A 113,971-nucleotide genomic window follows, 5' to 3' on the forward strand; every position below is an offset into this window, starting at 1 on the left:
GCATCGTGCGCCGGACGGGCCGCGTCCGGGACCGAATTCCGTTGTATGAGCTGGTTATCCGGATCCGTGCTCGGTAACTCTCCCCGCCGGCCGGCCCGCTTTCGCCGCGTACGGCGACCGGGCCGGCGCTACAGCCAGTCCCGGCGTTTGAAGGCCAGGTACAGGCCGATGCACACCAGCGCCATCAGGGCGAGGGCGAAGGGGTAGCCGAAACGCCAGTCGAGTTCGGCCATGTGGTCGAAGTTCATGCCGTAGACGGTGCCGATGAGGGTGGGCGCGAAGAGGATGGCGGCCCAGCTGGAGATCTTCTTGATCTCGTTGTTCTGGGCGTGGCCGGCTTCGGCGAGCATCTTCATCTCCTCGTTCTGCGCCTGCGAGACGAGCGTCGCGTTGACGGTGAGGATGTCGCCGAGCGCCTGGCGGAAACCGTTGACCCGCTCGGCCACGGTGGTGGCGTGGTCCGCGACGTCCCGCAGGTAGCGCTGGAGCTCCTCGTCCGTGCCGTACTTCTGGAAGCCCGCCTGAAGCCCGTTCATGATCGTCAGCAGCGGCCGGGTGGCCCGCTGGAAGTCGACGACCTCGCGGGACAGCTCGTAGATCCGCCGGGAGACCCTGGGGTCGCCGCGGAAGACCTCGGTCTCGATCTCGTCGATGTCGTGCAGCAGGCCCGCGATCACCGGGGCGTAGCCGTCGACGACCGCGTCCAGGATGGCGTACAGCACCGCCTCGGGGCCGAGGGCCAGCAGCTCCGGGTCCGCCTCCAGCCGGCTGCGGACGACCGCCAGGTCCGGGGCCTGGCTGTGCCGCACGGTGAGGACGAACTCCGGGCCGACGAACACATGGATCTCGCCGAAGTCCACCTCCTCGACGTCGTCCAGGTAGCGGGCCGGGCGCAGTACGACGAACAGCGTCTTCCCGTACCGCTCCAGCTTGGGGCGCTGGTGGGCGACGATGGCGTCCTCGACGGCCAGTTCGTGCAGCCCGAACTGCCCGGCAGCCTCCCAGAGCTGGGCCGGGGAGGGCCGGAACAGCCCGATCCAGGCCATCGTGCCCGGTTCTCCGGGGAGCCTCTGGTAGATCTCCGCCAGCGACGCGGGCGTCTCCACCCGGCGCCCGTCGCGGTACAGCGCGGCGTCCACGAGGCTGCGTTCCAGCGGGGCCGGCTCCGGCGACTCGTGCTCCGCACGCGGATCCATCGACTGCTCGGGAGCGGGGTCGGCCGGCCGGGCGGGCCCGGCCCGTAGCGGCCATTTGCCCGCCCGCGCCGCGCGCGGACGCCTGTCGGACATCGCCTGCACCTCGTCTGGCGGAATTCGTTCGCTCGCCGCATATCCGGGTGATACGGCACCAACACCCTATTTCGCAGCCGCCGCGACCGCGATCACTGCCGTCCGGCCGGAGGCCGCCGTGATCCCGGTCCGGGCCGGGTCCCGTGTGATCGGTCCGGTCCGGGCCGGGGCCCGTGTGATCCCGGGCCGGTCCGGGCCGCCGACGCGGCCGCCACCGGCTACTTCAGCGCCAGGACGACGAACGCCCCCGCGAGCCCCAGGACCAGGGCGACCCCCGCCGGGGCCCAGCCGCCGTCCCGCCACGGGAAACGCGCGTCGAGCGAGAGCCGCAGCGGTCCCACGGCGGCGACGGTGAGCGCGCCGACGGCCAGGACCATCGGATAGACGAAGGCGGTGCCGGCGGCCGACCACAGGCCGATCACCGGGGCGATCGCCATGGCGCCGACCATGACCCCGACGCAGGCCGCCGCCGAGAGCGGAGTCAGCAGCCCGGCGGCAAGGCCCAGCCCGCCCAGCAACTCGGCGACCCCCGCCAGGCCCGCGTAGAAGACGCCGGGGTCCCAGCCGAGCTGGGAGAAGCCCCGGCCCGCCCCGTCCAGGCCGGGGCCGTCGAACCAGCCGAACAGCTTCTGCGCCCCGTGCCCTGCCAGGACCAGGCCGACGGCCAGCCGCAGCAGCAGCACGCCGGCGTCGGCCGCGCCCACCGCGAAGGACGACGTGGCCCCGTCGGGGCCCCCGGAATGCCGGACACGCCCGGTCGGGAGTTTCATGGTGGTGTCACCTCCTGCGCCGATGCCGCAGATCCCGGGGCCGCCGAGACGGTTCTCCGGGGCGGGCCGTCGGCACGGTCGGGCGGAAAGCGGTCGTGGGGCACACACCGGTGGATTTCGCGCCTCACCATCGATACTGCCCTTCCCCGCGAAGGTCGGCCATGTGCACGGACGTGCGCCCGGGACCGTGCGTCCGGGACCGTGCGCCGGACATGTTCGCGGCGTGCTCACCCGAGGGCCGTGCGCCGGACGCCGGGCCGTCACCGGCCGCCTCCACCCTCAACGAGAAGTCGTCATGTCCCCGACATGAAGGAGGGCGTGGTGAGCAGACATCCTCCCCGCCGGCCGGCCGCCGCCGTCCTGGGCGTGGTCCTCGTGGCCGCCGCCGCCCTCCCGGCCGCCGCGCACACCTCCGCAGCACCCGCCGAACCCACCGCCTCCACCCTGCCGGCCGTCACCCCCACCGCCGAGACGCCCACGCTCTACGACGACGAGGCGGGCGGCAACGCCGACGCCGACGACCCGGCGATCTGGCGCAACCCCACCGACCCCGCCCGCAGCCTGGTGATCGCGACGGCCAAGCAGGGCGGACTTCGGGTGTACGACCTCGACGCGCGGCCGGTGCAGTCGATCGCGGCGCCCGCGCCCGCCGGCCCGGGCGACGCACCCGGCCGGTTCAACAACGTGGACCTCGTGCACGGACTGCGCCTGCCGTCCGGCCGCGCCGACCTCGCGGTCACCAGCGACCGCGGGCACGACCGCCTGCGCATCCACCGCATCGACCCCGAACGCCACGGCGGCCCCCTCACCGACATCACCGACCACGCCGCGCCGCCGGTCTTCTCCCGCGACCAGGACGAGATCAACGAGCAGCGGACCGCCTACGGCCTCGCCACCTGGACCGACCGGGGCAGCGGCCGCTCCTACGCCCTGGTGAGCCGGCGGGCGAGCACCGAGGTCGCGCTACTGGAACTGCGGCCGACGGCCGCGGGCACCGTCACCTACCGCACGGTCCGCACCCTCGCGCTGCCCTCCTCCTTCCGCCTGCCCGACGGCACCGCCTGGACGCCCTGCGGTGAGCCCGGCGACGCCCCCCAGGTCGAGGGCATGGCCGTCGACCCTGCCGACGGAACGCTCTACGCAGGCCAGGAGGACGTCGGGATCTGGCGGGTGCGGGCCGATCTCACCGGCACGCCCCGGCTCGTCGACAAGGTCCGGGAGTACGGCGTCCCCGCCGCCTACGACGAGAGGACCGGGGAGTGCGTCGCGGGGGCCGACCCCGGTTTCGGCGGCACACACCTCTCCGCCGACGTCGAGGGGCTGACCCTGCTCACCGGGCCCGGTGGCGACGGCTACCTCCTGGCGTCGAGTCAGGGTGACGACGGCTTCGCCCTCTACGACCGCGGGGCGGACGAGCGCAACGCGTACGAGGGCGGCTTCCGCGTCACCGCCGCCTCGCCCGCCCTCGACGGCGCCGAGGAGAGCGACGGCGCGGCGGCGCTCGACGCACCGCTCGGCGCGAGGTACCCGAACGGCCTGCTCGTCGTGCAGGACGGGCACGACACACCGGGGGACGGCGACCGCGGGGCCACCGGCTTCACGTTCGTGGACCTCGGCGCCGTCAAGAAGCGCGCCGGCCTCTGACACGGCAGCGGCCGTACGCCCGGCGGGGACCGCCCCGGCGGGCACCCCACCCGGGTTGCCCGCCGACCCCCGCAACGGCACACCAGGCCGTGGATCGCGCGGGGCCCGGTCCCCGCAGCGGTGCCGCGCTACGGGACGGAGCCGCAGCCGTACGCAGCCGTACGCACCCGGCTGCCTCTGTCTGCGCCCGGCTGCTCGTGTCCCTCGTCTGCCTGTGTCTGCCTGCGTCGGTCTGTGCCCGTGTGCTTGTGTCCGGGTGTGTTCGAGTCTGTATGCGTCTGTATGCGTCTGTATGCGTCCGTGCGCGGGCGTACTCGGATCCGGTGGCCCGTCAGCCGAAGCGGCCGGAGATGTAGTCCTCCGTGCGCTGGTCGGACGGGTTGCTGAAGAGCATGCCCGTCTCGTCGAACTCGATCAGCCGGCCGTGGCGCACCCCGTCCCGGTCGACCTCCGAGCCGAAGAACGCGGTCCGCTCCGAGACCCGGGCGGCCTGCTGCATGTTGTGGGTGACGACGACGATGGTGAACTGCCGGGCCAGGCGCTCCATGAGGTCCTCGATCTTCGCCGTGGCGATCGGGTCCAGGGAGGAGCACGGCTCGTCCATCAGGATCACCTCCGGCTCGACGGCGATGGTCCGGGCGATGCACAGCCGCTGCTGCTGCCCGCCCGACAGGGCCAGCGCCGGGGTCCTGAGCTTGTCCTTGACCTCGTCCCACAGTGCCGCGTGGGTCAGGGTCTCCTCGACGAGGTCGTCCAGGTCTCCCCTGAAGCCGCCGATCCGGGGGCCGTAGGCGATGTTGTCGTAGACGGACTTGGGGAACGGGTTCGGTTTCTGGAAGACCATGCCGATGCGGCGGCGTACTTCGATGGGGTCGACCTCCCGGCCGTAGAGGTCCTCGTTGTGGTAGCGGACCTTGCCGACCACGCGGGCGTCCGGCAGCAGGTCGTTCATCCGGTTGAAGCAGCGCAGCACGGTGGACTTGCCGCAGCCCGAGGGGCCGATCATCGCCGTGATCTGGCGGGCCCCGATGTTCATGTTGACGTCGCGCACGGCCTCGTGGTCGCCGTAGAACACGGACAGGCCGCCGACCTCGAAGACCGTCTCGGACGGCGGTGGGGCGGCGAGGTGGACCGGCCGCGGCGGAGGGGTGCCGCCGGGTCCGTGACCGGGAGGGGGGTTCATGGGGCTTCCTCGTACGGGGAGTTCGGTGGCACGGCGGTCACCAGCGGTGGGTGAAGTGGTTGCGCAGCCAGATCGCCAGCGAGTTCATCACCAGCAGGATCACCAGCAGGACGACGATGGCGGCGGAGGCGAGCGCGGTGAACTCGGCGCGGGACTGGCTGATCCAGTTGAAGATCTGGATCGGCAGTACCGTGAACTGGCTCTGCACACCGGTCGGGTTGAAGGTGATGAAGGTCAGCCCGCCGAGCAGCAGCAGCGGCGCGGCCTCCCCGATGGCGCGGGACAGGGCGAGGATGGAGCCGGTCGCCATGCCGGGCACGGCGGCGGGCAGCACCTGGCGCCGGACGGTCTGCCACTGGGTGGCGCCCAGCGAGAGCGAGGCCTGGCGGACGGACTGGGGGACCGCCCGGATCGCCTCCCTGGAGGAGATGATCACGATGGGCAGTACCAGCAGGGACAGCGTGAGCGAGGCGGTGAGCACGGTCTGGCCGAAGCCCAGTCCGCGGGAGATCACGCCGAGGCCGAGGATGCCGTAGACGATGGAGGGGACGGCCGCCAGGTTCTGGATGTTGATCTCGATCGCCCGGTTCCACCACCGGTCGCGGTCGGCGTACTCCTCCAGGTAGATCGCGGTGAGCACACCGGTCGGCAGGCAGTACAGGGCGGTGCAGGAGACGACCCAGACCGTGCCCGTGATCGCCGACTGGGCGCCGGCGTTCGACGGGTCGATGACGTCCGGGAAGTTGGTCCACAACTTCGAGTTCAGCCGGGGCCAGCCCTCGACCACCACATAGGTGAGCAGGCCCACCAGGAAGAGCACTCCGACGGCCAGCGAGGCCCGCAGGCCGAGCCGGAAGAACCGCTCGCGCAGCGGTGTGCCCCGCCCCCTGAGGCGGGTGACCTCCGGCGGGTCGGAGGTGGCCGCGGTGGGGATCACTCGTACACCTCCCGGTAGCGGCGCACCAGGCGGATGCTGATCAGGTTCATCACCAGGGTGATGGCGAAGAGCAGCAGGCCGACGGCGAAGATCGTCTGGTAGCCCGTGGAGCCGGTGGGCAGGTCGCCGATACCGGCGGCGGCGATGAACGCGGTCATCGTCTGCATGCCCTCGAGCGGGTTGAAGGTGAGGTTGGGGCGGCCGCCTGCCGCGATGGCCACGATCATCGTCTCCCCGATCGCTCGGGAGACGCCGAGGACGACGGCGGCGACGATGCCGGAGAGGGCCGCCGGGAACACGACCCTGGTGGAGACCTGCATGCGTGAGGAGCCCAGCGCGCAGGCTCCGTCGCGCAGCGAGCGGGGCACGGCGGCCATGGCGTCCTCGGCGAGCGAGGCGATGGTCGGAATGATCATGATGCCCATGACGAAGCCTGCCGAGAGGGCGTTGAACACCTCCGGCGGATCGCCGCCCGGCCAGTTCCGCTGGAGGAACGGGGTGATGGCCCTCAGCGCGAAGAAGCCGTAGACCACGGTCGGGATGCCGGCGAGGACCTCCAGCACGGGCTTGAGGCTGCCGCGGACCCGGTGACCGGCGTACTCGCTGAGGTACACGGCCGCGCCGAGGCCGAGCGGGACGGCCACGAACAGGGCGATGACCGTGACCACCAGCGTGGCCGTCACCAGCGGCAGGACGCCGAACCGCGGGGGTTCGAAAAGCGGGGACCAGTCGGTCCCGGTGATGAACCTCCCGAAGCCCACCTTGCCGAAGAACTCCACGACCGGCGGGATCAGAGCGACGACGATACCGATCGTGGTCAGTACCGAGACGAGTGCGGCCGCCACGAGCAGGACCCCGACCGCCCGCTCGGCCCAGCGCGACTGCGAGCGCTTCAGGAAGCCGGGGCTGCCGGGAGCGGCCCGGCGGCGCCGTGCCCGAGCCGTCATGGTGTGTGCTCCTCGCGCAGTCTCGTCAGATCCCGCCGCAGCTCCGCCTCCTGGCCCGGGCTGAGCGGGACGAACTGGGCGGCCCTGGCGATGTCCGCGCTGTTGTCGACGTAGGCCTCGACGAACGCCTCGACCTCCCTGCGGTCGAGGGCGGCGGCGCTGGGATAGATGAGGAGGGGGCGCGACAGGGGTTGGTAGGTGCCGTTCTGGACGGTGGTCCGGGTGGGCTCGACGCAGCCGTTCCCGCCGTCGATCTTCAGGACCTTCAGCTTGTCCTTGTTCTCCTCGTAGTACGACAGGCCGAAATAGCCCATGCCACCCTTGGAGCCGGAGACGCCCTGCACGGTGACGTTGTCGTCCTCGCTCGGGGAGTAGTCGGTCCGGGAGCGGCCTTCCCCGCCGTTGACGGCGTGGGTGAAGTAGTCGAAGGTGCCGGAGTCGGTGCCGGGGCCGAACAGCTCCAGTTCGACGTCGGGGAAGGCCGCGTCGACCTGGTTCCAGTTGCCGATCCGGGAGCCGGGCTCCCAGATCCGGTGCAACTGCCCGACGGTGAGGCAGTCGGCGAAGTCGTTCTCCCCGCTCACCACGACGGACAGTCCGTCATTGGCGATCCGCAGCTCCTCGTATGCCACGCCCTTCTCCGCGCAGTGGGCCCGTTCCTCGGCGGTGATCCTCCGCGAGGCGTCGGCGATGTCGGTCTCGCCGTTGCAGAACTTCTCGAAGCCGCCTCCGGTGCCGGAGGTGCCGACGGTGATCCGCACGCCGGGGTTGCGCTGCTGGAAGAGCTGGGCGGCCGCCGTGGAGAGCGGGGCCACCGTGCTGGAGCCGTCCACCCTGACCGTGCCGGAGAGCCCGTCGCCTCCGGAGCCGGCGTCGGCGCCGCCGCAGGCGCCCGCCGCCGCCACGACGGGCGCGGCCAGGAGGGCTGCGGCCAGGAGGGCGCGTGCCGCGGCCCGGCGCGGGGAACGGGGGGTGTCCACGTCAGCTCTCGATCCTCGTCTGCGCACGCGCCGGGCGTCCGTGCCGGAGCCCGTCCACTGGCCGCCAGAGGCGACAAAATACCCCATAACGCTACGAACTCAGGGGTTCATGCGCTGTCCGGCGAGGCAGCGGTGGATCGGCGAGGCGGCGGTGGATCGGCGAGGCGCCGTGGAGCCCACCGGGCGCCGCGGCGCCGGCCGGTCCTCGCCGGGTAGGGCCCGGCGCCGCGGCACCCGGTGCCGCCCTCCGTACGCGCGGGGCCGTCGACGCCAGGTAGCGTTCGTAGTCCGCCCGATGCTGCCGCCCTCCGTGCGCGCGGGACCGTCCGCACCGGCGGCGGGGTCCGGCGGCGGGGTCTCGCGGCTGGGCCCGGCGGTGGTGTCCGGGCGCCGCGGCGCCGGCAACCGGGCGGCCGCCGGTCCGCGCTAATCGACGGAGCGCATCATCTTCTCCATCGAGGTGATGGAGGCCCGGGCCACCGTCAGCTCCTCCAGGGTGCGCCGGTGCAGCTCGACGTTGTCCTCCAGCAGCTCGGCGTACCTGGCCGCGAGCCGCTTGTACCGGTCCTCGCGGGCCGCGAGCATCCTGGCCCGCCAGGTCGCCGCGACCTGCCAGACGGCGACCATCAGGAAGAGGAAGACGCCGCCGGCGCCGATCGTTCCGGCCCAGTCCGTGTGGTTCACTTCGCCGTCTCCTTCATGGTCTGCTTCTCCTCCTGGGTGATCGTCGCGGCCGCGCGAGCGACCGCTTCCGGGGTGAGGCCGATGGCGAACGGGGTGACCTCGAAGTACTTCACGGCCTTGCCGTCAGACGCCTGTTCGAGCGAGCCGGTGACGAGCCCGGCGGCCTCCAGCCGTTGCAGGTGCATGTGCAGCAGGGGCCGTCCGATGCCCAGCTCCCGGGCGAGGCTGCTGACGTAGTCGCGGCCGCCCTCGGTGAGTGCCGCGACGATCCGCAGCCGGTGCGGGTTGCCGAGCGCCGCGAGAATCCGCAGTAGTTCATCCCCGTTCGGGTGCGGGGCCGTGCCTCCGGTCATCCCGTCCTCTTCACCGACTATCTGTCAGTCAAAGCTGACACCCTCCGGGGAGCCTGTGAAGGAGATGCGGCACATCTCAGGGGCGAAGGGGGGGAGATCTCAGGGGAGCCTCGGGGTGGGGCGACGGGAAGGCCCCCGGAACCCGAGCGCCGCTCCGCCGGATTCCAGGGGCCTCTGGGGCACGGGACTCGCCCGGCCGAGCCTTCCCCGCTCAGGACTGGCCCGCCGTGCGGTCCAGCGGGGGGCGGTCGAGGTGGGGGAGCAGATGGCCCATGCGCTCCCGCTTGGCGCGCAGATAGACGATGTTCTCCTCGCGGGGCTGCGTCAGCAGCGGGACCTGCTCGCTCACCCTGATGCCGTGCCGTAGCAGCGCCTCCCGCTTGAGCGGGTTGTTCGACATCAGCCGTACCGACCTGACGCCGAGGTCGTGCAGCATGTCCGCGGCGACGCCGTAGTCGCGGGAGTCGACCGGCAGGCCGAGTGCGAGGTTCGCCTCGACGGTGTCCATGCCCTCCGCCTGGAGCTGCATCGCCTGGAGTTTGGCAAGCAGGCCGATACCGCGCCCCTCGTGGCCCCGGAGGTACACGAGAACGCCGCGACCCTCGCTGACGATCGCACGAAGCGCTGCCGACAACTGGTCGCCGCACTCGCAATGGCGTGACCCGAAGGCGTCGCCGGTAAGGCACTCCGAATGCAGCCGGGCGAGTACGTCCTCTCCCGTGATGTCGCCGTATACCAGCGCGATCTGCTCGTCGCCGCGAATGCGATCCAGGTAGCCGATGGCGCGGAAAACACCATAAGTGGTGGACAGTTGGACAGTTGCCATGCGCTCGGTGTTCTTGGCGCGAGCGTCCATGCGGAGAGTGCCATCGCTGTCTGTCATGGCCGGATCCTATCGGGTAGCCTCTGGCGGGAGTTGTCTTCGGTGTGGAGATCTCGGCTGACCGGCATTTGACGCCGGTTCGGATCGGCCGCATCTCATGGAACGCAGAAAATGCACGGAAGGAAAGGGGCGGGAACATGACCGACCCGCAGGAAAAGCCGCCGGAACCCGGCCCGTTGCCGTGGGACACGACCGCTGACGCGGGTGCGCGGCGGGCGGCCGTCGCGGTCCTGCCGATCGGCAGCTTCGAGCAGCACGGTCCGTATCTCCCGCTGGTCACCGACACGTTGATCGCGAGTGCGATCGCAAGGGAGGTCGCGGCCGCGTACCCGGTCCACCGGTTGCCGCCGCTGACCTTCTCCTGCTCGCACGAGCACTCCGCCTGGCCGGGGACCGTCAGCATTTCCGCCACGACGCTCTGTGCCGTGGTGCGGGACATTGCCGAATCGCTCCGGCGGTCCGGCATCCGGAATCTCGTACTGGTCAACGGGCACGGCGGAAACTACGTGCTGCGCAACGTGGTTCAGGAATCCCTCGGCACCGGCACCCGTATGGCGCTTTTCCCGGGTTCGGCCGACTGGGGTGCCGCACGCGAACGCGCCGGTGTGGAAACACCGTCGCACAGTGATATGCACGCGGGTGAAGTGGAGACGTCGATTCTTCTGCATGACCGTCCCGAACTCGTACACCCCGGTCATATGACCTCCGATTTCCTCGCCGACGAACGGGAGCATTTGCTCACCGTAGGTCTGCGTCCCTACACGGACACCGGTGTGGTCGGCCGGCCTTCCCTGGCGTCGGCCGAGAAGGGTAAGCAACTGCTCGCCTCGCTCGCCGGCTCCTTCGCAGCGTATTTCTCGCTGCTGGTGCCGGAACGTTCCGCCGAACCGGACGGGGAGGGGGCCCGGTGAGCGGCCTTCACGACGACCGGCGGGCCGACGAGGTCGCCGCGGTCGACGCGCGGAGCGCCTGGGAGCGGCTGCTGGCCGTGCGGACACCGGCGCAGGCCGAGGCCGCCGGACTGCACCGCGACGGGCACGGGCGGTACCGGTGGAGGGACGGCGCCTCCGCCGAGGCGGACCTCCTCGCCGAGCGCTATCTGCCGCTCTGCCTCGCCGGACCCCGCTTCACCTTCGCCCAACTCGGCCAGAGCCTCGACGGGTTCATCGCGACCCGCCAGGGCGACGCCGACTACGTCACCGGCCCCGAGGACCGCGAACACCTGCACCGGCTGCGGGCGCTCTCCGACGCGGTGGTCGTCGGCGCCGGCACCGCCGCCGCCGACGACCCCCGGCTGACGGTCCGCGCCTGCCCCGGCCCGGACCCGGTGCGGGTCGTCCTCGACCCGCACGGCCGGGTCCCGCCGGGACGGCGGCTGTTCACCGACGGCGCGGCGCCCACCCTGTGGGTGGTCGGCGCCCGGCAGGCCCCCGAGGACGGTACGGCAGGCGCCGGTGTGGACGTGCTCGCCCTCCCCGACTCCGCCGCCTTCACCCCCCGCCGTCTGGTGCACGAACTCGCGCGCCGGGGACTGGGCCGGGTACTCGTCGAGGGCGGCGGAGTGACCGTGTCCCGCTTCCTGCACGAGCGCGCCCTGGACCGGCTGTACGTCACCGTGGCGCCGGTGCTGATCGGCGACGGGGTGCCGGGCCTCGCCTTCCCCGGCCCCGACGCGATGCGGGACGCCCTCAGGCCGCACGTGCGCCGCGCCTTCCTCGGCGAGGACACCCTCTACGAACTCGACCTGCGCGCGCCGAGGTCCGGCGAACCACTGGACGGCGAGTACGGCGGCACCGGGGAGGGCGGCGGCGAAGGCCAGTAGCCCGTAGGCCACGGCGGTGCTCAGCCCCTGGGCACTGCCCAGGCCCGCGGCTCCGAAGGCCCAGGCGGTGACGCCCTCCCTGGGCCCCCAGCCGCCCACGTTCAGCGGCAGCGCCATCGCGAGCAGCGCCAGCACCATCAGCGGCAGCAACTCGGCTGCGGCGGCCCCCGATCCGGCGGCCCGGGCGGCGAGGAGGAACATCCCGAGATGCCCCGCCAGCACCGCGACGGACGAGATCAGCACCCCGGGGCCGTGGCGCCGCCCGAGGTACGCCACCCGTACCTCGGCCAGGGTGCCGCGGACCGCACGGCCCCATCGCGAGGCCGCGGTCCCCCTGCGACGCCGCACGGCCACCACGGCCGCCACGGCCGCCACGAACACAGCCGCCGCGAGGACCGCGGTCGCGCCGGGAGCCGCGGCGGACTCGAGGAGAGCACCGCCGGCCCGGTCCAGCGGCCGGGACGGGTGTGCCACCAGCAGAACGGCGCCGACGGCCAGCAGGACCGCCTGCCCCGCCACCCGTTCGAGGACGACCGCACGCACTCCCCGGCCCACGGCCCCGGCGCTCCGCCCGTGCCGCACCGCCCGGTGCACGTCGCCGGCCACCCCACCGGGCAGCGCGGCGTTCAGGAACAGGGAGCGGTAGTAGTCGGCGACGGCCGGGCCGAGCGCGAGCCGGATGTCCAGCGCCCGCGCCACCAGGCACCATCGCCATGCGCTCAGCACCGTGGTGAACAGGCCTATGCCGAGAGCGGCCAGCAGCGTGGGCGCGTCTATGCCGCGTATCCCGTCCACGAACGCGCCGGTGCCCTGCCACCACAGAGTCGCCGCGACCAGCGCCGCCCCGGCGAGCATGCCGAGGCGCCCCCGGACCGCCCTGACCGCGGGGTGTCCCGAGGCCGTGAGGCGGCGCCCGGTCGTGAGACTGCGTTCGGTCGTGAGGCGGCGCACCTTTGTGAGACTGGGCTCGGTCGTGAGAGGCCGCTCGATCGCCGGGCGCCCGATCAACGGCAGCCCGGTCAGGCCTTGACCCGGGGTCGGCCGGCCATGTCCGGCGGGCGGGTGCGGCCCGGCCGCGGGGCCCTCTCCGGCCGCGGGGTGGCGCCCGGCCGCGGGGTGGCGCCCGGTCGTGAGGTGCCATCCGGCCATGGGATGCCATCCGGTCATGGGGTCCCGCCCTGCGCCGGTTCTCGTCCCATCGCCGGGTGTGCCGGGTGCCGCCCGGTCACGGGGTGCCGCCGGCGCCCCGGGGCAGCGCCAGCACATCGCTGTGATGCACCACCACTCGCAACTCCCCCGCCTCGCAGGCCTCCAGCCGGCGCCGCAGATAGGCGCCGGACCGGGTGGCGAGGTCCGGCCGCTGCTCGCGCGCCGCGCCGACCCAGCCCCGGAGCCACTCCGCCGTCAGCCGCCGCGACAACCGCCCGTCCGGTGCGACGCCGTCACCGCCCGCGGCTCCCGGGCCCTCGGCGCACCCGGCGGACTTCCCCGCCCAGGCGCCGAGCCGCCACGGGCTGGTCTGCACCCGCACGGTCATGCCCCGGCGGGCGAAGGCGACCGAGGCCGCGGCGACCGCGTCCGGCCCGAGCAGCCGGCGGCCGTGCTCCTCGCGGCGCTGGTGCGCGTTGAAGGCGTCGGTGATCTCGTCGTCCATCGGGTCCGCCGGGGCGAGGTCCACCCGCCCCACGACCGACAGGGCCAGCAGTGCCGGGCAGCCGGCTCCGGCGCAGGCGGCGACCAGCCCGTCCAGCTCCTCCCGCGTGAGCAGGTCCAGCAGCGCGGACGCCGTGACCAGCGAGGTTCCCATGAGCCGTTCCGCCGTCAGCCGGGCGACGTCTCCGCGCTCCGTCGCGACCGTGACCGGGCTGCCGTCCGCTGCCGTACGGGGCAGCCGGGCGGCGGCCAGTTCGAGCAGGCGGGGGTCGTGGTCGTGCAGGATCCAGTGCTGGCGGCCGCCCAGCCGGGGCGCCAGCCAGCGTCCCATCGAACCGGTGCCGCAGCCGAGGTCCCGGATCACCAGCGGGGCGGCCCGACCATGCCGTTCCGCGGTGGCCGCGCCGGGCAGATGGAGCCGCAGCGGCTCCAGGAGTTCGGGTGCGCGGGCCGCCGCGTCGGCGGCCTCCCGCAGCGCCAGCCACTCCGGCGCGAAACGCGTGACATCGGTCGTACTCACACGGCCTCCAGGGGATTGTGCCGGAGCTGTTCCAGCGCCCTGGCCAGGTTCCGGGAGGTCGTCTCCCAGCCGGCCAGTGCGGTACGCCGCCGTCGAGCGGCCGTCTTGGAGCGGTGCCGTTCACCGGGCTCGACGAGCCAGCGGCGCAGCGCCGCGGCGAGTGCCGCCGGGTCCCCCGGCGGCACCAGGGTGCCGGGCACGCTGCCGTCGGGTGCCCGCCCCACGGCTTCCGGGAGCCCGCCGGCGGCCGTTGCCAGCACGGGGACCCCGCGGGCGAGAGCCTCGGTGGCGACCATCCCGTACGTCTCGGTGTGCGAGGCGAGCAGGAGGAGGTCCGCGGCCGCGTAGCTCGCGTTCAGTTCGGGCCCGGACCGGGGGCCGGCGAGATGCACCCGGTCGCCCAGGCCGTGCTCGTGGATCAGCTCCCGGAGCCGGGCGGCATAGGCGGGGTCGTGGCCGGTCCCGCCGACGAACTCGCATGTCCAGGGCAGTCCGGCGACGGACGCCAGGGCCTCGACCAGGAGGTGCTGCCCCTTGCGCGGCGTCACGGAGGCCACGCAGAGCAGCCGGGGTGCACCGCCGTCCGGGGATGCGCCCTCCCGGGTGGCGACCGGCCCGGGGAGGACGGGCACGCCGGACGCGGTCCCGGGCGCCAGCGGGGCGACGTCCGCGCCGGGGGCGGCCGTGTGGACCCGGTCCGGGTCCAGTCCGTGGTGCTCCACGAGCCGCCGCGCCGCCCACTCGCCCGGCGCCACGACCAGCGCCGCGGCGCGCAGCGTCGTGCGCTCCGCGGCGTCCAGTTCCGCGGCCACGGCCGGGGCGAGACCCGTCTCGTCCCCCAGCGGAAGATGCACCAGCACCGCCAGCCGCAGCCGGCCGGCCTCCGGCACGACGACGTCGGGAACCCCGCACGCGACGAGCCCGTCGAGGAGGACCAGGCTGCCGTCCGCCGACTCGCGCAGTACCCGGGCCAGTTCGGACCGCGGTCCGGCACCGGGCCGCGGCCACGCCCCCGCGACGGCGCACTCCTGCACCTGCCAGCCGATCCTGGGCAGCTCGCGGCACACCCGCCGGTCGTAGACGTTCCCGCCGCTCGGCGCGGCCGGGTCGTCCACACCGCCCGGCATGACGAACCGGACGGCGCGCTCGGGCCCGCCGGCGGTGGTGCGGTGCTGGGGGCGCGCGCCCACGGCGTCCGCACTCACAGATCCCGCTCGTAACTCGCCCATGCGATGTGCGACTCGTGCAGCGTGACCGAGACGCCGGACAGCCCGCGCGCGCCCTCGCCGAGCGCCCCCGCGTGCACCCGGTCCGCGAGCCGGTCGGCGATGACCTTGGCCAGGTACTCGGTGGAGGTGTTGGTCCCGGCGAACTCGGGCAGCTCGTCCAGATTGCGGTAGTTGAACTCGGCCACCACACCGCCCAGTTCGGCGGTGGCGAGGCCGATGTCGATGACGAGGTTGTCGGCGTCCAGCTCGGTGCGGCGGAAGGAGGCGTCCACGAGGTACGTCGCTCCGTGCAGACGCTGCGCGGGTCCGAAGACCTCGCCCTGGAAGCTGTGAGCGATCATCAGGTGCTCACGGACGGTGACGCTGAACAACGGCGGTGACCTCCCGGTCGTACGGCTCGGCCGCCGGTGGGCGGCCGTGTCCATCAGTACGGCCGGAGAGTACTGCGTGTTCAAAGACGCAGGTCGCTCCGATGACGGCAGCAGGTGGGCGCGTCCCGGCGCGGAGTCGGCGCGAAGCCGGCGGGGAGTCGGCGCGGAGCTGGCGCGAAGCCGGTGGGGAGTCGGCGCGGAGCCGGCGCGAAGCCGGCGGGGTCCGGGGGTGGTTCCGGCGGAGTTCGGGGGGCAGGGCGCGAAGCAGGCAGAGCGCGGGCGCGGTGTGAACCCGGTTCAGGCCCGGCGGCCGACCGTCCGCCGGGTGTCGGCTGTCGGTCGGCTGTCGGGTGGCTACCGGTTTCCCGGGTGCCGGGTGCCGGGTGCCGGGTGCCTGCCGGGTGCCGCGCACCGCTGGCCGCCCGCCCGCGCGATGGCGGGCGGGGCGGGCAGGGCGGGCGGCGCCGGCCCCCGCTACGAGGTGCCGTACACCACCCGGTGGCACAGGCCGGGGAGTTCACCCGCGGCGATTCGGGACATCACCGACGGCAGCTCCTCGAAGGCGCACTCGCCGGTGACCAGCGCGTCGAACACCGGGTCGGCGAGCAGTTCGAGCGCGAGCGCGAGACGGTCGGCGTAGCTGCGGCGCGAACGGCGGACCTCCGCCACCCGCCCGACCTGGCTGCCGCGCAGGACCAGCCGGCCGGAGTGGAAGGCCTCGCCGAGCGGCACGCTGACCCGGCGGTCGCCGTACCAACTCAGCTCCAGTACCGTGCCCTCCGGCGCGAGCAGCTCCAGCGAACGGGTCAGCCCGGCCTCGGTCGCGCTGGCGTGGACGGCGAGATCGCAGCCGCCCAGGGCCTCCTCCGGGAGCGCGAAACCGACGCCGAGTGCCTCGGCCAGGGCGGCCCGTGCGGGGTCCGCGTCGACCAACTGCACCCGCACGCCCGGATACCGGGCGAGCAGGGCGGCGACCGAGCCGCCGACCATCCCGGCGCCGACGACCGCGATCCGGTCGCCCACCAGGGGCGCGGCGTCCCACAGGGCGTTGACCGCGGTCTCCACCGTCCCCGCCAGCACCGCCCGTTCGGCGGGTACCGCGTCCGGCACCGGGGTGACCGCGTTCGCCGGAACGACGTAGCGGCTCTGGTGCGGATGGAGGCAGAACACCGTCCGGCCGAGGAGACCCGCCGGTCCCTCCTCGACGACACCGACACTCAGATAGCCGTACTTGACCGGACCGGGGAACTCGCCCTCCTGGAACGGCGCCCGCATCGCGGTGTACTGACTCTCCGGTACCCCGCCGCGGAAGACGAGGCTCTCCGTGCCGCGGCTCACCCCGGAGCAGAGGCTGCGCACGACCACGTCGCCCTCGGCGGGCTCTGCCAGCCGAACATCTCGAATCTCGCCCTGACCTGGGGAATTGAGCCAGAAGGCGCGTGCGACGCGCTCCATTCGCGACCTCCCGCTGAACACTCGCGCGACGGTTTACGTTCTGAAAATCATGAGACCGCGCACACCGTACGCGGCACTCGTCGACTCTGTCACACATCCGGAGGGTGGTACCGCGGTGGCCCTGATCGGCACCTTCGAGGTTCGGCTGCTGCGCCCGGAGACGGCGGCGGGCGCGGGCGGGCTGGCCGTCCTGCTGGTCCTGCTGGACGCGGCGACCGGACTGGGCGCCGCCGGCTGGCTCGCGGGCGGGGTGTTCGCGGCCGGGATGTGGACGCTGCTGACACGCGCCCTGCACCGCTCGTGGCCGCCGAGGCCGTTCGGTCCCGCGAACACGGTCACGCTGGTCAGGACGACGCTCGCCGGCGGGGTGACCGCGCTGGTCGCGGAGTCCTTCGCGAGCGGGCCCCGGACCACCGCGCTGGTCGCGCTGACCGCGGTGGCGCTGGTCCTCGACGCGGTCGACGGCCGGGTCGCGCGGCGCACCGGGACGGAGTCCGCGCTCGGCGCGCGCTTCGACATGGAGGCCGACGCCTTCCTCATCCTGGTGCTCAGCGTCCATGTGGCCCTCTCCCTGGGTGCCTGGGTGCTGGTGATCGGAGGGATGCGCTACGTGTTCGTCGCCGCGGCGCGGATGCTGCCGTGGCTGAACGGCCCGCTGCCGCCGAGCACGGCCCGCAAGACCGTGGCCGCGCTCCAGGGCGTCGCGCTGCTCGTCGCCACCACCGGGCTTCTGCCGCCCGTCGCCGCCCGGCTGGTCGTCCTCGCCGCGCTGGTGGCCCTCGTCTGGTCCTTCGGCCGCGACATCAGGGGACTGTGGTACATCGGGGCGCGCGGCGGCTCCTCGGTCGCGGGTGCGTTCCGGCACCGCTCGGTGGTGGTACGAGGGCGGGCGCGCCAGCGGGCCTGACCAGCCGACCGGGGTGGGGTGGCGGGCACGGGGGCCCGCCTCCCCTTTTCTACGTTTGGGTTTCTGCGTTCAGGTGACGGCCGGAGCGGCTTCAAGGTGATGGCCGGAGCGGCGGGGCCCGGCCGTACAGGGGGTGGCAGGCTTCCGCGCAGGCCCCTTGCACCGCACGGGGTGCCCGACGGCGCCTCCCCCCGCGGCATCCCGCCTGAGTGTCCGCCCCGCGGCCCGCAAGTCCGCCGGTGCCGGGGCGACCCGCGTACGCGCATCCCACGATCACGGACGGCGTTCGGAACGTGCTGCTCGGAACGTGCTGCTCGGAACACGGCGCTTGGAGCACGGCGCTCGGAACACCGTGCCCGGGCCACCCGGGGCTTCTACTGCCCTCCGGCGCGTCCGGGACCGTGGCATGTACGCGTCCGGCTCCGGGGTATGTGCGGGACACGTACGGGACACGTGTGCGTGCGCGCCCGGGCGGGTGCCGAGGGCACGGCCCGTCAGGCCGGGGCCGGGGTGTGGCGCCCGAATCCGGTCAGACGGGCGTGCGCGCCCACACGGCCAGGTACGCACGCACGTCAGCGCGGCACGGCGGGGGATCCGGCGGGGACCCGTGCACGCACCGGCGAGTCGCTCAGTCCCCCGTCGGCGTCGGTGTCGAAGCCGGTGTCGGTGTCGGTGTCGGCGTCGGTGTCGACGACTTCGACATCTCCCCGGGCCGGTCCCCGTACGCGGACAGGAACCTGTCGCGGAAGGCGTCCATGGACCAGACCGGGGCGTCCGGACCGGGCTTGAGTCCGGGGTCCCAGCCCCATCCGTCTATCCGGTCCAGCACGGCGGGATCGCGGGCGAGGATCGTGGCGGGCACGTCCCGGCCGAGCCTGTCCTCCGTGACCGTGGACACGGGCTGGTGATCGCCGAGGAACACGAGCACGGTGTTCTCGTCGCCGTACTCCTCCACGTACGAGATGAGGGTCGTCAGCGAGTACTCGATGGAACGCCGGTACTCCGTGCGGACCCGCGAGGGGTCCTTCCACACCTCCTCGGGGTCCTCGCCCTCCTCCTTCACCGACTCGTACACCGACCCGTCACCGATCTCGTCCCAGCCGAGCGTTCTCGGGATCGGCGCCCACGGGTTGTGGCTCGACGCGAGCATGATCTCCGCCATCATCGGCCCGCGTCCCGGCTTTCCGTGCTCCAGGCGCTCGAACGCGGACAGGCTGTACTGGTCCGGCACCGGAGTCCAGCTGAACTTCGGCCCCTTGTAGCCCATGCTGCGCGAGTCGTAGACGTGGTCGAGGCCGTAGAACTTCCCCTCGGGCCAGGACCGGGTGACGCCGGGCATGATGCCGACCGTGCGCCAGGCCCCCGTCTTCCGGAAGGCCCCGGACAGTGTCATCCGGTTACCGGAGGTGAGGGTGCGGTACCGCTGCTGGTTCTTTATCCACAGGCCCGAGTTGAAGGTGGAGTGCGCCAGCCAGCTTCCGCCGCCGTACGTCGGTGACGTGAGGAACCCGCTCCGGGACGACCAGCCGGCGTCGCTGAGCCGGCGGTCGGCGTCCGTGAGCAGCGCGGAGACCGGAGGCGCGATCTCCGGGTCCTGGAGAGCGCTGCGCCCGTAGCTCTCGATGAAGGCGAAGATCACGTCCTTGCCCCGCAGCCCGGTGAGCAGCCGGTCGGCCGGCAGGTCGGCGAAGTCGTCGTCGGCGGCCACCCTGGCGAACTCCTCCTTGTCGTGCAGCCCGGCACGCACCTGCTGCACCCGGTCCTGGAGGAACTCGGCCGAACTGCCCGCCGCGACGGGCACGGCCGTGTTCCGCACGCCCAGCGCGGCGCACACGACCCACACGGTCCCGAGCACGAGCGTGCCCCCCACGGCCGCGGCGCTGTGACGTGCCAGAACACGGTTCAGCCGGACGGCCGCCCAGGTCATGAGGCAGAGCACCAGGACGACGAGGACGAGTGCTCCGAGCACGACGCCCATCGCGCCCGCGGGACCGATGGAGTCCCGGAGGAACGACTGACCGTAGTCCAGGAGCACCCAGTCGAGCACGAGGTCGAAGGGCCGCTTGTAGACGGCGTCGAACCCCAGGTCGAGCAGCTTGAGCACGGTGATCAGGCCCAGCCCCGCGCCCGCGAGCGCCGGTATGAAGCGCCTCACCCGGCCGGGCCCGCCCGGCCCCAGGAGCAGCAGCACGGCGACGCCGCAGATCCCCTCGACCGGTATGCGCAGGAACACGGGCGCCGTGAGGTGCCCGAGTTTGGTCGGCAGCAGCAGCGCGGCGAGCACGACCACGGCGGCCAGGGCGGTGGTGCCACGGCGGAGGACGAGCCTCGCGACCGGGTACCGGCCCGGCCGGCCACCGGGGCCGGGGGTCGCGGCCGGGTCGCCTACTCCGTCGGGGCGGGGACGTCCCGCCGGCACACCGCCGGTCCCGGTGCCGGTCCCGGTGTCGGTCCCGGTGTCGGTCCCGGTGTCGGCTCCGCCGTCCGTCCCGGCATCGGCCCCGACCTCGTGGGGGGCGCACCTCTCCGACGTGCTGCCGGTGCCGGTGCCGGTGCCGGTGCTGGTCCCGGTTTCGGTGTCGTGGGTGCCGGCGTCGCTCGTCCCGCCGCTCCCGCCGTCGTGAGAGGCGCCGTGGTCGCCGTCGCCGTCCTGTCCGGTGTCGCGAGTGGCGTGCTGCCGGTCCTGGTCCCGGCCGTCGCCCTGGCCGTTGCCTTGGTGGTCGCCCTGGTCGTCGTCCTGGTCGTCCTGGTCGCCTTGGTCGTTGCCCTGGTCGTTGCCCTGGTCGTCGTCCTGGCTCTCGTGCTGAGCCTTGTCCTGCCCGGTGCTCGACCGGTACGCGGCCGTCTCCGCCGTGGGGCCGCCGTCCGGACGGCCTTCCTGAGGGCCACCATCCAGGGACGCGACGGGCGCGGACCGACCGACGGCCCTACCACCGCTGCCCGTGCGGTTGTCCGTGCTGCTGTTTGTGCCGCTGTCCGTATCGCTGTCCGTGCCGCTGTCCGTTGCACAGACAGTCCCACCATCCGTGCCGCCGTCAGGCGGGGTCTCCGCGGCCGGAGCCGCTGCCTGGGCCGGCAGCCGGCCAGAACGTGTCCAGAGCGCCACCCGAAGGTCCTTCCGCGCAGGGCCGTTGATCGGCATGACGGCAGCCGTCACGCCCGCGACTACCTGTACGGCTCGTCGACGGCATCAGTTCAAGCACACGGGGTGGTCGCGCTGGTCGCGCTGGTCGTGCTGGTCGTGCTGGTCGTGCTGGCCGCGATGGCCGGGGGAGACACCGCGTCGTGGCCGCCGATCCCGGAGCGGGCCTCGGCCCGTCCGATCCGCGGCCACCCCGACCGGCCAGTCGGCGGGGGAGTTCCGGACATCTGCCGGATGGTCGGCCCGGGCGGCCGTGGCCGACGCTGAAGCACATGAGGCCCGACGCACAGCAGGCCGTGCCGCCCGCCGCAGCCGCGGTGGACGGCTCCCCTACGTCCCCGCCGCCGGCGGACCGGTTCCCCGGGATCGTCCCCGTCCGGCGGCCCCGCTCGGCCCACGGCATGCCCGGGCCCCGCACGGGTGACGTCGCGACCGCTCGCGTACCGGCTGTGCCCGGCCGTACACCCCCGCCGGTCGGCTGACCGGCGGCAGGAGCCCGGCGCAACCCGCCGGGCCCGGAAGGAGGTCCATCGCCATGACGGTCCGCCTGACGTTCCTCTGCGCGGCCGCGGGAATCCGCGAGGCCACGGGAGACGGCATCCGAGGCACGCGGAACACTGTTTTCGGCGACGGGCTCCCGAGTGAGCGCGTCCTGCGGGAAGCGGGCGCCGCCAGGGCAGCCATGCCCCCGTACCTGCCCTCCCTGCGCGCGCCGTCGATGCGCTGCGCGACCGTGGCCGCCGCCCTCGGCCTGCAACCCGACGTCGAGACCGTGCTGCGCGACATCGACTACGGCGCCTGGCGGGGCCGCACCGTCGAGGAGGTGGCGACCGCCGACCCGGACGGTTTCTCGGCCTGGCTTCGGGACCCGGACGCCACGCCGCACGGCGGTGAGTCCGTACGCAGGTTGTGCCGCCGTACCGCCGACTGGCTGGAGGGCCTCCCGGCGGACGTCGGGCACGCCCTGGTGATCGCCGAGGAGGCGGTCGTCCGGGCCCTGCTCGTGCACGCCCTCTCGGCCCCGGCCCGGGCCTTCTGGCGCGTCGACGCCCCCGCACTGTGCACGATCTCGTCTCCCGCGAACGACGGCCGCCGGGCCGTCCGCCCCGGCCGCGACCCCGGCCGTATGTCCGGGCCTGTGCCTGTGCCCGGGCCTGTGCCCGGCCGTATGTCCGGCCGCCCTCCCGTCCCGTGCCCTCCCGTCCCGGGTGCCTGGGGCGTCTCCGACGTACCGGACGCCTCCGCCGTCGTCCGGTACGTCGGGGCCGCGCGGGCGACGGAGGCGAGGAGCACGGCCCGCGCCGCGCGGCGCGGGGCCGGCTCCGGGGCGCGTTCCCGCACCGGCCGGACGGATGTCGGCGCCGCAGGGTGAGCCCGGCGGTCGAGGTGACACGGTGGCGGCCGGGCTCGGGCCCGGGCTCTGGGGCCCGCCTCCGTCCCGCGCCCCGATCCCAGGGCAACACGTCCGCGGCGCCGGGCCCGGTGGCCAGGCACCGCGGACACGGAGAGTAGCGGCTGCCGCCCCGTACCCGCCCCGTACCCGGCTCGGCCCCGCTCTGCCCGGCCCCGCTCTGCTCCGCTCGACCTGGCCCCGCCCCGCCCGACCCGGCCCTGCCCCGTGGCCGGTAGGCGTTTCGAACCCGCGGCGACCGCTGCCCGCCCTCCGGCTCCTACCCTCCGTAGGGCACTCACCGGCGGCTGTTACGCCGGGTGGACCTCGTTCGCCTCCGTCGGGTGCAGATCGCGGTGAACCGCCCTGGCGACCCGCTCGATCGTCTCCATGCCGTAGTCGCAGCCCACTTCGGGTGAGGCACCCTCGGGCACCCTGTTGTTCTCGGTCATCACCACGAGCCCGTAGTCGTAGGAACGCCCCGTGATCGCGCTCATGCTGTGGACCTTCCAGTCCCCGCGGTCCCAGGAACTCCTGACCCCCTTCTCGGACCGCTGCAGCCATCCGTTCTTGACCTGGACGACGGCGTCGGGCGGAGCACCGGACGGCGTCCCCCAGCGCTGGTCGTCCTGCACCTCCCGCATCAGCCGCAGGACGTAGGAGCGTTCCGTCATGCCGAGCACGGACCCGTCGGCGCCCGTGAGCAGTTGAAGCAGCTTCACCTGCTCGCGGGCGGTGATCTGCGTCAGCCCCATGAAGCCGGCCTCGTTCAGGCTGGTGTCCTCCAGCCCCGCCCTGTCGAGGAAGTCCTGGATCCTCTCCGCCCCGAGCAGGTCCCACAGGGCGTACGTCGCGTCGTTGTCCGAGTTCACGATCATCTCCCTGGCCAGGGACCTTTCCTCCACGGTCAGGCCGCTGCCCCTGGCCAGCAGCAGGGCCCCGAGGACGATGGGTTTGACGGTGCTGGCGGAGTCGTAGTGCACATCGGCGCGGTAGGTGCACGAGGTGTGGGAGTTACGGTCGTAGAGCGCGATCGAGACCCGACTCGAGCGCCTCTCCAGCGACTTCACCATATGGCGGACCAGCGTCTGCGCAAGTCCCGGCCGGAGGGAGGTGCATTCGACGGTTCGGCCCTTGAGCCGTTGGGCCGCGTGCTCCGTCCGGGGGGCGTGCTGGGGTCCGGACTTCGGGATGAGCGGGATCACGGGGTTGAGGGCGACCGCGAGGACAACGGCCCCGAAAACGGCCATCGATGTGACCTTGCCGCGTGTCAACTCTGCTCCTCTCCGCAACTCTCCGAGCCCGTCCACAGGTGTGGGCACGGCACCGCGTCCCGTCGCCGGCTCTCTCCGGCGGCCGTCCGGTACCGGTGGGAGAATCCCGACGGATCACACTTGTGCGCTGACGCTACAAGCGGGTACCGCGTCGTGCCCGCCGGACCGGCCAATAGGTGTACGGAGCCTTTCCCCGGCGGCCGAACAGGGGACGCCCGTTCCCGGCCCCCGGCCGGGGCCTGCGTCGGACGCCGGACGCCGGACGCCCCGTCCGCGACCGCAGGGCGCATGCCGACCCCGTCCGACCCCTGCAGACCTTCGGCCGCCCCCGGCCGCTCCCCGACGAGCGAACCGCCGGAATCCGACTTACGGTCGAGCAGGGGCTGCGCACTCAGGGCGCGGAGTCCCGCCGTGCTTGTGTGACCGGCCGATCCTCGTCACGACACCGTCAGGAGACGACCTGCCATGGCCACTGCATCCGAAACCCCGGTACTGGACACCCTCGCCGCGATGACGGTCGACTCGATCGAGCGGTGCGGGCTGACGCCGGACATGTTCATGCTCACGCGTATCGCGGCTCTCGCCGCCTCGGACGCTCCGCCGATCTCCTACGTCGCCCACATCGACCCCGCCCTTCAGGCCGGTATGACCGCCGAGCAACTGCAGGACGTACTGGTCGCCATCGCACCCATCGTGGGCACGGCACGCGTCATGACGGCGGCCGGGAACATCGCCAAGGCGCTCAGCATCGAGATCGCCGTCGCCGAGGCCGCCGCCGCGGCCCAGTCCGAGGCATAGCGGCCTCGCCCGCTGTCCGGCGGAAGGCGCCGGGGCCTCCTTGTGGGCCTCTGTTTCCCCCGACCGCGGAGGGGCCTGTACCGAGTGGTACGCCGAAGTGCCGGCCGGTTCCGCTTCGCCCTTCGTACGGAGGTGGCGCAAGGCCCGGCCCAGGGCCGGGCTGCCGGAGGACTTCCGCTTCTCCTGACCTCCGGCACACCGGGCACACCCTCACGACCCGGTCCCGGCCACCCTGAAGGACACGATCGCCCGTGCCGGGCAATCGTCGGAGAAGGCGGTGCTGATCTACCAGCACTCTGATCCTGAGCGCCAGCAGGAGGTCGCGGGCGGCCTCGACAAGTCCGTGCGGGCCGCTCGCCAGGAGGGCCGTGACCAGCCTTCTGGTGCGGATCCGGTGCGCGACGCCCAGCGTGGACCAGACAACGACAAAGCCCCGGGCCGATGGCCTGGGGCTTCTGTCTGGAGCGGGTGACGGGAATCGAACCCGCGCTCTGAGCTTGGGAAGCTCATGTTCTACCATTAAACTACACCCGCTTGGCGGCCTGGTTGATCACTGCCGCAGCGTTGCATACTGTACCTCATCGAGGACCCCCGGTGTATTGCGCCGAGGGTCCTTCGTGCGTTCGGCGCTGTGCGGCCGCTGGTGGCCGGCCGGCGTTCATTCGTCATCGACCGCCGCGGCAGCGGGTTCGCGCGGCCCGCCTCGGCTCCGTTGAAGCCCGGTCGCGCGGCCGCCGGAGCGGGGCTCCGTCGCGGTGGGTTCCGGAGCGTCCGCCGGGTGTCCGAAGTGGCTGCGGCATGGAGGGGCCGGGGCGTACCGTTGCGGCGGAGTGCCGCGTGGAGCGCTGTCCTGTTGATCCCCTAATGTGGCGGTCTCGTCCGTGCTTGTTGGGGAAGGGACTTGATGCAGCCGATGGACTCCGAGTACTCGATGGGTCAGGGCGGTTCACTCGCCCGCACCGTCGTCCGATGTGCCGAGGGGCACGTTTTCACCACCTCGTCGTTCCCGATGCAGCAGCTCGGTGCCGGACGGATCGGGCCCGGGAGGCTCATCCGCTGTCCCCGGTGCGCGCGGCTGCGCCACGCCGTCCCCGTGGCGCTGCAGAAGAGCTGACGCGAGAGCCGACGGGAGGGCGCCGGGTTCGTGCGGGCGCCCGGCACAGGAGGTGCCGGGCGGTTGCCGTGCGGGCGCCGCGGAGCGCGGACGTGCCGCAGCCGGCGGGACGCGGCGAGGGCCCGGCGCCAGGGGGCCGGGAAGGCCGTACGGGACGGGGCGGCGGTCCCTGGCCGGGAAGGCCGTGGGCGGCGATCACCGCAGAGCAGTGGGGTGAGACGGCGAGCGTGGGGCAGCGCGGGTGGGACGGTGCGGGCGGAACGGGGGATGGGGCGCGGGGCGAGTGGGACGGGGGCGAGGGATCTGCCCGATTGGGGTGGGCCCGCGCGCTCTGCGTATCCTCGGGGCGTGCTTCTCTCAGACAAGGACATCCGGGCCGAGATCGACGCGGGACGGGTGCGCATCGACCCGTTCGACGATTCGATGGTGCAGCCCTCGAGCATCGACGTGCGCCTCGACCGCTTCTTCCGGGTGTTCGAGAACCACCGCTATCCCCACATCGACCCCGCCGTCGAGCAGGCGGACCTGACACGGCTGGTCGAGCCGGAGGGGGATGAGGCGTTCATCCTGCACCCCGGCGAGTTCGTGCTGGCGTCCACGTACGAGGTCGTCACGCTGCCCGACGACATCGCCTCCCGGCTGGAGGGCAAGAGTTCCCTCGGCCGGCTCGGCCTGGTCACCCACTCCACGGCAGGCTTCATCGACCCCGGGTTCTCCGGGCACGTCACGCTGGAGCTGTCGAACCTCGCCACCCTGCCCATCAAGCTGTGGCCGGGCATGAAGATCGGGCAGCTGTGCATGTTCCGGCTGAGTTCGCCCGCGGAGTACCCGTACGGTTCCGAGAAGTACGGATCCCGGTACCAGGGGCAGCGGGGTCCGACGGCCTCGCGGTCGTTCACGAACTTCCACCGCACCCAGGTGTGAGGCCGGGCCCCGGCCCGGGGGCATGACGCGCCTGCACGGCCCGTGCACGGCCGTACGCGGCCCGGTGCGCGGTCTCGCGCGGCACCGTACGCGGCAAGTGCGCACCGTACGCGGCGGATGGCGCCCCGTAGGCGACGTGTGTCGCGCCGTGTACGCCCGGTGGCGCGGTGTGTGCGGCGGTACGCGGGACCGCGCCCCGCGAGGCGCCCGGGCGTGGGCACGTCGACGCCCGTCGGCGAAGTCCTCTGCACGGCAGGCGAGTTGGTTTCCGGCCAAGGGGTCGCGCCGCCGTGCCGTCGTCTACTCTGGTGGCCAGTCAGCCGAACCCCACGCAGAGAGGGCACCCTCGTGTCCGATGACGCACAAGCGGCCAGTGCCGAGATCCGGGCGCGGATCGACACGAGCAAGCCGCATTCCGCACGGTTCTGGAACTACTTCGTCGGTGGCAAGGACCACTACGAGATCGACCGGGAGATCGGGGAGCAGATCAAGGAGATCTTCCCCGGGCTCGTCGACGTGGCGCGCACCAGCCGCCACTTCCTCGGACGCGCGGTGCGCCATCTCGCCGGGGAGCAGGGCGTCCGGCAGTTCCTCGACATCGGTACCGGTCTGCCGACCGCCGACAACACCCACGAGGTGGCCCAGCGGGTGGCCCCTGACGCGCGGATCGTCTACGTCGACAACGACCCGCTGGTCCTCACCCACGCCCGTGCCCTGCTCACCAGCACCCCCGAGGGTGCGACGGCCTACATCGACGCCGACATGTACGACCCGGACGCCGTCCTGGAGGCGGCCGCCGAGTTCCTGGACCTCACCGAGCCCGTCGCCCTGGTGATCCTCAACACCCTCGGCCACGTGTCGGACTACGGCCGGGCCCGGGCGCTGGTGTCACGGCTGATGGACGGTCTGCCGTCCGGGAGCTTCCTGGTGATCAGCGACAGCACGGCCACGAGCCCGGGGATGATCGCCGCGTCGGAGGCGTACAACGCCAGCGGCGCCATCCCCTACTACGTGCGCGCCGTCGAGGAGATCGCCGGGTTCTTCGAGGGCCTGGACCTGGTAGAGCCCGGCATCGTGCAGGTCACCCGGTGGCGTCCGGACGCCACCGGCGGGCAGGGCGGGCCGGCGGATGTCGACGCCTACGGCGGCGTGGGGCGCAAGGCCTGACCCTCCCGGTCGTGCCCGGGCGGGTCCCGCTCGGTACCGGTGAAGCGGCCTCTGCCGCGAGCGGCCCCCGCCGTTCGCGGCGGGGGCCGTTGTCCGTTCCGCGGCCGGGTGTCCGCGACCGGCGGGCGGGTCAGATCGTGCCGAGCTTGATGATCGCGAGCAGCGCGGTCAGCTGCAGCGCCGAGGCGCCCAGCGCCTTCGGCCACGGCAGCTCGTGCGACTTGCTCACCATGGTTGTGAACAGCGCCGCCGCCGCCAGCCAGGTCACCCAGCCCACGATCTGCACCAGGGAGTTCTCGCCGCCCAGGAAGAGGGCGACCAGCAGTCTCGGCGCGTCCGTGAGGGACATGATCAGCATGGACAGGCCCACCGTCGGCTGCCACGCCCCGTCGCCGCCGAGTTGCCGGGCCAGGGTGTGGGTGACCGCGCCGAGGACCAGACCGCCGACGACGAAGCCGACGCCGGTGATGATCACTGAGGTGAGAACGGTGGCGAACGGTGCGTCGATCGCCTCCTCGCGCGTCTGGTCGAAACCGAAGATCGCGAGCAGGCCGTAGAGGAACGTGACGGTCAGCGCCGGGCCCCAGACCGGGTGGTCCCGCATCTGGAGGAAGGTCGGTCCGGGGCGCAGCACGATGCCGCTGAGCAGTTCCTTCCAGTGCAGGCGCGGGCCGGACGGGACGGGTGCGGCGCCGGCGTGGTACGTGGAGCCGTCGCCGTAGGGGTCCTCGCCGATGCTGAAGGCCCGGGTGTGCCCGGGGTTGTCGGCGTAGGGGTCGGGTCCGTACCCGCCGCCCTGGTGACCGCCCTGGTGCTGGTGCTGGTGGTGCTGGTGGTGAGGGTCGCCGAAGTACTCGGGTTCGCCGTGCTGCGCCTGGCGCCCGCTGCCGTTCCCCTGCGGGTAGCTCTGCCCGCCGTGCCCGCCCCCCGGGTCGCGGGGCCACTGCTGCCGCGGGGGGTGCGAGGGCGACGCCTGGCCCCCTCCGCCGTACGGCTGTCCGTACGGCGGAGGGGGCGTCTGCTGCGGTTGTTGTTGCCGTGTGCGGTTGTTGTCCCGGCCGCGTCCGATCCTGAATCCAGCCACGCATTCGAACGTACCCGGTCCTGCTGTGTCCGGTGTCCGGGGCCGGGCAACCGGGGACCTTTGCGGCCGAGCTGTGACATCCCCTAGGGGGTACCCGGAGCTTTCCGCAGGTCTGCACCGGGCCGGCCGACGGAGCGGTCCCGCGGGAAGGGTGCGCGGGTTTCCGGAACGGCCCCGCGGTACGGGGCGGTCCCCGGCGGCCGGGCCGTGCCGGAAGCCGGTCCGTCCGGTCCGTCCGGTCCGTGTGCACCATCCGGTCCGTCCGGACCGTGTGCGTCGGCCGGTCCATCCGGACCGTGCGCATCATCCGGTCCGTGCGGTCCGTGCGCATCATCCGGTCCGTCCGGTCCGTGTGCATCATCCGGTCCGTCCGGTGCGTGTGCGTCGGCCGGTTCGGCCGGTCCGTCCGTGCGGTGGAACGCCGGGAACGGCAGAAGCGGCCGGTCCTGCCCCCGAGGCAGATCCGGCCGCTTGCTGCTCGCCCGTGCGGACGGCTACTTCACCGGCTGCGGTTCCGGGTCCGGTGAGTCCGCCGGCGCCGAGTCGTCCGCGTCACCGCCGTCGTCCGGCTCCGCCGGGGTCTTCACCGAGTCCAGCAGCAGCTGGGCCACGTCGACGACCTGGAGGGACTCCTTGGCCTTGCCCTCGCCCTTCTTGCCGTTGACCGAGTCGGAGAGCATGACCAGGCAGAACGGGCAGGCGGTGGAGACGATGTCCGGGTTGAGGGACAGGGCCTCGTCGACGCGCTCGGTGTTGATGCGCTTGCCGATCCGCTCCTCCATCCACATGCGGGCGCCGCCGGCGCCGCAGCAGAAGCCGCGTTCCTTGTGGCGGTGCATCTCCTGCTGGCGCAGGCCGGGCACCTTGTCCATGATCTCGCGCGGGGGCGTGTAGACCTTGTTGTGGCGGCCCAGGTAGCAGGGGTCGTGGTAGGTGATCAGGCCTTCGACCGGGGTCACCGGGACCAGCCTGCCCTCGTCGACGAGGTGCTGGAGCAGCTGGGTGTGGTGGATGACCTCGAACTCGCCGCCGAGCTGCGGGTACTCGTTGGCGATGGTGTTGAAGCAGTGCGGGCAGGTGGCGACGATCTTCTTGGCGGCCTTCGGCTTCCCGGTGGCCTCCCCGGCGGGCTCCCCGGACTCGTCGGCGGGGGACTCGCCGAAGGCCGTGTTCAGCATGGCCACGTTCTCCTGACCGAGTTGCTGGAACAGGGGCTCGTTGCCGAGGCGGCGGGCGGAGTCGCCGGTGCACTTCTCGTCCCCGCCCATGATCGCGAACTTGACACCCGCCATGTGCAGCAGCTCCGCGAAGGCCTTGGTGGTCTTCTTGGCCCGGTCCTCCAGGGCGCCGGCGCAGCCGACCCAGTAGAGGTAGTCGACCTCGGTGAGGTCCTCGACGTCCTTGCCGACGATCGGGACCTCGAAGCCGACCTCCTTGGTCCACTCGACGCGCTGCTTCTTGGCCAGGCCCCAGGGGTTGCCCTTCTTCTCCAGGTTCTTGAGCATCGTGCCCGCCTCGGACGGGAACGAGGACTCGATCATCACCTGGTAGCGGCGCATGTCGACGATGTGGTCGATGTGCTCGATGTCGACCGGGCACTGCTCCACGCACGCACCGCAGGTGGTGCAGGACCACAGCACGTCCGGGTCGATGACGCCGTTCTCCTCGGCGGTGCCGATCAGCGGGCGCTCGGCCTCGGCCAGCGCTGCCGCCGGGACGTCCCCGAGCTGCTCCTCGGATGCCTTCTCCTCGCCCTCCATGGTCTTGCCGCCGCCGGCCAGCAGGTACGGGGCCTTGGCGTGCGCGTGGTCGCGCAGCGACATGATCAGCAGCTTCGGGGAGAGCGGCTTGCCGGTGTTCCAGGCGGGGCACTGCGACTGGCAGCGGCCGCACTCGGTGCAGGTGGAGAAGTCGAGGATGCCCTTCCAGGAGAACTGCTCGACCTGGGAGACGCCGAAGACGTCGTCCTCGCCCGGGTCCTCGAAGTCGATCGGCCTGCCGCCCGAGGTCATCGGCTGCAGGGCGCCCAGTGCGGTCTCGCCGGTGGCGTTGCGCTTGAACCAGATGTTCGGGAAGCCCAGGAAGCGATGCCAGGCCACACCCATGTTGGTGTTCAGCGACACCGTGATCATCCAGATCAGCGAAGTGCCGATCTTGATCATGGCGAACAGGTAGATCAGCGTCTGCAGCGTCGGGACGCTCAGTCCGTCGAAGGCCAGCACCAGCGGGTACGAGACGAAGTAGGCGGCCTCGTAGTGGTCCACGTGGTGGATCGCGCCCTCCAGTCCGCGCAGGACGAGGATCGCCAGGCCGATGGTCAGGATGACGTACTCGACGAAGTAGGCCTGCCAGGCCTTGGAACCGGCGAAACGGGACTTGCGGCCCGCGCGGGAGGGCAGGTTGAGCAGCCGGATCGCCATCAGCACGAGGATGCCGACGACGGTCATCAGGCCGATGAACTCGATGTACATCTCGAACGGCGGGAAGCCGCCCAGGACCGGCAGCGTCCAGTCGGCGGCGAACAGCTGGCCGTACGCCTGTGCGAGTGTCGGCGGCAGCGTCAGGAAGCCGATCGCGACGAACCAGTGGGCGAAGCCGACGATCCCCCAGCGGTTCATCCGGGTGTGGCCGAGGAACTCCTTGGCCAGGGTGGCCGTGCGGGCCCTGGGGTTGTCGGTACGGCTGCCCGCGGGCACGGGCTGGCCGAGCGTGACGAACCGGTAGATCTGCGCGACGGCTCGGGCGATGAGCGCAACGCCGACCACGGTCAGGACCAGCGACACGATGATCGCGGCGAGTTGCATTCGGGGGCTCCTCGGGCCTGCGCGGGTGGGGACTCGGCACTTACTAAGCGGTAACTTATGCAGTCCGTGCCGAGCGTACCCAGTTATTCCGTCGCACTGTAGCCAGGTGGGCGGTGATCTGCGTCGCTCAGGTGACCCTGAGCGCGGGGCGGGAGCAGGGCGGGCAGCGTGCGCGCCAGGACGGCCAGGTCCAGCCCGATCCAATGGTGCTCCACATAGTGCTGGTCGAGCAGCTCCGGCTCGTCCCAGGGGAGTGCGGAGCGCCTGCGCAGCTGGGCGGGGCCGGTGAGGCCGGGCCGGACGGTCCCCCGCCAGGGGGCGGCGGCGCGGGGGTTGTCCGGGGCCAGGGCCGCCGGGCCGACCAGGGACATCTCGCCGGAGACGACATGGGGCAGTCTGGAGAGCAGATCCAGTCGCCAGCGGCGGATGCGCAGCGAGCGGACGGTGAAGGGGTACCCGTGGAGACCCGTCCTCAGCTCCCGTGCGACGATCCCGCCGGGTGGGCGCCGCAGGGCGAGGGCGCAGGCCGCGGCGGTCAGCAGGGGCGCGGCGAGGGCCAGCAGCAGCGTCCCGAGGGTCAGGTCGAGGAGGCGCTTGGGGTCCGGCGGCCGCGGCCACCTCGCCTGCGGCCTCGATGCTCTCGCCTGCGGCCGCGGCGGTCTCGGTGATCCTGCCGATTCCGCTGGTCCTGCTGGTCCTGCTGGTCCTGCCGGTCCCGCCGGTCCCGCTGGTCCTGCCGGTCCCGCCGACTGTACGGGGCGCAAGGCACTCACCTGACCGTTCTGTCGTTTCTCGGCTGATACCAGGTGGTTTCTGTCCAGTCGGACGCGTGTATGAACCTTTCGCGTGCTTTGCAGAACGATGGCACGGTGGGTGCGGGGGTGTCCGCAGGCCGCGCCGGACGGGTGGCGCCTATGTGAACGCACCGCACCATAGTTGAGTCGACTCGACTCAGCTCTGTTGACGTGCTGGTGCGAGTGAGGCATCCTTGAGCCAGTTCCACTCAAGTCCTCTGGAGGAATCGAAATGGCACGTGCGGTCGGCATCGACCTGGGCACGACTAACTCCGTCGTCAGCGTTCTGGAGGGCGGTGAGCCCACCGTCATCACCAACGCCGAGGGCGCCAGGACCACGCCGTCCGTCGTCGCCTTCGCCAAGAACGGTGAGGTGCTCGTCGGCGAGGTCGCGAAGCGTCAGGCAGTGACCAACGTGGACCGGACGATCCGGTCGGTGAAGCGCCACATGGGCACCGACTGGTCGATCGAGCTGGACGGGAAGAACTTCAACCCGCAGCAGATGTCCGCGTTCATCCTGCAGAAGCTGAAGCGGGACGCCGAGTCGTACCTGGGCGAGAAGGTCACGGACGCCGTCATCACCGTCCCCGCGTACTTCAACGACTCCGAGCGCCAGGCCACCAAGGAGGCCGGTGAGATCGCGGGTCTGAACGTCCTGCGCATCGTCAACGAGCCGACCGCCGCCGCGCTGGCGTACGGCCTCGACAAGGACGACCAGACGATCCTCGTCTTCGACCTCGGCGGCGGCACCTTCGACGTCTCGCTGCTGGAGATCGGTGACGGCGTCGTCGAGGTCAAGGCCACCAACGGCGACAACCACCTCGGCGGCGACGACTGGGACCAGCGCGTCGTCGACTACCTGGTGAAGCAGTTCGCCGGCGGCCACGGCGTCGACCTCTCCAAGGACAAGATGGCTCTCCAGCGTCTCCGCGAGGCCGCGGAGAAGGCGAAGATCGAGCTGTCGTCCTCCACCGAGACGACGATCAACCTGCCCTACATCACGGCGTCCGCCGAGGGCCCGCTGCACCTGGACGAGAAGCTCACGCGCGCCCAGTTCCAGCAGCTGACCTCGGACCTGCTGGAGCGCTGCAAGACCCCGTTCCACAACGTGATCAAGGACGCGGGCATCCAGCTCTCCGAGATCGACCACGTGGTCCTCGTCGGCGGCTCGACCCGCATGCCGGCCGTCGCCGAGCTGGTGAAGGAGCTGACCGGCGGCAAGGAGGCCAACAAGGGCGTGAACCCCGACGAGGTCGTGGCGATCGGCGCCACCCTCCAGGCCGGCGTCCTCAAGGGCGAGGTCAAGGACGTCCTGCTGCTCGACGTCACCCCGCTGTCCCTCGGTATCGAGACCAAGGGCGGCATCATGACCAAGCTCATCGAGCGCAACACCACGATCCCGACGAAGCGCTCCGAGATCTTCACGACGGCCGAGGACAACCAGCCGTCCGTGCAGATCCAGGTCTACCAGGGCGAGCGCGAGATCGCGGCGTACAACAAGAAGCTGGGCATGTTCGAGCTGACCGGGCTGCCGCCCGCCCCGCGCGGCGTCCCGCAGATCGAGGTCTCCTTCGACATCGACGCCAACGGCATCATGCACGTGACCGCCAAGGACCTCGGCACGGGCAAGGAGCAGAAGATGACCGTCACCGGCGGCTCCTCGCTCCCGAAGGACGAGGTGGACCGGATGCGCCAGGAGGCGGAGCAGTACGCGGAGGAGGACCACCGCCGCCGCGAGTCCGCCGAGACCCGCAACCAGGCCGAGCAGCTCGTCTACCAGACCGAGAAGTTCCTCAAGGACAACGAGGAGAAGGTCCCCGGTGACGTCAGGACCGAGGTCGAGACGGCGGTGACCGAACTCAAGGAGAAGCTGAAGGGCGAGGACACCACCGAGATCCGCACCGCCACCGAGAAGGTCGCGGCCGTCTCCCAGAAGCTCGGGCAGGCGATGTACGCCGACGCCCAGGGCCAGCAGGCCGCGGGCGGCGACGCCGCCGGGGCCTCCCAGGCGAAGGCCGACGACGACGTCGTCGACGCCGAGATCGTCGACGACGAGAAGGACCAGAAGGGTGGCGCTGCCCGATGACGGAGGAGACCCCGGGTTTCGAGGAGAAGCCCGACGTCCCCTCCGGCGCCGTTCCCGATGACGCGGCGCAGGCCGCCGCCCCCTCCGCGGAGGAGGGGGCGGCCCGGGCCGGGGACGCAGGACAGACGGCCCGTACGGCCGCCGACGCGGGCCTGTCGGCCCAGCTGGACCAGGTCCGGACCGCGCTGAACGAGCGCACGATGGACCTCCAGCGGTTGCAGGCCGAGTACCAGAACTACCGCCGCCGGGTGGAGCGGGACCGGATCACGGTCAAGGAGATCGCGGTCGCGCAGCTCCTGACCGACCTCCTGCCCGTTCTCGACGACATCGGCCGGGCCCGTGAGCACGCCGAACTCGTCGGCGGCTTCAAGTCGGTGGCGGAATCGCTGGAGACCGTCGCCGCCAAGATGGGGCTCCAGCAGTTCGGCAAGGAGGGCGAGCCCTTCGACCCGACGGTCCACGAGGCCCTGATGCACAGCTACGCGCCGGACGTCACCGAGACGACCTGCGTGGCGATCCTCCAGCCGGGTTACCGGATCGGGGAGCGGACCATCCGGCCCGCGCGGGTCGCGGTGGCCGAGCCGCAGCCGGGGGCCCAGCCCAAGGAGCAGGCGGCGGAGCCGGCGGCGGACGAGGAGAGCGGTGGCCCGGACGAGGGCTGACGCGGACGGCGGGTACCGGGAGGAGGGACGTCGATGAGCACGAAGGACTTCGTCGAGAAGGACTACTACAAGGTCCTCGGCGTCCCCAAGGACGCCACCGACGCGGAGATCAAGAAGGCGTACCGGAAGCTCGCGCGCGAGAACCACCCGGACGCCAACAAGGGCGACGCGAAGGCCGAGGAGCGCTTCAAGGAGATCTCCGAGGCCAACGACGTGCTCGGCGACCCCAAGCGGCGCAAGGAGTACGACGAGGCGCGGGCGCTCTTCGGCAACGGTGGCTTCCGGGCCGGTCCCGGAGCCGGAGGAACGTTCAACTTCGACCTGGGCGACCTCTTCGGGGGCGCCCCGCCCCCGGGCGGCGGCGGTGCCGGCGCCGGCGGCTTCGGCGGCGGACTCGGGGACGTCTTCGGCGGCCTGTTCAACCGCGGTGCGGGCACCGGTGCCCGCACCCAGCCGCGCCGCGGCCAGGACGTCGAGTCCGAGGTGACGCTCAGCTTCACCGAGGCGGTGGACGGGGCCACGGTCCCGCTGCGGATGTCCAGCCAGCAGCCCTGCAAGGCCTGTTCGGGCACCGGCGACAGGAACGGCACCCCCCGGGTGTGCCCGACCTGCGTCGGCACCGGTCAGGTCTCGCGCGGCGGCAGCGGGTCCTTCTCGCTGACCGACCCGTGCGTGGACTGCAAGGGCCGCGGGCTGATCGCCGAGAACCCCTGCGAGGTCTGCCACGGCAGCGGCCGCGCCAAGTCGTCCCGGACCATGCAGGTCCGCATCCCCGCCGGGGTGAGCGACGGCCAGCGGATCAGGCTGCGCGGCAAGGGCGCACCGGGCGAGCGCGGCGGGCCGGCCGGCGATCTGTATGTGGTGGTCCACGTCGGTGAGCACCCGGTCTTCGGGCGCAAGGGCGACAACCTCACCGTCACGGTGCCGGTCTCCTTCACGGAGGCCGCGCTCGGCGGTGAGGTGAGGGTCCCGACGCTCGGCGGTCCTCCGGTCACCCTGAAGCTGCCCGCGGGCACGCCGAACGGGCGTACGATGCGGGCCCGCGGCAAGGGTGCTGTCCGCAAGGACGGCACCCGGGGGGATCTGCTGGTCACCGTGGAGGTCGCGGTGCCCGTGGAACTCGGCGACGAGGCCCGTGAGGCGCTGGAGGCCTACCGCAAGGCGACCGAGGGCCATGACCCGCGGGCAGAACTGTTCCAGGCCGCGAAGGGAGCATGACGCGATGGACGGCCGACGTCGACAGCCCGGATTCGGTGGCAGGGCCTACGAACTGACCGAGGAGACCCCGGTGTACGTCATCTCGGTGGCGGCCCAGCTCTCCGGACTGCATCCGCAGACCCTCCGGCAGTACGACCGCCTCGGCCTGGTCTCCCCGGACCGCACGGCGGGGCGCGGGCGGCGTTACTCGGCGCGGGACATCGAACTGCTCCGCCAGGTCCAGTCCCTGTCCCAGGACGAGGGCATCAACCTGGCCGGCATCAAGCGCATCATCGAGCTGGAGAACCAGGTGGCCGCGTTGCAGGCCAAGGTCGCCGAGCTGTCCGCGGCGGTCGAGGGCGCGGCGCTGGCGATGCAGCAGCGCGAGGCCCAGGTGCACGCGTCGTACCGGCGCGACCTGGTGCCCTACCAGGACGTGCAGCAGACGGGCGCGCTGGTGGTGTGGCGGCCCAAGCGGGACGGCTGAGCGTCCGCCGGCCCGCGGCACTCGGGCCATGGCGGGGCGGCCCGGAGCGGTACACGCATCCAACGGGCCGCCCCGCCATGGCCGGCCGGTGTCTTTCGGGCGTCCGTCGGTGTCTCTCGGGCGTCTGTCGGTGTCTGTCGGTGTCTGTCGGTGTCTCTCGGCGTTCGGCGGTGTCCTGCGGCGGACGCCGGCGTCCGTCCGCGGACATCCGTGTCCGTCGGAGGTCTTCAGCGTCTGCCAGTGCCCGCCGGTGCCCGCAAGTTCCCGCAATCGTCTGCCGGCGCCTGCCGGCGCCTGCCGGCGCCCGCCGCGGGCCGCCCGTGCCCGCGGGGCAGGGCTCCTGGTCAGTGGTCGTGCTCCAGGATCCCGGACCGGGCGATGAGGTAGCCGAGCTGGGCGCGTGAGCCGCTGCCGAGGGCGGAGGCGAGCTTGGCGATGTGGGCGCGGCAGGTGCGGACGTTCATCCCGAGGCGGCGGGCTATCGCCTCGTCCACATGGCCCTCGACGAGCAGTTTGGCGATGGAGCGCTGGACACCGCTGACGCCGTCCAGTTCGGGGGCGTAGGAGACGACCTGGTCGTCCCAGGGGACGCCGTGGAGCCAGAACTGCTCGAAGACCCCCACGAGATACTGCACCAGACCCTCATGGCGCAGCTCCAGGGCGACCCTGCGGTCGCTGCGCGCCGGGATGAAGGCCACCTTGCGGTCGACCACGATGAGCCGGTCGATGATCTCCTCGAGGGTGCGGACCTCCGAGCCGAAGGGGGCCACCCGTTCCACGTAGGCCATGGTGGCCGGGTGGTGGCGTGCGGTGTGCTGGTAGAGCGTGCGCATCGAGACGCCCCGGTCAACCAGCATCGAGACGCGCCGCAGCCCCTCCTGGAGGGTCGCGGGCCGGCGGCCGCTGCCGGGCTGCACCGTCAGCAACTCCTCCTGGCATTCGGCGATGACCCGGTCCAGCGTCACGTTGATCAGGTTCAGCCCCTCGAGGACGGTGATGGCGTCGGTCGTGGACGGATCGTGTGAGTTCAGCGCCATGAATGGCTCAAACGACTCCGCCAGTGAGATGGTGAGCCGTCTCCGCTCCTGGATCTCCCGCTCCAGGGGGTGCATCAACTGGTGCAGGGCGATGGACGGTGGTACCGGGCGGAGCCACTCGGTGTCGTCGGGGTCCGGGCGCAACATGCCCATGTCGATGAGGCACGGGGCGTCTGTGACCTCCGACCGCGCTATGCGGCCACTGCGCAGAGCGGACGCATACAGCTTTTTCCCGGCCTCGCACAGCTCGTCGTGACTGTGCTTATCTCCCCCGTTGCCCTGGTTCGTCTGCATTTGCACCCCCCTCAGGGTCCTGAATTACAGGAACATGATGCCTGGCCTCGCTGGTGAAGGCGTTCGGAGTGGGCCATCGTCGTAACCGCGGGGGAGGAGGTAGTGATTAACAGAGGTGGAGATCGGCCATGACCAGGATGGTTCGTGCACTGTGCGCTATAGCCGTTGCGGCTGCTCTCGGCGGTCTCGCGGCGAGCGGTGAGCCGACGTGGGAGTCGGCGCCCATGACGGTGACCGCGACGCTGGCTGCGGCTCCGGGCGAACCCACTTGGGACAGCGCGCCGGCGAACGCGATTGCGGGCGAACCCACTTGGGACAGCGCGTCGGCGAACGCGGCTCCGGGTGAACCCACTTGGGATAGCGCGCCGGCGGACGCGGACGCATGAGCATGCCCCCGGACGATCGCGTCTTCCGGCGGGAGATGGCGACCGCGTACCGGTCCGGGTGGCACTTCATCGATCTCGTCACGGCAATCCCCCACCGTGGCGACTCGCTGATGGTCACTCTGTTCGGGGAGCCGATCGTCGTCGCCCGCGAGGACGACGAGGACGTCCGCGCCTACCGGTGCCTTCGCCGGCCCCGCGGGGCCCCGCGCCCCGTCCGCTGTGCCATCCGGTACGGCATGATCTTCGTCAATCTCGACCAGCGCGACCACCAGCTGGTCGAACCGGAGACCACCACCGCCACCCCCCGCAGCGCCTGAGCGGTTCCCCCGTCGTTCAAGATCGCTCAGGTGCTTCCCCCACACAGCGGCGCCATCGTGGACCTGAAACACGATGGCGCCGCTGTGCTGCGCGCGGGCATCCGGCGCGGGCCCGCGACACCCGGGCCCGCGACACCCGGGCCGGTGATCCCGGACCCGTCACGCCCGCGGAGGTGACTCCCGGGGGACGTGACTCCCGCGGACGTGACCGGTGGTTCCCGTACCGGTGGCTCCGGGACCCGTCATGCCCGGCCCATCGCGCGGTCCAGCGCGATCTCGATGACCACGCGGTCCGGATTCGGCGACGGTGTGCGGCCGTAGCGCTCGGCGTAGCGGGCGACGGCGTCGGCCACGGCCTCAGGGTCCGTCCGGACCGTGGCGCGGCCCTCCAGCGTCGCCCAGCGGCCCTTGTCGACCTGGCAGACCGCGGCCGGAGCCCCCTCGGGGCCGGCGGCCAGCACATGGGCGACCTTGCGGCTGTGCCTGTTGGTGATCACCCGGGCGATGCCCTTCCCGCCGCCCTCCGGGTCGTATGTGGCGCCCACCGCCACGACGTGCGGTGTGCCGTCGGGGCGGGGCGTGGTGAGTGTGCACAGGTGGTACTCGCGCCAGAAGCCGAGGAAGGACTCGTGCGGGTGCCTGGGGTCGATGGCCATGTTCCGGAACCTACCGGGGGCCTTGCACGTCGACGAATCCGGGGAGGACGCAGCCCGGGAGTGCCGTACTTGAGCGGAACGGGCTCAACTTTGTGTACCTTGGAAGAGTCATAGTCATGGGGAGAGCCGAGGCGAGGAGGAGAAGCCGCACGTGGACGCCGAGCTGACCAACAGGAGCCGGGACGCGCTGAGCGCAGCGAGCACCCGGGCCGTGTCCGAAGGGCACGCCGATCTGACCCCCGCGCATCTGCTGCTGGCGCTGCTCGCGGGCCAGGACAACGAGAACATCACCGATCTGCTGGCGGCCGCCGACGCCGACCAGGCCGCCGTGCGGTCCGGTGCGGAGCGGGTCCTCGCCGACCTGCCCAGCGTGACGGGCTCGACCGTGGCTCCGCCGCAGCCCAACCGCGAGCTGCTCGCCGTCATCGCCGACGCCGAGCAGCGGGCCAGGGAGCTGGGCGACGAGTACCTCTCCACCGAGCACCTCCTCATCGGCGTCGCGGCCAAGGGCGGCCGGGCCGGCGAGGTGCTCTCCGGGCAGGGCGCCACCGCGAAGAAGCTGCGGGAGGCGTTCGAGAAGGCGCGCGGAGGGCGCCGGGTGACCACGCCCGACCCCGAGGGCCGGTACAAGGCCCTGGAGAAGTTCGGCACCGACCTCACGGCCGCCGCCAGGGAGGGCCGGCTCGACCCCGTCATCGGCCGCGACCAGGAGATCCGCCGCGTGATCCAGGTGCTCTCCCGGCGAACCAAGAACAACCCCGTGCTGATCGGCGAGCCCGGCGTCGGCAAGACCGCCGTCGTGGAGGGCCTCGCCCAGCGCATCGTGAAGGGCGACGTCCCGGAGTCCCTCCGCGACAAGCGGCTGGTCGCCCTCGACCTCGGCGCCATGGTCGCCGGGGCCAAGTACCGCGGCGAGTTCGAGGAGCGCCTCAAGACCGTCCTCTCCGAGATCAGGGAGAGCGAGGGCCGGGTCGTCACCTTCATCGACGAACTGCACACCGTCGTGGGCGCCGGCGCCGGCGGCGACTCCGCCATGGACGCGGGCAACATGCTGAAGCCGATGCTCGCCCGCGGTGAGCTGCGCATGGTCGGTGCCACCACCCTCGACGAGTACCGCGAGCGCATCGAGAAGGACCCGGCGCTGGAGCGCCGCTTCCAGCAGGTGCTGGTCGCCGAGCCCACCGTCGAGGACACCATCGCCATCCTCCGCGGACTCAAGGGCCGCTACGAGGCCCACCACAAGGTGCAGATCGCGGACAGCGCCCTGGTGGCCGCGGCCACGCTCTCCGACCGCTACATCACCTCCCGCTTCCTGCCCGACAAGGCCATCGACCTCGTCGACGAGTCCGCCTCCCGGCTGCGGATGGAGATCGACTCCTCCCCGGTCGAGATCGACGAGTTGCAGCGCGCCGTCGACCGGCTGCGGATGGAGGAGCTCGCGCTGTCCAAGGAGACCGACGAGGCGAGCATCCAGCGGCTGGAGAAGCTGCGCCGGGACCTCGCGGACAAGGAGGAGGAGCTGCGCGGGCTCACCGCGCGCTGGGAGAAGGAGAAGCAGTCCCTCAACCGGGTGGGCGAGCTGAAGGAGAAGCTCGACGAACTCCGCGGCCAGGCCGAGCGGGCCCAGCGTGACGGCGACTTCGACACCGCGTCCAAGCTGCTGTACGGGGAGATCCCGACGCTGGAGCGCGAGCTGGAGGCCGCCAGCGAGGCCGAGGCCCGGCAGGAGGCCGCCAAGGACACCATGGTCAAGGACGAGGTCGGCCCGGACGACATCGCCGACGTCGTCGCCTCCTGGACCGGCATCCCGGCCGGGCGGCTGCTGGAGGGGGAGACCCGGAAGCTGCTGCGGATGGAGGAGGAGCTCGGCAGGCGGCTGATCGGCCAGAGCGAGGCCGTGACGGCCGTGTCCGACGCCGTGCGCCGCTCGCGCGCCGGCATCGCCGATCCCGACCGGCCCACGGGGTCCTTCCTCTTCCTCGGCCCGACCGGTGTCGGCAAGACCGAACTCGCCAAGGCCCTGGCGGACTTCCTCTTCGACGACGAGCGGGCGATGGTCCGCATCGACATGTCCGAGTACGGCGAGAAGCACAGCGTGGCGCGGCTCGTCGGGGCGCCTCCCGGGTACGTCGGCTACGAGGAGGGCGGCCAGCTCACCGAGGCGGTCCGCCGCCGCCCGTACAGCGTGGTGCTGCTCGACGAGGTGGAGAAGGCCCACCCCGAGGTCTTCGACGTCCTGCTCCAGGTGCTCGACGACGGGCGGCTGACCGACGGGCAGGGCCGGACGGTGGACTTCCGCAACACCATCCTGATCCTGACCTCCAACCTCGGCAGCCAGTACCTGGTAGAGCCGCTGACCAGTGCCGAGGAGAAGAAGCAGCAGGTTTTGGAGGCCGTACGGGCCTCGTTCAAGCCGGAGTTCCTCAACCGGCTGGACGATCTCGTCGTCTTCTCGGCCCTGGACAAGGAGCAGCTGGAGCGCATCGCCGAACTCCAGATCGCCCGGCTCGCCGAGCGGCTCGCCGAACGCCGGCTCACCCTGGACGTCACCCCGCAGGCCCTTCAGTGGCTGGCCGACGAGGGCAACGACCCCGCCTACGGGGCCCGGCCGCTGCGCCGGCTGGTCCAGACGGCGATCGGCGACCGGCTCGCCAAGGAGATCCTCGCCGGTGAGGTGAAGGACGGCGACACCGTCCGCGTCGACCGGGCCGACGGCGGCCTGACCGTGGGCCCGGCGCGGTGAGCCACGCCCGGGCGGGGGTTGCCAGCCCCCGCCCGGGATGGGAGAGGATGGCCGCATCCGTACGAAGGGAAAACACCCGGTGAGCATCGACCCGTCCTCGATTCCGAACTTCGGGGGGCAGCCCCAGCCCCAGGCTGCGTCAGGACCGGCGGGCCCGGTCGTCCCCGACCAGGACCTGGTCAAGCAGCTCCTCGACCAGATGGAGCTGAAGTACGTCGTCGACGACGAGGGTGACCTCGCGGCGCCGTGGGAGGAGTTCCGCACGTACTTCATGTTCCGCGGCGAGAACGAGCAGCAGGTCTTCTCGGTGCGGACGTTCTACGACCGTCCGCACGCGCTGGAGGACAAGGCCCGGGTCCTCGACGCCGTCGACGACTGGAACCGCCGCACGCTGTGGCCGAAGGTCTACACGCACACCCACGAGGAGGAGGGGCAGCCCACGACCGTCCGCCTCATCGGCGAGGCCCAGATGCTGATCGGTACCGGCGTCAGCCTCGAGCACTTCGTGTCCTCGACGGTCAGCTGGGTGCGCGCGGCCATCGAGTTCGACAAGTGGCTGGTGGAGCAGCTCGGCCTCGCCCCGGCCGGGGAGTCCGCGGACGGGAAGCCCGCCGCCGACGCCTGAGGGCGCCTGAGGGCCGCCTGGGCTGCCTGACGGAGCGCGTGGCATCCGTGGGCCGCCCCCGGACACCGGTGGATGCCCCGGGAATCCGGTGGATACCTGGAGCCGGCCCCGCCCGGCCCGACGTCCCGAGGTGCTCGACGGCCATGGCACCCGAGGCGCCTGGGATGACCGTGTGGACACCCGTATGAGCGTCCCGCATGGGCGTCCGGGTGGGCGCCGGGAGTGCACCGCGCGGGCCGTCCACCGGCCCCGGCACCCTCCGCACCCGGCACCCGGCGCCCGGCGCCCGGCACCCTCCGCACCCGGCGCGGAGGGTGCCGGGTGCGGAGGGCCCCGCCCGGGGCTCACAGCGCCATCGGGGCGACGGTCAGATACGTCCCGTAGCAGAACGAAAGCCCGGCCAGGGCGGCGATCACCGCGACCGCCGCCCTGGGACGGGCCTTCGCCAGCGCGGCCGCCAGAGGCAGCAGCAGCGGGAACGCCGGCAGCAGGAAGCGCGGCTTGGACTCGAAGAAGCCCGAGCCGCCGACCGTGATGAGCACCAGCACCCCGGTGTACATCACGAGCGCCAGGGGCGGCCGGTCCAGCAGGAGGAGGACGAACAGCAGGACCCCGGCGCCCGCGATCAGCAGCGCCATCGGGAACCCGAGGAACGTCGGACCGGTCACCATGCCCCGGATCACCCTCAGCGACCCGAGACCCAGGTCGAACCGTGAGGTCCAGCCGCGCTGCACGGCGAAGTAGCCGCCCGGCACATCGCCCCTGCGCACCCCGACCCACAGCACGTAGCCCAGCCAGCCGGCGGGCGCCAGCGCGGCGGCGGCCCAGACGGGCGCCCGGCCGCCCTTCGTGCCCCGCCGCCGCCACAGCTCACAGCCGGCCACCGCGCAGACGGCCGCGGCGACCGCGATCCCGTTGGGCCGGGTCAGGCCGGCGAGGCCGGCCAGCGCTCCGGCCCACAGCCAGCGGCCGGACACCAGCGCGTACAGCGACCAGGCGGCGAACGCGGTCAGCAGCGGCTCGGTGTAGGCCATGGACAGGACGACCGCGTGCGGCAGCAGTCCCCACAGCAGCACGACGAGGGTGGCGAGCCGGCGGCCGTGGAGCCGTTCGACGACCGCGTAGACGCCCCATGCCGCCGCTCCCGCGGCCGCCCACGACAGCAGCAGCCCCGCGGTGCCGCCGGTGACCGGCAGCACGGACACGACGGCACGGATCAGCCCCGGGTAGAGCGGGAAGAAGGCGAGATCGGACTGGACGGCGCCGTCCGGCCAGTAGACCGTGCGGCCGTAGCCCTGCGTGGCGATGCCGACGTACCACCGGGAGTCCCACGAGGTGGCCAGCAGCGCCCGTGGGGAGCGGCCGATGTGCCAGGCCCACAGGGACACCACGGCCATACCGGTCAGCCGGGCCGCCGCGAACAGCCCCAGGGCGGGCGCCGCCCGGTGGAGCGCCGCGCGCGGGCGGGACACGGCCCGGCCACCGGTGGACGCTGCCTTGTCGAAGGTCTCGGCGAACAGGGGGCACCTCCGTGCGCGCGCATGTGCGGTCACCCCGACCCTCGGCGGTGCGCGCGGGGGGCGCGACCCCTGGGCAGCCGCCCGGGTGGATCGTCCCCGCCCTGCCCGCCGGGGCGGGCGTGTCGCCGTGACGGCGGACGGTCAGGCCGTCGCCAGTCCCGTCAGCCGTGCGACGGCCTCCTCCAGCACCGCCTTCCGCTTGCAGAAGGCGAACCGCACGAAGGGTGCGCCCTGCTCGCGGTGGTCGTAGAAGACCGCGTTCGGGATGGCGACGACACCCGCCCGTTCGGGGAGGGCGCGGCAGATGGCGAAGCCGTCGCTCTCGCCGAGGGGGCGGATGTCCGTGGTGATGAAGTACGTGCCCGCCGGCCGGAACACCTTGAAGCCCGCCTGCTCCAGACCGTCCGCGAGCAGGTCCCTACCGGGGGATTTCCAGGACCGCCGTCGAGGCGGCCGCAGAACCGTCCAGGCGGGTCTCACTGCCGTACTACCGGTCTCGGTGACGTGGCACTGTCCGTCGTATCCTGGCCACACGCGGGAAGGAGCCGTCCATGAGCGTCGACGCGATCGTGCACACACAGTTCCCCAAGGGGTACACGGTCCTGTTCGGAGCCGACGGAAAGGTGATCATGACTCCGCAGAGCTTCGAGCACTCCAGCACGATCAAGTCGATGCAGTACGACACGGTCGTGTCCCTCGGGCGCCATGCGAAGACCGCCTCGGACGTCTGCATCGACTTCCCCGCCGACGAGAACTCCGCCCCCGATCTGGTGATCCTCCGCGAGGACGCCCGCCGGGAGGGCAAGCGCTACGGCTTCGAGGACGTCCTGCTGATCTCCGAGGTCGTCTCGACCTCCTCCGCGCGCAAGGACTACGACGACTGCACCGCCAAATACGGACGGTACGGCATCCCGATCTACCTGGTCGTGGACCCCTACGCCCGGGAAGTCGTCCTCCACACCCAGCCGACCGCCACCGGTTACATCGCGGCCCACACCCACAAGTACGGTACGGGCAAGCTCCCCATCCCCCTGGCCGACGGCCGCACCTTCACCCTCGACCTCGACGAACTCCCGCTTCCGGAGCCCGAGGCGGACGTGCGCTGACGAAGGACTCCCGGTGCGGTCGGGCCGTGCTCCGCCACCGGAGGCGGTCGCGCGGGCAGCCGGAAGGGTCTTCTCCGGCTCAAGACCCTGAACGGGTCCGGCGCTGTGCTTCGACGCCGCCTCCCGGGCCGTCTTCACCGGCACTTCGTACACCGAACGCGGTCAGCAGGGAGGCGAGTGCCGCCCGGACCGATCCGCTGCGCGGAACCCGGCGCTCAACCGTGCAGGTTGGTGAAGAGGCCCCGCCGGAGAACCGGCCGGGCTCCGCCCGAGCGCGGTGGGCGGCCTGCAGCACGAGCTCCTTCTTGCCCAGGCCGGGCGGGCCGGTTACCAGATGCACGGCCGGGGGCCCGGACCCGTCGACCCCATCAGGAGCGAGCCGCAGTGCCGCCGCGGCCGGCTCCGTATCCGTCCGGCAAAGGCAGCTGACCGCGGGGGGAGGCTGCTCAGGGCGGGTTCGATCTCCGTCGGCGGTCGGGTCGTCATGTGCCTGCCCACGACCACGGTCCCGAGGACCGGGCTGTCCTGAACCCGGTCGACAGCCTCTGCCATGTGCTCCGGCCGCGGCGAACTCAACCGGAGTCGTCGCTCACACCGGCATCTCCGGCGTCTCTGGGCTCGCCTGTGTCCCCACGCCATCGGTGTCACGCGTGTCCGCGTCCCGGCGTGCGTCCCTCAGCACGGACGGCTGCGGTGCCGGGAGCGCCACCGTGTTGCCTTGGGCCACGATGCCGTGCATCCAGCCTCCGCTGATGTGTGGTCAGCTCGGAGACCTCGACCGTGATCCTGGTGGACGCCTCCCCGCGGCACCCGAAGGACACCGAACAGCCCGGCCACCCGGGCCCGGCCGCTATGAGCCCAGTGTCTTGAGCCGTGCGACGGCCTCCTCCAGCACCGCCTTCCGCTTGCAGAAGGCGAACCGCACGAAGGGTGCGCCCTGCTCGCGGTGGTCGTAGAAGACCGCGTTCGGGATGGCGACGACACCCGCCCGTTCGGGGAGGGCGCGGCAGAAGGCGAAGCCGTCGCTCTCGCCGAGGGGGCGGATGTCCGTGGTGATGAAGTACGTGCCCGCCGGCCGGAACACCCTGAAGCCCGCCTGCTCCAGACCGTCCGCGAGCAGGTCCCGCTTGGCCCGCATATCGGCGCGGAACTCCTCGAAGTAGCCGGCCGGCAGGCGCAGGGCCTCCGCGACCGCGTACTGGAAGGGGCCGGAGGCCACGTACGTCAGGTACTGCTTCGCCGAGCGGACCGCGGCCACCAGCTCCCTGGAACCGGTGACCCAGCCGACCTTCCAGCCGGTGAACGAGAACGTCTTGCCGGCCGAGCCGATGGTCACGGTGCGTTCGCGCATCCCGGGGAGGGTCGCGATCGGCGTGTGCTCGCCGTCGAAGACCAGGTGCTCGTAGACCTCGTCGGTGACGACCAGCAGGTCGCGCTCGGCCGCCAGCTCCGCCACGGCCGCCAGCTCCTCGCGGCCGAGGACCGTACCGGTCGGGTTGTGCGGGGTGTTCAGCAGGATGACGCGGGTGCGGTCGGTGACGGCGCCGCGCAGCTCGTCCGGGTCCAGGACGTAGGCGCCCTCACGGGGCCGGAGCGTGACGGGTACACGTGTGCCGCCCGCCATGGCGATGCAGGCGGCGTACGAGTCGTAGTACGGCTCCAGGGCGACGACCTCGTCACCGGGCTCGACGAGGGCGAGCAGTGCGGCGGCGATGGCCTCGGTGGCGCCCGCCGTGACCAGCACCTCGGTGTCGGGGTCGAACCCGAGGCCGTAGCGGTCCCGCTGGTGGGCGGCGATCGCGGCGCGCAGCTCGGGCACACCCGGGCCGGGCGGGTACTGGTTGCCGCGGCCGTCACGCAGCGCGCGCACCGCCGCCTCCCGCACCTCCTCGGGGCCGTCCGTGTCCGGGAATCCCTGGCCGAGGTTGATGGAGCCGGTGCGCACGGCCAGCGCGGACATCTCGGCGAAGATCGTCGTGCCGAACTCGGCGAGGCGGCGGTTGAGCAGCGGCCGGGGGCCCGGTGCGCGTCCTGGAGCTGTCATGCCCGCCATCCTGCGCGGAACCTCTGGAATCGCTCAAGTCTGCTTTGGGCCGGGAGGGTCCCGGGCATTCCCCAGGCAGCCGGAAGCAGCCTCGCTTCGGGGGATGAAGGCAGGTGAGGTCAATGATCGAGATCGTGATCGGCACAGCGGTCATCGTGGCCATCGGGCTCGCGCTGGCCGCGGTCGGCGGCAGGCGAGTGGGCCGCTCGCGCCGCAGCGGCGCGAGCGCCCGCAGCGGCCGCAGCTGGTGGGCGGGCCGCGGAGGCGGTGGCTCCTCCTCCGGCGCGGGTGTCTCCTGCGGTGGGGGTGCCTCCGGCGGCGGGGGTTCGTCCTGTGGTGGAGGTTCATCGTGTGGTGGTGGTGGCGGCGGTGGCGGTGGGGGCGGCTGCGGTGGCGGCAGCTGACGGCCGTGTGCGCGGCGGCTGAGGGCCGTGTGGGCCGCCCCGGTGGCGGCTGAGGAGCCGGCCGGTCAGTCGGTCAGCCGGTCGGCCGGGCCGCTGGGCAGCCGGTCGGCCGGCCGGCCGGGACCGGGGGCGCTCGGACGGATCGAACTTCCGCCGGGCGCCTTCCTGTTGACGTCCGATGCACTAATCCGCCGCGGTCGTGCACTTGCTTCGTGGGTTTCCGTTGAACAGTTGAACCGTGAGGCCCCCCAGGGGATGTAATGCACGTCAAGTTGGGTAAAAGCGCTGTGGACGCCGTGCACTTCATGGTTCCCTCGCTGTTGAGAACATCCAGCCCTCGGACCGCCTGTGGACCCGAGTCGGCAGATCCCCCACCCTCCCTGTGCTGCCCCCGGGGCGCCCCGGTCCACCCGTCACGCGTGTATTGCGGAGCCGACCCATGCTCACGACCCTGAAGACCTCCTACACCGACACCCGCGCAGCCGATCTGGCCTGGGCGCTGGGTCGGGAGCCGCTGCCCGCGCTCGCCGAACTCGATCTGGAACTGGCGGGCGCCAGGCTGCAGTTGAGACTTCTGGGCGCCTCGCACCAGGTGCTGCTCGAAGGGGAGCCCGGCAGCTGCTCCGAGACGGTGGCGTGCATGCCCGGCCGCAGCACCCCGCTGCCGCTGGGCGTGGCGCGGAGGCTCGGGGACTGGGAGTACGAGTTCGCCGCGCGGGTGGAGACGCTGTCCGAGCGCTCTTTCGCGGTCCGGGCGCAGGAGCTGCTGGCGCTGGTGGCGGACCATCCGCACGGGCTGGCCGGCACGTTCCCCGGCTCGCCGCACGCCTTCACGGCGATGGTCGCCCAGCAGGTCGGGGGCCAGATGCGCTGGCGGACCTGGCACGCCTACCCCCAGGAGGGTCGGTTGGTGGTGACCCGCACCCATGTGGGCGCCCGACTGCCCGTCCCGCGCTGACCCCCTTCACCGTCGCGGCATTTCGGGGTAGTCGCACCCGTGTGGGTGACGCTTGGGGATGGATGTGTGACGTAGCGTTACGGCATGATCGACCAGTCTGTGTCAGCACCGGCGCGGGGCGGGGTGCGGCCGCCGCCGCCCGTCCGGCCGGACGCGGGCCGGTTCCTCGTCCTCCTGGTGGTCTTCGTCTGCGCCGCCTGCGGCCTGGTGTACGAGCTCGAACTCGTCGCCCTCGCCTCCTATCTGATCGGTGACTCCGTCACCCAGGCGTCCGTCGTGCTCTCCGTCATGGTCTTCGCGATGGGCATCGGCTCGCTGCTCGCCAAGCGGCTGCGCTGCCACGCCGCCGTCGGCTTCGGACTGGTGGAGGCGGCGCTCGCACTGGTCGGCGGCTGCTCGGCCCTGGTGCTGTACGCGGCCTTCGCCTGGCTCGGTGAGGCCCGGTACGCCCTGGTGGCCTTCTCACTCGCGATCGGGGTGCTGATCGGCGCGGAGATCCCGCTGCTGATGAGCCTGATCCAGCGGGCGTCCCGGCGCGGCGGACGGCGCGAGGAGGACGCCGCGGGCACGGTCGCGGACCTCTTCGCCGCGGACTACGTGGGCGCGCTCGTCGGCGGTCTCGCCTTCCCCTTCATGCTGCTGCCGTGGCTCGGCCAGCTGACCGGCGCCCTGCTCACGGGCGCGGTGAACGCCGTGGCGGGCGGGGCGCTGGTGCTGTGGCTGTTCCGGCGGGACATGTCGCCGCGGGCGCGGTGGTGGCTGCTGGGGGCGAACCTGACGGTCCTGGCGGTGCTGACCACCGCGATGGCGCTGGTCGGCGACTTCGAGGCGGCGGCGCGTCGGGCCGTGTACGGCCAGCCGGTGCGGGTGGCCGTGCACACCGGGGTGCAGGAGGTCGTGCTCACCGGTCCGGAGGACGGGCCGGTCGACCTGTTCCTGGACGGCCGGCTCCAGATGGGCGGGGGCGATGATGACCGGCACCATCGGGACCTGGTGCGTCCCGCGCTGCGTCAGGGCCCGCACGCGCACGTCCTGGTCCTCGGCGGCGGCGACGGGCTGGCGGCGCGCGAGGTGCTGCGCCACCCGGGGGTGCGTTCGGTGACGGTGGTCGAACTCGACCCGGGGATGGTGCGGCTGGCGCGTACGGATCCGGCGCTGGCCGCGCTGAACGGCCAGGTGTACCGGGATCCGCGGCTGAGGGTCGTGCACGCGGACGCGTTCCGCTGGCTGCGGGGCGCGTCCGCGCCCCGCCGGGAGTACGACGTGGTGGTCGCGGACCTCCCCGACCCGGGCGTCACACCGAGCGCCAAGCTGTACTCCCAGGAGTTCTACGGCCTCGCCGCCGGGGTCCTCGCGGACGGCGGAAGGCTCGCCGTGCACGCCGGGCCGGTCGGGGAGCGCCCGCACGCCTACTGGACGGTCGAGTCCACGATCCGGGCGGCGGGGTTCGCGACCCGGCCGTACCGTGCTCAGGGCCGCCCCGACCGCGGCTTCGTCCTCGCCGTCCCCGCGGACACGGGCCCCCCGCCGGACCCGGGACCCGGGGTGCTCGGCGTCGAGGAGCAGCGGCCTCGGGGGGTGCCGCCGTCGACACTGCTGCGCCCGCGGTACGCCGAGTGAGCGCCGTGGGGCGTGCGGGTTCCGCGCAGAACGGCCCCCGGCGGGCCGACGCTGAGTAGGCTCGGCTTCCATGGAGCATGAGGTGTTCGTTCCGGTACCGGCAGACAGGCTTCGGCGGACGCTGGCCGACCCCGCGCGGGTCGCCCGGTGCGTACCGGGCCTCCAGCGGGATGCCGACGCGTCGGCGGGCCCGCTCGCGGGCCGGCTGAAGGTCCGGGTGGGCGGCCACACGATCACCTACCGGGGCGCGCTCCGTGTCACCCGACGGGACGGCGGCTTCACGGCCGAAGGGGAGGGCACGGAAGTCCGGGGCCACGGCTCGGTCAAGGTGGCGCTGACCGCGCTGCTCACCGACACCGAGGGCGGTACCACGCTCTCCTTCACCGGAACGGCCCATGCGGACGGCCGTCTCGCCGAGGCGGCTCCCGACGCCGCCGAGAAGTCCGCCACCCGCCTGCTCGACCGGTTCGCCGCGTCCCTGGCCGCCGCGGCGGAGGACGAGGAGCGCGAGGCCGCCGACGGCACCGCCGAGGCAGCGGCGGGGGGTGGGGGCGACGCGACCGCCGAGGGCGGTGACGGGAGCGCGGGGGGCGTGGACGAGGGCGCTGCTCCGGGCGGTTCCGGCGGCGCCGCCGCACCCGCGGCGGACCCCGGCGCGGCGGGGAGAGCGGACAGCGGCACCGGGGCCGGCCGGCAGGCACCCGGGGGCGGAGCCGCCGCGGATGCCGCCGGCGCGGAGCGGGGCGGGGAAGGCGGCGCGGACCGGCGCGTCGCTGCTGACGAGAGCCCGGACCAGGGTGCGGGCCAGGGCGCGGGCCAGAGCGCGGATCAGGGCGCGGGCCAGGGTGCGGATCAGGGCGCTGCTCCGGGCGGTTCCGGCGGCGCTTCCGGAGGGCCGGACGCCGCGGCCGGGGAGGGGACTTCCGCATCGCGCACCGGCCCCTCGGCGCCGTCGACCGGTGAGAACGGTGCGCCCGGGGGCCCGGCGGACGGCGACGAGGACCAGGGGGCGCCCCTGTTCGAGGTCGATGTGCCCCCGTCGTCACTGGACCCGTTGGCCGACGAGGTGTTCGGCGAGGACGGCGGACCGCCCGCCGAAGCGGCCCACGCCCGCCGGACCATGATCGGCCGCAGCGCGGAGGAGGTGGACCACGCGCCGCCGCGCGGCCGGTACGCCCCCGTCCCCGCACCCCGGTCCGCCTCGGCGGGCGGCGCCCTGCGCTGGGTCGCCCCCGCCGCCGCGCTCGCCATCGCCTCCGCCGTGGTGGTGGGACGCGCACTGCGCCGCCGCAGGTAGCCGGCGACCCCTCAAGCGGCCTATACGAGCGCGGCGCCCCGGGCCGCCCGACAGTAGGGTCGGGGTGTGAGTAGCGAAGAGAACGTCCGGCTGATCGCCGGCGACGTCGAGTTGACGGTCACTCCGGGCAACGGCTGCCGGATCAGCAGCTTCCGTGTCGCGGGCACCGAGCTGCTGCGGCAGGGCGAGCGATACGGCTGCTTCCCGATGGTTCCCTGGTGCGGCCGCACCGGGAACGGCCGCTTCCGTAACGGTGGGGTGGAGCACCGGCTGCCCGTCAACGCCCCGCCGCACGCCATCCACGGCACCGGTCGGGACACCGCGTGGCGCACCGTTCGGACCGGGCCCACCGAGGCCGTCTTCACCTACGAACTCGGCGAACCCTGGCCGTACACGGGGCTCGTCACCCAGACGTTCGAGCTGAGCGAGGACTCGCTGACACTCCAGCTCGGCGTAGAGACGTACGACGACTCCTTCCCCGCCCAGGCGGGCTGGCACCCGTGGTTCCTGCGCCACGCCTTTCCCGACGGGAAGGGCGCCCGGCTCGACTTCATCCCCGACTGGCAGGAGGAGCGGGGCCCCGACTACCTGCCCACCGGCCGGCGGATCGGGCCGAAGCCCGGCCCCTGGGACGACTGCTTCGGCATGGAGGACGGCGTCGACGTCACCCTCACCTGGCCGGAGCGACTGGAGCTGACGGTGAAGAGCCGTACCGAGTGGGTGGTCGTCTACGACGAGCAGGAGGAGGCGGTCTGCGTCGAGCCGCAGTCCGGCCCGCCGAACGGCCTCAACACGCAACCGCGTCTGGTCACGCCGATCGATCCGCTCGAGATCTCGACGACCTGGTCGTGGCGTACGCCGTAGTGCCACGTCAGGCGACGTTCGCCCCGTCGCGACGCCCGGCACGGCGACTCGCCGCGTTGCCGAGTCAACCGGGTAGGCCCACTTCGAGGCCGATCCGGCGCCTTGCGATCCACCGCGGACGCCGCACCGGACGCCGCACCGCGCCGCCGCTGACGGGCAGACCCTGCCTGACGTGGCACTAGCTGGGACCCCGCTCGCAGAGGGGGCCGCCCGCCTGCAGGGCCGGGACGGCTTCCCGGAGTGCACCCGTATGGCGTGACCCCGTCGGGTGCTCCGGTACGAGGGGCTTCGGGCGCTCCCGAACGAGGGGCGTGGTTCTCCCGAACGAGGGGCGTCGGGTGCTCCGGTACGGGCGGCGGGGCAGGCGGAGAAGACGGTGTGCCGCACCGACGACCGGCGACGCCGCGTGGGGCCACCGCCCTTGCCGCCGAGGCCGCGCCGGGGCACTTCCCGGGCCCCGGCACCGCGCAGGGGCGCCTCCCGTGGCCGAAGCACTGCGGGGGAGTGCCTGCCGGACGTCGCCGGCCGGGCGGGACTCCCGCAGCACGCCCTAAGCTCGTGGCCATGACTGACGTACGTGCTGAGCTGCTCCAGCAGATCAAGGACAAGGCCGTGGTGCACGGCAGGGTGATCCTCTCCTCGGGGCGTGAGGCCGACTACTACATCGACCTTCGCCGGATCACGCTGGACGGCGAGGCGGCGCCGATGGTCGGCCGGGTCATGCTGGATCTGACCGGGGAGTTGGACTTCGACTGCGTCGGCGGTCTGACACTGGGCGCCGACCCCGTCGCATCCGCGATGCTGCACGCCTCCGCGGCCCGCGGCGGGCGTCTGGACGCCTTCGTCGTGCGGAAGGCCCAGAAGACGCACGGGATGCAGCGGCGTATCGAGGGCGCGGACGTGAAGGGCCGACGCTGCCTCGTGGTCGAGGACACCTCCACGACCGGCGGTTCGCCGCTCACCGCCGTCGAGGCCGTGCGTGAGGCCGGCGGCGAGGTCGTCGCCGTGGCCACGATCGTGGACCGCGGTGCCGCCGGGGCGATCGCCGAGGCGGGGCTGCCCTATCTGACCGGATTCGAACTGTCGGACCTCGGTCTCGCCTGATTCGTAAATAGAACGCGTCCAAGGTCGAGAAGCCCCGTTCGCCTTCGATTTACAGGCCAACAGGGTGGGGCTCGGCCTCCGGACTACTGATCCGGACGGCCCGATCCGACCTGCGCTTTCCGTGGACGGCGGGTGTTTCACGTGAAACGTCCCGCCCCTCGTCCTCCGAGCCGCCATGGGCGTCTGGAAGGATAGGTGCGACGATGACGTCGCCCCCAGGTCAGGGTGCCAAGCAACACAAACCGCACATCACAAGGAGCGGACAGATGCCCATCGCAACCCCCGAGGTCTACAACGAGATGCTCGACCGGGCGAAGGCAGGCAGGTTCGCCTACCCGGCCATCAACGTCACCTCGTCCCAGACCCTGCATGCTGCGCTGCGCGGTTTCGCGGAGGCCGAGAGCGACGGCATCGTCCAGATCTCCACCGGTGGTGCGGAGTACCTGGGTGGCCAGTACGACAAGGACATGGTGACGGGCGCCGTCGCCCTCGCCGAGTTCGCGCACATCGTGGCGGACAAGTACCCGGTCAACATCGCCCTGCACACCGACCACTGCCCGAAGGACAAGCTGGACGGCTATGTCCGCCCGCTGCTGGCCGTCTCCGAGCAGCGCGTCGCCCAGGGGCAGAACCCGCTCTTCCAGTCCCACATGTGGGACGGCTCCGCCGAGACGCTCGCCGACAACCTGGCCGTCGCCCAGGAGCTGCTGGCCCGTGCGGCCGCCGCCAGGATCATCCTCGAGGTCGAGATCACCCCGACCGGTGGCGAGGAGGACGGTGTCTCGCACGAGATCAACGACGAGCTGTACACCACCGTCGAGGACGCCATCCGCACCGCCGAGGCGCTGGGCCTGGGCGACAAGGGCCGCTACCTGCTCGCCGCGTCCTTCGGCAACGTCCACGGCGTCTACAAGCCGGGCAACGTCGTGCTCCGTCCCGAGCTGCTCAAGCAGCTCCAGGAGGGTGTCGCGGCCAAGTACGGCAAGTCGGAGCCGTTCGACTTCGTGTTCCACGGCGGCTCCGGCTCCACGGCCGAGGAGATCGCGGTCGCGCTGGAGAACGGCGTCGTCAAGATGAACCTCGACACCGACACCCAGTACGCCTTCACCCGGCCCGTCGCGGACCATATGCTCCGGAACTACGACGGCGTGCTGAAGGTCGACGGCGAGGTCGGCTCCAAGAAGACCTACGACCCGCGCACCTGGGGCAAGGCCGCCGAGGCCGGCATGTCCAAGCGTGTTCTCGAGGCCTGCCAGGTGCTGCGCGCCGCGGGCAACAAGCTGAAGTAGGCGGGACGAGACGGAATCCGACGTGAGGCCCGGTACCGGCGAACGGTGCCGGGCCTCCGTCCTGTCCGGAAGGATCGGCCGTTGACGCACCAGAAGCACCAGAAGCACCAGGCCGCTTACGACTTCGACACACCCGTCGACCGGCGCGGTACCGGCAGCGTGCAGTGGGACGGCGCGGCCGACCGGTTCGGCAGGGCGGGACTGCTGCCGTTCACCGTCTCCGACATGGACTTCCCCTCACCGCCACCGGTGCTGGACGCGCTGCGCGAGCGCATCGCACACGGGGTGTTCGGGTACACCGACTGGCGGCTCGGACCGTTCCGCGAGGCGATATCCGACTGGTACGTCCGGCGGTACGCCACCGCGCTCGATCCGGAGCGGATCGTGTACGCGCCCTCGGTGCTCAGCCAGCTCTCGCAGCTGCTGCGGATGTGGACTCGGCCGGGGGACGGAGTCGTCGTCCACGCCCCCACGTACGACGGCTTCCGCAGAACGGTGACCGGGCTCGGGAGGCGGCTCCGGCCCGTCGTGACGGGTGACGGCGCCGGTCTGGAGCGGGAGCTCGCCCGGACCGACACCAAAGTGCTGGTCCTCTGCTCGCCCCACAACCCCACCGGACGGGTGTGGACCGAGGACGAGTTGAAGGAGTTCGCGCGGCTGGCGGGGCAGCACGGGGCCGCCGTGATCTCGGACGAGATCCATGCGGACTTCGTGCACGACGGGCACCGGCATCTGCCGTGGACCCGCTTCGCCGACGACGGGGAGCGTTGGGCCGTGGTCACCTCGGCGTCCAAGGCGTTCAACTTCCCCGCCCTGACGGGTTCGTACGGCATCATCGGCGACCCCGGGGAACGTGCGGCGTTCATCCGGCGGATGGAGACGGGCGAGGGCCTCGCCTCCCCGGCCGTGCTCTCGCTGACGGCGCACATCGCCGCCTACCGGCACGGCGCCGACTGGCTGGACGCCGCCCGCGGCTATGTGGCGGGGAACCTGGCGATGCTGGAGGAGCGGCTTCGGTCGGCCTTCCCGGCCCTCGGCTGGAAGCCGCCGCAGGCCGGGTATCTGGCGTGGATCGACCTGCGGGCGCTCGGGGTGGACGACGAGGCGTTGCAGCGGGAGCTGGTCGAGCGGGAAGGCGTCGCGATCATGCCGGGAACGGTGTACGGGGCGGAGGGCTTCGTCCGCCTCAACCTGGGCTGTCCCCGATCCAAGGCCGAGGCGGGCGCCGACGCGCTGGTACGGGCCCTGACCAGGCTGGGCTGACGGCTCCCCGCCCCGCCCCGCCTCATCCGGGGCCGTGCCGGCTGAGCCCGCGTCTGGCCGGTCGTGTGCTGCCGGGTCGTGTGCTGCCGGGTCGCCTGCCTGGCCGGTCGCACGCCTGGCCGGTCGTGTGCCGGCAGGGGGCCGCCGGCCCTGCGCTGCCCGGTCGCCCGCCGCCCGGAGCCCGGGGCCCCTCCGGCGCGGCCCGGGTCACGCGTACGGGCGCGTGACCGATGGACGCCGTGACCGTGGTGAACCACACGGTCCCCGGTCCCTCGTCCGGGCGCGCGACCGCGACCGGCGTCCGGCTCGCCACGGGAACCCGGGGGCGGAATGATTCGCCCCATGGACATCAGCTCGCCTCGGCTCCCGGGCGCTGGATCGTCCTGACGACCGTCCTCGGGTCCAGCATGGCGCTGCTCGACTCCACCGTCGTCAACGTCGCACTTCCCCACATCGGTGAGGACCTCGACGCCGACCTCGCCGAGTTGCAGTGGACCGTCAACGCCTACATGGTGACCCTCGCCGGGCTGATCCTGCTGGGCGGGGCGCTGGGGGACCGGTACGGGCGCCGGCGGGTGTTCGTGGTCGGCGTGCTCTGGTTCGCGGCCGCTTCGCTGGCCTGCGGGCTGGCACCGAACGCCCCCGTCCTGATCGCCGCCCGCGCCTTGCAGGGTGTCGGCGGGGCACTGCTCACCCCGGGGTCGCTCGCGCTGATCCAGGCGAGTTTCCACCCCGGCGACCGGGCCAGGGCCGTGGGGCTGTGGTCCGGGTTCGGCGGGGTCGGCGCGGCGGCCGGACCGTTTCTCGGCGGTTGGCTGGTCGACGGCCCGGGCTGGCGGTGGATCTTCCTGCTGAACGTGCCGCTGGCCGCGCTCTGCGTGCCCGTCGCGCTGCGCCGTGTGCCCGAGTCGCGCGACCCCGCGGCGCACGGCCGGTTCGACGTCCTGGGCGCGGCGCTGGGGGCGCTGAGCCTCGCACTGGTCACCTACGCCCTGATCGACGGTTCCTGGTGGAGCGGCGCCGCAGGCGTCCTGACGGGCGCCGCGTTCGTCCGGCTGGAACGGCGCCGGAGGAATGCCATGCTGCCGGTGTCGATCTTCCGGTCCCGGCTGTTCACCGCGGTCAATCTGGTCACGGTGTGCGTGTACGCGGGCTTCAGCGGGTTCTTCTTCCTCACCGCGCTGCAACTCCAGGTCGTCTCGGGCTACTCGGCCCTCGCCGCCGGCACCGCCCTGCTGCCCACCACCGTGCTGATGCTGCTGCTGTCCGCGAGGTCCGGGGAACTGGGGGAGCGGATCGGCCCGCGTATCCCGCTCACGGTCGGACCGCTGCTGAGCGCGGCCGGGATGCTGCTGATGCTCCGTGTCGGCGCCGACCCCTCGTACGCCGTGGATGTGCTGCCCGCGCTGCTGGTCCTGGGCCTGGGCATGGTGACCCTGGTGGCGCCGCTGACGGCTACCGTGCTGGCGTCCGTGGACACCGCGCGGGCCGGGATCGCCAGCGGAGTCAACAACGCGGCGGCCCGTGCGGCGGGGCTGCTCGCGGTGGCCGCGCTGCCGATGCTGGCCGGCATGGGGCCCGAGGCGTACCGGATGCCGGAGCAGTTCGCGGCGGCCTTCGCCCGGGCGATGCCGCTGTGCGCGGCGATCCTGGTGGCGGGCGCGGTACTCGCCTGGGTGATGGTGCGGCGTCCGGTGGACTGGCGCTGCCCCGCCACGTGCAGGGTGCACTGCGGCGTCGGCGCGCCGCCGCTGGAACCGAGGCGTGGACCGAGGCGCGGAGCCCGGTCGGGGCAACCGGGGCGGTCGGGGCAGACGGGCGAGCCCCCGGGCGGAAGCCCGAGCGGGGGCCCGGAGAGGAACACGGGCGGGAGCACGGGCGAGCACCCGGACTGAGGGCCCGCGCCCGGCCGCCCCGACCCGCCCCGAACCGCCCCGTCCCGGGACGGCGCTGCCGACATCGGCACGGGCGCCACCGGCAGCGGCTCCGCGGATCCGGCGCCACGGGCAGAGGTCCCGTCCGCCCGGCACCGGCCGTGTGGCCCGGGTGCCGCCGTCGGGCTCCGCGGGCCCGCGCCCGTCCCGCCCCGTCCCGCCCCGGGACGGGACGGCGCTGCCGACATCGGCACCGGCTCCGCGTATCCGCCGGCGACCTGTGACACTGAAGCCATGGCCATCCACGAGAACCTGCTGGGGGGACCGCCCCCCACCCACCTGCCCGACGATCCCGAGCCGCGGGAGATGCTCGCGAGCGGCACGGCTCCCGCCGACGTCGCCGCGAAGTACCCGACCTCCTCGCTCGCGTGGGCCCAGCTCGCCGACGACGCCTTCGAGGCCGGGCGGGTCGTCGAGTCGTACGCGTACGCGCGTACGGGATACCACCGGGGCCTGGACGCGCTGCGCCGCAGCGGATGGAAGGGCCACGGCCCGGTGCCGTGGGAGCACGAGCCCAACCGCGGTTTCCTGCGCGCCCTGCACGGCCTCGCCCGCGCCGCGCAGGCGATCGGTGAGCAGGACGAGTACGACCGCTGTACCGCGTTCCTGCGCGACTCGTCCGGGACGGCGGCCGACACCCTCGGCTGACAGTGACGAGCGCGTGGGTGTCCCCGCCGGGCCGAACGCCGCGTGGGTGTCCCCGCCGGACCGAACGCCGCGTGAGCGTCCCCGCAGGGCCGAACGCCGCGCGGGCGGGCGGGCGCCCCTTGCCGGACACGGTGCGGGGGCGGGGTCCGCGATGAGGAACTGACCGGGTGCCCGGACCGGACGCGGTGCGAGGGGGGGCGGGTGCCCCGAGAGGGTGCCCGCCCCCTCGCGTCACCGGTGGGGCACGTGCTTATGATGCGCGAGGGGACCGGGGCTCCGAGACCAGCAACGGAAGGAGCGGACCGCTACCCGGATACATGTGTCAGGAGACGGCGAATGTCGCAATTTCCCGATGCCTCCGGAGCGGGTTCGGTCACCCCGAACCTCGACTTCGCGGGCACGACCCCGTACGAGGACTACGTCAAGGCCGACGTCCTCACCCACCTCCAGCACCCCCTCTCCGACGATCCCGGGGAGATGGTGTTCCTGGTGACCACCCAGGTGATGGAGCTGTGGTTCACCGTCATCGTCCACGAGTGGGAGACCGCCTCCCGGGCCCTGCGCCGTGACGAGGTGCCCGTCGCGAAGGACGCGCTGAAGCGCTCCGTGCGGGAGCTGGACGCGCTGAACGCCTCCTGGCGGCCGCTCGCGCAGCTCACCCCCGTGCAGTTCAACTCCTACCGCGACGCCCTCGGCGAGGGCTCCGGCTTCCAGTCCGCGATGTACCGGCGGATGGAGTTCCTGCTCGGCGAGAAGTCCGCGTCCATGCTGGTGCCGCACCGCGGTGCCCCGCGCGTACATGCCGAGCTGGAGAAGGCCCTGCACGAACCGAGCCTCTACGACGAGGTGCTCCGCCTGCTCGCCCGCCGCGGGCTGCCCGTTCCGCCGTCCGTCCTCGACCGCGACCCGTCGCAGCGTTACGAGCCGTCGCCCGAGGTCGAGCGGGTGTGGGCGGAGGTCTACGCGAACGAGGACCAGGACGCCGAACTCGTCCGCCTCGCCGAGGCGCTGACCGACGTCGGCGAACTGGTGTGGCGCTGGCGAAACGACCACCTCGTCGCCACCCGGCGCGCCATGGGCGCCAAGGCCGGCACCGGTGGCTCCGCCGGCGTCGCCTGGCTGGAGAAGCGGGCGGCCAAGAACGTCTTCCCCGAGCTGTGGACGGCGCGCAGCCATGTCTGAGACGAGACTGGACGAGCGGGCCGCGGAACTGGACGCGGCGGACGAACTCGGCAAGCGGCGGGAGCTGTTCGCACTCGAGGACGGCACGGTCTACCTGGACGGCAACTCCCTCGGCGCCCTGCCACGGCACGTCCGGGACCGGATGGCGGACGTCATCGGCAGGCAGTGGGGCGAACTGCGCATCCGCTCCTGGGACGAGAGCGGCTGGTGGACGGCGCCGGAGCGGATCGGCGACCGGATCGCCCCGCTCGTCGGAGCCGGGCCGGGGCAGATCGTCGTCGGCGACTCCACCAGCGTGAACGTCTTCAAGGCCGTGGTGGCGGCGGTGCGGATGGCGCCGGACGACCGCGACGAGATCCTGGTCGACGCCACGACCTTCCCCACCGACGGCTACATCGCCGAGTCGGCAGCACGGCTGACCGGCCACCGGCTGGTCGTGGTCGACCCCGCCCGCGTACCGGACGCGGTGGGCCCGCGCACGGCAGCCGCGCTCGTCAACCACGTCGACTACCGCACCGGCCGCCTGCACGACCTGCCGGGGATCACGGCGGCGCTGCACTCCCGGGGCGCTCTCGCCGTCTGGGACCTCTGCCACAGCGCGGGCGCCCTGCCCGTGGGCCTCGACGAGCACGGGGTGGACCTCGCGGTCGGCTGTACGTACAAGTACCTCAACGGCGGGCCCGGTTCGCCCGCGTACCTGTACGTCGCCGAGCGCCACCAGGACCGCTTCGACTCGCCGCTGCCCGGCTGGAACTCGCACGCCGACCCGTTCGGGATGACCCGCGGCTACCGGCCGGCCGAGGGCGCGGTACGCGGCCGGGTCGGTACGCCCGACATCCTCTCGATGCTGGCGCTCGAGGCGGCGCTCGACGTGTGGGACGGGGTCACGGTGGAGGCGGTACGGGCCAAGAGCCTCGCCCTCACCGACTTCTTCCTCGAGTGCGTCGAGGCGTACGCGCCCCCGGGGGCGGTCACCCCGCTCACCCCGGCCGCGCACGCCGAGCGGGGCAGCCAGGTGGCGCTGGCCTGCCCCCGCGCCCCCGCGGTCATGGAGGCGCTGATCGCCCGCGGTGTGGTCGGCGACCTGCGCCGCCCGGACGTGCTGCGGTTCGGCTTCACCCCGCTGTACGTCGGCTTCGCGGACACCGAACGCGCGGCACGGGCCCTCGCCGACGTACTGGCCGGAGTCCACTCCCCGCCGAGCGGCTGATCACCGGGGGCCGGCGGCCTGGTACCGTCCCGGCTGGCCAGGCCGACTCGGCCCCCGCACCGAAAGGTTGGAGCAGCATGCCGGACCCCGCCGCCGCTCGTGACGCCGCCGAGGAGGCTTCGGCCCTGTCGCATCCGGCCGTCGCCCCGGACGCCACGGCGGCCTATGGCGAACACCCGGACCAGGTCGTCGACTTCTACGCGCCGCGGGACGGCCGGGACGCCGCCCCGCTCGTGGTGGTGCTGCACGGAGGGGCGTGGCGGGCGCCGTACGACCGGCGGCACGTCACCCCGTTCGCGGACTTCCTGGCGCGGCGCGGTTTCGCCGTGGCGAACGTGGAGTACCGCAGGGGCGCGTCGCTGCCCCAGCCGCGGGGCGAGGAGGGAGCCGGCGGGCCGGTCGCCGGGCGCTGGCCGGAGACGCTCGACGACATCGCCGCCGCGATGGACGCGCTGGCCGGACTGGCCCGCGCGGCGCTGCCGCAGGCGGACCCGCGGCGCACGGTCCTCACCGGCCATTCCGCGGGCGGGCATCTCGCCCTGTGGGCGGCCGCCCGGCACGTCCTGCCGTCGGGCTCGGCCTGGCGGCTCCCGGCCGCCCCGGAGCTGCGCGGGGTCGTCGCGCTGGCGCCGATCGCCGACCTGGGCCGGGCGGCCGAACTGGACGTCTGCGGCGGCGCGGTGGACCAGTTCCTCGGCGGACGGGCGGAATCCGGGGCGCGCGCCGGCTTGGCGGATCCGGCCGTGCTGCTGCCCACCGGGATCGCCACGGCCGTCGTCCAGGGGCGCGAGGACACCGTGGTGCCGCAGGCCGTCGCGGAGTCCTTCGTCGACGCGGCGGCGAAGGCCGGCGAGACGGTCGGGCTCACCCTGCTCGCGGACGTCGGTCACTTCCCGCTGATCGATCCGTCGGCGGACGCCTGCGCGGTGGTGGCGGAGGAGATCGCACAGCTCGCCTGGTGAAGGCTGCCACCCCACCGGCGACGGACCTCCGCGGGACGGACCTCCGCGGGGTGTACGTGGCGGGGTGTACGTGGTGGGCGTACGCGGCGGGACGGCCGCCGGATGCCCGGAGCGGACGTTCGTCGAACGGGACGCCGAGCGCGCCACGTTCGACGAACGAGGCGCCGAGCGCGCGGCGGTGTTCCGTGTCTGAACGCGGAGCCCTGGTTCCGCGCCTGAACCAGAAGCACTGGTTCCTGTCCGAACCGGGAGCGCTGGTCCTGTCGCGCCCGGCCCGGGAGGGGCGCGGCCGCAGCCGAACCAGGGGCCCCGGTCGTACCCGACCGGGGCCGCAGCAGCTCCGGGAGGACGGGCGGTGCTCGGGTACTACCTGCCGGCCCCGGAGGATCCGGGTAGTACCTGGGACGGACGCGGAAGAATCCGCATCACAGGGGACGACCGCGTCCGCGCCCACCCGTACCTTTGCCGACGTGACCCACACGCCGACCGCCGCGACCACGCCGAGCTTCCCGACCACGCCGACCGCCGCGACCACGCCCAGCTTCCCGACCACGCCGACCGCCGCGACCACGCCCAGCTTCCCGGCCACCCAGCGCATACCGCGCAGCCGAGCCGACAGCCGCAGTCCCGAGTTCCGCCTGGCCATGGGCGTGCTCGCGGGTCTGCGCCGGGACCTCTTCGACGACGCCTTCGCATACCGGCCGCTGGCCCCGCTGGCCGGTGGCGGACCGGTGGTCCGGCGGCTGCCCGCGCGTATCCGCCGGTACGCGGTCTGGACCCCGCACGCGGTCGTCGCGGGCGGCGCCCTGCTGGCGCTGCTCATCGGCGCCTCCACCCACTCCGGGGCTTTCGGCCCCGTCACCCTCGTCTTCGCGGCGGTGCCCGCGGCCACGGTGCTGATGACCCTGGTGCGACCGGTGCTCGCCTTCTGGGCCTCGCTCGTCTCGGCGCCCTTCCTCGCGGCCCTCGGCAGCGTCTGGGGCGACGGGCCGTGGACACCGGCCACCGTCGCCGCCCATCTCGCGGTCCTCACCGCCGTCGCGGCGCGGACCCGGCCGCGGGCCGCCTTCTGGATGTGGATGCTGACGGGGGTGCACGGACTGTTCGCGGGCACCGTCCTCGGTGTCGGGTACCCCGAGGGAAGCACGGTGCTGATGTTCGTCTCCGCCTTCGTGCTGCTCGTGGTGGCGCTGGCGCAGGTGCGCCGGGACGCGGAACGCGAGGTCGCCGCCCAGCAGAGCGTCACCGCCGTCGAGCGCGACCGGCGCACCCTGCTGGAGGAGCGCACCACGATCGCCCGCGAGTTGCACGACGTCGTCGCCCACCACATGTCGGTCGTCGCCATCCAGGCGGAGGCCGCGCCCTACCGGGTGCAGGACCCGCCGCCCGAGCTTGCGCAGGCGTTCGCGACCATCAGGGAGAACGCCGTGGCCGCGCTCACCGAACTGCGCCGTGTGCTCGGTGTCGTACGGGCGGAGGACTACGAGGCCCCCGACGCTCCCCAGCCGACCCTCGCCGATCTCGGCGGGCTGCTCGGGAACCTCCGTGCCGCCGGCCTCGACGTCGGTCTCACGACCACCGGAGCGGTCCGGCAGTTGCCCCCGGGCGTCGAACTCTCGGCGTACCGCATCACCCAGGAGGCCCTGAGCAACGCGCTGCGCCACGCGCCGGGCGCGTCCGCGAAGGTCGAGGTGGCGTACGTCCTCGGCGGACTCGGCGTCCGTATCTTCAACGGTCCGGCCCGGGGCCTGCGGAAGCCCGCCCACCCGGTCGGCTCCGCCGGGCGAGGGCCCCGCCCGGCGGAGCCGCTGGAACCGGCCGGGGCCACCGGCTCCGGTCACGGCCTCACGGGCATGCGGGAACGCGTCTCCATGCTCAACGGCGAGATGGCGACCGGCCCGACGGAGGACGGCGGCTACGAGGTCGCCGTGTTCCTCCCCGTCGCGAAGGACGAGACCGCATGACCATCCGCGTCCTCGTCGCGGACGACCAGGCGATGGTCCGCGAGGGTTTCTCCGTCCTGCTGAACGCCATGCCCGGAATCGAGGTGGTCGGCGAGGCGGTCGACGGCCGCGAGGCGGTCGCACAGGTCGACGTGCTGGGGCCCGACGTGGTCCTCATGGACATCCGCATGCCCGAACTCAACGGCATCGAGGCCACCCGCGAGATCGTCGCCGCCGACAGCGAGGCGAAGGTGCTGGTGCTGACGACCTTCGACCTGGACGAGTACGTGTACCAGGCGCTGCGCGCCGGTGCCTCGGGCTTCCTGCTGAAGGACGCCTCCGCCAGCCGCCTCGCGGACGGAGTGCGGGTGGTGGCGGCCGGCGAGGCCCTGCTCGCACCGTCCGTCACCCGCAGGCTGATCACGGAGTTCTCCCGGATCTCTGTGGCGCCCAGGACGCCCGTGCTGGCCCGGGTCGGTGATCTGACGGAGCGTGAGACGGAGGTCCTGGTCCTGATCGCCCAGGGTCTGTCGAACGCGGAGATCGCCGCACAGCTCGTCGTCGCCGAGTCCACGATCAAGACACATGTCAGCCGGATCCTGGTGAAGCTGGGGCTGCGGGACCGGACGCAGGCGGCGGTGTTCGCCTACGAGGCGAGGCTCGTCACGCCGGGCTGAGGTCTCCGCTGCCGGTCGGCGTGGCCGCCGGATGGCCCGCGGAGGGGCTGCGGAGGTCTGCGGACGACCCGCGGACGGCCTGCGGAGGTCTGCGGACGGCCCGCGAGGGTCTGCCGGGCGCTTGCGGGAGGCGCAGCCGGGAGACCGCCGCCGGTTCCGGCGCGTCGGTTCGGCGCGGTGGTTGAGTGCGTCGGTGCGGTGCGGTGCGGTGCGGTGCGGTTCGGTGCGTCGGTTCAGTGCGGCCGGTGGGGTGGCGGCTTCGGAGGGTGCGGTGGCTGCTCGGGTGGTCGCGGTGGCGGCGCGGTCGGGCGCGGCGGTGCGTCCGGTGGCGGCGGCGGTCCGGGCTTGTGTGCCGGAGGGCCCGGCTTCGGTGGTCCCGGCGGGTGCGGTGGCGGTCCGGGCGTTCCCGGTGGACGCGGTGGCGGTTCCGGCGGCATGCCGGCGAGATCCGGCGCCGGCTCCGGCCATACGAGCAGCACGGGGCAGGGGGCGTGGTCCACGACGAACCGCGCGGCCGGGCCCAGACTGCGCGGCCCGAGGTGCGCGCGGTCCCCGTCCCTGGCGACGACGAGCAGCTCGGCGCCCTCGGCCGCGGCGACGACCTCCCGCTCCGCCCGGCCGGAGCGTTCAACGCGGGTGCACGGCCGTCCGAACCGCTCGGCCGCCAGGGCGAGCAGCCGTGCGGCCGAGTCGGCGCCCAGGTCCTCCACCCGGTCCCCCGGGTCGTCCTCCCGGCGCCCCCGCCCCAGCAGGCCGGCGAACGCTCCGCGGGCGACGCCCGCCGAGACCGGTTCGCCGACGTGCAGCAGCATGACCTCCTCGCCCTCGGCCGTACGGTCGCGTGCCGCGTCGACGCACGCGGGCCAGGTGCCCTCGACGATCCAGGCGATCACGGGCATGGGAATCAGCCTCCCGAACCTTGGAGCACGAGCAGTGACGCCCACAGTGCCACGACCGACAGCACGAGGGCGGCCGGCACGGTGAGCAGACCGAGTCGGGTGAACTCCGCCAGGTCCACTTCGTGTTCGTGCTGGTGCACGATCCGGCGCCACAGCAGCGTGGCCAGCGAGCCGGCATAGGTCAGGTTGGGACCGATGTTCACGCCCAGCAGGACGGCCAGCACCGCGCCGGGGCCGGCGGGGACGGCCAGGGGGAGCAGCACCAGCACCGCGGGCAGGTTGTTGATCAGGTTGGCGAGCAGCGCGGCCAGGGCCGCCAGCGCCAGCAGTGCGGACAGCGAGGTGCCGGACGGGACGAGCCGCCCGAGGAGACTCGCGAGGCCGTTGTCGACGACCGCCCGGACCACGATGCCGAGCCCGAGGACGAACGCCAGGAACGGCAGGGAGGCGGCCCCGACGAGGCCGCGCACGGTGGTGCGCCGGCGGATGCCCGCGCGGACGCCGAGAACGAGTGCTCCCGCGGCGGCCGCCCAGGCCGGTTCGATGCCCAGCGCGCTGGTGACGACGAACCCGGCCAGTGTGCAGCCCAGGGTGGCCGGCGCGAACACCGGCAGCGCGACGGTCTCGCCGGACGTGCCCGTTCCGGCGCCGGCGCCGATGCTGAGGTCGGCGGCGAAGAACCGGCGGAGGACGACGTACTCGACGGCGATCGCGACCAGCCACGGCAGGGCCATCAGCCCGGCGAACCGGGTGAAGCTCAGCCCGCTGGCCGAGAACGCGAGCAGGTTGGTCAAGTTGGACACGGGCAGCAGCAGCGAGGCGGAGTTCGACAGATGGGTGCAGGCGTAGACGTGCGGCTTCGGTCTGACGCCCATTCGGGCGGCGGTCGCGAAGACGACCGGGGTGAGCAGCACGATCGTGGCGTCCAGACTGAGCACCGCGGTGATCACCGAGGCGAGCCCGAAGACGGAGGCGAGCAGCCGCTTGGGCCGCCCTTCCGACCGCTGCGCCATCCAGGCACCGCAGGCGCGGAACAGCCCCTCGTCGGCGCAGAGCCGGGCCAGTACCAGCACCGCGGCCAGGAAGCCGATCACCGGGCCGAGCCGTGCGACCTCCTCGGCCGCGTGTGCCGTGGAGATCGCGCCGGTGGCGATCAGCAGCGCGGCGGCGGGCACGGCCGCGGTGGCCTCCGGCACGCCGAACGGTCTGACGATCGCGCAGAAGAGCACCAGGAGGAGCAGGAAGGCGGACAGTGCCTCCGCGAGTGGCGTGGACAGGATCGGTGCCTCCGGTACGTGGTGCGGGGCGGTGCCGGTTCGCCGGGCGCGGGGCGGTGACGTGGTGCGGGGCCGGGGCGCGAAGGGCGGGTGACGTGGTGCGGGGCCGGGGTGCGACGGATGGTGACGTGGTGCGTGACACGAAGGGCGGGTGACCTGGTGCGGGGCCGGGGCGCGAAGGGCGGGTGACGTGGTGCGGGGCCGGGGCGCGACGGATGGTGACGTGGTGCGTGATGCGAAGGACGGGTGACATGGTGCGGGGCGGTCGCGTGGTGCGTGACACGAAGGGCGGGTGACGTTATGTGTTGGCCATGGTGCGCTGGGTGACTCCTCTTATCGAACCACCCCGGGGCCTCTCCCGAACCGCGCCGCGGGCGGCTAGCGTCCACGTATGGCTGCTCCCGTGTTCGCTCCCTGGTCGCCCGCCTTCACCGCGGACCCGTACCCCGCGTACGCGGAACTCCGCGACCGGGGGCGGGTGCACTGGTTCGAGCCGACACGGCAGTGGCTCGTGCCCCACTACTCCGATGTGTCCGCCCTGCTGCGGGACCGCCGTCTCGGCCGCACGTATCTGCACCGGTTCACGCACGAGGAGTTCGGGCGCACACCCCCGCCGCCCGGGCACGAGCCCTTCCACACGCTGAACGACAACGGGCTGCTCGACCTCGAGGCGCCGGACCACACACGGATCCGGCGGCTCGTGACCAAGGCGTTCACTCCGCGGACCGTGCAGTCGCTGGAGCCGACCGTGCGCCGGCTGGCCGACGAACTGGTGCGCGGGCTGGTGAAGAACGGCGGTGGCGATCTGCTCGCCGAGGTCGCCGAGCCGCTGCCGGTCGCGGTCATCGCCGAGATGCTCGGGATACCGGAGTCCGACCGCGGTCTGCTGCGGCCCTGGTCGGCGGACATCTGCGGAATGTTCGAGCTGAACCCGTCCGAGGACACCGCGGCGAGGGCGGTCCGGGCCTCGGTGGAGTTCTCCGCCTATCTGCGGGAGCTGATCGCCGAGCGCCGCGCCCGGCCGGGCGGGGACCTGGTCTCGGCGCTGATCTCGGCGCACGACGAGGGGGAGAGGCTGAGCGAGCAGGAGATGGTGTCAACCTGCGTGCTGCTGCTGAACGCGGGACACGAGGCGACCGTCAACACCACCGCGAACGGCTGGTGGACGCTGTTCCGCCACCCGGCCGAGCTGGCGAGGCTGCGGGCCGACCACTCGCTGCTGTCCACGGCGGTGGAGGAGCTGATGCGGTACGACACCCCGCTCCAGATGTTCGAGCGCTGGGTGCTCGACGACATCGAGATCGGTGACACGGTCGTTCCGCGCGGCTCCGAGCTGGCGCTGCTCTTCGGCTCGGCCAACCGGGACCCGGCCCGCTTCGAGGGCCCGGCGGAACTGGATCTCGGCCGTGCCGACAACCCGCACATCACCTTCGGCGCCGGTGTGCACTACTGCCTCGGTGCCCCGCTGGCCCGGGTCGAACTCGCCGCTTCCTTCGGCGAACTGCTGCGTCAGGCGCCGGCGATGCGGCTTGCCGCAGAGCCGGAGTGGAAGCCGGGGTATGTGATCAGAGGGCTGCGGGAGCTGCGCGTGGAGGTGTGAGGCGTCCCCGTGCGGGCGGTCTCAGTAGACGAACTCCGGCTGCATATAGGGCGTCCACCAGCTGGTCAGGCCCCAGACACCGAGGGCGAGCCCGGCCACGGCGGCCACCGCGGCGAGCCAGGGGCGGTGCAGCCACCGCAGTCCGGCGGCCCAGACGGCGAGCGGTAGCAGCGCTCCGCCCAGGGCGACCAGGGGGAGGTCGACGTAGAGCACGCTCAGGTCACGGTGCCGCTGCCCGATGCCGCCGTCGATGCTGATGGTGGCCAGCGGTGCCCAGGCGAGCAGCGCGGTGGCCGCGCCCCCGGCCGCGAGGAGGCAGCCCGCGTAGCCCCTTGTGTCCTTCCTCATGACCACCAAGGACGCGGGAGCGTTTCCTGTGGTTGCGGTGGTTGCGGTGGTTGCGGTGGTTGCGGTGGTTGCGGTGGGTCTGATGATTGGGGTGCGGTGGGTCTGATGGTTGCGCGCGTTCCGGGAGCACGGTGAGGGGACGGTCTCTGTGCCGCCGCCCCGCCTTCGCCTGTCGTCGCGCTGCCGGTGTCGTCGTCCCGGGGGTGCCTCCGGCTCTCCGGACGGGCGGGACGGGCGGGACGGGGGCGCGGAGGCGTCCCGTCCCGCGGGCGGAGCCCGTCAGATCCGCAGGTCGCGACGCCGGAAGGCGGCCAGGCCCGCGGCCGTCAGGGCCGCCGCCAGCGCCGTGAGGACCAGCACCGGCGGCCAGTCCATCGGCGGTCCCGGGAGCTTCGGCAGATGGCCGAACGGCGAGAGGTTCAGGGCGGCCTGGGGCAGGTCGAGCGCCGGGCCGATCCAGCCGAGTGCGAGGCACAGGCCCGCCACGGCCCAGCCGGCCGTCGCGGCCCCGGGTGCCGCGCCGTACAGCAGCAGCGCCACCCCTGCGAGCGTCCACACGGCGGGGACCTGGACCAGCGCGGCGCCCGTGATCGCGGGCAGGTCCCCGCCGTGGCCGAGCGCCAGACCCGCCCCGGCGAGCAGCATGATCAGTACGGCACCACCGAAGGCGACGGCCAGATGTCCGGCGGCCCAGGCTGTCCTGCCGACCGCGTTCGCGAGGACCGGTTCGGCGCGCTGGGAGGTCTCCTCGCCGTGCATGCGCAGTACGGACCCGACCGCGTACAGGGTGGCGACGAGCCCGAACATGCCGACCATGGCGGCGAGGAAGGCGTCGGTGAGCCCCGCCTGCCCGCCCATCCGCTCGAAGATCTCCCTGGTCCGCTCGTTGTCGCCGACCAGGTCCGCCGCGCCGTCGGCCATGCCGCCGAAGACCGTCCCGGCGAGCAGGAAGCCGGCCGCCCAGCCGAACAGACCAGCGCGCTGGAGCCGCCATGCGAGCCCGGACGCGGTCGCGATCCGGCCCTCTGCGGGGCCCGGCCGGGTGGCCAGGAAGCCCATGCCGACGTCCCTGCGCCCGGCCAGCGCGTACGCGGCGGCGCCCTGCGCGCACGCCGCGCCGAGCGTCAGCAGCAGCACCCACCAGCGTTCGCCGGCGTAGGCCCGGACGTACTCGGCCCAGCCCACCGGGGACAGCCAGGTCAGCAGCGAAGCTTCGCCGCCGAGGCCGCCGCGGGCCGGGTCGCCCGCGGTACCCGCGTCGCCGGCGGCCCGCAGGACGAACGCGAGGCCGAGCACGGCCGCCGTCGCTCCCTTGGCGAGCCGGGCGCTCTCGGTGAGCTGGGCGACGACCGCCGCCGCGGTGGCGAACAGCATGCCGGTGCCGCCGACCGCCAGGCCGAGGGCGAGCGCCCCGGCCGTGCCCTGGCCGGACAGCCCGGCCGTGATCAGCAGGGTGATCGCCGTGTTGGCGAGGCCGGCGGTGAGCAGTGCGGCCGTCAGGGGCGCGCGCCGGCCCACCATGGCGGAGGAGAGCATTTCCTGACGGCCGGTCTCCTCCTCCTCGCGGGTGTGCCGCACCACGACGACCAGGCTCATCACCGCGGCCAGTACGGCCGCGAGCGTTCCGAACCGCCAGGCGACCAGCGCGCCGGTGCTGTCGCCGAACACCGGTCCGTAGAGGCTGCGCAGCGAGCCGTTCGCGGCCATCGACTCGGCGAACCGGATCCTCTCCCCCGGCGTGTCGTACAGCGTCCCCAACGAGCCGGTGCCGCTGACCACCATTCCGGTGATCACCAGCACCCACCCGGGCAGCATGATCCGGTCCCGGCGCAGTGCCAGCCGGAGCAGGGTGCCGGTGCCGGCGAGCGGGCGGCGGGCGCCGCCCGCCGCGTACGCCGTGCGGGTTCCGGCGACGGCGGTCATCGCGTCACCGCCCCTTCCGCACGGTCGTCGCGTCCGTTACGTCCGCCGTCGTCGCCGTTGCCGTCGTCGCGTCCGTTACGTCCGCCGTCGTGGCCGTCTCCCTCGTCGCCGTCGCCGTTGCCGTCGTCGCGTCCGTCATACCCGTCGTGTCCGTCGCGGTCGCCGTGCCGGACGCGGCCGCCGGGTCCCGTGCCGCCGGGTACACCGTCCTCGTAGTGCCGCAGGAACAGTTCCTCCAGCGTGGGCGGCGTGCTGGTCAGCGATCGCACACCCGCCTCGGTGAGTGAGCGCAGCGCCGCGTCCAGCTTGTCCGTGTCGACCTGGAAGCGGACCCGGCACCCGGCGCCACCGGAGGCGGTCGCCGGGCCCTGGACGTCGAGGTCGTGGACACCGGGCAGCCGCGCGAGCCCGTCGGGCGCGCCCGCCAGATCGGCGCTGACGCTGGTGCGGGTGAGATGGCGCAGGTCGGCGAGCGAGCCGCTCTCCACCGTCCGGCCCCTGCGGATGATGCTGACCCGGTCGCACAGCGCCTCCACCTCGCTGAGCACATGGCTGGAGAGCAGGACCGTCCTGCCGCGGTCGCGCTCCTCGGTGACGCAGTTCCGGAAGACCTCCTCCATCAGCGGGTCGAGCCCGCTCGTCGGCTCGTCGAGGATCAGCACGTCGGCGTCGGAGGCGAAGGCTGCGACCAGGGCCACCTTCTGCCGGTTGCCCTTGGAGTACGTGCGCCCCTTCTTGGTGGGGTCGAGTTCGAACCGCTCGGTCAGCCGGTTCCGGCGCGCCTTGTCGAGTCCGCCGCGCAGCCGGCCGTAGAGGTCGATGACCTCACCGCCGGAGAGGTTGCGCCAGAGCGTCACGTCACCGGGGACGTATGCGGTCCGCCGGTGCAGTTCGACGGCGTCCTGCCACGGGTCCATGCCCAGCAGCCGGGCGGCGCCGGAGTCGGCGCGCAGCAGTCCCAGCAGGATGCGGATGGTGGTGGACTTCCCGGCGCCGTTGGGCCCGAGGAAGCCGTGGACCTCGCCGGCCTCGACCGCGAGGTCGAGGCCGTCCAGTGCGTGTGCCCGGCCGAACGACTTGTGCAGTCCGGCGGCACTGATGGCCTTCGTCATGTTCAGAACGTACGCTTCGTTCAGAAATTTGTGAAGTTAAGGAAGCGTATAAACTCGGATCCGGGTTGCTGAGCAGGGGAGATGATCCGGCAATGATGCCGATGACCGAGGGCGCCGGGCGCGCGGAGGCCGTCTCGCGTTTCGTGGAACGCTTCGCGGCCCAGCTCGTCGAGGCCGGAATGACACGCATGCCCGCCAGGGTCTTCGCCGCGCTGATGGCCTCCGACTCGGGCGCGATGACCTCCGCCGAACTCGGCGAGCAGTTGCAGGTCAGCCCCGCTGCGGTGTCCGGGGCGGTGCGCTATCTGTCGCAGCAGCACCTGGTGTCGCGCGAGCGCGAGCCCGGCTCCCGGCGCGAGCGTTACCGGGTCCACAGCAACCAGTGGTACGAGGCGTTCACCAGCCGCGACGCGCTGCTGAAGCGCTGGTCGGACTCGCTGCGAGAGGGAGTGGCGGGCCTCGGGGCCGACACCCCGGCGGGTCGCCGGCTGGCGGAGAACGCCGCGTTCTTCGACTTCCTCCAGGCGGAACTCGGCGCGATCATGGAGCGCTGGCGGGAGCACCGCGCGCGGTTGTTCGGCCCGTCCTGACACGGGTGCCTCCGGAGCCGCGCGCGGCGTACGGCGGTTCGTTCCTTCCGGTTGGTGTTCGCTCTCCGGTGGTTCGTTCCTTCCGGTTGGTGTTCGCTCTCCGGTGGTTCGTTTCTCCCGGTTGGTGTTCGCTCTCCGGTGGTTCGTTTCTCCCGGTTGGTGTTCGCTCTCCGGTGGTTCGTTCCTTCCGGTTCGCGTTCGCTCTCCGGCGGTTCGTTCCTTCCGGTCCGCGTTCGCTCTCCGGCGGTTCGTTCCTTCCGGTCCGCGCTCACTCGCCCGCGGTCCGCGGTCCCGGCAACGTCAGCGACCACGCTCCGGGGCGAAGGGTCCAGGTCCGGTTCCGGACCGGTCCGGCGACGAGCGCGTCGGCGCGGTAGCGGAAGTCGGCACCGGAGACGGTGACCACCTTGGCCGTCGTCCGCACGGTGCCCGAGCCGGATCCGCGGCTCACGGTCACCTCCGCCGCGCCGTCGGCCGCCCGGACGCGTACGTCCTCGACCGGATCGTCCAGATCGCTCAGCAGCAGCCCGTCCGCCTCCACCCGCAGCCGGTGCCGTGCGCCCGGCGGTCCCTGCGGAACGGGACGGACCAGGGTGCGGATCAGCGAGCGGCAGGCACGCCACACCGAGCCGGCCTGCTCCGCCGACCCGTCGGCGGCCGCGGTGGCCGCACCGGCCGGGATGCGCAGATCGGCCAGCACCACTCCGTCGCTGTCGTCGGCCAGCAGGTCCAGCCGGTGCGCGGCCCCGTCGAGGACCGCGCGGGCGGCGGCCACCGCACCGGTCGGCACGCCCAGCGAGCGGGCCGTCTCCAACGAACCGCCGGCCCCGACCGGGACCAGCGACAGGGCCTCGTCGGCGAGCTCCCGAGCCTGGTGCAGCAGGCCCACGGCGCGCAGCAGCGTCCGGTCGTCACCGATCACCACGGGCCGCCGGGAACCCCTGCGGGCGAGGGCACGGGAAAACTCCTTGGGTCCGTCTGGCAGGCAGATCTTCGCCGCCGACCCGGCACACAGCACATCTTTCGCGATACGCACGGACTCACCGTCGAAACGGCGGGCGACCGGGTCGATGACCACCAGGAGCTGGTCGGGAGCCGACACCTCGGTCCTTCCTCGGGTAGCATCTTTGTGCAAGAGCCCCTTGCGCTATTGCGCCAGGGGCTTCGTCTATTCCGGGGCACACCGGTTGGCGGCTCAGGCCCCCGACCATGGACATGCCCCGCCCGGAAGGGGTGTACGCCTGTGCCCGCACTTGTGCTGCTCGGTGCTCAGTGGGGTGACGAAGGCAAGGGAAAGGCCACCGACCTCCTCGGTGGATCCGTGGACTACGTGGTGCGTTACCAGGGTGGCAACAACGCCGGCCACACCGTGGTGGTCGGTGACCAGAAGTATGCGCTCCACCTCCTCCCTTCCGGAATCCTCTCGCCGGGATGCACCCCGGTCATCGGCAACGGCGTCGTCGTCGACCCGGCGGTCCTGCTCTCCGAGCTGAGCGGGCTGAACGACCGCGGAGTCGACACGTCCAAGCTTCTGATCAGCGGAAACGCCCATCTGATCACCTCGTACAATGTCACGCTCGACAAGGTGACGGAGCGCTTCCTCGGCAAGCGCAAGATCGGCACCACCGGCCGCGGTATCGGCCCGACCTACGCCGATAAGATCAACCGTGTCGGCATCCGGGTCCAGGACCTGTACGACGAGTCGATCCTGACGCAGAAGGTCGAGGCGGCGCTGGAGCAGAAGAACCAGCTCCTGGCCAAGGTCTTCAACCGCCGTGCCATCGAGTCCGGCCGCGTCGTCGAGGAGCTGCTCGGCTACGGCGACCAGATCCGGCCGTACGTCGCGGACACCACGCTGGTCCTGAACAACGCCCTGGACGAGGGCAGGGTCGTCCTCTTCGAGGGCGGCCAGGGCACCCTCCTGGACGTGGACCACGGCACGTACCCCTTCGTCACCTCCTCGAACCCGACGGCCGGTGGCGCCTGCACCGGCGCGGGCGTCGGCCCGACGAAGATCAGCCGGGTCATCGGCATCCTCAAGGCCTACACGACCCGGGTCGGCGCGGGCCCGTTCCCGACGGAGCTGTTCGACGAGGACGGCGAGGCGCTGCGCCGTATCGGCGGCGAGCGCGGTGTCACCACCGGCCGCGACCGCCGCTGCGGCTGGTTCGACGCGGTCATCGCCCGCTACGCCACCCGCGTCAACGGCCTGACCGACTTCTTCCTGACCAAGCTCGACGTGCTGACCGGCTGGGAGCAGATCCCCGTCTGCGTCGCGTACGAGATCGACGGGGAGCGCGTCGAGGAGCTGCCGTACTCGCAGACCGACTTCCACCACGCGAAGCCCGTCTACGAGTTCCTGCCGGGCTGGTCCGAGGACATCACCAAGGCCAAGACCTTCGCCGACCTGCCGAAGAACGCTCAGGGCTATGTGCGGGCACTGGAGGAGATGTCCGGGGCGCCGATCTCCGCGATCGGTGTCGGCCCGGGCCGGGACGAGACGATCGAGATCAACTCGTTCCTGTAGGCCCGGAGGGCCGCGCAGGGCGGCCCGCTGCCGTACGGCCCGTGGCCGGTGAGCCGAGCGCTCGCCGACCACGGGCCGTTCCCTTACCCGTTCCGGTTCCGGTACCCGTTCCCGTACCCATGCGTTGCCCCGCCGCCGCGGGTGACCCGAGATCCGCCCCCGGTTCCACCGCTGTGCCGAGGCTTCCCCCTGAGCCTCGGTCCCAGCGCCGCGCCCCGGCCCACCTCCCGCACCCGCTGCTCCAGCAATCTCCCGCACCCGCGGCTCACGGCTTCCTTCGCTCAGGTCCTCCCGCGGCTCACGGCTTCCTTCGCTCAGGTCCTCCCGCGGCTCACGGGCTTCCCCTGCCCGCGTCCCTTCTCCCGGCTCACGTCCGCATCCTGCCGAGCGCCACGGCGACGGCCAGGTACGGAAGGGCGAGCAGGGCGAAGACGGTGCCGTGCGAAGCGTGCAGGGACAGCCCCGCGTACGCCCCGAACACCAGCAGGGTGCTGAGCCCGGTGCCGAGCCCCGCGAGGGAGGTCACGGTGGCCCGGCTCGGGCCCTTGATCACCTCCTGCAAACGGGCGTCGGCCAGTACGTCGACCAGCTGGAACACCAGGAACCCCGCCCCCACCAGTACGAACCCGCCGGGACCGCCGCTCAGCGCGCCCACCGAGAGGGCCACCGAGCCCGCCGCGACGGCGGCCCCGAGAGCCGGTCCGGGGAGCCGCTCGCCCAGCCCCACCAGCAGTGACCCGAGCGTCACTCCCACCCAGACCACCAGCACCAGCAGGGGGACCGTCGCCGTCGCGGCACCGGTGGCGGCGGCCAGCAGCGGCACGTACTCGTCGAGCGCGCCCCAGACCGAGCTGACGACGACGGACAGCAGCAGCGCGCGCCGCACGCGACTGCTCCCACGCACCTCGGCGAGCCCCGCCCGCAGGGCCGCCGCGTAGGTGCCGCGGACGGCCCGGCGCCTCACCGACTTCACCGACTTCACCGATTCCGCCGATTCCGCCGATTCCGCCGACTTCACCGAGTCGGCTTGCTCCAAGGACTTCGAGGATTTCGCTGACTTAGCTGACTTAGAGCGCGTCTCACGTGGCGTGAGTTGGATGCGGCATGATGCCTGGCCATGGGTGTCGGTCTGTCACAGCGGTTGGTTCCTGACGAACTCTGGGCACTGGTTGCTCCGTTGCTTCCGCCTTTCGCGTCACGTCCGCAGGGCGGTGGGACCGCCCCGTGCGACGAGCGGGCCGTGTTCACCGCTGTGGTGTACGTGCTGACCAGCGGGTGCGCATGGCGGCATCTTCCCGAGACATTCGAGGTGTCTCCCGCTACGGCGCACCGCCGGTTCTCCGCCTGGACCGAGGCTGGGCTCTGGAGACGGTTGCACCGGGCGGTCCTGGACGAACTCGGTGCCCGCGGTGAAGTGGACTGGACCTCGGCGATCGTGGATGCGGCCTCGGTGCGCGCGAAAAGGGGGGATCGCTGACCGGGCGCAATCCGGTCGACCGGGGCAAGAAGGGCAGCAAGCTGCACGTCCTGTCCGACGCCCAGGGATTACCCCTGGCGCTGGGTGTGTCCGGGGCGAACGTCCATGACAGCCAGGCTCTGCTGCCGCTGGTCCTGGGCATACCCGCGATCCGGTCGCGGCGTGGGCCGCGCCGACGCCGACCCGGCAAGCTCCGCGCGGACAAGGCCTACCACTCCACCGAGCACCTGAGGTGGCTGCGCAGCCGCGGCATCGTCCCGCGCATCGCCCGCCCGGGCATCGAGTCCAGCGAGCGACTTGGCCGGCACCGCTGGAAGATCGAACGGTCGATCTCCTGGCTCTTCGGCTACCGCCGCCTCACCGTCCGGTACGAGCGGAAGGGCTCGCACTTTCTCGGCTTCCTCGGACTCGCAGCCGCACTGACCTGCTACAAGAAGCTGACCCAACCCGCCACGTGAGACGCGCTCTTAGCTGACTTAGCTGACTTAGCTGACTTCGTACGGAGGGCGGTGGGGACGCGGTGTTCGGGCAGGGCCGTGCCGACGGCGGCGCACAGCAGACAGGCGGTGACGCTGGCGGCCCCGACCAGCAGTTCGCCGCCCCGGGCGAAGGCGGGCGCCGCCGCGGCGGTGGCCGCGGCGGTCGTGGCCATGCTCACCGCGGCGGCGCGGCCCATGACCCGGGCGTAACGGGAAGCGGCGCCGAGGCGTTCGAGTTCGTCGTGCACCAGGGCCTCCACGGCTCCGGAGCGCAGCCCGCCGCCGACACCCCACAGCGCGAAACCGGCGGCGTACGCGCCATAGGAGGGGATCAGCACCCACAGGGCGAACCCGGCCGCCGTGAGCAGCGGTCCGACGGCCGTCATCAACCGGCGCGACACGACGTCGGCCCAGACGCCCGACGGGACCTCGACCAGCAGAGCGGTCAGTGACCACAGGGCGAACAGGGACGAGATCTCCGCGGTGTCCAGGCCGTGTTCGGCGAACAGCAGTGCGTAGAGGGGGTAGAGCAGGACGAAGTCCTCGAGTCCCGCGTACAGGTAGAGCGTTCGCTCCAGTCGGCGTACGCCGGGATCGAGCGGGGCCGGGGACGAGGCCGGGGCCGGGGACGGGGACGGCTCCGGGGGCGGGTCCGGGCAGGGCGGAGTGACGGGCATGGAGGTGGTCCTTCTGCGGAACGGACGGGGACGCCGGGTGCTCACCGGCCGCGGCGGTCCGCGACAGCCCGTTCCAGGACCTGCTGCCAGGGGTCAATGTCGTCGGCTCATATGTCCGAGTCTCGCAGAGAAGCGGCGGGGCCGGCGTGACGTTTCCCGGACCGGCAGATCACCTCCGGTCCGGCCGCCGCTCCCCGCGTCCCGTCCTAGATGATCTGGCTCCGAGTCGGGGCTCCTGGCCTGCGGCGACCAGTTCAGCTGAGACGCTGAGATGCTGGGAATCTCAGGTGATGTGGTCCCGCCCGTCGAATACGAAGCCAACTACTACACCGAACTCACGAAACGCCAGGTCACAACCACAACCTGAGTTCTCTACCGAACCCGGGGCGGTTCAGTTCTACTCGGCCTGGCTCGAGGTCACGCGTCGTGGCTGGCTTCCTGAGCCACGCGCTCCAGCCGGCTTCGGTGGTTCTCCCACCACGCCGAGTCGCCCGGCGGCATGCTGTCGTTGCCCTCGTTCATGCCGACGGCACCGTCTATGAGCTCCCGGAGGATATCGGCGTGCCCGGCGTGCCGGTGCGTATCGGCGATCACTCGCACCACGGCATGATGCAACGTCACCTCGTCCCTGCCGTTTGGCCACCACGGCACCCTGCCAGTCGTGTCCAGCGCCAGCGCGTCGATTGTCGCGTCCGCGTGAACCCACGCCCGGCGGTAGAGCTCCACGATGTACTTGCGTGACTCATCGGCGGTGGCCCACATATCCGCGTTGGACTCCGCACCGTCATCGAGCCAGGGCAGCGGCTCGCCGGACGGTCGCCCGAAGGTGTCGCCGAGGTAGCCCAGTTCCACACTGGCCACGTGTTTCACCAGGCCCAGGAGGTTCGTCCCCGTCGGCGTCAGCGGGCGGCGGATGTCGTACTCCGAGAGCCCTTCGAGCTTCCACAGCAGGGCATCACGGGCGGACTGCAAGTAGAAGTGAAGGTCAGTCTTGACATCTGATGCGGTCATGCCGCCAGTCTGTTGCACGCGCGATCTTTGTCCACCGCCTTTTGCACCGCTCGCGGCGAACCAGGTCATCTGACACGACGAGCGAATCGGACCGGATCACTTGAGACAGGGACCAGATCGACAGAGACGGGACACTCCTCCGGTTCGGCCGCCGCTCCCCGCGTTCCGCCTGCCGGGCGGGCAGGCGGGGTGTCCTCTGACATCGAACCTGGACCGATTGCCAACGAAGTTGGTCCGACTTCTGTCCCTACGCGCACAACTGGCGGGTGACGGGCCTGCTTATCCTCCTGCCCCCGGCCGATGTCGGGCCCATGGCCGGCGTGCCCGGGGGGCGGGAACCGGCGCTGGGACGGCACCCTCTTGGAGTACCTCCCGAGCGATGGCCACGAGGGCGACAACCCGTTCCCAGAAAGGGGCGTAGCATTCGTTGAACCGCTGGATCGCGTCCGCTTCGCCCCCGATCATGTCCTCCAGCGCCTGGTAGTTGTCGGACGTGGAGCGCCGAAGTCGATCGGCGGCCGCCGCGGCCTCCTGAGGCCCTTCCAACTCCACCACTCGTACGAGGTGGCGCAGCGTCGCGTACGCGTCGCGCAACCGTAGCCGCAGGTCCTTGAGCGTGGCCGTGCGCGACTCGGGATCCGGGTCTGCGTGGGCGTCGTTGACCTTCCAGTACAGGTCGCCCATCTTCTGCGCCTGCTCGATGACGTCTGCGTAGGCGGTGCGTCGCGCGGTGCGCCGCTGATCCGCCCGTTGGACCGCCGCCGTCGTCTCGGCCTGAATCCGGGCGGCACGCGCCGTACCTTGGCTGGACACCCAGCTCGCCACCACCGCGGTGACCGCAGTCAGTACGCCTACCCACAGCGTGTTGTCGGCCATGGCGCCCATTCTCGGGCCGGGCCCGGACTTTGCGAAGGGCGCGACGGGGCTAGACAGGATCCGAAAGAGGCGACCTGGGTCAGCTCGCGTGGCAACCCGGTGCTTCTCCGGCTTTCCGGTCCCGCTGGTGAGCAGTGTGCATGAATCGCGTCTGCAAGGCGCTGTATGTCCTCGCCTGCTGCGTGCACCGTCGTCGACTTGAAGGGCCATTCCTCGGCGGGTGCCGGTCGTGGATACCAAAGGCCAAACGGAACATGGTCGCCAGATCGGTGCTCTGCCGAGGTCAGGCCGTATCCGAGGAAGTGTGAGGTCCAACTTCGCTGTCAGAGGGCACGGGGGTTCAGGCCACATCTTGGTCTAGACCTTGACAGGTTCAGACCATTGCTTGTTCAGTGCTCAACACGCCCCACGGCGACACGACTCGGGAACCCTCCCGCGTGCCTTCAGCCCCGTATCCCCCACCCCTACAGGGAAAGGTCGATCACATTGTCGCGTCGGATCATCATCCTGCTCGCCGCCTTCGCGGCGGTGCTCGGACTCACCGTCCTCGTCCCCTCGACCGCGTCCGCTGCCGCGTGTGCCGCGGCCTGGAACCCCTCGTCCGTCTACACGGGCGGCATGACCGCCTCCCACAGCGGCCGCAACTGGCAGGCCAGGTGGTGGACCCAGAACGAGACCCCCGGCTCCGCCGAGGTCTGGGCCGACCAGGGTGCCTGCGGCGGCGGTGGCGGCAACCCGAACCCGGACCCTTCGGGATTCGTCGTCAGCGAGGCCCAGTTCAACCAGATGTTCCCGAACCGGAACGCGTTCTACACGTACAGCGGACTGACCAGCGCCATGAGTGCGTACCCGGCCTTCGCCAAGACCGGCAGCGACACCGTAAGGAAGCAGGAGGCCGCGGCCTTCCTCGCGAACGTCGCGCACGAGACCGGCGGCCTGGTGCACATCGTCGAGCAGAACACCGCCAACTACCCGCACTACTGCGACCGCAGCCGGCCCTACGGCTGCCCGGCGGGCCAGGCCGCGTACTACGGCCGCGGCCCGATCCAACTCAGCTGGAACTTCAACTACAAGGCCGCCGGTGACGCCCTCGGCATCGACCTGCTGGGCAACCCCTGGCGCGTCGAACGGGAGTCGGCCGTCGCCTGGAAGACCGGCCTCTGGTACTGGAACACCCAGAGCGGGCCCGGCACGATGACCGGCCACAACGCCATGGTCAACCAGGCCGGCTTCGGACACGCGATCCGCTCGATCAACGGCTCCCTGGAGTGCGACGGCAGGAACCCGGCGCAGGTTCAGAGCCGGGTGAACAACTACCAGCGCTTCACCCAGATCCTGGGCGTGCCCACGGGAGGCAACCTGTACTGCTGACGCGTCCGGCGGACCGGCGGGAGCGGGCGGCCCACGCCGCCCGCTCGGCACACTGCCGGGCGGGATCCACGCACGCCGGCGCAGGACGGCTCCGGGCCGGAGGCGCTGGAGCATCGCACCCCACCTGCCCGGGGTGGTGTCGTCCGCATCTCGTAGGCTCGGCGGCCATGAGCGACGGGGAATCCGGCAGACGGGTCGTGGACGGGCGCTTCGAGCTGGAGGCGCGGCTCGGTGGCGGAGGTATGGGCCTGGTCTGGCGGGCACGCGATCTTGTCCTGCACCGGGCCGTGGCGCTCAAGGAGGTACGGCCGCCCGATCCGGGTCTCGCCGAGTACGACCCGCAGGGCGCGGCGATGCTCCGGGCACGGGTGCTGCGCGAGGCACGGGCGCTCGCCCGCGTCGACCACCCCAATGTGGTGACCATCCACCATGTGGTGGACGGCGGGGAGCACACCTACCCGTGGCTCGTCATGGAACTGGTGACCGGCGGATCACTCCATGACCGGCTGGAGAAGGGCCCGCTGGCGCCCGCCGAGGCCGCCCGCATCGGCCGCGAGGTGCTGGCCGCGCTGCGCGCCGCGCACGCCGCCGGCATCCAGCACCGGGACGTGAAGCCCGCCAACGTCCTGATGCGCCCCGACGGACGTCCCGTCCTCACCGACTTCGGCATCGCGGCCATCAGGGAGTCGACGGCGCTGACCGCGACCGGGTCCGTCATCGGTACGCCCGACTACATGGCGCCCGAGCGCGTCTCCGGCGACGAGGGGGGCCCGGGCTCCGATCTGTGGTCGCTGGCGATGATGCTGTACGTCGCCGTCGAGGGGCGTCACCCGCTCCGCAGGGGCAGCACCCTCGCGACGCTGGCGGCCCTCCTCAGCGAAGAGCTCCCGCCGCCCCGCCAGGCCGGACCGCTGACCGGCTTCCTGAACGCCGTGCTCGTCAAGGACCCGGCCGGCCGGGTGGACGCGGACACCGCCGACCGGATGCTCGCGGAGGCCGCGGAGGCCGCGGAGGCCGCGGAGGCCGCGGAGGGTCGGGACCCGGCCGCCGGCGCGCCGAGTGCGCCTGCTGCTCCGGGTGGCGCGGGCGGTGTCGGCGGTGCGGGTAGTGCCGATGGTGCGGGCGGTGTCGGCGGTGTCGGCGGTGTGGGTGGTGCCGATGGTGCGGGCAGTGTCGGCGGTGCGGGTAGTACTGGTGGTGCCGGTGGTGCGGGCGGAACCACGTCGTACCGCCTGCCACCTCCGCCGGAGCAGACGGCCGCACCGGCCGGAGCGCCCGCCGGCTTCGGACCGCCTGCGGGCTTCGGGCCGCCGATGGGCTTCGGGCCGTCGGCTCCGGGCGACGCCGTGCCGGGTCCGATCGGGGTGCCGACCCCCTACCCGGCAGGCCCCACCCGGCAGACACCGCTCGGTACCGGTGGCCGGGCGAGCGGCCGGATCGCGATCGCCGCGTCCGCCGTCGCGACCGTGCTGGCGGGCGCCCTGGTCTGGACCCTGCTCCCGGACGGCGGAGGCAAGGGCGGCGGGACGGCGGCGAACGCACCGGGGTCGCCCTCGCCCGGCTCGTCCTCGACCGCGACGTACGGCGCGACACCCGCACCACCCGGTACGGTCCCCTCGGCTTCGGATCCGGCGCCCCAGGCCGACGCGAAGACCGATCTGCTGACCCCGGACGGCATCCGGACGGCGGTGAAGGAGATCAAGGCCGCGACCGGTACGGACCGCGCGGGCGACTTCACCGTCTACCCGGACTACGTGTCCGCGGAGATCATGCTCAAGGGCAGCGACACCAAGTACGACAGCTACACCTACCGCCCGGGCCAGGGCGTGCGGAAGGGCATCATCAGCGGCGCTCTGATCGGCGGCGACCGCCCCTTCAGCCTGGACGACTTCGACTGGGACATCGTCCCCGCCCTGCTGAAGCGGGCGGAGAAGGACCTCAACGTGAAGCGACCGACGATGCGTTACGTCCTGGTCCGCCCTCCGGACGACACCTTCGGCACCCCGCTGGGGCTGGCCGTCTACCGCGTGGACGACCATGTCGCCGGCTATCTGGAGGCCGATCTGAAGGGCAAGGTGACGAGGGTGATGCCGGCCGAGGACTGATCGGCCCGGACCCGTCGGCTACGCCCCGGCGGCGTGGCCGACGAACGCCGCCCAGGCCCCGGGGGCCACGGTGAAGACCGGGCCCTCGGGGTTCTTGGAGTCGCGGATGTGGACGGCGTGGGGGCAGGTGGCGACCTCGACGCACTCTCCGCCGCTGTCGCTGCTGTAGGAGGACTTGTGCCAGTCGAAGGCCACTTCGATGCACGCGCCTCCGCCGCTGTCGCTGTAGCTCGACTTGAACCAGCGCAGGCTGTCGGTCATCTCTGCTCCCCTGCCAACTGGTGGCCGACGAACGCCGCCCAGGCCCCGGGGGCCACGGTGAAGACCGGGCCCTCGGGGTTCTTGGAGTCGCGGATGTGGACGGCGTGGGGGCAGGTGGCGACCTCGACGCACTCTCCGCCGCTGGAGCTGCTGTAGGAGGACTTGTGCCAGTCGAAGGCCACTTCGATGCACTCGCCGCCGCTGCTGTCGCTGTAGCTCGACTTGATCCAGCGCAGGGTGCTGCTCATCTCTGCTCTCCTGCCAACTGCTCGATGAGGTCCAGTGATTCGCGTGGGCCCAGGGCCTGTGCCCGGATCCTCGCATACCGCTGGGCGTATGTACTCACCTTCGCGGGCTCCTTGATCAGCAGGCTCTCGTCCTGCGGCTCCAGATAGACCAGGTGGTCATGCTCCGGGGTCTCCACCAGGGTCATCCCGCCTCGATCACCCGCGTGTTCACCGCCCAGCCCCGCCTCCAGCGGCAGCACCTGCAACGTCACGTTACGCCGCCGCGCGCACTCCGCAAGGTGCCGCATCTGGCCACGCATGACCTCATGGCCGCCGATCGTCCGCCGCAACACCGACTCCTCCAGCACCACCTCGATCAGCGCCACCGGCTCCCGCTCGAAGAGTGCCCGCCGCGCCAGCCGCGCCTCGACCAGCTCCTCCACCCGCTGCTCCGGCAGCGGCGGATACCCGCCGCCGATCAGGGCCCGTGCGTACTCCTCCGTCTGGAACAGCCCGTGCACCACGAGCGTCGCGTACAGATGGAGCCCGACCGCCTTCTGCTCCAGCAGCGCGTAGTCCTTGAACTGCGCCGGGTACTTCTCCAGCCGTACGTACGTCCTCGCCTGCTCGAAGATGTCCATCCCGTCGCCGAGCACCCGCTCCAGTTGCACCAGCATCGCGTCGCTCGCCGGCTGCGTGCCCGTCTCCATCGCGCTCACCGCCGAACCCGTGAAGCCGATCTCCTTCCCGAGCTGTTCCTGCGTCCAGCCTTTCCGCACCCGCAACTTGCGGGCCACGTCCGCGACGAGCCGTGCCGTCGGACCCGCCAGTTGCTTGTTCTCCGCTCGCGCCATTGCGATCACCATTCGACTCGACCGGACTCAACCGGTCACTATCCGTCCCCGCCGAATTCGACCTCGATCAAGGCAGGTTCGCGCAGGTCAAAGAGTGTCCGACCTGCCTCGCAAGGCTATGGAGAACGCTATCCGGACGGCATCACACTGACCCCGTGAATACGGATAATCGACGAGTGAACCCGGCGCTGAACCTGGACTGGATCCCGGTCTCCGGATTCCGGCTCCACAAGGCGGGCGTGCGTTTCGACGCCGTACGCGTCGACGGCGACGACGGACGCCGACTGGCCGATTTCCTGGACAGGATGACGGGCGGCGACCCCGGCCCGATCGTCACCGAGGCCAACGGCTGCCGCGGTGTCTACTTCCTGCTCCCGGCGGGCACTACGGCACACCGTTCGTGGCCACGCGGGGTGACCCGCTACAACTCCGCCGCCGGGAGTGTCGGTTACGTACCCGTCCCCGCGCTCGACGGACCCACCTGGCCTCTGGCCTGGCGTGTCCCGCCCGTCGCCGACGGCCGCTTCGTGCACCCGCTGCTGCTGCGCACGGCGGCCGTCGAGCTGCTGGGCTGACGGCGTTCCGCGGCGGCGATCCGGCGACCCGGTGACCGCGATCGGGCATGCGCGGCAGGACTGCCGCGTGACCCCATCCGCGTGTTTACGCGTGGGCGGAGTCACGAGGTCCCGGAGTCCCGGGGTCACGAGTCACGGGGTCACGAGTCCCGGAGTCCCGGGGTCACGAGTGCCGGGGTCCCGGGGTCACGAGTGCCGGCGGCGGGCAGCGGGCGAAGTGCCCTGTGCTTGGCCGCCGCCCAGGCGATCGAGGACCGCCTCGGTGTGCCCGCGCCGGTCGACCCTCACCCGGAGGTTCTCACTGCCGCGCGGTGGGCGGTGCTACGGCAGCGGCAAAGGGACGGGCGGGCCGACGGGCGGAGCTGAGGGACGGCGCGGGCGGGCGGGGCCGACGGATGGCGCGGAGGAGGCGCGTGCCTGGACCGCCAAGCCGGGACCTGGCCGCTCGGACACCACGTGTGACCCCCGCCGCACCGCGCCGGGCAGGACGCCGCGGACTCGTCGGACCGATCCGCCCGAAAGCCCCGCGCGATCGGTTCCGCGACGCGTTGCCCGGGTGAGAGCGACATGTTGCCCAGGAAAGTGGCGGAGGCCATACAAGGTGGCCATGTCGACGTCGGCCGGCGCCTCCCTAACCTGGCCGCATGACCCCTCATGCCGAACCCGATCCCCAGGCCGGCGCGGCCGTGAAGGCCGCCGACCGCGCACATGTCTTCCACTCGTGGTCCGCCCAGGGCCTGATCGACCCGCTCGCCGTGGCCGGCGCGGAGGGTTCGTACTTCTGGGACTACGAGGGCAACCGCTACCTCGACTTCACCAGCGGCCTCGTCTACACCAACATCGGCTACCAGCACCCGAGGGTCGTCGAGGCGATCCAGGAGCAGGCGGGGCGACTGACCACGTTCGCGCCGGCGTTCGCCCTCGACGTGCGCTCGGAGGCGGCGCGCCTGATAGCCGAGCGCACCCCCGGCGACCTGGACAAGATCTTCTTCACCAACGGCGGCGCCGAGGCCGTCGAGAACGCGGTGCGCATGGCCCGTCTGCACACGGGCCGGGCGAAGGTGCTCTCGGCGTACCGCTCGTACCACGGCGCCACCTCCACGGCGATCAACCTCACCGGCGACCCGCGCCGCTGGGCGTCCGACACCGCGTCGGCGGGCGTCGTCCACTTCTGGGCGCCGTTCCCGTACCGCTCGCCGTTCTACTCCTCGACGGAGGCGGAGGAGTGCGCGCGGGCGCTGCGGCACCTGGAGGACACGATCGCGTTCGAGGGCCCTGCGACCGTCGCCGCGATCGTCCTGGAGACCATCCCCGGCACCGCGGGCATCATGACCCCACCGCCCGGGTACCTCGCGGGCGTCCGCGAGATCTGCGACCGCTACGGCATCGTGTTCGTCCTCGACGAGGTCATGGCGGGCTTCGGCCGCACGGGCAGATGGTTCGCTGCGGAGCACCACGACGTCGTGCCCGACCTGCTGACCTTCGCCAAGGGCGTCAACTCCGGCTATGTGCCGCTGGGCGGCGTCGCCATCTCCGCCGAGATCGCGGCGACCTTCGACCGGCGCCCCTACCCCGGCGGCCTGACCTACTCCGGCCACCCGCTCGCCTGCGCCGCCGCCGTCGCGACGATCCGGGTGATGGAGGAAGAGAAGGTCGTCGAGCACGCCGCCCACATCGGCGAGACCGTGCTCGGACCGGGGCTGCGCGCGCTGGCCGAGCGGCACCCCTCGGTGGGCGAGGTGCGCGGTCTGGGCGCGTTCTGGGCCCTGGACCTGGTCCGCGACCGTGAGACCCGGGAGCCGCTGGTGCCGTACAACGCCTCGGGCGACGCGGCCGTGCCGATGGCCGCCTTCGGCGCGGCCTGCAAGAAGAACGGCCTGTGGCCCTTCGTCAACATGAACCGCACCCACGCCGTCCCGGCCTGCAACATCACCGAGGCCGAGGCCAAGGAGGGACTGGCGGCCCTGGACGCGGCCCTGTCGGTCGCCGACGAGTACACCGTCTGACGCGGCCGTGGCCCGCGTGCGCGCGTGTCGGCGCACAGGGTGCAAGATCACGCTACTTGCTGCGCACCGCGTGCCCGCGTGCCCGCGTCGAACGCATCCCGTCGGGCATCGTCGTGAAGCCCGTGGCCCGCGTGCGCGCGTGTCGGCCACGGGCTCGGAGCCGCGGTTCCGACGGGCCTGCGGCTCATGCAGGCCCGCAGTCGGGTGGGTCCGCGGCTCATGCAGGCCCGCTGTCGGGTGGGCCCCCGGTGTTCGGGTGGGCCCCCGGTGTTCGGGTGGGCCCCGAGGGGCCGGGCCCCGGGCCCGGGGACGTACGGTGGGGCCCGCGGGAGTCTCCGGACCGGCACGGGCGGAGCAGAGCCCGCCGCGGGGCTTAGGGTGTCCGTCGAACCGGACGGAGGAGACCGACACCATGCCCGCGAACGGAGCGGTCACGCGCAACACCCTGCGGCAGCAGATCGCCGACGCGTTGCGGGACGAGGTGCTGGCCGGACGGCTGCGGCCCGGGCAGGAGTTCACGGTCAAGCAGATCGCCGAGCAGTACGGCGTCTCCACCACCCCCGTCCGCGAGGCCCTCGTGGACCTGGCCGGACAGGGCCTGCTCGACTCCAGCCAGCACCGCGGCTTCCATGTGCACCGCTTCTCCGTCGAGGACTTCCGCGGCATGGTCGAGGCCCGCTCGCTCATCGTCGACGCAGTCTTCCGCGAAGGCGGCGTTCCCCGTGCCCAGTCGGCGACGGGCGCGGCGCTGGTCTCCGTACGCCGGCGCGCGGAGGAGGCCGCACGCGCCGCCCGCTGCGGCGAGCTGAACGTCCTTATCGGCTACGACCTGCGGTTCTGGCGTGAGCTGGGCGCCCTCGTCACCAACCGCTACATCGCCGACTTCCTCGACCGGCTCAGGGTGCAGTGCTGGGTCTTCGCCGTGCCCCGGCTGCGGGGCGAGCCCGACCTCGGGAACTGCCTGTGGAGCGGTCACGAGCAGCTCGTCGACGCGATCACGCGGGGCGACGCCTCGGCGGCACGGTCGCTGATCTCGGCGGACGACGACCTCGCGCTGCGCTGGGCGGACCGGTCGGAGTGACGGTCGGAGTCACGGTCGGAGCATCGCCCGGAGTGGCGGTCGCGGTGACGGTCGGAGCATCGCCCGGAGTGGCGGCCGGGCCGGGGGGCGGCGCGGCGGGTGGTGGAGCCGGACCGGCGCCGCACCGCGAGCGGAGCCCCGCGGGGGAGCGGAGGCACACCGGCGAGGCCCCCGCTCCTGGCCCGGCCCTGGGAACCGGCCTGCCCGGGGCCGCGCGGACCGGCCCGAGGATGGGTATGTGACCTCCAGACCCCCGGCACGGTGCCGCCACCCGGGCAGGACCGGTGCCGGCTACGGCTGTCTGTGCGGGATGTGCCGGTAGCACTACGCTGTGCCGACCGTCGCACAACCTGCTACGACTCCGATGGAGAGCGAGCCCGTCTTGGCCTGTGACCTCTGGCTGGTCCCCCTCGTCGATGTGCTGTGCCACAGCCCGGACAACCCCTTCGCCGAGGAGATCGCGTCGTACGACAAGGCCCTCACCGAGGCCGGTCTGCCCACCGTTCCCGTCTTCGCCTACATGCCCGGCCTCTCGGGCGACGTCGCCCCGGTCGCCGGCTTCGACTACGACGCCCTGCACTTCCTGCGCCGGGCGTACCTCCTCCAGCTCTGCGGACTGGCGGTGACGCCCGTCGACGAACTGGGCGGCGACTACGAGCAACTGCTGGAGATGTTCGAGTCCACGGCCCAGCAGTCCCATCTGGTGTGGCACTACGACCACGCCGGCGCCTATGTCCCCGTCGACTTCCCCGAGCCCCTGTCCAACGAGGAACTCCTCGCCGGTGGCGGGCCGCTGGGCTCCTCCCAGGGCCTGCTGCGCGAACTCGAGTACGTGGCCCCGTCCATCGGCATCGACCCCGCCAACCCGCCGTCCGCCCCGGCTCCGCCCACCCGTCCCACCTCCCTGGAGGAACCGGCGGGCCCCATCCCCCACGACGACAGTCCGTTCGCCCGTGAGCGCCATGTGTGGCTGGGTTTGCACGCGGCCGCGACCCGCAGCCTGGGCCAGGGATCAATGATCATCTTCAGCTGAGCCCCGGCCCACGCGGGGGCGTCCGGTCCGCGGATCTCCACCGCCCCGGCGGCCGGTTGCTGTGACGCGCTGGGCGTCGAGCACGACCGGAGCCCGCCACTGGCCGTCCACGACCGGGACGGAAGGACCGTCTGCGCGCAGTGGCAGCAGCCGTGTTCCATCCCGGCCGCGGGTGACCGAACCCTGACCACGGACGCCGCGGCGACGCTCGTGCCGGACCGCGCCTCCACCGGCGGATGCGCCCCTTCGAACCCGGTCTCCACGAAGCCGCCTTCTCCGCCGCGGGAGAGAGCGACTGCCTCACCCTGCCGGTGCCGGAGAACGCGCGGCTGGCCGTGCGGCACCGCACTCGGCACCCGGCACCGCACCGGGCACCGGGCACCGCACTCGGCAGGGCGACGGCCACCGTCACCGGCCGATGCCGTCCGCAGCAGCCTCCCCGGGCCTCCCCGGGCCTCCCCGGGCACCCCCTGACGAAGGCCCCTAACGGGCCTCCGGCGGTCGCTGCCTCGGCATGTTCGGCCGGGTCGGCGGGTGCGGCAGGGGGAAGCGGCCCCACGACGGATGGGCGCTGTCCGGGCGCGACGGCACCGGTGCCGACTGCATCAGCAGCGGTGCCGGGCCGGCGCGGAACTCGAGCATCCAGTCGGCCGTCTCGGTGCGGACCAGTTCCGTCAGGTCCTCCGAGAAGCGGCGCAGCACGGTGAGGCACCGCTCCGCCGCCTCGCCCGCCGTGCCCTCGGTGGGCCCGAGCACCTCGCGGACGCTCTCCGACGCCCAGTCGAACTGGAGGCTCTGGAGCCGGCGGTGCACCGCCTGGGCCGCGGCCATGTCCCTCGTCCAGCCCGAGGTCAGGCCGAAGTACCGGTCGCCGGCCACGCAGGCCGCGGCGAGCAGCAGTGACAGATACCCCCAGCCCGCCGCGCCGGGCAGCATCCGCGTCAGATCCAGCAGGGGCAGCGCCGCGCCCGCGATCACGCCGAGCACCGTCCCGGCACGCAGTGCGCGGGCGCCGCGGCGCTTGCGCACGCGGTCGTCCAGATACCACTGCGCGGTCCGCAGCGCGTCGGCCTCCACCCAGCGGTACAGCTCGTCGAGACGCTCCGCGGGCTCGCCCCAGTCACCGAGCGGGAACGGCCGTCCGGCCAGATCACGGCAGCGGTCACGGCAGCCACGGCAGCCACGGCAGCCACGGCAGCCACGGCAGCGGTCACGGCAGGGGCCGCTTCCCGGGCCCGGGGCGCCGCCGGTCCCCGGGACCCCGGCCCCGCCCTCCTCCCGGGCCGCCCCCCCAGGCTGCATCTCCGGCTGGCTCACCGGTGCACTCCTCTGCGCTTTGCGTGACTGCTGCTCTGCGTGACTGCTGCTCTGCGTGACGGCGACCGTTCGTGGCGGCGGCCGTTCGTGACCACGTCGGTGCATGGCCATGTCGGCGCGTGACCGCGCGCTGTCCGCACCCGCATGCTGTGCGTGACGGTCTTGGGTCGCGTGTCCATGCGCGTGCGCGCCGCGGACACGGTTCTGCTGACCCTGCGTGACATGGTGTGTGCGCGAGGGTCTCGGTGCGTAGTGCCTTCCTACCGCCGAACGGTGGGCCGGCGGAGCGGAATCCCGGCAATTCCGCCCGCACGGGCGCCCTGATCCGGTAGAGGAGGGGGCGCCTCTCGAACCGGAAGTCACTCGAAAGAGTTGGTGCCCACTGCCCGCGGCATGCCGTCCTCCGACCGCGTAGGCTCGGTTTACCGAACAATCGACGTCGAAATGCCAGGAGTGACCGTGATTCCCGGTGGTGGCCAGCCCAATATGCAGCAGTTGCTTCAGCAGGCCCAGAAGATGCAGCAGGACCTCGCCCGTGCGCAGGAGGAACTGGCGGCGACCGAGGTCGACGGCCAGGCGGGCGGCGGTCTCGTGAAGGCGACCGTCACCGGCTCCGGCGATCTGCGCGGCCTCGTCATCGACCCCAGGGCGGTCGACCCGGACGACACCGAGACCCTCGCCGACCTCGTCGTCGCCGCCGTCCAGGCCGCCAACGAGAACGCGCAGCAGTTGCAGCAGCAGAAGCTCGGCCCGCTCGCCCAGGGACTCGGCGGCGGCGGGATCCCCGGGCTCCCCTTCTGACGCCCTTTCCGCGCCGGTCTTGACCCTGGTCGGACCGGACCAACTACCGTAACCACCGAAGCAATCCCAGAGAGGCGTTCCGTTGTACGAAGGCGTGGTTCAGGACCTCATCGACGAACTGGGCAGGCTGCCCGGCGTCGGTCCCAAGAGCGCGCAGCGGATCGCCTTCCACGTCCTCCAGGCAGAGCCGGCCGACGTCCGGCGCCTCGCCCACGCGCTGCTCGAGGTGAAGGACAAGGTCCGCTTCTGCGCGGTGTGCGGGAACGTCGCGCAGCAGGAGCACTGCGCCATCTGCCGGGACGCGCGCCGCGACCCCGCGATCCTCTGCGTGGTCGAGGAACCCAAGGACGTGGTCGCGATCGAGCGGACCAGGGAGTTCCGCGGCCGCTACCACGTGCTGGGCGGCGCGATCAGCCCGATCGAGGGCGTCGGCCCGGACGACCTGCGTATCCGCGAGCTTCTCGCGAGGCTCGCGGACGGCGCGGTCAGCGAGCTGATCCTGGCCACCGACCCCAACCTCGAGGGCGAGGCGACCGCCACGTACCTGGCGCGCATGGTCAAGCCCATGGGGCTGAAGGTGACGCGTCTCGCCAGCGGGCTTCCCGTTGGCGGCGATCTGGAATACGCCGACGAGGTCACGCTCGGGCGTGCCTTCGAGGGGAGACGACTTCTCGATGTCTGACGCAACGCTGCACTCCGCCACGCAGGACCCCGACGACTTCGCGGTCCAGATCGCCGACTCGATCGAGAGCTTCATCGTCGCCACCACCGAGGTGGCGCGGGGGGACGAGCCGGACAGCGCCGTGCCGTTCATGCTGCTGGAGGTCTCCCAGCTGCTGCTCGCGGGCGGCCGGCTGGGCGCCCACGAGGACATCGTCCCCGAGGAGCGCTACGAGACGGACACCGGACCCGACCTGGACGTCGACGACCTGCGCGAGCGGTTCGCCCGGCTCCTCGACCCGGTCGACGTCTTCTCCGAGGTCTTCGACCCCTACGAGCCGCGCAAGGCCCCGGTGCCGTTCCGGATCTCCGACAACCTCGCCGATATCGTCACCGACCTGCGCCACGGTCTGGCCCACTACCGCGCGGGCCGTACGACCGAGGCGCTGTGGTGGTGGCAGTTCTCGTACTTCTCCAACTGGGGCCCTACCGCCTCCGCGACGCTGCGCGCCCTCCAGTCGCTGGTCTCCCATGTGCGCCTCGACCAGCCCCTCCAGGAACTGGACGGGCTGGACACCGACGAGGACGTCGCCGAGGACGACCTCGCCGAGGAGGCGGGGCGCGTGATGGCTGAGGAGATCGCAGCGCCGCTCGGCCTGCGGAGGGCGCCCGCGCCCCGGTGACCGCGAGCCGCCGGCGGCTGCGGCGGAGTGCGGGAGGGGCGTCGGCGGGGTGTTGGCGGGGTGTTGGCGATGGCGGACGCGGGGCGGTTCCAGGTGCGGGGTGTCGGCGGGCGCGGGGGCGGTTCCAGGCGCCGGGCGATGGCGGGCACGGTGGCTTCGAGCGCGGAGTGTTGACCGAGGATCCGACGAGAAGCTGACGAGAAGCTGACGGGGAGCTGGCGAGGCGTTGGCGGGGTGTTGGCGGGGAGCTGACGAGGAGCCGGCAGGGGAGCCGGCAGTCGCGGCGGCCGCGGGCGGTAGACGGTCCGCGGGCGTGTTCCCGGGGCCCGGCCGGACCCCGTGCGAGATGTGACGCCGCCCACAGAGCCGCGTACCCCGCGGCCCCTTGGGCAGGTGCATCCCGAGCGGCCCGGCCTTGCCGATGATCACGGAGTGAGCGGGACATCTCATGATGTGATACGGCGGTGGCGATTCCGGGCCGCTCGTTAAACTGACGCAGACCGCAGTGCTGACTGCGGCACAGACGAGCGAGGAGCGCACGTGGGCCTTGTCGTGCAGAAGTACGGAGGCTCCTCCGTTGCCGATGCCGAGGGCATCAAGCGGGTCGCCAAGCGGATCGTCGATGCCAAGAGGAACGGCCACCAGGTGGTCGTCGTGGTCTCGGCGATGGGTGACACGACGGACGAGTTGATCGATCTCGCCGAGCAGGTATCCCCCATCCCTGCCGGGCGGGAGTTCGACATGCTGCTGACCGCCGGGGAGCGGATCTCCATGGCCCTGCTGGCGATGGCGATCAAGAACCTGGGCCACGAGGCCCAGTCGTTCACCGGCAGCCAGGCAGGCGTGATCACCGACTCGGTCCACAACAAGGCGCGCATCATCGATGTCACGCCGGGCCGGATCCGGACGGCGCTCGACGAGGGCAACATCGCCATCGTCGCGGGCTTCCAGGGCGTGTCCCAGGACAAGAAGGACATCACCACGCTCGGCCGCGGCGGGTCCGACACCACCGCCGTCGCCCTGGCCGCGGCGCTGGACGCCGAGGTCTGCGAGATCTACACGGACGTCGACGGCGTCTTCACCGCCGACCCGCGGGTGGTCAAGAAGGCCCGCAAGATCGACTGGATCTCGTTCGAGGACATGCTGGAACTCGCCAGCTCCGGTTCCAAGGTGCTTCTGCACCGCTGTGTCGAGTACGCACGCCGCTACAACATCCCGATCCACGTCCGCTCGTCCTTCTCGGGGCTGCGCGGCACCTGGGTCAGCAACGAACCGCACGCCGAGCAAGGAGCCCGCAAGGTGGAGCAGGCCATCATCTCCGGAGTCGCCCACGACACCTCCGAGGCGAAGATCACCGTGGTCGGCGTCCCGGACAAGCCGGGCGAGGCGGCCGCGATCTTCCGCGCCATCGCGGACAGCGAGATCAACCTCGACATGGTGGTGCAGAACGTCTCCGCCGCCTCCACGGGCCTCACCGACATCTCCTTCACCCTCCCCAAGACCGAGGGCCGCAAGGCGATCGACGCGCTCGAGAAGACCAAGAGCGCCATCGGCTTCGAGTCGCTGCGCTACGACGACCAGATCGCCAAGATCTCGCTCGTCGGCGCCGGCATGAAGACCAACCCGGGCGTCACCGCCTCCTTCTTCGAGGCGCTGTCCGACGCCGGTGTGAACATCGAGCTGATCTCCACATCGGAGATCCGGATCTCGGTCGTCACCCGCGCCGACGACGTCAAGGAGGCCGTCCGGGCCGTCCACACCGCCTTCGGCCTCGACAGCGACTCCGCCGAGGCCGTCGTCTACGGAGGCACCGGCCGGTGACAGTCCGGCGCGCGACGGCGGTCGCGCGATGAGCCGCAAGCCGACACTCGCGGTCGTGGGCGCGACCGGAGCCGTCGGCGCGGTGATGCTCCAGATCCTGTCCCAGCGCGCGGACGTCTGGGGCGAGATACGCCTGGTCGCCTCACCGCGCTCGGCCGGCCGAAAACTGGCCGTCCGCGGCGAGGAGACCGAGGTCGCCGCCCTCTCCGAGGAGGCCCTGACGGGGGTTGACGTCGCGCTGTTCCTGGTGCCGGCCCCGGTCGCGGCCGAGTGGGCGCCGATCGCCGTCTCCAAGGGCGCGGTGGTCGTGGACAACTCGGCCGCCTTCCGGCTGGATCCCGGCGTCCCACTCGTCGTCCCCGAGATCAATCCGCATGCCGTGCGGCGCCGGCCGCGCGGCATCGTCGCGAGCCCGGGCTGCACCACCCTGGCGATGATCGTCACGGTGGGCGCGCTGCACGCCGAGTTCTGCGTGGACGAACTCGTCGTCTGCGCTCTCCAGGCGGTCAGCGGCGCCGGGCAGTGCGGTGTCGATGCGCTCCGCACCCAGCTCGCGCTGGTCGCGGGCACCGAACTGGGCACCGGGCCGGGCGATGTGCGCCGGGCGGTCGGCGACGGACTCGGACCGTTCCCCGCACCCACGGCGCTGAACGTGGTCCCCTGGTCCGGGGCGCTCGCGGAAGACGGCTGGTCCACCGAGGAGTTCGCGATCCGGGCCGAAATCCGCAAGCTCCTCGACCTGCCCGAACTCCGGGTCTCCGCGACCTGTGTCCGGGTGCCCGTCCTCACCACCCACTCGGTCTCGGTGCACGCGCGCTTCGAGCACGAGGTCACCGTCGACCGAGCCCACGACATCCTCGCCACGTCTCCTGGCGTGGTGCTCTTCGACGACCCCGAAGCCGGTGAGTTCCCCACCCCCGCCGACGTGGTGGGCACCGATCCGACGTGGGTCGGCCGCGTCCGGCGGGCCATGGACGACCCGAGAGCCCTGGATCTCTTCGTGTGCGGGGACAACCTCCGCAAGGGCGCGGCCCTGAACACCGCTCAGCTCGCCGAGGCGATCGCCCGGGAATTCTGAGCCGGTTGTCGGTGCCCCTTTGTAGGATCTAGGAACTCCCTGTGATCAAACAACCAGGACGTGCCACTTGAACTGGTGTGATGGCATGTCCGACGATGCATTCGCGCCACTGTGCAACCGGTTGCTGTGCGGGGAGCGTCTACGCGGTCGCCTCTTCGTGGTGCCGCGCTGGCCAGGACGAGCGGGGCATTGGGGGAGATCGAAAGCTCATGAGGGCATACGGGGCATCGTCACAAGCGGTGGTGTGCGCGTACAACCCTGAGGGGGGTCGGCGCGTCCAACAATCGTGGCAGAGGTACTCGACATCAGCGCGGTGGTCCCGGTCCGCGGAAGGGCGTTCGTCCCGGCCCGGCCCCCGGGCCTGTGTCCGGCCCGGGACAGGGGCCGGGCCGCGGCCCGCGGCCCGGTGGTGCTCCCGCTCCGGGCGCCGCGCCCTTCTCCTGTTCCGGGCAGGGCCTCCGGTGGCGGGATGCCGGTGATCGCTCCCATGCCGGCCGCTCACCCCGCCCCCATACCGTCGCAGCGCGAGAGTGCCGAGGAGGCGGTTGCGGCGGGCACCACCGTCGACCACCTCACCGAGACCTACCGCGCGCACTACCGCTCGCTGCTCGGCCTCGCCGCCCTGCTGCTGGACGACACCGCGTCCTGTGAGGACGTCGTCCAGGAGGCGTTCATCCGCGTCCACTCGGCCCGCCGCCGCGTCCGGGACAAGGAGAAGACCCTCGCCTATCTGCGGCAGACGGTCGTCAACCTGTCGCGGTCCGCGCTTCGCCGGCGGATCCTCGGGCTGAAGCTGCTGTCGAAGCCGATGCCGGACATGGCGAGCGCGGAGGAGGGCGCGTACGACCAGCTGGAGCGGGACGCCCTCATCAAGGCGATGAAGGGTCTCCAGCGCCGCCAGCGCGAGGTACTGGTGCTCCGCTACTTCGCCGATATGACGGAGGCTCAGGTCGCCGCGACCCTGGGCATATCGCTGGGCTCGGTGAAGGCGTACGGCTCACGCGGCATCGCGGCCCTGCGCGTCGCCATGGGGGCCACGGCATGACCAGGCACGAGCATGGGCGCGAGGACCTCCCCGGTGAGGAGCCCGCCCGGTCAGGTCCCCCGTGGGAGGGACGGGGGCAGAACCTCACCGGACCGGGCCCGCGGTGGCAGGGCGCCGAGCAGGGCATGTCCGGTGACACGCCGGACGGGGGGCACACGACGGGGCTTTACGGGCCGGACGGGCCGTTGGACGACCGGACTGGGAAAGAGACTGTGAACGACGGGCCGCGGTACGGAACGGACGACCAGGGACCCGGGGGTGGCACTGCCCGGGGCGCCGTGCCCTCCGGCCCCCGCACCCCTCTCGGCGACCTTCCCGGACGGGACCGGCCGCTCCGTGATCTCCTGGGCGGACCGGCCCAGGACGGCCCCGCTCCGGCCGGGCGCGACCACGGCCGACCGGACGGCCCGGACGACCTGGCCGGTCTGGTCGGCGAAGGCCGGGGCCGGCACGGCGGGGAGCGCCGCACCGGCCCCGGCGCTCCGGGCGGCCACGGCGCCCCGGAAACCCCCGGTTCCGCCGCTTCGGCCGCCGCGCCCGACGTGTCGGGCACGGACGGCCTCGACCAGGACGAACTGGCGCTGCGGCGAATGCTCCAGGCCGCCGTCGGCGATCTCGAACCCACCGACGGCGCCCTGGATCAGCTGCGCCGGGCCCTTCCCGTGCGGCGTGCCCGCAAGCGTCAGGCGCTGGTGGGCATGGCGGCGTCGGTGATCCTGCTCGGTACCGCCGTCCCCGCCTTCGTCCATGTGGCGGGCTCGGACGGGCTCGACGACCGCCCGGTGAACGCCGGGCACGGCGAGCAGGCCCAGGGCGGCACCGGCGAGGAAGAGGTCCTGGGCGGTGGGCAGGCGTCGAACGGCGATCCCGCCGGGCGCCGGCCGAGCCCCCCGGGTGCGCCGCACGCCACGCAGCGGTCCGCCACCCCGGGCGCCGCCGCGACCGCGGGCGTTCCGGGCGGCACGGGGACCGAATCGCCCGACAGCGCCGCCGCCTCGACGCCGGCCTGCGAAGCCGGACAACTCGGTGTGGACGCGACACAGGCGGGCGCCCCCGACGCGGAAGGCAAGGTGTACGGCACGTTCCGCATCGCCAACGTCTCCGCGAGCGAGTGCTCGGTCGGCGCGGCGGGCGCGCTGACCTTCCGCACGGCCGGTGCCGCTGACGCCGCGAAGATCAGTGTGGTGCCGCACACCACCGGGGACGCGGCGAGTGGACTGCCCGACCCGTCCCGGGAGGTCGGCGCCGTGGTGCTCAAGCCCGAGGCCGCATACGAGGTGAAGTTCGCCTTCGTCCCCTCGGAGACCTGCCCCACGACCGGCGCCTCGCCCGAACCCTCGCCCACGGACGGTGCGTCGGGCACCAGCGACGGCACGGGAGCGGCCTCGGACACCGAAACCCAGCTCGACGGCGGAACCACGGCGGACGGCAGCGTCTCGGTGGTCCACACCCCCGAACCGGGTGCACCGCATGCGGAGGCCACGATCCCCGACGCCTGCGCGGGCACCATCTACCGCACCGGTCTCCTCAACCCGTCATGACCGCCACCGGCCGGGGACCGGCGAGGTCCGCGCCCGCGACCGCGCCCGGCGCGTGTCGGACGGAGCGGTAGGCCTGCGCCGCACAGCGGTGCCACGGCGGGGCGTCCGCGCCGTCTTCGCGCCGGCCGGGTCACTCGGCGGGGCACCGCCGGAGAGCCGGGAGGCCGACTGGCCTTGTGGGCTGCTCCGGCGGAGGCCGCGTCCCACCGGTTCGCGCGGTGACACGCGGCGGGCCGGTGCCAGCGGTCGTGCCGAAGCGTGCCGCCGGGCCCCAGCGGCTGGAGACATCGCACCTCGGCGACCGGCGCGGTCGACTCGCGACCGGTCCGGGCAGGGGCGGGTCACAGCCCAGGGGCGGGTCACGCGAGCCCGCGCCGCCGGGTCAGACCGGGTCGCGGCCGGTCAACGTCGGCGGCCACGTCCGCCCGTTCCGCCGGTTGGCGGCCGGTCCGGGCAGGGGCGGGTCACAGCGCAGGGGCGGGTCACGCGAGCCCGCGCCGCCGGGTCAGACCGGGTCGAGCCCAAGCGCCTGGTCCTTGGCCGTCTCCGCCTCACGGCGTACGAAGCGGAACCACATGAACAGTACGAAGCCCGCGAAGGCGAACCACTCCAGCGTGTAGCCGAGGTTCTGGAACGCCTTGAGGTCGAGCCCGCTGCCCTGCGGCGCTGCTGCGGGCACCGGGCGCATCCCCTCGGGCGCGGTGGTGAGCGTGATCCACGCGTCGTACACGTCGTCCGGTACGAGGTTCACCAGCGAGGCGGCGCTGATCATGCCGAGCTGGCCGCTCGGTAGCCCGCCCGCCGTGTGCGCCCCGTCGCTGCTCTGGGTCTCCGAGGCCTGGAGCGCCCCGGTGACCGTCACCTCACCGTCCGGAGCAGGCGGTGCCGTCGCCCCGGCTGGCAGCCAGCCCCGCACCACCGGCAGGGCCCTGCCGGCGTCGGTGTGGAGCAGCGTCAGGACGTATGAACCGGTCCGGCCCTCCAGCTTCCGCCCCGGCACGGTGAACTGCTCGCCGTACCGGCCGGCGGCCGTGGCGAGCCGTCCCGAGGTGCTCTTGTCCACCGGCAGCAACTCGGCGAGCGGTGCGGCGGCCCGCGCGCCCGGTTCCGTGCTCTGCTCGGCGGCCCGGTGGGTATCGACGCGGTCCTCGAACCGGCCGAGCTGCCAGGTCCCCATGAAGACGCAGAAGGGGATCGCCAGCGCGACGAAGAGATTGATCCCCCACCAGCGGGGAGTCAGCAGGAACCGGTACACGCCTACACGGTACGGAACACCCCGCTTTCCTCCTCTCCCGGGTCCCCCGATCCCGCCTCCCTGCGCACCACTTCTCGCTCATCGCCTTCTCGCCCATCGCTCCTCGTGCACCGCTTCCCCACCACCTCTCCCCCACCACCTCTCCCTCCACGCCTTCTCGCGCACCGCTTCCCGGTGGCTGACGGCGGCCCGCCGCCGGAAAGCGGTGCCGTCTGCTCCCGCTGTCGCCCCGCCTCCGTTCCGGCCGGGCCTTCGCTGTCGTCAGGGCTCGGGTGCCGTCCGACCCGCCGTGCGCCAGGAACCCGGCTCCGTCGGAACTCCCGGCTCCGTCGGAACTCCCGGCGCCGACCTGCTCCCCGTGCCGTCCGGTTGCCCATGTCGTCCTATGCCCGGCTCTCCCGTTCCCCCGCTCTCCCGATCCCCGTGCCGTCCGGGCGCCCGTGCCACAGGGGCACCGCGGCCGCCGCTACCGCAGGTGTGTCTCCGCGAATGCCAGCTCCAGCCGTACCTGCTTGATCCGCTCCTCCACCACCAGCGAACCGTGGCCCGCGTCGTACCGGTACACCTCGTGAACCGCGCCGCGGGCCGCGAGGCGGTCCACGTAGTTCTCCACCTGGCGGATCGGGCAGCGCGGGTCGTTGACCCCGGCCGAGATGTAGACCGGAGCCTTCACCTCGTCCACATACGTCAGCGGGGACGAGGCCCGGTAACGCTCCGGTACCTCCTCCGGTGTACCGCCCAGCAGCGTGCGGTCCATCGCCTTAAGAGCCTCCATCTCGTCGCGGTAGGCCGTGACGTAGTCCGCGACGGGCACCGCCGCCAGGCCGAGGGCCCAGGAATCGGGCTGGGTGCCCAGCCCGAGCAGTGTCAGATAGCCGCCCCACGAACCACCCGAGAGGACGAGCCTCGCCGGATCGGCCACGCCGGAGGCCACGGCCCACTCGCGGACCGCCGCGATGTCCTCCAGCTCGATCAGTCCGACACGGTGCTTCAGCGCGTCCGTCCACGCCCGCCCGTAACCCGTCGAGCCCCGGTAGTTGACCCGGACGACCGCATAGCCGTGGTCCACCCAGGCTGCCGGCGCGGCCGCGAACGCGTCACTGTCGTGCCAGGTCGGACCCCCGTGGATGTCGAAGACGGTCGGGAACGGCCCCTCTCCCCGAGGCCTTTGCACCAGAGCGTGGATGGGACCGCCGGGGCCCTCCACCCAGACGTCCTCCACTCCCACCGAGCCGGGTGCCTTCATCCCCGGCGGGTCCAGCACCTCCCGCCCCGCCGTGGAGCGGACCTTCGGCGGCTGCGCGGCGGACGACCACAGGTACTCCACCGTCCCGTCCGGCCTGGCCGTCGCGCCCGAGACCGTCCCCGCCGGGGTGTCCACCCGGGCCAGCTCACGGGTGGCCGGGTCGAACCGCCACAGCTCGCTGCGTGCCTCGAAGCTGTGCGCGACGAGCAGCGCGGAGCCGTCCGGATACCACTCCGCACTCACGTCGCCCGGAAGGTCGAGCGCCAGGTCGGTCTCCTCGCCCGACGCCACGTCCCACAGCATGGGCTCCCACCGCCCCCGCCGCTGGTGGCCCACCAGCAGCCGGGTGTCACCGTGCACCGGGGCGAAGCCGAGGACCTCCAGCCCCAGCTCCGTCGAGCCGCCCTTGGTGTCGTCCAGCTCGGCCACCGGCGTTCCGTCCAGCCGGACGATCCGCAATGCCGAGTGCATCGCGTCTCCGTGCTCGGTGTGCTCCAGCGCGAGCAGAGTCCCGTCGTGGGAGAGGTCGCCGACGCCCGCGGACTCCCGGTGCCGGTAGATCTCCAGCGGCGCACAACCGGGCCGCACCACATGGATCGTCGTACCTTCCTCGTCGGTGGAGCGGCCCACCACGGCCGCCCCGTCCCGGCCCAGGGCGAGGCCCGCACCGTACGAGGGCTCGAGGCCCGGTGCGGCCGGTTCGTCCGGCCCGCCGCCGAAGGGCTGCCGCATCCAGACGCCGTACTCGTCACCGTCCGTGTCCGAGAACCACCAGATCCACCGGCCGTCGGGAGTGAGTATCCCGTCCGTCGTCCCGTTCGGACGGTCGGTCACCTGGCGCTGCTCGCCGGTGGCGCGGTCCCACGCGTACAGCTCGTACGTCCCCGTCGCGTTCGAGACGAAGAGGGCGCGGTGCGGGGCGTCCTCCGCCCAGTCGGGCAGCGAGACCCGGGGCGCGCGGAACCGCTGCTCCCAGGCCGGCATGTCCGCGGACCCGCCCGCACGGCCCGCGGGCTGGTCCGCGGGAACGGCTGCGGGCGCGTCGGACGCCGTGGATTCGGTGATCTCAGTCATGCCCCCATTCTGCGCCGCGGCGCCCACAATCCCTTCGCCCCCTCCGTGGCCTGTGGATAACTCCGTGACATCTATCCATCACGCTCTCCGGACCGACGCGGGACCGCCCGCGCCCGGTGGGGCCACGCCTCCCGGGGCACGCGCGCGGCCTGGTCCGCAGCCCGGGACGGCGTGGCGCGCCAGAAGAAGGCGCGCGCGAGAAGGAGGGGCGCACAGGGCTGCGCCCCTCGCCCCCCGTGTGCGCCCCGGGTCTCCGCAGCATCGGTCACCGTCACACGGCCGGGAGCCCGTGCTTCCGCGGGAGGGGTGCGCGACCGGAAGCAGAAGCGGGAGAAGCGCGAGAAGGGGGAGGAGAGGGAGGGCAGCGAGGGCAGCGAGGAGGGGGAGGAGGGGGGAAGCGAGGGAGGACAGCGAGGCGGGGGCGGCGGGGCAGGAGGGGGGCGGGTGGTGGGAGGCCGCGCACTCGGGGGAGGGGGATCAGGCGATGCGCTTGAGCGTCGCATAGACGACGAGATTGCCCAGGTAGCCCGTCCTCTTGGTGTAGCCACCTCCACAGGTGATGACGCGCAACTGGGGAACGGTGGTGCCGGCGTACACCTTCTTGCTGGGGAAGGAGTGCTTGGGATACACCTCGACGGCGTCCACGGTGAAGTGCGCCGTGCGCCCGTCGAGCCGGGTGACCTGGATGGCGCTGCCCTTGGTGAGCGCGCCGAGCCGGTAGAAGACGGCGCGGCCGGTCGGGGTGTCGACATGACCCGCCACGACGGCCGCACCGACCTCCCCCGGTGCGGGCCCTCGGGAGTACCAGCCCGCGAGCTGCGCACTGTCGACCGGCGGCACCTCCAGCACACCGTTCTTCCCCAGCGCCAGGTTCATCATCGGGGTGTCCACACCGATGGCCGGGATGCGCAGGCGCACCGGGACGGAGCGCGGCCGGGTACCCGGCGGCGGCGGTTTGGCGGTCCTACCGGGAGGCGGGGCGGCGAGGAGCGTCGGGACGGCCGGCCCGCGGGAGGGCGCCGCACTCGGCGCCGGCACGGTGAAGGCCTGGGCGGCGGACGGCTGGGGAGCCGTCTCGCCGCGCAGCCCGTGCATCAGCAGGCCGATGCCGACCAGCAGCATCACGCCGAACAACCTCATCGGCGTGAGGAGGGGGGAACGTCTGCGTCCCATAGCGGTCCGGGCTCCGGTCTCGATGACGGAGGTGGCGGGTCCCGTGGGCCGGCGCCGGGGGACGCTCAGGCCGCCGAACCGCTGCCGTGCCGGCGCCGCAGTGTGAGGAGACCGCCTGCCGTCGCGGTGAGGACGAGCGCGGCTCCGATGGCCAACTCCGTTCCGTTCATCCCGCCGCCGCCGCCGAATCCGCCACTCACCGCGCCGTTCGGGCGCCCGGCGACCTCGAACTCGGAGTTGACGAGGACTCCGGGAGGACACTTGACCGTGATGTCGTACGTCCCTTCCTTGGCGTTGTCCGGCACGGTGAAGGTGCCCTCCAGCGCCCCGGCGCGGCCGCTCTCGACCAGGTTGATCTGACCCCCGATCTCCGCCTGCCCCTTGGCGTAGGTCGCCTCCGGGTCGCAGGCCCCCTCCGTGCTGACGGTGATGGTCGAGCCCGGGTAACCCACCTCTGGACTGACCGTGACCTCCGACCCTTCGGCGACTGCCGCGGGAGCCGAGGTGCCGATTGCGGCCAGGGCCAGGGCACTGCCGGCGAGAAGACGTGCGGTACGCATGTTCACCACCCTCCGAGTGGCGCGGGCCAGGACTCGATGTCCCGACGATGACGCCGCGCTTCAGGGGGACAGGCAACCAGCTCTTGTGATCAAACGACCGCAGCGAAATGACCCGGCGATTCCGCGCCCATGGCGTGCCCTGGCATTCCCACAGGTCGTGGCGGCCCTAATACGCCCAAGGGCGGAATCTCGAAACACCCCGGCGAACGGGTGGCGACACGCGCGTCGTGAGGGCGGCATGCGGCGCGCGGGTCGTGCCGGCGGCGCGCGTGGCTCGGGTCGTGCCGGCCGTCGGTGTTCCGTACGGCGCCCGCCCCGTGCCCAGGGGCTCCTACGCCCGACCCGACAGGTCGCCTACCAGGAGGTCGAGGGTGACCTCCTCGTGGAGCGCTATCCCGAGAGCGGTCCTGGCGGGGGCGAGACCCGGGTCCCAGACCGCGTCGACGGGCCGGCCGTCGAGCGGCAGCCGGGGGATCCCCGCGCTCCGGCCGCGGGCGGCCAGTGCTCGTAGTCCGCGGCACCCATGCGCCTCAGCGGTGTGCGCACGGAAGAGGCGCGGCCCCTCACCTGGGATCACGTCTTCCTGCAGACGACGGACGGCATCCCGCCCCACGTCGCGGTGTGGCGTTCGGTGCGCAAGCACGGTGAGACCAAGACCAGGAAGAGCCGCCGGACCATAGCTCTGCCGAAGCAGGTGGTCGACGTCCTTGAAGAGCACATGCGATGGCAGAAGCAGGAGCGGGCGTCGAGAGGGAAGGGGTGGAGTCCGACCGGTCGTGTCTTCACGACTCGGAGCGGCGAGCCGCTCGACGCGGCCAACGTTCGGCGCGACTCCAAGGCCATCGCGAAGAAGGCCGGACTCAAGCCTGAGTGGACGCTGCGGGAGCTCCGGCACAGCTTCGTGTCCCTGCTCTCCGACCACGGCATCCCCTTGGAGCGGATTGCGCTGCTGGTCGGCCACAGCAGTCAGGCGACGACCGAGGCGGTCTACCGGAAGCAGCTCCGGCCCGTGATCACGCAGGGTGCCGAAGCGATGGACGACATCTTCGCCGAAGATCAGGAAGGGGAGGCCGCAGAGGACGACGCAGAGGGCGACGCGGTGGCCTGATCAAATTCGTTCGGCCCCCTGTTTGGCCCCCGAGTACGGTCGTGTCCCCTCATGTGGTGTAACGGAATCAAGGTGAAAGTGCAGGTCGTGGCCACAATCGGCTCGTCCGTGATCACCCATTGCCTGATGGGCGGTCAGGTTCGATAGCCTCTGCCGCGCACCTCATCCGGCTGACCTCGGGCTACATCGCGACCGAGAACACGGCGGATGGCTCGCGGCCCCTACTGCTGACACACCGGCAGAAGGGGGTGGGCGCGGCCGCCTCGATCCGCGCCTCGACCAGGGGCTATGCGGAGATCGCTGTTACACCACTCGGCGGGACACCATCCCGAGCACGTCAGAGGCCACATACGGAAATCCGTATGTGGCCTCTGACCAGCGTCGGGGTGGCGGGATTTGAACCCACGACCTCTTCGTCCCGAATGAGGTTCGGTTAATGATCTTTCCTGCCTGGATTGTGTTTGCGCAGGTCAGGTGGGTGGTCCCGGTTGGCCTCGGGTGGTGTGGAGGGGGCTCGGGGAGCGGGTCGGCTCCCAGATGGCTCCCAGAAGCGCCGGGGGTACCGATCGATCTGCAGGGTGTCCCTGGGAGCGCGTTTGTGTATGCGGTGGCCCGTCTCGGCGGGATGGTGTGTGACTCGGGCGAGTCAGCCAGGCCGCTTCTTGAGACAGGCGATCGCGCTCTCAGAGTGCGGAATGTGGCGTTCCGCCGGTCTTGTCATCGCTCGATGGTGTGACGTTGGGGCATCGCTGCCGGTCAGACGTTCGGGGTTCGCTTGGGTTATGGCATGAGCATGTGCAAGCCGTACCCGAGTGATCTCACCGACGAGCAGTGGCAGCTCGTCGAACCCGTGATCACGGCATGGAAGGCCCGGCATCCGTCGGTCAGCGGCCATCAGGGGAAGTACGCGATGCGGGAGATCGTGAACGCGATCCTGTACCAGAACCGCACCGGCTGTCAGTGGGAGTTCCTGCCCCATGACATGCCCCCGCCCGGAGCGGTGAAGTACTACTTCTACCTCTGGCGCGACGAGGGCACCGACCAGGACATTCACGACCTGCTGCGCTGGCAGCTGCGGGAGAAGCGGAAGCGATTAGCCGACCCGAGCCTGGTGGTCCTGGCCACGCAGAGCATCCACGCCGCCGTCGGCGTCCCCGCCACGACGACCGGCAAGGATGCCGCGAAAAGGGTGCCGGGCAGGAAGAGATGCCTGGCCGTCGACGTATTGGGCCTCGTCGTGGACTGCGTCGTCCTGCCCGCCTCCGCGCACGAGAACACCGCCGGCATCGCCCTGCTGGACGGTGTCGCCGGGCAGTGCGACACCGTGAAGAAGGCCCTGGTCGACCAGGGCTTCAAGAAGAAGGTGGTCGACCACGGCAAGAACGTGGGCATCGACGTCGAGATCGTCGAGCGCAACCCGGCCGACCAGGGCTTCGTTCCGCAGGCCAAGCGGTGGATCGTGGAGCAGACGAACGGGATCCTGATGTTCTACCGCCGACTCGTACGCGACTACGAACACCGCCCTGCCTCCTCCCGCTCCCGCGTCTTCTGGGCGATGACCTCCGTCATGGCCCGCCGCCTCACCGATGCCACCCTCCCCTCCTGGAGGACCGCATGAGCGAGAACCCGCAGATCACAGCGGTGCTGGAATACGTGGAGACACGTGAGCGCGAACTGGCCGACCAGGCGGCGCAACTCCGCGTCCGCATCGAGGAACTCACCGCGCAGCTCGGCGAGTTCGACGCGGAGTGCGAGAACCTGCGCATCACCCGCAAGACGCTCCTGGCTCTGCCCGCCCCCGCACCCGCCGAAGAGCCGGACCGCCCCGAGACGCCGGACCACCCCGCCTACCAGCAGATTCTCGCCGCGTTCACCGCCACCGGGCAGCCGATGCGGGCCCGCGACCTGTGCCAGGCGCTCGACCTGCCGATCGTCCCGAAGAACACCGAGGGCATCCGCTCCAAGCTGAAGCGCCTGGTCGCCAGGGGCATCCTCACCGAACCGGAACCCGGCCTGTTCACCCAGCCCGGCACCTGAACCACACCGCACCCCGATGACCAGCAGCCCTCACCCAAGCTCAACCGCGAAACGGACAACTACTCACGTTCCGCACTCTGACAGTGGCCCGGGTTCGACGTAATTCGGGGCTCCTGGAGGTTCTGCGGGTCTGAAGGTGCAGGTCACGGGGTTGGAGGTCGCTCCACGGGTCCGAAATGCCTAGAGACGCGATTTTCGTGATTCTCGTGCGCTGGCCTGGGCATGGCTCGTATGGTCTGGAGTCGTGTACGTGAAGACGACGAAGCGGGAGAACAAGTCCGGCACGGTCCGGTACCTGCACCTGGCCCACAACGAGTGGGACCCGGCCAAGGGGCGGGCGGTGCCGAAGGTGCTGTTCACCTTCGGACGCGAGGACCAGCTCGACCGCGACGCGGTCAGGCGCCTGGTCGCATCTCTATCGAGGCTGCTGGAGCCGGGCGACGCGCTGGCCGCGACGGCGGCCTCCGACCTGGAGTTCGTCTCCTCGGTGCCGTTCGGCGGCACCTACGTGCTCGACCACCTGTGGCATCGGCTGAAGATCGATCAGATCGTGGGCCGGGTCGGGCAGCCCAAGCGGGGCCGCCGCCGGGACATGACCGCCACCGAGCGGGTGCTGTTCGCCCTGGTCGCCAACCGGGCCCTTGCGCCGTCGTCCAAGCTGGCCGCCGCCGACTGGATCACCCACGACGCGCACATCGACCATCTGGCCGAGGTCGGTGAACAGCCCTGCTACCGGGCGATGGACTGGCTCCACGAGGTGACCGCCGACCTGGAGAAGCAGGTGTTCGACGAGGTCGCGAACCTGCTGAACCTGGAAGTGGACCTGCTGTTCTTCGACACCACCAGCACGTACTTCGAACTGGAGGAGCCCGACGAGCCCGTCGCCCGCGACGACACCGGCCGGCCCCTCGGCGACGACCAGGAAGGCAACGAGGCGAAGCCCGCCGGGTTCCGGACCTACGGCAAGTCGAAGGACTCCCGCGACGACCTGCCGCAGATCGTGATCGGCATGGCCGTCACAAGGGACGGGATCCCCGTCCGATGCTGGTGCTGGCCGGGCAACGCCTCCGACCAGAAGCTGATCCGCCAGGTCAAGGACGAGATGCGGGACTGGACCCTCTCCAAGATCGTGTGGGTCACCGACCGCGGCTTCTCCTCCGAGGAGAACCGCCGCTACCTGCGTCGCGGCGACCACGCCTACATCATCGGCGAGAAGGTCCGCTCCGGATCGCCCGAGGTCAAGGCCGCCCTGTCCCGGCAGGGCCGCTACACCGAAACCGCCGCGAACATGCGCGTCAAGGAGGTGCGGATCAGCGACACCGACCGGTTCGTGATCTGCCACAACCCCGAAGCCGCCGAGCGCGACCGGCACATGCGCGAGCAACTGGTCGCCCACCTGGAAGAGCTGATCGCCGACACGGACAAGCTCAGCGACTTCAAGCGGGGCGAACTGCGCGGGAGGATCGCCGACAAGCCCGGCCTGAACCGCTACCTGCGCGCCACCCCCGCCGGCAAGCTCCGCGTCGACCAGGCGAAGATCAAGACGGAGGAGAACCTCGACGGGAAGTACCTCCTGCGCTGCAGCGACCCGCACCTGAGTGCAGAGGACATCGCGTTGGGCTACAAGCAACTGCTGGAGGTTGAGCGCGGCTGGCGCGACATGAAGCAGATCATCGACCTGCGGCCCGTCTATCACCGGCTCGAAGAGCGCATCCGGGCCCACGTCGTCCTGTGCTGGCTCGCACTCTTGCTGATCCGCATCATCGAGACCCAGGCCGACACGACCTGGCCCCAGGCTCGCCGCGAGCTCCAGCGCCTCCACGTCGGGACGTTCACCGGCCCCACCGGCACGTTCCAGCAGGTCACTGGCCTGACCAAGCCGCAGTCCGACCTGCTCGCCAAGCTCGGCATCCCCCATCCCAAGCAGGTTCTGGACCTCCAGACCGCATCCCTCTGACCAGCAGAAAACGCCACCGCCTAGAGAAACGCCCTCCAGGCGGCCACACCCATGTCCGCCCAGGTCAGACCCCAGATTCGACCCTCCAGGTCACCGAATTATGTCGAACCCGGGAGTGGAACCAAACGCCAAAGATGCTTCCATTACGGTCCTTGCAGCGGGTCGCAGTCGCGATCGGTGATGAGAGAGTCCGGTCTGCGGTGGGCCGTCCGACCCGGCCGCGGACCGGTGAGATCGCGTCGAGCACAGGGAGCAGCTGAGCGAAGTCGCTACGGTTGCTGGCGGTCAGCAGGGCCGCAGTTCTCCTTGTCCGCTGGGGTGTTCCGCCGGTCAGCGCACTGACGCGGGGGTGGCGGAGCGGGCAGTGGCGTGTTGTGCGTCCGGCGGCATGCCGTAGCCCTCCGCTGGTAGAGACGCTAGACGCAGCGGAGGGGACGCCAGCCTGGTGCGGTCTGGCAGCGTCTCGTGGGGCAGGGGGGTGCTCGCCGGTAGCGGGCGGGGGTCAGCGTTGCTGCTCCCCGAGGGCTGCGCGCAGCCAGTCCAGAGAACCGGTTGCCAGGACCGCGTCCGCGAGTTCGTTGGCCGATTTCGTGGTGAGTCGGCCGCGGCTGTTGTCGATCCAACGCTGGGCGTGCTCGTAGCCCTGGGCCTTGTACTCGACGCCCTGGATCATGCACTCCAGCTTGTCGGCGTCCCGGGCGCAGATGGCTTCCTGGGACTCCTTGGCCTCGTACTCGGCGACGAGTTCGCGCACCGCGGAGGCCAGGACCTCGGGCATGCCCGCGACCTGGTCGTCGGTGACCGCGCGCGGGTCCGCCTGAGGGGCGTACTTCTTGCCCAGGTGGTTCACGTCCCCGGTGCGGGTCTCCTGCGAGTCGTGCCACACCGCCAGGTAGGCGGCCCGCGCGGGATCGGCGCCTTCGAGTTTCGCAATGATCGTCGCGAGGAGAGCGGTGCGCCAGGAGTGCTCCGCGACTGACTCCGGATCGCGTACGCCAGCCATCCACCAGCCGGTGCGCTTGGTCTGCTTCAGCGTCCCCGCCTCGTACAGAAATCGCGCTACCGCGGACAGGTCTTCAGCCACCGTCGGACTCCTCTCACGCCTCGGCGAGGCGGATCGCATACCGGATGCTCTCCAGCTCCCGGCGCCCGCGCGCCGAAAGCTCCCGGCTATCCAACATCACTGGCAGCCTGTCGCGCAGGACACGGTCGGCTGCGCCGGATCGCAGCAGGTTGGGCCGTACCCGGAGCAGGGACCACACCGAGTGGATGTTGAGGTCGACATAGCCGTGCTGCGGCGCGAGACCGTGAGCGAGGTGGGCGAGGAGTCTGTCACCCGGCCACGCCCCCGGGGTGCGGGCGGCAATGAAGTCGTCACTCAACTCCAGATGCGCGGTCTCGCCGATCCAGTACGCCCAGTAGTTCAGGTTCGCGGCCTCGCCGGCATCGTCGTCGATGAGGGCGGTGTCGATGAAGTGGCTCATCCGGTCCCGGTCTCCTTGCCGGGCCGAGACGGCGGTAACGGACCTGGAGTTGAGCCAACGCGTGAGCCAGTCGCCGGGGCGTTCGGTGGCCTGCTGGTGGGCGAGCCACTCCGACGTGTCGGCTTGGTCGTCGTACCCGGAGAGGTAGAGGGCCTGGCGGCGGAGCAGAAACTGGTCCTCCCCCCGGGCCTGCTCCGCGGTTCGCCGCATCCGCGTGAAGAACAGTGCCCGGTCGGCAGCCGACAGCTCTGGCCCGGCCGGCGCGGGTCCTCGGCGCTTGCGGGGCGGATTGGGCAGGTCGCGGACGGGCTGTGGAGGTACGTGGTTGAGGGGCCACGCGAGGACCTCGACGAGGTCGCGCTGCATCACCCAGGCCCCGAGCGGGCTTTCCTCGACTTCGGTCTCGTTGTCGAGGGCCTCGGCGAGGAGGACGTCCGCCTCCAGGGCGCGGTCCAGGGCTTGCAGGAGCGCGGGGGCAGTGCCCATCTGCATCAGCCGGTGACGGTGCACGAGCATCTGCCCGACCGGCACGGCGGTCAGGGGGCGGCGGCCGGACTCCCACCCCGCGATCGTGTCCGCGGACACCCGCAGCTGCTCAGCCGCTTCCTCCTGGGTGCGTCCCTGCTGCTCTCGGATGATCCGGAAGAGGTAGCCGGCGATGACGCCCACGCGTGGGCGTCCAGATGATCCCTGACTGCCGGTCAGTGTTTGTCGCAAACTCGACTGCATGAACAGCCCCTTTTCCCGGTGTTCGCAGCAAACCACTTGTACTCGAGGTCACTTCAAGCAGTGATCACGGTTCTCTACCGTCGTATGCATCACCGAACGAGCCTAGTAGGGCGGCTGTCACGGTGGGCTTCGTTACCGAGGCTCCCGAGCCAACCGCCGTAGGCGACAACGTCGAAGGGCTGCTGCTCACCTCGGCCACGAGGTCGGCCCGTACGGCAGGCGTGCGTCCTTCGCACACAGCCCTGACGCGGTGGTTGGGCTACACACGGAACGCGAGCACCCCGAGGGACGCGACGATGACCATGACGGCTGCAACGGTGGGACCACAGCGCTACCAGGAGCGGTACGCGGCGAGGCTGGAAGCCGCCGCTCAGGCGCGTCGGGACATAACCCTGGTGCTGGAGACCTGGGGCCTGCCTCAGCTGGTGGACGTCGCCGAGCAGGTCGTCACGGAGCTGGTGGCCAACGCGGTGGAGCACACCGACGCCGCCACGGTCGGTGCCTCGATCACACGGACAGGCACGGAGTCCGCGCGGATCGTCGTGACCGACACGTCCCGCACCAGACCCACACCTGGCGCGCCGTCCCCGGACGATGAGCACGGCCGCGGACTACTCCTCGTCGAAGCTCTGGCCCACGACTGGGGCAGCGATCCGGTGCACGGCGGGAAACGCGTCTGGGCAGAGCTGCGCGCGGACGGCACGTGGTGACCGCTCCTCCCACGGCCATCTTGACGCACGTCGAACGGCTCACTTCGCGGCAGCAGATGGCCGTGGACTGTGTGCGCTGCGCCCGCCGGTTGGGGATGGCCGGCCAGGTGTGGGGCGAAGTGCGCCACCGGGGCCTGCTGTTCCGGCTCTGGATCTGCGCGCCCGAATGCCCACCGTCCCTTGTCGGCGGCGTTACATGAGCCGCCGCCCGGCGCCGGAACCCGATGCCCGGCGCCGGGCGGTGCAAAACCCGCTCTGCGTCTGCATGACCGGCTTCCCGACTGGAGTAGAGCGGCCTCGCCAGACCCTCGGCCGTGCCCTCGCGCGCGGGCGAGACAGAGAACAGTCCGAGCACCAGCAACCACAAGGAGACACCCATGTCCACGGCAACGCTCGTCCCGTTCGGCGCCCGCGCCGAGCGCACCCCGTACACCGTGACCCTGGAGGCGGGATCGTTCGCGTACGCCCCGGCCCGGCAGGTCAACGTCCTGACCGACGGCTCCGGCGCCCTGTGGAGCCGCTCCACCTCGCTGGCCGGGAGCTGCACGAACACCAACTGGGACAGCAAGAACGACGACACGTCCGACCCGTACCTGATGCGGTGACACAGCACCTGTCCGGCGGCCCTGTGCTGGTCGTCACCAAGGAACTGGACCCCGCGGCGGACCTGGTGGTCGACGAGCTGACGACCCGGCGTGTGCCGGTGATGCGGTTCGACATGGGGGATTTCCCCCTGTCCATGTCCCTGTCCGCCGAGCACACTGCAGCACCCTGGACGGGGGTCCTGGCTGACGAGTACCGCTCCGTGCGGCTGGAGGAGGTGACGGCCGTCTACTACAGGCGGCCCCGCCTTCCCTCAGTCTCCGAGCGGATGGAGGAGCCCCACCGCACGTGGGCCAACGAGCAGGCGCTGGCCGGACTGCTCGGCACGCTGTACGCGCTGCCGGTGACGTGGGTCAACCGGCCCGACGTGGACGGAATTGCCTCCCACAAGCCCGGTCAGCTCCCCGTCGCGGCGGCGCACGGGCTCCGCACGCCTCGCTCGCTGATCACCACGGACCAGGAAGTGGCCCGGAAGTTCTGCTGTCAGGTGGACGGTCCAGTGATCTGCAAGCCGCTCATGGGCGGCCCGCTGGAGTACCCGGACGGCCACCGCACCGGGGTACCGACCCATGTGGTCGACCCCGACACGATCGACGACTCCGTGTCCCTGACAGCGCACCTGTTCCAGGAATGGGTTCCCAAGACCCACGAGGTGCGGCTGACTGTCGTGGGCAAGGAGATGTTCGCGGCCGAGATCCACGCGGGCAGCGACGCTGCTCGGGTGGACTGGCGCAGCGACTACGACGCCCTCACCTACGACGTGTGCCAAGTACCGGACGACGTACGGGCGGGCGTGCTGAGCTGGCTGGAGCACTTCCGTCTCAACTTCGGCGCGTTCGACTTCGGCGTCACCCCTGCCGGGGACTGGGTGATGTTCGAGTGCAACCCGTCCGGAGAGTGGTCCTGGATCCAGAACAAGACGGGCCTGTCCATCGCCACGCACATCGCTGATCTACTCGCCGGGGGATAGCCATGACGACACACACCGAAAAACGTGCCACGCAGTTGCGCATGGCGCTGGCCGATGTCCTGGAGGCCAACGGGCAACTGTCCGACCCGACATGGCGGAAGGTGTTCGAGGCCGTTCCCCGCCATCCGTTCGTGCCGGAGTTCTGGACCCTGGTCGGCGGCGAGCAGCGGCACTTGACCTCCGCCGACCCCGACTGGCTGGACCTGGTGTACTCGGATGACGCGCTGGCCACACAGCTCACCGACGGTGTGGCCACATCGTCGTCAACAGCGCCCGGCCTCATGCTCGTCATGCTCCAGGCCCTCGACGTCGCTCATGGTCACCGCGTGCTGGAGATCGCGACCGGCACCGGCTACAACGCGGCACTCCTGTCCGAACGGCTTGGAAGTCACCAGGTGGTTACGGCCGAGGTCGACCCGGTGCTGGCGCGGCTGGCGGGAGCGCGGCTGCGGCGCTGCGGATACACCCCGCTGGTGCAGGCCGGGGACGGCCGTGACGGCTACCCGGCCAGGGCCCCGTACGACCGGCTGATCGCCACCTGTGGCTTCACCACGATCCCGGTGGCCTGGCTGGAGCAGGTGCGGCCCGCCGGCCTCATCGTGTGCCCTGTCGGCTGGGGGACCGTGTGCCTGGTCGTCGCCGCCGATGGCCGCGCCGAGGGCCGGTTCCTGCCCGTCGGTTCCTACTTCATGGCCGTACGCGACGCCGGTGCCACCGGCGCCCCGGCTCACCCAGGCAGGCCGAGCGCGACGAGCGGTCGACTCACCGGCCTGGACCTGGCCGAGGTCGCCGGGGACGATGCGTTCCGTTTCGTGCTCTCGCTGGTCACGCCGGACACGGCTTTCGCTTCGGAGTGCGATGGCGACGGCCGGGTGACGGCAGTGGAGTTGTGGGGTGCTGACGGCGCGTGGGCGCGCGCCGAGGACGGTGGTGTACGGCAGGCCGGGCCGCGTCTGCTGTGGGACGCGGTAGAGGCGGCACACGAGCTGTACGTCGAGAATGACCGGCCTGGCCGGGAGCGCTTCGGAGTGACCGTGACCGCCGAGGAGCAGCGCACCTGGCTCGACGTCCCCAGCCGTCCCGTACCGGTTGCCCGTGCCGTGGCCCGGGGCGGGGGTAGGTCCTCGGAGAGCCCAAACTGCCGTACAGCGGCCACGTGAACGGGCGCTTCCATGGC

The 113,971-nt window shown here is 72.1% G+C and carries 98 protein-coding genes, 1 tRNA gene and 6 pseudogenes; 59 read left to right on the plus strand and 46 right to left on the minus strand.

Annotated features, from left to right (window positions below):
• Nucleotides 1-128: 128 nt before the first annotated feature.
• Nucleotides 129-1,289: a magnesium and cobalt transport protein CorA gene (locus DDQ41_RS16780; RefSeq protein ID WP_109295225.1), complete on the minus strand. Its 1,161-nt coding sequence runs from the start codon at nt 1,287-1,289 to the stop codon at nt 129-131.
• 218 nt (nt 1,290-1,507) lie between these two features.
• Entirely contained in the window at nt 1,508-2,059 is a 552-nt protein-coding gene (locus DDQ41_RS16785; RefSeq protein ID WP_109295226.1) for a DoxX family protein, read from the minus strand.
• A gap of 321 nt (nt 2,060-2,380) precedes the next feature.
• Here DDQ41_RS16785 and DDQ41_RS16790 point away from each other — a divergent pair, with 321 nt between their 5' ends.
• Nucleotides 2,381-3,703 (plus strand): phytase, encoded by a 1,323-nt coding sequence (locus DDQ41_RS16790; protein WP_109297775.1) that lies wholly within the window; start codon nt 2,381-2,383, stop codon nt 3,701-3,703.
• 331 nt (nt 3,704-4,034) lie between these two features.
• Here DDQ41_RS16790 and pstB read toward each other — a convergent pair whose 3' ends face one another.
• From pstB to ribA, 7 genes are all read right to left on the minus strand, one after another.
• On the minus strand, nt 4,035-4,886 hold the full coding sequence (gene pstB, locus DDQ41_RS16795; protein ID WP_109295227.1) for a phosphate ABC transporter ATP-binding protein PstB: 852 nt from the start codon (nt 4,884-4,886) through the stop codon (nt 4,035-4,037).
• Nucleotides 4,887-4,923: 37 nt separating this feature from the next.
• Entirely contained in the window at nt 4,924-5,823 is a 900-nt protein-coding gene (gene pstA, locus DDQ41_RS16800; protein WP_109295228.1) for a phosphate ABC transporter permease PstA, read from the minus strand.
• On the minus strand, nt 5,820-6,770 hold the full coding sequence (gene pstC, locus DDQ41_RS16805; protein WP_109295229.1) for a phosphate ABC transporter permease subunit PstC: 951 nt from the start codon (nt 6,768-6,770) through the stop codon (nt 5,820-5,822). The genes pstA and pstC overlap by 4 nt, the downstream gene beginning before the upstream one ends.
• The gene (locus DDQ41_RS16810) at nt 6,767-7,750 is read right to left on the minus strand and encodes a PstS family phosphate ABC transporter substrate-binding protein (RefSeq protein ID WP_109295230.1); all 984 of its coding nucleotides are present in this window, start codon (nt 7,748-7,750) and stop codon (nt 6,767-6,769) included. Before DDQ41_RS16810 ends, pstC begins: the two co-directional genes overlap by 4 nt.
• Nucleotides 7,751-8,176: 426 nt before the next feature.
• The gene (locus DDQ41_RS16815) at nt 8,177-8,434 is read right to left on the minus strand and encodes a hypothetical protein (protein WP_109295231.1); all 258 of its coding nucleotides are present in this window, start codon (nt 8,432-8,434) and stop codon (nt 8,177-8,179) included.
• Nucleotides 8,431-8,787 (minus strand): ArsR/SmtB family transcription factor, encoded by a 357-nt coding sequence (locus DDQ41_RS16820; protein ID WP_109295232.1) that lies wholly within the window; start codon nt 8,785-8,787, stop codon nt 8,431-8,433. Before DDQ41_RS16820 ends, DDQ41_RS16815 begins: the two co-directional genes overlap by 4 nt.
• Before the next feature lie 211 nt (nt 8,788-8,998).
• Nucleotides 8,999-9,670, minus strand: a complete 672-nt coding sequence (gene ribA, locus DDQ41_RS16825) for a GTP cyclohydrolase II (protein ID WP_172607666.1) — start codon at nt 9,668-9,670, stop codon at nt 8,999-9,001.
• A gap of 137 nt (nt 9,671-9,807) precedes the next feature.
• On the opposite strand from ribA, the gene DDQ41_RS16830 reads away from it, so the two are divergent.
• Complete coding sequence (locus tag DDQ41_RS16830; RefSeq protein ID WP_109295233.1) at nt 9,808-10,581, plus strand: creatininase family protein; 774 nt, start codon at nt 9,808-9,810, stop codon at nt 10,579-10,581.
• Entirely contained in the window at nt 10,578-11,492 is a 915-nt protein-coding gene (locus DDQ41_RS32515) for a RibD family protein (protein WP_109295234.1), read from the plus strand. Before DDQ41_RS16830 ends, DDQ41_RS32515 begins: the two co-directional genes overlap by 4 nt.
• Nucleotides 11,493-11,528: 36 nt before the next feature.
• On the opposite strand, the pseudogene DDQ41_RS16840 reads toward DDQ41_RS32515, so the two are convergent.
• The 5 genes and pseudogenes from DDQ41_RS16840 to DDQ41_RS16860 all read right to left on the minus strand — a co-directional run.
• Nucleotides 11,529-12,758, minus strand: a pseudogene (locus tag DDQ41_RS16840) (lysylphosphatidylglycerol synthase transmembrane domain-containing protein); the annotation flags it as partial.
• Nucleotides 12,718-13,734 carry a methyltransferase domain-containing protein gene (locus tag DDQ41_RS16845; RefSeq protein ID WP_109295235.1) on the minus strand — a complete coding sequence of 339 codons (1,017 nt, stop codon included), beginning with the start codon at nt 13,732-13,734 and terminating at the stop codon, nt 12,718-12,720. The pseudogene DDQ41_RS16840 and the gene DDQ41_RS16845, both read right to left, overlap by 41 nt.
• Nucleotides 13,662-14,870 carry a glycosyltransferase family 4 protein gene (locus DDQ41_RS16850; protein WP_109295236.1) on the minus strand — a complete coding sequence of 403 codons (1,209 nt, stop codon included), beginning with the start codon at nt 14,868-14,870 and terminating at the stop codon, nt 13,662-13,664. The genes DDQ41_RS16845 and DDQ41_RS16850 overlap by 73 nt, the downstream gene beginning before the upstream one ends.
• Nucleotides 14,867-15,265 (minus strand): 6-pyruvoyl trahydropterin synthase family protein, encoded by a 399-nt coding sequence (locus DDQ41_RS16855; protein WP_109295237.1) that lies wholly within the window; start codon nt 15,263-15,265, stop codon nt 14,867-14,869. Before DDQ41_RS16855 ends, DDQ41_RS16850 begins: the two co-directional genes overlap by 4 nt.
• Before the next feature lie 474 nt (nt 15,266-15,739).
• Nucleotides 15,740-16,720 carry a zinc-dependent alcohol dehydrogenase gene (locus tag DDQ41_RS16860; RefSeq protein ID WP_109295238.1) on the minus strand — a complete coding sequence of 327 codons (981 nt, stop codon included), beginning with the start codon at nt 16,718-16,720 and terminating at the stop codon, nt 15,740-15,742.
• Nucleotides 16,721-16,835: 115 nt separating this feature from the next.
• On the opposite strand from DDQ41_RS16860, the gene DDQ41_RS16865 reads away from it, so the two are divergent.
• The gene (locus DDQ41_RS16865; protein ID WP_109295239.1) at nt 16,836-17,627 is read left to right on the plus strand and encodes a CDP-alcohol phosphatidyltransferase family protein; all 792 of its coding nucleotides are present in this window, start codon (nt 16,836-16,838) and stop codon (nt 17,625-17,627) included.
• 628 nt (nt 17,628-18,255) lie between these two features.
• Here the strand turns inward: DDQ41_RS16865 and DDQ41_RS31925 are convergent.
• Nucleotides 18,256-20,733: an alkaline phosphatase family protein gene (locus DDQ41_RS31925; RefSeq protein ID WP_174720239.1), complete on the minus strand. Its 2,478-nt coding sequence runs from the start codon at nt 20,731-20,733 to the stop codon at nt 18,256-18,258.
• A 102-nt stretch (nt 20,734-20,835) separates the two neighbouring features.
• Here DDQ41_RS31925 and DDQ41_RS16880 point away from each other — a divergent pair, with 102 nt between their 5' ends.
• Together DDQ41_RS16880 and DDQ41_RS16890 are read left to right on the plus strand one after the other, a co-directional pair.
• Nucleotides 20,836-21,036 carry a hypothetical protein gene (locus DDQ41_RS16880; protein ID WP_109295241.1) on the plus strand — a complete coding sequence of 67 codons (201 nt, stop codon included), beginning with the start codon at nt 20,836-20,838 and terminating at the stop codon, nt 21,034-21,036.
• Nucleotides 21,037-21,304: 268 nt separating this feature from the next.
• The gene (locus tag DDQ41_RS16890) at nt 21,305-22,141 is read left to right on the plus strand and encodes a histidine phosphatase family protein (protein WP_109295243.1); all 837 of its coding nucleotides are present in this window, start codon (nt 21,305-21,307) and stop codon (nt 22,139-22,141) included.
• Nucleotides 22,142-22,470: 329 nt separating this feature from the next.
• On the opposite strand, the gene DDQ41_RS16895 is transcribed toward DDQ41_RS16890, so the two are convergent.
• Nucleotides 22,471-23,409 (minus strand): serine hydrolase, encoded by a 939-nt coding sequence (locus tag DDQ41_RS16895; RefSeq protein WP_109295244.1) that lies wholly within the window; start codon nt 23,407-23,409, stop codon nt 22,471-22,473.
• 489 nt (nt 23,410-23,898) lie between these two features.
• Between DDQ41_RS16895 and DDQ41_RS16900 the strand changes: the two genes are divergently transcribed.
• Both DDQ41_RS16900 and DDQ41_RS32520 read left to right on the plus strand, forming a co-directional pair.
• Complete coding sequence (locus DDQ41_RS16900) at nt 23,899-24,231, plus strand: carboxymuconolactone decarboxylase family protein (protein WP_109295245.1); 333 nt, start codon at nt 23,899-23,901, stop codon at nt 24,229-24,231.
• Nucleotides 24,232-24,313: 82 nt separating this feature from the next.
• Nucleotides 24,314-24,703, plus strand: a pseudogene (locus DDQ41_RS32520) (hypothetical protein); the annotation flags it as partial.
• Here the strand turns inward: DDQ41_RS32520 and DDQ41_RS16910 are convergent.
• Nucleotides 24,692-24,765, minus strand: a tRNA-Gly gene (locus DDQ41_RS16910). The pseudogene DDQ41_RS32520 and the gene DDQ41_RS16910 sit on opposite strands and share 12 nt — an antisense overlap.
• Nucleotides 24,766-25,135: 370 nt before the next feature.
• Here DDQ41_RS16910 and DDQ41_RS16915 point away from each other — a divergent pair.
• The 3 genes from DDQ41_RS16915 to DDQ41_RS16925 all read left to right on the plus strand — a co-directional run bounded on the left by DDQ41_RS16915 (nt 25,136) and on the right by DDQ41_RS16925 (nt 27,436).
• Entirely contained in the window at nt 25,136-25,345 is a 210-nt protein-coding gene (locus DDQ41_RS16915) for a hypothetical protein (RefSeq protein WP_172607664.1), read from the plus strand.
• 348 nt (nt 25,346-25,693) lie between these two features.
• The gene (gene dcd, locus DDQ41_RS16920; RefSeq protein WP_109295246.1) at nt 25,694-26,269 is read left to right on the plus strand and encodes a dCTP deaminase; all 576 of its coding nucleotides are present in this window, start codon (nt 25,694-25,696) and stop codon (nt 26,267-26,269) included.
• Nucleotides 26,270-26,617: 348 nt separating this feature from the next.
• Nucleotides 26,618-27,436, plus strand: coding sequence for an SAM-dependent methyltransferase (locus DDQ41_RS16925; RefSeq protein ID WP_109295247.1), 819 nt, complete (start codon nt 26,618-26,620; stop codon nt 27,434-27,436).
• 130 nt (nt 27,437-27,566) lie between these two features.
• Here DDQ41_RS16925 and DDQ41_RS16930 read toward each other — a convergent pair whose 3' ends face one another.
• The 3 genes from DDQ41_RS16930 to DDQ41_RS16945 all read right to left on the minus strand — a co-directional run bounded on the left by DDQ41_RS16930 (nt 27,567) and on the right by DDQ41_RS16945 (nt 32,088).
• Entirely contained in the window at nt 27,567-28,520 is a 954-nt protein-coding gene (locus DDQ41_RS16930) for a Yip1 family protein (protein ID WP_109295248.1), read from the minus strand.
• 494 nt (nt 28,521-29,014) lie between these two features.
• Nucleotides 29,015-31,324, minus strand: coding sequence for a (Fe-S)-binding protein (locus DDQ41_RS16940; protein WP_109295250.1), 2,310 nt, complete (start codon nt 31,322-31,324; stop codon nt 29,015-29,017).
• Nucleotides 31,325-31,407: 83 nt separating this feature from the next.
• On the minus strand, nt 31,408-32,088 hold the full coding sequence (locus DDQ41_RS16945; protein ID WP_262508482.1) for a sugar transferase: 681 nt from the start codon (nt 32,086-32,088) through the stop codon (nt 31,408-31,410).
• Nucleotides 32,089-32,350: 262 nt separating this feature from the next.
• On the opposite strand from DDQ41_RS16945, the gene dnaK reads away from it, so the two are divergent.
• From dnaK to DDQ41_RS16965, 4 genes are read left to right on the plus strand one after another with little or no spacing between them, the layout of a single operon-like run.
• Nucleotides 32,351-34,204, plus strand: coding sequence for a molecular chaperone DnaK (dnaK, locus tag DDQ41_RS16950; protein WP_109295252.1), 1,854 nt, complete (start codon nt 32,351-32,353; stop codon nt 34,202-34,204).
• The gene (gene grpE / locus DDQ41_RS16955; protein ID WP_109295253.1) at nt 34,201-34,866 is read left to right on the plus strand and encodes a nucleotide exchange factor GrpE; all 666 of its coding nucleotides are present in this window, start codon (nt 34,201-34,203) and stop codon (nt 34,864-34,866) included. Before dnaK ends, grpE begins: the two co-directional genes overlap by 4 nt.
• Nucleotides 34,867-34,899: 33 nt before the next feature.
• Nucleotides 34,900-36,084, plus strand: coding sequence for a molecular chaperone DnaJ (gene dnaJ, locus DDQ41_RS16960; protein WP_109295254.1), 1,185 nt, complete (start codon nt 34,900-34,902; stop codon nt 36,082-36,084).
• Nucleotides 36,085-36,088: 4 nt separating this feature from the next.
• Nucleotides 36,089-36,550, plus strand: coding sequence for a heat shock protein transcriptional repressor HspR (locus tag DDQ41_RS16965; protein ID WP_017947897.1), 462 nt, complete (start codon nt 36,089-36,091; stop codon nt 36,548-36,550).
• 344 nt (nt 36,551-36,894) lie between these two features.
• Here DDQ41_RS16965 and DDQ41_RS16970 read toward each other — a convergent pair whose 3' ends face one another.
• Entirely contained in the window at nt 36,895-37,881 is a 987-nt protein-coding gene (locus DDQ41_RS16970; RefSeq protein ID WP_373995454.1) for a helix-turn-helix transcriptional regulator, read from the minus strand.
• Between the two features lie 382 nt (nt 37,882-38,263).
• On the opposite strand from DDQ41_RS16970, the gene DDQ41_RS16980 reads away from it, so the two are divergent.
• Nucleotides 38,264-38,584, plus strand: a complete 321-nt coding sequence (locus DDQ41_RS16980; protein WP_017947895.1) for a Rieske (2Fe-2S) protein — start codon at nt 38,264-38,266, stop codon at nt 38,582-38,584.
• Between the two features lie 242 nt (nt 38,585-38,826).
• Here DDQ41_RS16980 and DDQ41_RS16985 read toward each other — a convergent pair whose 3' ends face one another.
• On the minus strand, nt 38,827-39,240 hold the full coding sequence (locus DDQ41_RS16985; protein ID WP_109295256.1) for a pyridoxamine 5'-phosphate oxidase family protein: 414 nt from the start codon (nt 39,238-39,240) through the stop codon (nt 38,827-38,829).
• Between the two features lie 151 nt (nt 39,241-39,391).
• Between DDQ41_RS16985 and clpB the strand changes: the two genes are divergently transcribed.
• A complete protein-coding gene (gene clpB / locus DDQ41_RS16990; RefSeq protein ID WP_109295257.1) occupies nt 39,392-41,983 on the plus strand; it encodes an ATP-dependent chaperone ClpB in 2,592 nt (863 codons plus the stop codon).
• A gap of 79 nt (nt 41,984-42,062) precedes the next feature.
• Nucleotides 42,063-42,608, plus strand: a complete 546-nt coding sequence (locus DDQ41_RS16995) for a type III secretion system chaperone family protein (RefSeq protein ID WP_109295258.1) — start codon at nt 42,063-42,065, stop codon at nt 42,606-42,608.
• Between the two features lie 344 nt (nt 42,609-42,952).
• Here DDQ41_RS16995 and DDQ41_RS17000 read toward each other — a convergent pair whose 3' ends face one another.
• Both DDQ41_RS17000 and DDQ41_RS17005 read right to left on the minus strand, forming a co-directional pair.
• A complete protein-coding gene (locus DDQ41_RS17000; protein ID WP_109297779.1) occupies nt 42,953-44,080 on the minus strand; it encodes a glycosyltransferase family 39 protein in 1,128 nt (375 codons plus the stop codon).
• Between the two features lie 189 nt (nt 44,081-44,269).
• Nucleotides 44,270-44,548, minus strand: a pseudogene (locus tag DDQ41_RS17005) (aminotransferase class I/II-fold pyridoxal phosphate-dependent enzyme); the annotation flags it as partial.
• Nucleotides 44,549-44,679: 131 nt separating this feature from the next.
• Between DDQ41_RS17005 and DDQ41_RS17010 the strand changes: the two are divergent.
• The gene (locus tag DDQ41_RS17010; RefSeq protein ID WP_109295259.1) at nt 44,680-45,234 is read left to right on the plus strand and encodes a Uma2 family endonuclease; all 555 of its coding nucleotides are present in this window, start codon (nt 44,680-44,682) and stop codon (nt 45,232-45,234) included.
• 850 nt (nt 45,235-46,084) lie between these two features.
• Here DDQ41_RS17010 and DDQ41_RS17020 read toward each other — a convergent pair.
• Nucleotides 46,085-47,278, minus strand: a complete 1,194-nt coding sequence (locus tag DDQ41_RS17020) for a pyridoxal phosphate-dependent aminotransferase (protein ID WP_109295261.1) — start codon at nt 47,276-47,278, stop codon at nt 46,085-46,087.
• Nucleotides 47,279-47,400: 122 nt separating this feature from the next.
• Here DDQ41_RS17020 and DDQ41_RS17025 point away from each other — a divergent pair, with 122 nt between their 5' ends.
• The 15 genes from DDQ41_RS17025 to DDQ41_RS17095 all read left to right on the plus strand — a co-directional run bounded on the left by DDQ41_RS17025 (nt 47,401) and on the right by DDQ41_RS17095 (nt 64,633).
• Entirely contained in the window at nt 47,401-47,682 is a 282-nt protein-coding gene (locus tag DDQ41_RS17025) for a hypothetical protein (RefSeq protein ID WP_217364440.1), read from the plus strand.
• A gap of 439 nt (nt 47,683-48,121) precedes the next feature.
• Entirely contained in the window at nt 48,122-48,640 is a 519-nt protein-coding gene (locus DDQ41_RS17030; protein WP_109295263.1) for a DUF2617 family protein, read from the plus strand.
• Nucleotides 48,641-48,724: 84 nt separating this feature from the next.
• A complete protein-coding gene (locus DDQ41_RS17035; RefSeq protein ID WP_109295264.1) occupies nt 48,725-50,260 on the plus strand; it encodes a polyamine aminopropyltransferase in 1,536 nt (511 codons plus the stop codon).
• 70 nt (nt 50,261-50,330) lie between these two features.
• Nucleotides 50,331-51,557: an SRPBCC family protein gene (locus DDQ41_RS17040; protein WP_174720294.1), complete on the plus strand. Its 1,227-nt coding sequence runs from the start codon at nt 50,331-50,333 to the stop codon at nt 51,555-51,557.
• Nucleotides 51,558-51,623: 66 nt separating this feature from the next.
• The gene (locus DDQ41_RS17045) at nt 51,624-52,421 is read left to right on the plus strand and encodes an aldose epimerase family protein (protein ID WP_109295266.1); all 798 of its coding nucleotides are present in this window, start codon (nt 51,624-51,626) and stop codon (nt 52,419-52,421) included.
• A 564-nt stretch (nt 52,422-52,985) separates the two neighbouring features.
• Entirely contained in the window at nt 52,986-53,525 is a 540-nt protein-coding gene (gene pyrE / locus DDQ41_RS17050; RefSeq protein ID WP_109295267.1) for an orotate phosphoribosyltransferase, read from the plus strand.
• A 266-nt stretch (nt 53,526-53,791) separates the two neighbouring features.
• A complete protein-coding gene (gene fbaA, locus DDQ41_RS17055; RefSeq protein WP_109295268.1) occupies nt 53,792-54,814 on the plus strand; it encodes a class II fructose-bisphosphate aldolase in 1,023 nt (340 codons plus the stop codon).
• 81 nt (nt 54,815-54,895) lie between these two features.
• Nucleotides 54,896-56,077 (plus strand): MalY/PatB family protein, encoded by a 1,182-nt coding sequence (locus tag DDQ41_RS17060; RefSeq protein WP_109295269.1) that lies wholly within the window; start codon nt 54,896-54,898, stop codon nt 56,075-56,077.
• A 230-nt stretch (nt 56,078-56,307) separates the two neighbouring features.
• Complete coding sequence (locus DDQ41_RS17065) at nt 56,308-57,972, plus strand: MFS transporter (RefSeq protein ID WP_262508483.1); 1,665 nt, start codon at nt 56,308-56,310, stop codon at nt 57,970-57,972.
• A 273-nt stretch (nt 57,973-58,245) separates the two neighbouring features.
• Entirely contained in the window at nt 58,246-58,659 is a 414-nt protein-coding gene (locus DDQ41_RS17070; protein ID WP_109295270.1) for a DUF3151 domain-containing protein, read from the plus strand.
• A gap of 336 nt (nt 58,660-58,995) precedes the next feature.
• Entirely contained in the window at nt 58,996-59,841 is an 846-nt protein-coding gene (locus DDQ41_RS17075) for a tryptophan 2,3-dioxygenase (RefSeq protein WP_109295271.1), read from the plus strand.
• Complete coding sequence (kynU, locus tag DDQ41_RS17080) at nt 59,834-61,051, plus strand: kynureninase (protein WP_109295272.1); 1,218 nt, start codon at nt 59,834-59,836, stop codon at nt 61,049-61,051. The genes DDQ41_RS17075 and kynU overlap by 8 nt, the downstream gene beginning before the upstream one ends.
• 77 nt (nt 61,052-61,128) lie before the next feature.
• A complete protein-coding gene (locus DDQ41_RS17085; protein ID WP_109295273.1) occupies nt 61,129-62,013 on the plus strand; it encodes an alpha/beta hydrolase in 885 nt (294 codons plus the stop codon).
• Nucleotides 62,014-62,657: 644 nt separating this feature from the next.
• Entirely contained in the window at nt 62,658-63,977 is a 1,320-nt protein-coding gene (locus DDQ41_RS17090) for a sensor histidine kinase (protein WP_109297780.1), read from the plus strand.
• A complete protein-coding gene (locus DDQ41_RS17095) occupies nt 63,974-64,633 on the plus strand; it encodes a response regulator (protein ID WP_109295274.1) in 660 nt (219 codons plus the stop codon). The genes DDQ41_RS17090 and DDQ41_RS17095 overlap by 4 nt, the downstream gene beginning before the upstream one ends.
• Nucleotides 64,634-64,866: 233 nt before the next feature.
• Here DDQ41_RS17095 and DDQ41_RS17100 read toward each other — a convergent pair whose 3' ends face one another.
• Both DDQ41_RS17100 and DDQ41_RS17105 read right to left on the minus strand, forming a co-directional pair.
• The gene (locus tag DDQ41_RS17100) at nt 64,867-65,532 is read right to left on the minus strand and encodes a universal stress protein (RefSeq protein ID WP_109295275.1); all 666 of its coding nucleotides are present in this window, start codon (nt 65,530-65,532) and stop codon (nt 64,867-64,869) included.
• A 5-nt stretch (nt 65,533-65,537) separates the two neighbouring features.
• The gene (locus DDQ41_RS17105) at nt 65,538-66,809 is read right to left on the minus strand and encodes an SLC13 family permease (protein WP_109295276.1); all 1,272 of its coding nucleotides are present in this window, start codon (nt 66,807-66,809) and stop codon (nt 65,538-65,540) included.
• Between the two features lie 391 nt (nt 66,810-67,200).
• Here DDQ41_RS17105 and DDQ41_RS17110 point away from each other — a divergent pair, with 391 nt between their 5' ends.
• The gene (locus DDQ41_RS17110; RefSeq protein WP_167450263.1) at nt 67,201-68,409 is read left to right on the plus strand and encodes a cytochrome P450; all 1,209 of its coding nucleotides are present in this window, start codon (nt 67,201-67,203) and stop codon (nt 68,407-68,409) included.
• Nucleotides 68,410-68,430: 21 nt separating this feature from the next.
• On the opposite strand, the gene DDQ41_RS17115 is transcribed toward DDQ41_RS17110, so the two are convergent.
• From DDQ41_RS17115 to DDQ41_RS17125, 3 genes are all read right to left on the minus strand, one after another.
• On the minus strand, nt 68,431-68,757 hold the full coding sequence (locus DDQ41_RS17115; RefSeq protein ID WP_109295278.1) for a hypothetical protein: 327 nt from the start codon (nt 68,755-68,757) through the stop codon (nt 68,431-68,433).
• Nucleotides 68,758-69,036: 279 nt separating this feature from the next.
• Nucleotides 69,037-70,680 carry an ABC transporter permease gene (locus DDQ41_RS17120; protein ID WP_109295279.1) on the minus strand — a complete coding sequence of 548 codons (1,644 nt, stop codon included), beginning with the start codon at nt 70,678-70,680 and terminating at the stop codon, nt 69,037-69,039.
• Nucleotides 70,677-71,792: an ABC transporter ATP-binding protein gene (locus DDQ41_RS17125; protein ID WP_109295280.1), complete on the minus strand. Its 1,116-nt coding sequence runs from the start codon at nt 71,790-71,792 to the stop codon at nt 70,677-70,679. Before DDQ41_RS17125 ends, DDQ41_RS17120 begins: the two co-directional genes overlap by 4 nt.
• A 101-nt stretch (nt 71,793-71,893) precedes the next feature.
• On the opposite strand from DDQ41_RS17125, the gene DDQ41_RS17130 reads away from it, so the two are divergent.
• Nucleotides 71,894-72,382: a GbsR/MarR family transcriptional regulator gene (locus tag DDQ41_RS17130; protein ID WP_109297781.1), complete on the plus strand. Its 489-nt coding sequence runs from the start codon at nt 71,894-71,896 to the stop codon at nt 72,380-72,382.
• Nucleotides 72,383-72,650: 268 nt separating this feature from the next.
• Here the strand turns inward: DDQ41_RS17130 and DDQ41_RS17135 are convergent, their stop codons facing one another.
• Nucleotides 72,651-73,484: a diacylglycerol kinase family protein gene (locus tag DDQ41_RS17135; protein ID WP_109295281.1), complete on the minus strand. Its 834-nt coding sequence runs from the start codon at nt 73,482-73,484 to the stop codon at nt 72,651-72,653.
• 141 nt (nt 73,485-73,625) lie between these two features.
• On the opposite strand from DDQ41_RS17135, the gene DDQ41_RS17140 reads away from it, so the two are divergent.
• Nucleotides 73,626-74,909 carry an adenylosuccinate synthase gene (locus DDQ41_RS17140; protein WP_109295282.1) on the plus strand — a complete coding sequence of 428 codons (1,284 nt, stop codon included), beginning with the start codon at nt 73,626-73,628 and terminating at the stop codon, nt 74,907-74,909.
• Nucleotides 74,910-75,276: 367 nt separating this feature from the next.
• On the opposite strand, the gene DDQ41_RS17150 is transcribed toward DDQ41_RS17140, so the two are convergent.
• The gene (locus DDQ41_RS17150) at nt 75,277-75,945 is read right to left on the minus strand and encodes a transporter (protein WP_262508484.1); all 669 of its coding nucleotides are present in this window, start codon (nt 75,943-75,945) and stop codon (nt 75,277-75,279) included.
• Between the two features lie 93 nt (nt 75,946-76,038).
• Here DDQ41_RS17150 and DDQ41_RS17155 point away from each other — a divergent pair.
• A protein-coding gene (locus tag DDQ41_RS17155; RefSeq protein ID WP_217364463.1) for an IS5 family transposase occupies nt 76,039-76,844 on the plus strand; the annotation gives its coding sequence in 2 pieces (ribosomal slippage) (nt 76,039-76,369 and nt 76,369-76,844; 807 coding nt in all).
• Nucleotides 76,845-76,891: 47 nt separating this feature from the next.
• Here the strand turns inward: DDQ41_RS17155 and DDQ41_RS17160 are convergent.
• From DDQ41_RS17160 to DDQ41_RS17170, 3 genes and pseudogenes are all read right to left on the minus strand, one after another.
• Nucleotides 76,892-77,542, minus strand: a pseudogene (locus DDQ41_RS17160) (MFS transporter); the annotation flags it as partial.
• 417 nt (nt 77,543-77,959) lie between these two features.
• Nucleotides 77,960-78,553: a DinB family protein gene (locus DDQ41_RS17165; RefSeq protein ID WP_109297782.1), complete on the minus strand. Its 594-nt coding sequence runs from the start codon at nt 78,551-78,553 to the stop codon at nt 77,960-77,962.
• Between the two features lie 279 nt (nt 78,554-78,832).
• Nucleotides 78,833-79,429, minus strand: coding sequence for a hypothetical protein (locus tag DDQ41_RS17170; protein ID WP_174720295.1), 597 nt, complete (start codon nt 79,427-79,429; stop codon nt 78,833-78,835).
• A 486-nt stretch (nt 79,430-79,915) separates the two neighbouring features.
• Between DDQ41_RS17170 and DDQ41_RS17175 the strand changes: the two genes are divergently transcribed.
• Nucleotides 79,916-80,800 (plus strand): glycoside hydrolase family 19 protein, encoded by an 885-nt coding sequence (locus DDQ41_RS17175; RefSeq protein WP_109295285.1) that lies wholly within the window; start codon nt 79,916-79,918, stop codon nt 80,798-80,800.
• A gap of 167 nt (nt 80,801-80,967) precedes the next feature.
• Entirely contained in the window at nt 80,968-82,905 is a 1,938-nt protein-coding gene (locus tag DDQ41_RS17180; protein WP_109295286.1) for a serine/threonine-protein kinase, read from the plus strand.
• Nucleotides 82,906-82,923: 18 nt separating this feature from the next.
• Here DDQ41_RS17180 and DDQ41_RS17185 read toward each other — a convergent pair whose 3' ends face one another.
• Genes DDQ41_RS17185 through DDQ41_RS17195 form a run of 3 tightly spaced genes read right to left on the minus strand, consistent with a single transcriptional unit; the run spans nt 82,924 to nt 84,247 of the window.
• Nucleotides 82,924-83,166: a DUF397 domain-containing protein gene (locus DDQ41_RS17185; protein WP_109295287.1), complete on the minus strand. Its 243-nt coding sequence runs from the start codon at nt 83,164-83,166 to the stop codon at nt 82,924-82,926.
• On the minus strand, nt 83,163-83,414 hold the full coding sequence (locus DDQ41_RS17190; RefSeq protein WP_109295288.1) for a DUF397 domain-containing protein: 252 nt from the start codon (nt 83,412-83,414) through the stop codon (nt 83,163-83,165). Before DDQ41_RS17190 ends, DDQ41_RS17185 begins: the two co-directional genes overlap by 4 nt.
• Nucleotides 83,411-84,247 carry a helix-turn-helix domain-containing protein gene (locus tag DDQ41_RS17195; protein ID WP_109297783.1) on the minus strand — a complete coding sequence of 279 codons (837 nt, stop codon included), beginning with the start codon at nt 84,245-84,247 and terminating at the stop codon, nt 83,411-83,413. The genes DDQ41_RS17190 and DDQ41_RS17195 overlap by 4 nt, the downstream gene beginning before the upstream one ends.
• Nucleotides 84,248-84,423: 176 nt before the next feature.
• Here DDQ41_RS17195 and DDQ41_RS17200 point away from each other — a divergent pair, with 176 nt between their 5' ends.
• The 4 genes from DDQ41_RS17200 to DDQ41_RS17215 all read left to right on the plus strand — a co-directional run bounded on the left by DDQ41_RS17200 (nt 84,424) and on the right by DDQ41_RS17215 (nt 88,942).
• Complete coding sequence (locus tag DDQ41_RS17200; RefSeq protein WP_174720296.1) at nt 84,424-84,822, plus strand: hypothetical protein; 399 nt, start codon at nt 84,424-84,426, stop codon at nt 84,820-84,822.
• Nucleotides 84,823-85,466: 644 nt separating this feature from the next.
• The gene (locus tag DDQ41_RS17205; RefSeq protein WP_109295289.1) at nt 85,467-86,828 is read left to right on the plus strand and encodes an aspartate aminotransferase family protein; all 1,362 of its coding nucleotides are present in this window, start codon (nt 85,467-85,469) and stop codon (nt 86,826-86,828) included.
• Between the two features lie 412 nt (nt 86,829-87,240).
• Nucleotides 87,241-87,909, plus strand: coding sequence for a GntR family transcriptional regulator (locus DDQ41_RS17210; protein ID WP_109295290.1), 669 nt, complete (start codon nt 87,241-87,243; stop codon nt 87,907-87,909).
• 382 nt (nt 87,910-88,291) lie between these two features.
• Complete coding sequence (locus tag DDQ41_RS17215; RefSeq protein WP_109295291.1) at nt 88,292-88,942, plus strand: hypothetical protein; 651 nt, start codon at nt 88,292-88,294, stop codon at nt 88,940-88,942.
• 483 nt (nt 88,943-89,425) lie between these two features.
• Here DDQ41_RS17215 and DDQ41_RS17225 read toward each other — a convergent pair whose 3' ends face one another.
• On the minus strand, nt 89,426-90,259 hold the full coding sequence (locus DDQ41_RS17225) for an SLATT domain-containing protein (RefSeq protein WP_109295292.1): 834 nt from the start codon (nt 90,257-90,259) through the stop codon (nt 89,426-89,428).
• Nucleotides 90,260-90,718: 459 nt separating this feature from the next.
• Between DDQ41_RS17225 and DDQ41_RS17230 the strand changes: the two genes are divergently transcribed.
• The 7 genes from DDQ41_RS17230 to DDQ41_RS17260 all read left to right on the plus strand — a co-directional run bounded on the left by DDQ41_RS17230 (nt 90,719) and on the right by DDQ41_RS17260 (nt 97,888).
• Nucleotides 90,719-91,060 carry a YbaB/EbfC family nucleoid-associated protein gene (locus DDQ41_RS17230; protein WP_109295293.1) on the plus strand — a complete coding sequence of 114 codons (342 nt, stop codon included), beginning with the start codon at nt 90,719-90,721 and terminating at the stop codon, nt 91,058-91,060.
• An 82-nt stretch (nt 91,061-91,142) separates the two neighbouring features.
• Entirely contained in the window at nt 91,143-91,742 is a 600-nt protein-coding gene (gene recR, locus DDQ41_RS17235; protein ID WP_109295294.1) for a recombination mediator RecR, read from the plus strand.
• Nucleotides 91,735-92,403, plus strand: coding sequence for a DUF5063 domain-containing protein (locus DDQ41_RS17240; protein WP_109295295.1), 669 nt, complete (start codon nt 91,735-91,737; stop codon nt 92,401-92,403). The genes recR and DDQ41_RS17240 overlap by 8 nt, the downstream gene beginning before the upstream one ends.
• Nucleotides 92,404-92,943: 540 nt before the next feature.
• Nucleotides 92,944-94,224: an aspartate kinase gene (locus DDQ41_RS17245; RefSeq protein ID WP_109295296.1), complete on the plus strand. Its 1,281-nt coding sequence runs from the start codon at nt 92,944-92,946 to the stop codon at nt 94,222-94,224.
• A gap of 28 nt (nt 94,225-94,252) precedes the next feature.
• Nucleotides 94,253-95,302 (plus strand): aspartate-semialdehyde dehydrogenase, encoded by a 1,050-nt coding sequence (locus DDQ41_RS17250; RefSeq protein ID WP_109295297.1) that lies wholly within the window; start codon nt 94,253-94,255, stop codon nt 95,300-95,302.
• A 469-nt stretch (nt 95,303-95,771) separates the two neighbouring features.
• Entirely contained in the window at nt 95,772-96,347 is a 576-nt protein-coding gene (locus tag DDQ41_RS17255; RefSeq protein WP_109295298.1) for a SigE family RNA polymerase sigma factor, read from the plus strand.
• A gap of 278 nt (nt 96,348-96,625) precedes the next feature.
• Nucleotides 96,626-97,888 (plus strand): hypothetical protein, encoded by a 1,263-nt coding sequence (locus tag DDQ41_RS17260; protein WP_262508486.1) that lies wholly within the window; start codon nt 96,626-96,628, stop codon nt 97,886-97,888.
• A gap of 505 nt (nt 97,889-98,393) precedes the next feature.
• Here DDQ41_RS17260 and DDQ41_RS17265 read toward each other — a convergent pair.
• The 4 genes from DDQ41_RS17265 to DDQ41_RS17285 form a co-directional block, all read right to left on the minus strand.
• A complete protein-coding gene (locus DDQ41_RS17265; RefSeq protein WP_109295299.1) occupies nt 98,394-99,143 on the minus strand; it encodes an SURF1 family protein in 750 nt (249 codons plus the stop codon).
• A gap of 466 nt (nt 99,144-99,609) precedes the next feature.
• Nucleotides 99,610-101,463, minus strand: a complete 1,854-nt coding sequence (locus tag DDQ41_RS17270; protein ID WP_109295300.1) for a S9 family peptidase — start codon at nt 101,461-101,463, stop codon at nt 99,610-99,612.
• Between the two features lie 477 nt (nt 101,464-101,940).
• Nucleotides 101,941-102,636: a class F sortase gene (locus DDQ41_RS17280; protein ID WP_109295302.1), complete on the minus strand. Its 696-nt coding sequence runs from the start codon at nt 102,634-102,636 to the stop codon at nt 101,941-101,943.
• A 65-nt stretch (nt 102,637-102,701) separates the two neighbouring features.
• Entirely contained in the window at nt 102,702-103,196 is a 495-nt protein-coding gene (locus tag DDQ41_RS17285) for a hypothetical protein (RefSeq protein ID WP_109295303.1), read from the minus strand.
• A 529-nt stretch (nt 103,197-103,725) separates the two neighbouring features.
• Between DDQ41_RS17285 and DDQ41_RS17295 the strand changes: the two are divergent.
• The 4 genes and pseudogenes from DDQ41_RS17295 to DDQ41_RS17310 form a co-directional block, all read left to right on the plus strand.
• Nucleotides 103,726-104,304: pseudogene (locus DDQ41_RS17295) on the plus strand (site-specific integrase); the annotation flags it as partial.
• Nucleotides 104,305-105,091: 787 nt separating this feature from the next.
• Complete coding sequence (locus tag DDQ41_RS17300) at nt 105,092-105,922, plus strand: IS5 family transposase (protein ID WP_109295304.1); 831 nt, start codon at nt 105,092-105,094, stop codon at nt 105,920-105,922.
• Nucleotides 105,919-106,341: a hypothetical protein gene (locus tag DDQ41_RS17305; protein ID WP_109294570.1), complete on the plus strand. Its 423-nt coding sequence runs from the start codon at nt 105,919-105,921 to the stop codon at nt 106,339-106,341. Before DDQ41_RS17300 ends, DDQ41_RS17305 begins: the two co-directional genes overlap by 4 nt.
• 244 nt (nt 106,342-106,585) lie before the next feature.
• Nucleotides 106,586-108,298 carry an IS1634 family transposase gene (locus DDQ41_RS17310; protein ID WP_109295305.1) on the plus strand — a complete coding sequence of 571 codons (1,713 nt, stop codon included), beginning with the start codon at nt 106,586-106,588 and terminating at the stop codon, nt 108,296-108,298.
• 161 nt (nt 108,299-108,459) lie between these two features.
• Here the strand turns inward: DDQ41_RS17310 and DDQ41_RS33240 are convergent.
• From DDQ41_RS33240 to DDQ41_RS17320, 3 genes and pseudogenes are all read right to left on the minus strand, one after another.
• A pseudogene (locus DDQ41_RS33240) lies at nt 108,460-108,623 on the minus strand (IS5/IS1182 family transposase); the annotation flags it as partial.
• 177 nt (nt 108,624-108,800) lie between these two features.
• A complete protein-coding gene (locus tag DDQ41_RS17315; RefSeq protein WP_109295306.1) occupies nt 108,801-109,382 on the minus strand; it encodes an HD domain-containing protein in 582 nt (193 codons plus the stop codon).
• Nucleotides 109,383-109,395: 13 nt separating this feature from the next.
• Nucleotides 109,396-110,511: a helix-turn-helix domain-containing protein gene (locus DDQ41_RS17320; protein WP_109295307.1), complete on the minus strand. Its 1,116-nt coding sequence runs from the start codon at nt 110,509-110,511 to the stop codon at nt 109,396-109,398.
• 296 nt (nt 110,512-110,807) lie between these two features.
• Here DDQ41_RS17320 and DDQ41_RS17325 point away from each other — a divergent pair, with 296 nt between their 5' ends.
• From DDQ41_RS17325 to DDQ41_RS17345, 4 genes are all read left to right on the plus strand, one after another.
• Nucleotides 110,808-111,221 carry an ATP-binding protein gene (locus tag DDQ41_RS17325; protein WP_245991559.1) on the plus strand — a complete coding sequence of 138 codons (414 nt, stop codon included), beginning with the start codon at nt 110,808-110,810 and terminating at the stop codon, nt 111,219-111,221.
• Between the two features lie 377 nt (nt 111,222-111,598).
• Nucleotides 111,599-111,826, plus strand: a complete 228-nt coding sequence (tgmA, locus tag DDQ41_RS17335) for a putative ATP-grasp-modified RiPP (protein ID WP_109295309.1) — start codon at nt 111,599-111,601, stop codon at nt 111,824-111,826.
• Complete coding sequence (gene tgmB, locus DDQ41_RS17340; protein WP_245991558.1) at nt 111,823-112,794, plus strand: ATP-grasp ribosomal peptide maturase; 972 nt, start codon at nt 111,823-111,825, stop codon at nt 112,792-112,794. Before tgmA ends, tgmB begins: the two co-directional genes overlap by 4 nt.
• A gap of 2 nt (nt 112,795-112,796) precedes the next feature.
• Entirely contained in the window at nt 112,797-113,954 is a 1,158-nt protein-coding gene (locus DDQ41_RS17345; protein ID WP_109295310.1) for a methyltransferase domain-containing protein, read from the plus strand.
• Nucleotides 113,955-113,971 lie beyond the last annotated feature (17 nt).

The organism is Streptomyces spongiicola (genome assembly GCF_003122365.1).
GTDB classification, from domain to species: Bacteria; Actinomycetota; Actinomycetes; order Streptomycetales; family Streptomycetaceae; genus Streptomyces; species Streptomyces spongiicola.

Excerpts from the sequence above, each read along its gene's own strand:
- DDQ41_RS17165 (WP_109297782.1), bottom strand. The coding sequence starts at position 78,553 with ATGACCGCATCAGATGTCAAGACTGACCTTCACTTCTACTTGCAGTCC.
- DDQ41_RS17110 (WP_167450263.1), top strand. The coding sequence starts at position 67,201 with ATGGCTGCTCCCGTGTTCGCTCCCTGGTCGCCCGCCTTCACCGCGGAC.
- grpE (WP_109295253.1), top strand. The coding sequence starts at position 34,201 with ATGACGGAGGAGACCCCGGGTTTCGAGGAGAAGCCCGACGTCCCCTCC.
- DDQ41_RS17065 (WP_262508483.1), top strand. The coding sequence starts at position 56,308 with ATGGACGCCGTGACCGTGGTGAACCACACGGTCCCCGGTCCCTCGTCC.
- DDQ41_RS17025 (WP_217364440.1), top strand. The coding sequence starts at position 47,401 with ATGATCGAGATCGTGATCGGCACAGCGGTCATCGTGGCCATCGGGCTC.
- DDQ41_RS16890 (WP_109295243.1), top strand. The coding sequence starts at position 21,305 with ATGACGGTCCGCCTGACGTTCCTCTGCGCGGCCGCGGGAATCCGCGAG.
- DDQ41_RS17270 (WP_109295300.1), bottom strand. The coding sequence starts at position 101,463 with ATGACTGAGATCACCGAATCCACGGCGTCCGACGCGCCCGCAGCCGTT.
- DDQ41_RS17130 (WP_109297781.1), top strand. The coding sequence starts at position 71,894 with ATGACCGAGGGCGCCGGGCGCGCGGAGGCCGTCTCGCGTTTCGTGGAA.
- DDQ41_RS16940 (WP_109295250.1), bottom strand. The coding sequence starts at position 31,324 with ATGCAACTCGCCGCGATCATCGTGTCGCTGGTCCTGACCGTGGTCGGC.
- DDQ41_RS17240 (WP_109295295.1), top strand. The coding sequence starts at position 91,735 with ATGTCTGACGCAACGCTGCACTCCGCCACGCAGGACCCCGACGACTTC.
- DDQ41_RS16985 (WP_109295256.1), bottom strand. The coding sequence starts at position 39,240 with ATGGCCATCGACCCCAGGCACCCGCACGAGTCCTTCCTCGGCTTCTGG.
- DDQ41_RS17320 (WP_109295307.1), bottom strand. The coding sequence starts at position 110,511 with ATGCAGTCGAGTTTGCGACAAACACTGACCGGCAGTCAGGGATCATCT.
- DDQ41_RS16785 (WP_109295226.1), bottom strand. The coding sequence starts at position 2,059 with ATGAAACTCCCGACCGGGCGTGTCCGGCATTCCGGGGGCCCCGACGGG.
- DDQ41_RS17205 (WP_109295289.1), top strand. The coding sequence starts at position 85,467 with ATGACCCCTCATGCCGAACCCGATCCCCAGGCCGGCGCGGCCGTGAAG.
- DDQ41_RS17030 (WP_109295263.1), top strand. The coding sequence starts at position 48,122 with ATGCTCACGACCCTGAAGACCTCCTACACCGACACCCGCGCAGCCGAT.
- dnaJ (WP_109295254.1), top strand. The coding sequence starts at position 34,900 with ATGAGCACGAAGGACTTCGTCGAGAAGGACTACTACAAGGTCCTCGGC.
- DDQ41_RS17280 (WP_109295302.1), bottom strand. The coding sequence starts at position 102,636 with ATGGGACGCAGACGTTCCCCCCTCCTCACGCCGATGAGGTTGTTCGGC.
- DDQ41_RS17345 (WP_109295310.1), top strand. The coding sequence starts at position 112,797 with ATGACGACACACACCGAAAAACGTGCCACGCAGTTGCGCATGGCGCTG.
- DDQ41_RS17010 (WP_109295259.1), top strand. The coding sequence starts at position 44,680 with ATGAGCGTCGACGCGATCGTGCACACACAGTTCCCCAAGGGGTACACG.
- DDQ41_RS17190 (WP_109295288.1), bottom strand. The coding sequence starts at position 83,414 with ATGAGCAGCACCCTGCGCTGGATCAAGTCGAGCTACAGCGACAGCAGC.
- ribA (WP_172607666.1), bottom strand. The coding sequence starts at position 9,670 with ATGACAGACAGCGATGGCACTCTCCGCATGGACGCTCGCGCCAAGAAC.
- DDQ41_RS17040 (WP_174720294.1), top strand. The coding sequence starts at position 50,331 with ATGGAGCATGAGGTGTTCGTTCCGGTACCGGCAGACAGGCTTCGGCGG.
- DDQ41_RS17090 (WP_109297780.1), top strand. The coding sequence starts at position 62,658 with ATGGGCGTGCTCGCGGGTCTGCGCCGGGACCTCTTCGACGACGCCTTC.
- pstB (WP_109295227.1), bottom strand. The coding sequence starts at position 4,886 with ATGAACCCCCCTCCCGGTCACGGACCCGGCGGCACCCCTCCGCCGCGG.
- DDQ41_RS16970 (WP_373995454.1), bottom strand. The coding sequence starts at position 37,881 with ATGCAGACGAACCAGGGCAACGGGGGAGATAAGCACAGTCACGACGAG.
- DDQ41_RS17325 (WP_245991559.1), top strand. The coding sequence starts at position 110,808 with ATGACCATGACGGCTGCAACGGTGGGACCACAGCGCTACCAGGAGCGG.
- DDQ41_RS17305 (WP_109294570.1), top strand. The coding sequence starts at position 105,919 with ATGAGCGAGAACCCGCAGATCACAGCGGTGCTGGAATACGTGGAGACA.
- DDQ41_RS16860 (WP_109295238.1), bottom strand. The coding sequence starts at position 16,720 with ATGGAGCGCGTCGCACGCGCCTTCTGGCTCAATTCCCCAGGTCAGGGC.
- DDQ41_RS17250 (WP_109295297.1), top strand. The coding sequence starts at position 94,253 with ATGAGCCGCAAGCCGACACTCGCGGTCGTGGGCGCGACCGGAGCCGTC.
- DDQ41_RS16895 (WP_109295244.1), bottom strand. The coding sequence starts at position 23,409 with ATGGCCGTTTTCGGGGCCGTTGTCCTCGCGGTCGCCCTCAACCCCGTG.
- fbaA (WP_109295268.1), top strand. The coding sequence starts at position 53,792 with ATGCCCATCGCAACCCCCGAGGTCTACAACGAGATGCTCGACCGGGCG.
- DDQ41_RS17085 (WP_109295273.1), top strand. The coding sequence starts at position 61,129 with ATGCCGGACCCCGCCGCCGCTCGTGACGCCGCCGAGGAGGCTTCGGCC.
- DDQ41_RS16915 (WP_172607664.1), top strand. The coding sequence starts at position 25,136 with ATGCAGCCGATGGACTCCGAGTACTCGATGGGTCAGGGCGGTTCACTC.
- DDQ41_RS16965 (WP_017947897.1), top strand. The coding sequence starts at position 36,089 with ATGGACGGCCGACGTCGACAGCCCGGATTCGGTGGCAGGGCCTACGAA.
- DDQ41_RS17070 (WP_109295270.1), top strand. The coding sequence starts at position 58,246 with ATGGCCATCCACGAGAACCTGCTGGGGGGACCGCCCCCCACCCACCTG.
- tgmA (WP_109295309.1), top strand. The coding sequence starts at position 111,599 with ATGTCCACGGCAACGCTCGTCCCGTTCGGCGCCCGCGCCGAGCGCACC.
- DDQ41_RS17300 (WP_109295304.1), top strand. The coding sequence starts at position 105,092 with ATGAGCATGTGCAAGCCGTACCCGAGTGATCTCACCGACGAGCAGTGG.
- DDQ41_RS16820 (WP_109295232.1), bottom strand. The coding sequence starts at position 8,787 with ATGACCGGAGGCACGGCCCCGCACCCGAACGGGGATGAACTACTGCGG.
- dnaK (WP_109295252.1), top strand. The coding sequence starts at position 32,351 with ATGGCACGTGCGGTCGGCATCGACCTGGGCACGACTAACTCCGTCGTC.
- DDQ41_RS17020 (WP_109295261.1), bottom strand. The coding sequence starts at position 47,278 with ATGACAGCTCCAGGACGCGCACCGGGCCCCCGGCCGCTGCTCAACCGC.
- DDQ41_RS16830 (WP_109295233.1), top strand. The coding sequence starts at position 9,808 with ATGACCGACCCGCAGGAAAAGCCGCCGGAACCCGGCCCGTTGCCGTGG.
- DDQ41_RS17100 (WP_109295275.1), bottom strand. The coding sequence starts at position 65,532 with ATGCCCGTGATCGCCTGGATCGTCGAGGGCACCTGGCCCGCGTGCGTC.
- DDQ41_RS17035 (WP_109295264.1), top strand. The coding sequence starts at position 48,725 with ATGATCGACCAGTCTGTGTCAGCACCGGCGCGGGGCGGGGTGCGGCCG.
- pstC (WP_109295229.1), bottom strand. The coding sequence starts at position 6,770 with ATGACGGCTCGGGCACGGCGCCGCCGGGCCGCTCCCGGCAGCCCCGGC.
- DDQ41_RS17170 (WP_174720295.1), bottom strand. The coding sequence starts at position 79,429 with ATGGCCGACAACACGCTGTGGGTAGGCGTACTGACTGCGGTCACCGCG.
- DDQ41_RS16780 (WP_109295225.1), bottom strand. The coding sequence starts at position 1,289 with ATGTCCGACAGGCGTCCGCGCGCGGCGCGGGCGGGCAAATGGCCGCTA.
- DDQ41_RS17095 (WP_109295274.1), top strand. The coding sequence starts at position 63,974 with ATGACCATCCGCGTCCTCGTCGCGGACGACCAGGCGATGGTCCGCGAG.
- DDQ41_RS17075 (WP_109295271.1), top strand. The coding sequence starts at position 58,996 with ATGTCGCAATTTCCCGATGCCTCCGGAGCGGGTTCGGTCACCCCGAAC.
- DDQ41_RS17185 (WP_109295287.1), bottom strand. The coding sequence starts at position 83,166 with ATGACCGACAGCCTGCGCTGGTTCAAGTCGAGCTACAGCGACAGCGGC.
- DDQ41_RS17285 (WP_109295303.1), bottom strand. The coding sequence starts at position 103,196 with ATGCGTACCGCACGTCTTCTCGCCGGCAGTGCCCTGGCCCTGGCCGCA.
- DDQ41_RS17125 (WP_109295280.1), bottom strand. The coding sequence starts at position 71,792 with ATGACGAAGGCCATCAGTGCCGCCGGACTGCACAAGTCGTTCGGCCGG.
- DDQ41_RS17120 (WP_109295279.1), bottom strand. The coding sequence starts at position 70,680 with ATGACCGCCGTCGCCGGAACCCGCACGGCGTACGCGGCGGGCGGCGCC.
- DDQ41_RS17115 (WP_109295278.1), bottom strand. The coding sequence starts at position 68,757 with ATGAGGAAGGACACAAGGGGCTACGCGGGCTGCCTCCTCGCGGCCGGG.
- DDQ41_RS17195 (WP_109297783.1), bottom strand. The coding sequence starts at position 84,247 with ATGGCGCGAGCGGAGAACAAGCAACTGGCGGGTCCGACGGCACGGCTC.
- DDQ41_RS16980 (WP_017947895.1), top strand. The coding sequence starts at position 38,264 with ATGAGCATGCCCCCGGACGATCGCGTCTTCCGGCGGGAGATGGCGACC.
- DDQ41_RS17180 (WP_109295286.1), top strand. The coding sequence starts at position 80,968 with ATGAGCGACGGGGAATCCGGCAGACGGGTCGTGGACGGGCGCTTCGAG.
- DDQ41_RS17210 (WP_109295290.1), top strand. The coding sequence starts at position 87,241 with ATGCCCGCGAACGGAGCGGTCACGCGCAACACCCTGCGGCAGCAGATC.
- kynU (WP_109295272.1), top strand. The coding sequence starts at position 59,834 with ATGTCTGAGACGAGACTGGACGAGCGGGCCGCGGAACTGGACGCGGCG.
- pyrE (WP_109295267.1), top strand. The coding sequence starts at position 52,986 with ATGACTGACGTACGTGCTGAGCTGCTCCAGCAGATCAAGGACAAGGCC.
- DDQ41_RS17255 (WP_109295298.1), top strand. The coding sequence starts at position 95,772 with ATGCCGGTGATCGCTCCCATGCCGGCCGCTCACCCCGCCCCCATACCG.
- DDQ41_RS16900 (WP_109295245.1), top strand. The coding sequence starts at position 23,899 with ATGGCCACTGCATCCGAAACCCCGGTACTGGACACCCTCGCCGCGATG.